The following is a 114,205-nucleotide window of genomic DNA, read 5'->3' on the forward strand; positions in this document are numbered from 1 at the left end:
ATGGTCGACGCGATGGGGCTGTTGTTCGTCGTCGGCATTGGAATGGCCATGTACCGCCGCTACTGGGTCCGAAACGAACGACTCTGGGGCCGCCACACCTCGAGCGAGGACGATATCTTCATCTGGACGCTGTTTGGCCTCGGCGTCGGCGGATTTCTCCTCCAAGGACTGCGGATCTACGCGACGGGCATGCCAGAACACGAAGTCGTCAGTTTCGTCGGCTACGGCCTCGGCTTGCTCTTTGGTGCCATCGGCCTCCCGCTCGCAGGTGAACCGGGCGTCAGCACCGCCTCGGGGCTGGTCACCGCCGAGAACCTCCACTGGCTGTCGTGGTGGTCACACTCGCTGCTTGCCTTTTTCTTTATCGCCTGGATTCCCTACGCCAAACCGTTCCACATGCTCTCGTCGTTCGCGAACGTCGTCACGCGCGACGAGAAGGCCGGCAAACGGCTGCCGAACGTCCCTGCCGATCTGGATGCGACCAACGCCGACTCCATCGACGATTTCACCTGGAAGGAACTGCTCGACCAGGACGCCTGTACCAAATGCGGGCGCTGTTCGTCGGTCTGTCCTGCCAAAGCGTCCGACCGCCCGCTCGACCCGCGTGACGTGATCCTCGACCTGAAAAAATATCGTGAATCGCTCGAGGCCGGCGGCGAGGAGCAGCCGATCATCGCGGATGGCGGCACCTCCGTGATCGATTCCGAGACGATGGAATCTTGCATGGCCTGTATGGCCTGTATGGACGCCTGCCCGGTCGAAATTGAGCACCTCCAGTCCTTTACGCGGCTCAATCGTCAGCTAACTGATCAGGGCGACGTCTCCCCGAGCATGCAGGATGTCTTCCAGAACGTGATGCAAAACGGCAACACGTTCGGCGACTCGCCGCGCAATCGGGCCGACTGGGCAGACGACCTCGAGTTCGACCTCACTGACGCTCGCGAGCAAGAAGTCGAGTACCTCTGGTACGTCGGCGACTATCCGAGCTACGACGAGCGAAACAAGCGAGTCGCCCGCTCGCTGGCGGCAATCTTGCAGGAAGCCGACGTGAGCTTCGGCATCCTCTTCGAGGACGAGAAGACTGACGGGAACGACATCCGACGGGTCGGCGAGGAACTGCTGTACGTCGAACTTGCCGGCCACCACGTCGAAACCTGGGAGGACTGCGACTTCGAGAAAATCGTCTGTACGGACCCCCACTCCTACAATACATTTAAAAACGAATATCCTGAGGTCAACTTCGACGAGCACGCCGACGACGAACTGATGCCCTTCGACTACGACGAGCAGTGGAACGCAAACGGCGAGGTCGACGTCCTCCACTGGACGCAGGCCGTCGAAGAACTCGTCACCGACGGCGCACTCGAGTTGACCGGCACCGAACTCGAGTACACCGTTACCTACCACGATCCGTGCCATCTGGGCCGGTACAACGACGAGTACGACGCCCCGCGCGAACTCATCGAAGCGACCGGCTGTGACCTCCAGGAGATGCCACGCAACCGCGCCGATTCGTTCTGCTGTGGTGGCGGCGGTGGCGGCCTCTGGATGGACTTCGAGGAAGAGCCAAAGCCGAGCGAGGAACGCCTTCGCGAAGCCCTCGAGGACACCGCGGCCGGCTCCGCAGTCGAAAAGTTCGTCGTCGCCTGCCCGATGTGCATGACGATGTACGAAGACGGCCGCAAAACCGGCGACTTCGAAGACGAGATCGAAATCGTCGATATCGCAGAGCTGATCGTCGAAGCGATTGGACAGGAGGAGACGGCGGGTCTCGAGGTCACAGCGGACTGATGCGGCTGCCGTAACTGGTTCCTGAAGCGACCGCAGGATACCGACGCGATATCTGGCTTGAATTAGTCGCGAAACGAGTCGATCACGTCGCGTTTTTCCACGTTCAGCACGATCTGCTCAAGGAGTTCCTGTTGGGTCACCGTTTGTCCCGTCTCGAGACGGATCTCCGCCTGCAGTTCTTCGAGTTGGGATTTCGTCGTATCCGTGACGGTGACCGACGCATTCATAGTTGGTGTAATGTTTCCGACCCAGAAAATAATTCTGTTGCCATGCTGCTCTCCGTCCACTATCCAAACACAATTTGGTTGATGAGCGAGTCAAACGACCGTTTGAGTTCCCGGACAGGCTTTTACCCTCGAGTGAGAGGCAACTGACATGGACCGACTCGCCGGCCGCCTCGTGAAGCGCCTTCGCGACGGCGACCCCGACGAACCGGCCGTCGTCGGCCTCGAGGGCGAGGACGCAGACCAGCTCTTCGACGCGCTCGGCTCGGAGACCTCACGAGCTGTCCTGCAAGCCTGCTACGAGGAAGGCCGGACGCGCTCGGAGTTGGCCGATCACCTCGAGACGAGCATTCAGAACGTCGGCTACCACGTCGACAAACTCGAGTCAGCGGGCTTGCTCGAGGCGGTCGAGACGCGCTACGGCGAGAACGGACGTGAGGTGACGGTGTACGAGCCGTCGAAACGCGCGGTCGTCGTGGCGGCGGGCGAACCCGGACTCGTCGAACGACTCGCTGACACCCTCGAGCGCCTGTTCGCGCCGGTGGTGATCGTGGGTCTGCTGTCGATGGTCGTCGGCGTGCTCGCACGCGGGCCCGCGCCGGTTGGCATGCTCGGCAGTGACGATGCTGGGACCGCGGCGACGACAACGACGACCACGACCGTCTCGCCCGCACTCGCAGTCGCCTCTGTGACATTTTTCCTCGGGCTGGTCGCCGTCCTCGCAGTGGATCGACTGGGCGTCCTCGAGCGTTCTCGCGAACGCGATAATCGGCGGCGCGGACCTGCGCGTGTGCTCTGTGGCGCTCGACACCGATTGACGCGACTGGGTGTCGCCTCGAGTCTCGGACTCGCGTTCGGGACGTTTCTCGCCCTCGATCTCGTCGCCGCCGGAACTGGACAGTATCTCGCGATGGCGGGCTGGCTGGCGGTTCAGTTGGCGATTCCAGCCGGAATTCTCGGCGCTGTCGTGGTTGCGTACGCGAACGACGGGCTCCTCGTCAGTTGGGCGGCCGCGAGCGCACCTATCGCGGGTATCGGCGGGTACGTGCTCGCTGGCTTGTTCGCTCACGGTGGCTTCGATCCTGTCGTGGTCGCCGTCGGCCTCGCTCTCATTACAGCCGTCGGCACCTCGCTCGGATCGATTGCGTATCTGCTCGGGCGCGCTGGCGCTGCGTGGCGCGGGAGAGGGCCGCCCATCTCGAGGCGGGTGACTCTCCTCGTCCTATCTCACCCGCTCGCGATGGTGCTGGTACTCGCCGGCTGGGTCCGATTTGGTGTCTACGTATGACTGGAACGGATACCACCGATGACGAGTCGAGCGACTGGGCTCGAGTGCGTCCGACCCGACTCGAAGCCGTCGCGCTCGCAGTCGGCGTCGGGCATCTGCTGGCTCTCGTCGGCGTGACCGCCGTTCTCGAGGCCGAGCCGTTCGGTCCGACGCCGAGTGAACTCTTTGCCGCTGACCCGTTCGGGATACTCCTGTTCGTCGTGTCCGTGTCTGGCATGATCCTCCTCGGGGCGATTCCGGCCGTCCTCGCCTTGCGATGGCGACTTGCGACTCCGCTTGCGTTCGTCGCCGTCGCATTCGGCTGGGCCACCTATCAGACGTGGCTCCGCTCACTCGAGACGACGACCACTGCTGCTGACATCTCGCTGACGCACCTCTCGCTCTACGCCGTGTGGTCGCCACTCCTGCTGGCGATAGCCGTCCTCTGTGGCGGCCTCGAGTACGCCGTTCGCAGACGGGTGAACTGAAAACGGAGTCGCGATTACTCTTCGATCTCGATGGCCGGCCGGCCCGGCGCAGCGTTCTTCAGGACGCTGTCGTCGACCTCCTCGGCCGTGACGACTGCTACGTCCGCCTCGAACTCGCGCTCGAGCAACCAGGCAGCGGCCTCGAGAGCATCGTACTCCTCAGCAGGACCGAGCGTCACCTCGAGGGCTTCGCGTTCGGCCTGCAGGTCCTGGCCGTAGTCCGCAGCGGCGTCGCCTTGCTCGCGGATGTGGCTCTCCTGCATGAGTTCGCCGATCAGGTTCGGCGCGTCGCTCTCGATGGCGATCTCGAGGGCGTCGTACTTCCAGTCGGGGGCGATGACGACCTCGATGGTCTGTGGGTCGTCGATACCCGCAACGTCGATGATGTCGCGAACGTCTTCGCGCGTGTTCGTCACGAGTCGGCGGCGCTTCTGGACGTAGTCGCGGTCGACGGTGGCGGTTGGCCACGGAGCGTCGACGACGAACTCGTCGTGGCCGAGCGTCTCGTACAACTCTTCGGCGAGATGCGGTGCGACGGGTGCGAGCAGGCGGACGACCGCGGAGAGGCCGCGCTCGTAGGTTTCGGCGTGTGGCTCGGTGTAGTCGGCGTACTGGCGCAGCGTCCGCGTCAGATCCTGGGTCTCGCGCAGCGCCCGGTTGAACGTGAGGTCGTCGTACTCCGCGCTCGCGAGGGCGACTGTCGCGTCGATTTCCGCGTCGACGTAGCTCGCGACGGCGTCGTCCTCGCCCGTTGGCGACTCGTCGACGTACGTCTCGACCATCTCCTTGAGTCGGCCCAGGAAAGCGTTCGTCGAGCGGACACCCTCCTCGCTCCAGTCGAAATCGCGTTCGGGCTGGGCGGCCTGCATCATGAATAGCCGGGCGGTGTCCGCGCCGTACTCCTCGACGATCCGCTGGGGCGAGACCGTGTTCCCGACGGATTTGGACATCTTCTCGCCCTCGAGTTGGACCATCCCCTGTGCGAGCAGGTTCGTGAAGGGTTCGCGGTGCTCGAGACCCTCGTGGTCCGCGAGGACTTTGGTGAAGAATCGCGAGTACAGCAGGTGCATCACGGCGTGTTCGATGCCGCCGACGTACTGGTCGACCGGCATCCAGTCGTTCGCGCGCTCGCGGTCGAACGGCGCATCCTCGAGGTCTGGCGAGACGTACCGCAGGAAGTACCACGAGGAGTCGACGAAGGTGTCCATCGTGTCCGTCTCGCGGGTTGCCTCGCCGCCACAGGCGGGACAGGTCGTCTGCTTCCACTCCTCGGCCGCGTCGAGCGGGTTGCCGGTGGTGTTGATGAACTCCGGCAGTTCGACGGGGAGGTCCTCTTCGGGGACCATCACGGCACCGCAGTCGTCGTGACAGTGGACGACCGGAATCGGCGTTCCCCAGTAGCGCTGGCGGGAAATCCCCCAGTCGCGCAGTTGATACTGGGTGGCTTCCTCGGCGCTGTCGATGTCTTCGGTCAGGCGCTCGCGGGCCGCGGCGCTCGCTGTGCCATCGTACTCGCCCGAATTCACGAGCACGCCGTCGTCGGTGAACGCCGCCTCGCTGACGTCCGGACTCTCGGGCTCTTCGCCCTCAGCGGGTTCGGGGGCGACGACTGGGACGATTGCTTCACCCATTTTTTCGGCGAAGGCGTGGTCGCGCTCGTCGTGGCCTGGAACGGCCATCAGTGCGCCGGTACCCACGTCCGAGAGGACGAAGTCCGCGACGTAGACCGGAATCTCCTCGCCCGTCGCGGGGTTGGTCGCGGTCAGGTCGGTCGCGACGCCGTTCGGTTCGTCGCCCTCCGGATCGGCCTCGTGCTCGATGAAGTGGCGAACGTCCTCGTCGTCCTCGGCGACCTGCTCGCTGATCGGGTGATCCGGTGCGAGCGCAAAGAAGGTCGCGCCGTGGATCGTATCGAGGCGCGTCGTAAACGCCGTCACGTCGCCGTGGCCCGAAATATCGAAGTCGACTTCTGCGCCGTACTGGCGGCCGATCCAGTTGCGCTGCATCTGCCGGACCGAGTTCGGCCACCCCTCCAGGTCGTCGATATCCTCGAGCAGTTCGTCTGCGTACTCGGTGATTTTGAGGAACCACTGCTCGAGTTCGCGTGTTTCGACGGGGGTATCACAGCGCCAGCAGAGTTCGTCGTCGCCTTCGACCTGCTCGTCAGCGAGGACGGTTTCGCACTCGGGACACCAGTTGACCTCGGCGTCGCGGCGTTCGACGAGGTCTTCCTCGTGGAATCGGGTAAAGAGCCACTGGTTCCACTGGTAGTACTCCGGGTTGCAGGTCGCGAGTTCGCGGTCCCAGTCGTAGCCAAAGCCCATCGCGCTCATCTGGTCGCGCATCGTGTCGATACAGTCGACCGTCCAGTCGCGCGGGTTGGTATCGCGCTCTTTGGCTGCGTTTTCGGCGGGGAGGCCAAAGGCGTCCCAGCCCATCGGGTGGAGGACCTCGTCGCCGCTCATCCGCCGGTAGCGAGCGTAGGCGTCCGTAATCGTATAGTTCCGGACGTGGCCCATGTGGAGTTTGCCCGACGGATAGGGGTACATTCCCAGGACGTACGTCGGGTTCTCGACGTCGTCGGACGTTCGATACACGTCTGCGTCGTCCCACGCCGCTTGCCAGCGCCGCTCGACTGCCGCGTGGTCGTATCCCGCGTCGCTCATTTGCTTATATACGAGTGGGCGCGTCGTCTCCCTATACCTTTCCATCCGCTGGCATCCGTTCGCACGGAGTCAGTCGGGTTCGTGACGCCTCGAGAAATTCGTCGTCCGCTTGATTTGCTGACTCGAAAATCGGGGCTTCACTATTCGATATCGATCTCTTTGGACTCGTCGCCGCCGACGACCTTCGGCAGTCGCACCGTCAGGACGCCGTTCTCGTAGCCCGCAGAAATTTCGTCCTCCTCGACTGGCTCGGGCAGGCGAATGCGCCGATTTGCCGTCTTTCGACTCCGCTCACGACGGATGTAGTCGCCGTCAGTGAACTCGAGTTCGTCCTCGCGGCTGGCCTCGAGACGCAGCGTGCCCTCCGAGAGCGTCAGTTCGATATCGTCGGTCTCGTAGCCGGGAAGATCGGCAGTAACGACGAACTCGTCTGCGGTGTCTGCGACGTCGACCGGTACGGAGCCGGGCACCTGCAGGCCGCCGCTTGTGACGCCGTCTTCGACCTGTCGGCTGACGCGGTCGAGCATCTCTTCGATTTCGTTGAACGGGTTTCCTCGCATAGCTATTGCTACGGGACGAAGCGAGATAAATTCTGCCCGTGCCTCGAGGACAGAACATCACTCGAGGCGGCCGTCCTCATCATTGTTGGAGTCGCTCGTCGAGGCCGGTCGAGAAGATCAGTATCAGGACTGTGCCCACTCGAGGGCCGTCTCGAGGTCGGTAAAGCTCTCGACGTCGGCGTCGTCACCCTCAATCGTCGATTTTACTGCCAGTGCCGTGATTCCCGGTGCGACGAAGCCGGCCTTTTCGACGCCCGCGTAGGCGATGTTAGCGGACCACGCTTCGCGCATGAACTCCTGGGTCTCTTTGGGCAGTTGCGTCGTCTCACCGAAGACAGCAAGCGTCGCGTCGATATCGGCTCGTTTCCCGCGTTCGCGGTAGTGATCGCTTGCCGCCTCGAGATCACCATCGGCGAATCCCTGCCAGCCAGTCATATCCCAGATGCCGACGCGGCCGCGTTTTTCGAAGTCCCACTCGTACTCTGCCGGGTCTGCAAATGTGTTCGATTGCATACCTACTGCTACCGGCCATCTACTTATAAAAAGTCTTGCTAACAGTGTTGTGACGGGCGCTAATACGGGTTTTCGAGGGGGTGATCTCGGTACAGCAACCCGTCTTACTCGACCACGTGTTCCGTGTCGTACGATCCCAGCCGGCGCACCCAGCCATTTTCGGCGAGCGCTTCGATCTCCTCGAGAGCGTCCTGTGTCCGACTCTCGTACAGGCCGGCCTCGATATCGATGTGGAAGACGTAATCGCCCAATCGCTGGCCGCTCGGGCGCGACTCGACGCGGGCCATGTTGATATCGCGCTCGGCGAAGGGCTCGAGCATCTCGAGCAAGAGTCCTGGATAGTCCACATCAGGGTAGACGACCAGCGAGGTCTTGCCGCCGCCGCTCGAGCGCTCGTCGGCGGGCGCAATCGCGAAGAAGCGTGTCGCGTTCGAGTCCTGATCCTGAATGTCCTCCGCGAGCACCTCGAGATTCGTCCCGTTCTCCGCGTTCGCCGGATGACCGATTCCCGCCACCGACGAGTCCTCGCGGGCGAACTCGACGCCCTGGGCCGTGCTCGCGACGGCCTCGAGCGTCGCGTCGGGGAACTCCCGCTCGAGGTAGGACCGGCACTGCGCGAGCGCCTGGGAGTGACTGGCGATTGTGTCGAAGCCCTCGCCCTGAGCCAGCAAGGCGTGACGAATCGGCGTGACGATTTCGCGGACGACCGCGACGTCGTACTCCGCGAGTGCGTCCAGACTCTCGGTGACGCTGCCCTCGATGCTGTTCTCGATTGGGATGACGCCGCGGTCGTACTCGCCGGCGGCGACGGCGTCGACGATTGCGGTGACCGACTGGCGGAAGTCGATTTCGCCGTCGTCGGCGACGGCCGTCGTCGCGCGGTGTGAATAGGTCCCTTCGGGTCCGAGCGTAACTGCAGTCATTGCCACTCACTTCTCGTGACAGGATCAAAAGACCGTCGGGACAGTCGACGAGATCGTGGGGCTGGTGCCCGCCTCGAGTCACTGCGATGGACGGACCGATCAGCGAGTGTTGATTGCCCCCGTATCGCTCTGTTGTACCGACCGACCCGAATTACCATTAACCACTGAAAATGGCAGATATGGCCCGTCTCAGCCTGCCACAAGCTATATGAAATTACTGGAGGATTGTCTCTATACTACGACCGTCTCACAGGTGGATATCAGTGGAAGTCGATAGCCGTCACGCGTTTCACGTCTGTTATGCTGGTGCAGGAGGCTCCGTGAGCGATGTGATTGCCGACGTCCTCGAGCCGCCGTACCGAGTCACCGTTCTCGAATCGGACGCGCTCACGAGCGAGCAGTCGATTCACACGACACTCGCTGACGTCGACTGTCTGGTGCTTTCTGATGCGGGCCTCGCAACTCACTCGAGTTGGGCACAGGTCCTCGAGCAGATTCGAACAGCCTATCCTGAGCTTCCACTCATCGCGAGTATCTCGTCGATTGACGGCGAGCAGTGTCGGTCACTGTTTCGTGCCGGCGTCGCTGATGTCGTGTCTCGACGGGAAAATGAGCGCCCCAGCGCCCTCGCAGCACGGCTTCGCGAGCGAGTTGACGATATCTACGGAGCCTCAATCGACGATGTTGGCCGGACGGTCCTCGAGATCGCTCGCTCGCTGATGGGTGCCGCGCCGGACGAGATCGGCATCGAAATCGAGTGGGGGCTCGGCACGGTCGGCAGCCGTCTCAACGCCGACCGCTGTCTCGTCTTTACGTACGACGAGACCGAGGACTCTCTCGAGTTGACACACAGTTGGTACGCCAACGCGGTACCCACGTCGAGTCTCCATGCGCCCTCCGCACCGGAGCGCACGAACGCCGCACTCGCAGCGCTCACTCGCTCTGAACTCGAGTCACAGGTGGGTTCGGGTGCGCTTGACGACTCACAGCCCGTTTTTGACGCGGCGTACGAACGCCGGTCCGAACTGGCATCCGAAGGCAACGGTGGTTCTCGTTCCGCCAGCGTTTCTGATACCGATGCCGGTGCTGGTGCTGGTGGCGATTCCGCAGACGCGAACCCACAATCGCGGGAAACGAGCGAATCCAGCGCACGGACAGAGCCGGACAGTCCGCTCTCGACGGCGGCGTTTCCCGGCTTCGAGGACTCTATCCTCGAGTTTGATGTCCACGCAATTCCGTTCGAGGCCGCCGACGGGCCGGATATCGACGTTCCCGAGGGGTTCATCGGCGATCTCGAACCCGACGAACATGACGACGCTGCGACACACCCGTTCCTCAAACGCCGCGGTCTCGAGGCGCTGCTTGCGGTGCCCATCGTCATCGAGTGGGAACTTCGCGGCGTCCTCGTCGTCGGACACGATCACTATCGACGCTGGCCCGACCATCTGCGTCGCCAGCTCCGAACGCTCGGCGAACTCATCGGCTACACGCTCGAGCGCAAGCGGCGTCGCCGCGAACTTGTTCAAAAGAACCACCGTCTCGAGCGGTTCACGTCCGTCGTTAGTCACGACTTGCGAAATCCACTGAACGTCGCCGCGGGCTCTGCGCAACTCCTGCAAGCGACAGGAAATCCGGACGCCATTGAGAACATCATCTACGCCACGGACCGGATGGAGTCGATGATCAGCGATCTACTAGTGCTCGCCCGCGAGGGAGCTGAACTCGGCGCAGTTTCTGAGGTCTCGCTCGAGGACGTCGTATTTGACGCCTGGAACGCCGTCGATACGAGCGATGCAACCCTCGAGATAGTCGATGACCTCCCGACGGTTTCGGCGGACGCCGGTCGATTCCGTCAGGCACTCGAGAATCTCATCCGAAACGCCATCGAACACGGCTCGAACTCGAGCGTGACGGTGTTCGTCGAGGCGACCGCCGACGGCTTCGCACTCGAGGACGATGGTGCGGGGATCCCGCCGACGCAGCGCGACCGCGTTTTCGAAGAGGGTGTTTCGGGATCGAACGGTACTGGACTCGGACTTTCAATTGTCGAAACCGTCGTCTCAGCTCACGGCTGGGAGATTGCGGTGGCTGAGCCGACGCGAGGCGGCGCACGGTTCGAAGTCACGACGGAGCCATCGGTCGAATCCGGATTGCCGACGGAGTCGAGTCTACACACCGAATACGGCCAGTAAGGACCCTCGCTGTTCTACGTGACCACTATCGTCACTAGAGACGATCATACTTGACAGTCCGGGATCGCTATCGCTGTTTACGCAGAATACGTGTCGCGTCGCGCCTCGAGTGCTCCGAAATACGTGCCGTCGTCGTCACTCCTCGAGGTGATCGATACCCTGTTTCGAGACGTTTGCCTCCGTAATCTCGCCCGGCATCCAGTCTGGCTTGTCGTCGGGTGCCGTCTGCTCCCACGCCCAGCCTTCGTAGATGTGGACCTTGTCCGTGCCTTTCTCACGGAGTTGCAGTTCGACGCGCTCTGCGTCGTCCTCGCTCGAGCCGGGCTCGAGACGTCGGGCTGCTTTCAGTGCCGCCTGTCGAGGGGTGTTCCCCGAAAAGACACTTGTTTCCTCCCCGCTCGATTCCCGCAATGCAAAGTTGCGCTTACCGTCTTCACGTACCATATATTTCGCCTCCGTGTCAAACCAGCACACGGCCCGACATAAAGATATCCCCGCAAATCGACCGACTGCGACGGTATCTTTAAGTAATTCCCCTACGCACCATTTCCGCACTACCTGCAATTTGTGACTCCAGTCTCGAGCGGAGTGTCTCTTGACTCGTCGTGTACACCGGTTATCTGATGTGCCGTCGAAAACACTTAAGTATATCCTACGGTGAAGTTCGGCATAGAATCCCGCGATGGTACGGAAAAAGAAGCTGAGTCCAAGCGGTGCGAAAGACGATGACGGTAACTATCACAACGTCCACCTCAACCTCCACGAGGATGAACTCGCAGTCGCGGGCATGGATATCGGCGATGAGGTCTTCGTCCGGGTCCGAGACGGCAAAATCATTATCCAAAAAGCCGACGAGGATGACGTAGAACACGAATTCTAACGAACTTTTGCGCTGCGTTCGTTTCGCGCCGATGGCAGCGTAGCTGCCACACGGCGCGCCGTCACTCGGCAAAACTTCGATGAAAAGCACTCCTCCTTCTGTTCCGTGACGCTTTGCGTCACTCCACATCAGTCGTCGGCCCGCTCACTCCCTTCGGTCGCTCGCGGTACTACTGCAGCGCCGCGAGATCAAACTCGAAGCCGGCAACGGGGACCTCGAGGTCGTGCTCGACGAGCACCTTCGGATGGACCTCGCCGATAACACCGACTTCCTCGCCGTCGATGACGACGCTCGCCGTTCGACCCGAAATGAAGGTAGGGTGTTCGGCTGGCGGCGTCTCGAGGTCGACATCGAACTTCCGACAGAGCGCCTGTAGGCGCGCTTTGGCATCCTCGTAGCCGGCGTCGTGGCTCGCAAGAGCAGCACCGACCCGGCGGCGTTCCGTAACGCCGGTGTTCTGGCTCTCGTCGACCTCGGCGGTGAAGCCAATCTCGGCTAAGTCCTGCGGGTATGCGCGGTGCGTATTTCGCTCTAAGACCATGAGCAGCGACGGCGTGACCCACGTCCGCAGCATCGTGAAGTCCTCGCTGTAGGGACCTTTGATCGTCGCTGGCTTGCCCGCGCCGTAGACATCGGCGTCAGGATCGAGGTCGACGCGCTCGTAGTTCTCCTCTTCGCTGATCATGTGGAAGTTCAGCAGGTCCTCGAAGCCGAGGCCGACGAGTTGCTCGCGCACGGATCGCTCGAGTCGGGAGCGCTCGTGGCGGCCACCGACGGTTCCCACGTCGGGATAGCGCGGCTCGAGTTCGTTGAAGCCGTAGGCGCGCCCGAGGTCGTCGATGACGTCCAGTGGGTGGAGGACGTCGACGCGGTACGGTGGGATGGTGACGTCGTAGACGAGGGTATCTGTTGGCTCGGCGACGTCTTCCTGGGTCTCGCTCGAACCGTCCGAGACGTCCCGTTCCTCGAGTCCATCTCGATCCGCGAGCGGTGTGATGGTGCTCTCGTTTTCGTCGGTCTCTCCGTCCGTGTGTTTCGTGGCGTCAAGTCCCGACCGCTCGGCCAGATCGATCACGTCCTCGGGATCGAGGTCGATGCCGAGAATGGTCTCGATTCGACTGTGGGCGACCGTCTTCGTCTTCGTGGAGAGATCCGGTCGAACGAGTTCGTGATCTGGGTAGTTGACCGTGACCTCCTCGATGGTCGCGCCGCGTGCCGCAAGCGCGTAGCAGACGATGTTCAGCATCTTATCAATCGTCCACTGGTCCGTGCCCGTCATCTCAACGAACAGGTCTCTCGAGTCGGTCGTCACCTCCGTGCGCTGTCCGTTGATCACTGGCGGGAACGAGAACAGGCCGAGATCGTCGTAGATCGCCGGGTAGCGCTCGTACTCGCTGACGAGGTCGGCGTAGGTTTCGCCCGTCGGATGCTCCTCGAGGACGTCGGCAGGCGTCATCTCCGCGTTCGAATCGAGCGGGACGAACGTGTCGCCGTCGGGTTCGACGCCGACGTAGTCGATGGTGGGGTTGCCCTCGGTTGGAGCCGTGCCTTTTACCATCGTCAGGTCGTGAATCCCAATCGCGCCCTTCGCGCGCTTGCGGCCCATCGTCGCGTGCAGTTTCTCCTGTAACTGGATGAGCGAGTCAAGGCTGTCTTCGTCGAGATTCACGTCGCGGATGATCGCGCCGGTGACGTACGGTCGTTCCTCGGGGACGGAGTCGTCGACCTCGATGGTCCACTCGGCCGAGTTCGTCGAGGGAACGTGGACGCCTCGAGAGTCGCCGTACTGGTAGCCAAGCGAGCGGGCGACGCCCTCGACGGAGAGTCGGTCGAGGCGATCCGGCGCGAACTCGAGTTCGAACGCGCCGTCTTCGGTTCGGCCCTCGAACTCGAGGCCGAGGCCGAACAGGTCCTCCTTGAGTTGCTCGTCGTCCGTGTCGTCGCGGCCGGTCAAGTTTCGCAGTTCGTCAGGGTCGATATCGACAGTGGGCATCAGTAGGTCACCTCCGTGTTGCGCAGCAGGTCCAGATCACACAGCGTGCCGTGGATATCGCGAATGTCCTCGAAGCCGTACATCAGCATGAGCAGGCGCTCGAGTGCGAGTCCCCAGGCCATCACGTCACACTCCACGCCGAGGGGCTCGAGCATCTCCTCGCGGAAGATGCCGGAGTTGCCGATTTCGACGAGCTCCCCAGTAGTGGGATGGGTGCCGAACAGCTCGAACGAGGGCTCGGTGTAGGGGTTGTAGTGCGGTTTGAACTGGATGTCCGTGATGCCGAACTGGGCGTAGAACTCCTCGAAGGTGCCCATCAGATCGCGCACGGAGAGGTCTTCGGCCATCACCCAGCCCTCAATCTGGAAGAATTCCAACAGATGGGTCGGATCGAGCGTATCGTTCCGGTACACCTTCTCGACGCTGAAGAACCGTGCTGGCGGTTCGATCTCCCCGATCTCGGTGCCGGACAGGTAGCGCGTCGACAGCGAGGTCGTGTGTCCCCGCAACGCGAGCGCGCGGGCGAAGTCCTCGTCCCACGGCGAGTGATAGCCCTCGCCGTCCGGACCAACACCTTGGCGGTGTGCCTGCTCGACATCCGAGACGAGACCTTCGGGGAGGTCGTCGATGTGCGTCGGCTCCTCGAGTGCGAACCGATCCCAGTGCGTCCGTGCTGGGTGGTCCTGGGGCATGAACAGGCAGTCGTTGATCCAGAAGTCCGCGTCGACGTGCGGGCCTTCCATCTCCTGAAAGCCCATCCCGACGAGGACGTCTTTGACGCGCTCTGCGGTCTGGCGCAGGATGTGGACGTTGCCGCCCTCAACGCGCTCGGCGTCGGCTTCGACGTTGTACTCGGCGAACTCGACGTCCGCCCAGTCGCCGCTGGTCAGGAGTTCGGGCGTGACCTGACCCACCGTCTCGGCGGTCTCGAGGCCGGCCATCAACTCCGTCACGGCGAGTTCGGTCAGCGTTACCTCGCGGACCGTCGTCTCCGAAATTTCGACGAGGCCTCGGCGCTCGAGTTGCTCGAGCGTCCCCTCGTCGATCTCGACGCTATCGACGGGCGTCTCGTCCGCCCCCTCGAGGGCGGCGAGCGCGTTGGCCTCCGCATCGGCTGCGGGGTCGGCGTCGGCATCCGCCGTGATCTCGCCGCTGTCGATCACGCCGTAGCCCTTGCGCGCGTAGTTCGAGAGCGCGATGTCGACGCCCGGTCCCTCGAGTCCCGACTGGCCGATCACCCGGCCCATCTGGGCTGGATCGTCGTCCGCGCCAGCCTCGAGGGCGGCCTCGTAGAGGGTAACTTCGGGCAACTGGCTGTCGGCGTACTCGGCACCTTCGTCGGTGAGCGCGAGCGTTTCGTCGACCCGTTCGGCGACGGCGACCAGCCCCTCGTCCTCGAGTTCGAAGACGGCACCGGTGACGGTTTCCGGCGGGAGCTCAGTCGCCGCGGCGAGGGCGTCGACGGACTGTGCGTCGTCCGCGTTTGCGGCCTCTAAGACCGCGACCTGTGATTCTGGAAGTTGCATTCGCTTGGTTGAATGGCTGCGTGCGTGTCAGTTAGCGGTTCCGACTCGCAACGGAGGGCAGCGATGAGAGCCACCGACCGCGCTCGAGTGGACGGTTTCGCCGCGTCGTCCCGGTGTGGGAGCCGGACGCGGGTTCACCGTCTCGAGTGGGTTAGCCGAAGAAAAAGCCGAACCCCGTTCGCGTCCGCTGTGGCTGGCTGGCGACGCCTCCGGCGTGGGATTCGGGTGCCATACACAGTCGATGTGAGCACACGAGCAAAAGCCTTGCGAGGTAGTGGCAGCCAACGCTCGTTGGCAAAGAACTAACCGCTTCCCTGCGCCACTCGAGGCCATGAGCTACGATGTTGCGTTCATCGGCACCGGCGACGCGGCCGATCTGACCGATCCGAGCCCCGACGGCTTCGCGATGAACTACTACCACGCGGAGGCCTACGAGGTCCTCGAGAACTGCACGCTCGTCGCCTGTGCAGACGTAGACACCGACCGCGCGGCCGCCTTCGCAGACGAGTTCGATATCGACGCCGCCCAGACGTACGCGGACTACGAGGCGATGCTCGCCAAGGCCGAGCCAGATATTGTCTCGATTTCCGTCTGGCCGGATATCCACGCCGAGGTGGTCATCGATTGCGCCCGCACCGACAGCGTCGCGGCGATCCACTGCGAGAAGCCGATGGATCTCACCTGGGGCGGCTCCGAGCGAATGGCTCGAGTCTGCGACCAGCGCGGCGTCCAACTCACGTTCAACCACATGCGCCGGTTCAAGCCGACGTGGGTCGAGGCTCGCGAACTCATCGACTCCGGCGAAATCGGCGACCTCGAGCGCGTCGAACTCGCGCTCGGAAACATTTACGACGGCGGCACGCACGGGATCGACTTCGCGACCGGCGTGGTCGGCGACCGCCCGGCGGAGTGGGTGCTCGGCCAGATCGACTACCGCGAGGAGAACCGCTGGTTCGGCGCGCACAACGAGAATCAGGCGTTCGCGCAGTGGGAGTACGACAACGGCGTCTACGGCGTCGTCACCACCGGGAAAGGGAGTTCGCTTGTGCCCGCAAAGATGCGCTTTACTGGCACCGAGGGGGTCCTCGACGTGAATCCAGACGACGAAGACGCGGACAACGTCGTCCGCTGGCGCGGCCATGGTGAGGCTGACTGGAACCGGCGCACGCTCGAGGAGGGTGCCTGGACGGACCCAATCAACGACGCCATCGCACACGTCGTCGAGTGTCTCGAGACCGGCACGGAACCGGAACTCAGCGCACGACGGGGGCTCAACACGACCGAGATAATCTTCGGCATCTGGGAGTCCGCTCGTAGACGCGGTCGTGTAGACTTTCCACTCGAGATCGACGACAATCCGCTCCACGAGATGGTCGAGTCGGGCGCGCTCGAGCCCGAATCCACGGACGACTAATCGAACCCCGTTCGTACGGCTATCCGTTCGAAACGCGCGTCGTCTCGAGCGTTCCCGAATCGACCCAGACGAATCCTGATTGCTCGGCGGCGGCTTTCGCCTCGCGGAGCGCGCCGGGATCGAACGGGTCCTCGTATCGGAGGCGCGTCTCCTCGGGTTCCATTGCAGGAAGTTCGGGTAGGAAGTCCTCGTCCTCGAGCAGCCCGCGGACGGAGACCCTGCCGCCTGCGCCGAGTGCGACCCCGAGCGCTCGGTAGCGGTCGGTGTCGCTCTCCCACTCGACGTCGCTGCCGAAGGAGTCGTTCGAGACGCGGGCCGTAGTCGACGATCCCGACAGGGAGCCGAAGCCGTCGTTGTCGTCGGGCTCGGTGGGTGGTTCTGCACTCGAGTCGTTACTTCGGGACTCGCTTGTGGCCTGTGCTCCGTACTCGTCGGCGTCGGTCCCTGCGCCAGTCTCGCCGCCTTCGTCGCTGACCCGCGAGACCGTTGGTGAGCCACAGAGTTCGAACCCGCCCCGCTCCGCAGTGGGCGCTGTCGTGTCGGGCGTCGCAGCCGTCGAATCACGCTGTTCGGCACTCGAGTCAGTATCGCTCGAGACGTCGTCTGCCGACCCACCGTGTTCGGCCTCCTCGATGAGCGAGTCGACGGCGGTCGCGTCCGTCGCATCCAAGTCCGATTCGGTCGGCGCGGTCGCCTGCGGGGTGCTGGTCGACTCGCGCTCGTGCGCCCACGCCGGCCACGGCCCGTCCTCGCCGAAGCTAATCACGCCACCCTCGTCGGGAACGTACGCCTCGAGGCCGTCCGCCGGAAGCAGCGGTCGTTCGACGGCCGTAATCCGTGGCCCGTACTGATCACAGAGGCGCTCGTCGTCGCGCTCATCAACTAGTGCGGCCTGCCAGCGGTCGACGCCCGCAGAAAGCAGAACGAACCGGGCGTAGGTGCCCGACAACAGCGCCTCGTTGATCGCACGCAGGACGGCGGGCAGGTTGTCGCTCCCGAGTGGCGTCGTGGGATACTCGAGTTCCGTCTCGCGTTCGCGCCCGCGGTGATCTGTCGTCCGGAGCGTCCATCGCTGCGTCCCAGACCGACCCCAGCGTTCGCACTCGAGCGTCCAGTCAATGGCGTCGAAAACGGCCGTGAGTTCCGCCTCGAGTTCGCCCTCGGTGTAGCGTGCGGGACAACTGACGCCGCGGTCGCTCTGGGCGATGGTCCGCCGGAGGACAGTCGTTCGGTCGCGCCCGTCGGCGAGTCGGTCGGCCAGCGCGGCCTCGAGGCTGTCGTCGCTGCCAGATGCGCGTCGGTGGCCGCGTGTGATATCCGCAGCGGTGACGCCGAACGCGCCGAGGACGTCGGCACAGACCAGCAGTTCATCCGCGTCGCGGGGAGGGCGAGACATCCGTGCCCAGCCATTTCACGAACGGCCCTATATATTTTCGTCAGACGTTGCGCGTTCGAATAATTTGATTCGACTACATCTCTGGGAGCACTGGCTGTGCTATTCGGTTTTCATACCGCGTTCACTGGCTTCGATCCACTCGTCACGGTCTTCTGCTCCGTACAGATCGTTGAAAAGTTGTATCGCTCTGTGAGCGTAAGTCTTGTACGCGCGTCGACGCTGTTCTACGTCGTCGGTCACGTCTTGTCGCTATCGTCGGCGCGGTGACTCGAGTTCGATATCCGTTTCCTCGAGTAACTCTTCGACCTCGTCGCGTTTTTCCTGGTGCTCGGCAAGGAACTCGCGCATGAGTTCGGCGGCCTGTTCCTTGCAGCCGCCACAGAGGCGTTCGCCGCCGACGCACTCGTCGTAGACCTCCTTGGCGAACTCGTCGTCGTCGCCGGACAGCAGGTAGGCGTAGAGTTCGTAGACGGGGCACTCGTCGGCTTTGCCGCCCTTCTCGCGCTGCTCTTCGGCGGTTTCACGCCCGCCGGTGGTCGCGGATTTGACCTTATTGTACCCTTCCTCGGGGTCGTCGAGCAGCGAGATATGGCTGGCCGGCACCGAGGAGGACATCTTCCCGCCGGTGAGGCCGGTCATGAAGCGGTGGTAGATCGACGATGGGGGCTGGAACCCGTAGCCGCCGTTGTCGACTTCGATCTCGCGGGCCAACTCTTCGGCTTCGGCGCGGTCGATCTCGAAGGCGTCGATGTGGTTCTCGTAGACGCGTTTCTCGCCGTCGATGGCGTCGATTAGCGCATCGAAGGCGTCCTCGGTCGCCCGCCGGTCGAAGAATCGCGTGCGCGGTCGAACTGGTTCCATACCCGCTTCCTCGAGTTTCGTCAGGACCGAACTCAGCGTGTCGGCGTCGGTCTCGAGGTCGGCAAGCGGCGTCTCGGCGAGCGCGTCGGCGACGTGGGTACACCGCAACGTGTCGTCGTCGAACTCGGCCGGCTCGAGTTCTTCGTAGAACGCCGCCACGAGGGCGCGCTCTTCGTCCTCGAGTTCGAAACTGGCGTACGCTTCGCTGACCTTGAAGAATCGCATTCGTTCCGCGAGGTCGCGTGCGAGTCGAACGTGTGGGTCCTGATCTGGGCCGACGGGGATGACGGTGGGTTTTGGCTCCTCGAGTTGCGGGTAGAGGATGTCGGCCATCTGGGTGACGACCGACTGCATGTGCGAGACGTCGGTCTCGCCGTCGAAGCCGTAGATGGCCTGAAACTCCGAGAAGTTGGCCTCAGCGCCGAGTTCGAAGGCGAGATCCTGCAGTTCGCGGTTTTCGGACTGGCGGTAGAGTTCGCCCTCCTCGGGGTCGAAGCCGAGCGCGAGCAACGAGAGGAGATAGTCGCGGGCGTGCTCGTCGATTTCCTCCCAGGACATGCCACGGGCCGAGTTGGCCTCGAGGTCGGCGATCAGGCCGTAGGCGTCTGCGCCCTGCTGTTGGTGCCAGATAATCTCGTCGAAGACGAGTTTGTGGCCGATGTGGGGGTCACCGGTGGGCATGAAGCCCGAGAGCACGGCGGCTGGCTCGTCGTTTTGCAGCGCCTCAGCGACCGGCCGATAGTCGCGATGGCCGAAGATGACGCCCCGGCGCATCAAGTAGTGGGGGTTGGGCACTTCCTCGAGCACCTCGTCGAACTCCTCGATGCCGAACTCCTCGAACAGTTTGCGGTAGTCGGAGACGGACGAGGATCCCCAGGGATCCAGTGCAACATCGTCGGCTCCAGCGGCTCCTCCATCGGGTACTGGGGTCCCTGTCTCGTTCGCGGTGGGCTCCTCGCGTGAATCGTCTCCGGTCATTAGTTTCGTGTTGTGCGTCGGGTTCGCAAAAGCCTTCGCTTCTCGAGTCTCCGTGCCGTCCCGCCCTTCGCAAGCGCCGGTGCCAGTATCTTCATGTGACGGCGCGAACAACACCGACCGATGGCAGATGACGGCGCCTCCGTCGGTACGGCGAGCGACACCTGTAACGAAGTGCTCTCGCGCATCAGCGACGCGGTAATCACGGACCGAACGTTCTTAGAGCACGTCCTGACCGCCAGTCTGGCTCGTGGACACATCCTGCTCGAGGACGTTCCCGGGACGGGGAAGACGCTCACGGCAGTGACTGTCGCACAGGCACTCGGCCTCGAATTTTCCCGGATTCAGTTCACCCCGGATCTGCTGCCGAACGATATCACGGGCTCGCACATCTTCAACGAACAGAGCGGCGAGTTCGAGTTCACGCCGGGGCCGGTCTTCGCGAACGTCGTGCTGGCCGACGAGATCAATCGTGCGCCGCCGAAAACGCAGGCCGCCCTGCTCGAGGCGATGGACGAGGGGCAGGTAACCGTCGACGGGGAAACCCGTGACCTGCCGGACCCGTTCCTGGTAATCGCGACGCAGAACCCGGTCGAACAGGAGGGGACGTTCGAACTGCCCGAAGCCCAGCGCGACCGCTTCATCATGAAGACCTCGATTGGGTATCCCGGTCGCGAGGGCGAACTCGAGTTGCTCGAGCGCCGTAGTCAGCGCGATACCAAGATGCCGACAGTCGACTCCGTCGTCGACACAGCGGGTGTCCGAGACTTACAGGCCGTTCCCGAACGCGTCTCGATGGCACCCGAAATCCGCGAGTATCTGGTCGATCTCGCCCGCGAAACCCGTGCTGACAGGCGTGTCGATATCGGCATCTCTCCGCGCGGGATTCAACGGTACTACGAGGCCGCTCGAGCGAGAGCTACCCTCGAGGGCAGAGAGTATGTCGCGCCGGACGACGTCAAGCGAATCGCCGAGCCGGTGATGCAACACCGACTCGTGTTGACGACGGATGCCCGGATTGAGGGTGTCGACGGCGTGAGCGTCGTTCGCGACGTGTTGAACCGAGTTGAGGTGCCGGCGGTCGATCCCTGAGCGGTCGGCTACGATTCTCTGTGTCGCACCCGCTATTCTCGCTAATTTTGCTGCTCTCGGCGCTCTCGAGCGGTCGTTCCGTCATTGTTTGGTCCTGACGAGCCAGCGTTCAGCGAGTCCGACGGCGGCGTTTTGTACTCGCTTCCGGCCCAGCGTTTGAGCAGGACAAACGAGAGGACTAACGCGATTATCAGGCTCGTAGCGACCGTTATGCCGGTGCTGACGGCCACGCCCTCGAGGACTCGCGGAAGCGCGGCGACGAGGGCAACAGCGACGAGGCCGACGAGGACGGAGCCCGTCGTATGCGCCAGTGCTGGCCGCCGGACGGACGTCTCACGGCCGAGTTCTTCGGTGACCGAGACGCCGTAGACGGCTCCATCCCAGGTGACGAGTGCGCAGGCAACGACGCCGCTGACGACGAGTACGCTCGCGCCGTCAACGCCTGCGATGATCGCGCCGAAGACGAGTGCGCCAGCACCCAGTGAGCCGGGTGCGCCCCGATCTGGAAGCGGGCCAATCGAGCCGAGCAGCCAGATGCCGACCAACACCGCGGTGATCGTCCCGATCAGCGAGAGCATCGCAATCGCGAGCAGTGCAATCCCGTTCGGCGGCTCGAGCACGTCCGTCAACTCCGCTATCGGTATCAGTTCACCGAATCCGGGAAGTGCGAGCGTCCCACCCTCGGCTGTTGCCTCCTCGAGTGCAGGCTGAATCCAGCGCTCGAAGGCGGCCGGATAGCCGACAACGAGGAGCACGCTGACGAGTGCGCCGCCCGAAAAGACGGGTGCCCAGGCCACGAACGGGTGATATCGCAGTCGGTACAGTCCCGGCAGCCAGGCGAGTGCGAGCAGTGCGAGCAGCGTCGCGATGGCTGCGAGAATGCCGACGCGAACCCCAGTCATCATCGTTACCGGCAACAGCCACGTCTCGAGCGTGCTGGCAACGACTGGCGGCAGTTCGCCGGTGCGGCTGAGTGCGGCTGTCGCAGCCAGTCCGAAACTTGTCGGAATCAGTAAGAGGCCGCCCAGCCCGGCCAACTTCGCGGTTCGGTTGATGCTGTGTCGTGTCTGCTCGCGGTTCTCTCGAGTGACCAGTTCTGCAATCGGGAGTCGCGGCAGCACGAACGCACTCACCCAGAGCACCGCCACGGCAAGGGCGACGAAACTCACGAGTGCCGGCACCGTCCCGTCGGGCGAGAGAATCGGATCGGTGATCGATGCGCCGCCAGTCGGGCCATCGGTTGCAGCACCGAGGGCGTCGTCGACTCGAGAGCGAACGGCTTCGAGATACGCGATGGCAACGACGCTCAGCGGAAGCGCGGTCAGGATGGTCACCGGAAACGCAGAGCGGACGGCTCCGCTGCCGACCGCGCCCGTCACGGTTGCCGTCGCGCCGAAGGTGGCCAGTGACATGGCGACGATGAGCCCGACTCGAGCGAGGAGACCGTCCGTGAGTGGCCCGCTCGTCGCCGCGAGCGCCAGTGCACCAGTCAGTGCGAGTGCGGTGATCACAGCGAGGATGCTTCCGAGTCCTCGGCCGCCCGGCGTCCCGCGTTTCGTCGCTGTGACGGTCGCCGTCAGCAGCCCACCGGTGACGACGGCGAGGAGTCCGGCCACGGGGTCGCCGCCGACTGCGAGCAGTGCGATTCCAGCGAGGGTCGCAAGAATCGTTGTCACTGCGGTTACCGGGGCGCTTACGGTTTCTGGCTCCGGTGCTTGCTGTGAGTCGCCGCTCGGGCCGCCCGCCGAGTCGTGTGTGCGTGCCATCAGTGGATCACCTCGCCGAAGCCGCGCCCGAGTGCCGTGACCAGCGGCGTTTCGGGGTCCCAGTCTGCGACCGGCACGTCGAGTCGTCGAAGTCGCTCGAGGCGGGCCTCCCGTGTTACGGCCGCTACTCGCGCGCCGACGGTGTCCGCGCCGGTGACGTCCGGTGAGACGACCGACATGCGGTAACCACGCCGGCGCAGGGCCGCCCCATACTCGATGATCTCATCGTCGACGGCGGGCGTACAGAGAACGAGTTGGCACCCAGTCGGGAGTAAGGCATCGAGGTGGTCGACGTCAGTCGGTGACGCCGTGTGGGTGGGTGCGGTTCTGCCAGCCCCGGCCGCCCCGCCACGGCCATCGGTCTGGAGCGGCGCGTGGTCGTTGCTCGTGGCTGTCGACTGCCCGTGATCGCTGTCTTCGCCGTGGTTTTGCTGGCGCTGCTCCTGTTGCTCGAGGTGCGGCGAGGGGTCGCTCCCCAAAAGCGTCGTGCCGCTGGCGCGGGCGGCGATAGCGTCACAGACGCGGGCGATCCGACCGCCGACGTCGGCACCGGTGCCGGGTTCGACGTACGCCGGCGGGCCGGTGTAGACGCCGGGTGTTCGGCCGCGAATTCCGAGGCCGACGAGACCGACGTTGTGGCCGCCATCGGACAGCGTGGTGCTTGTGACGATAGCGGCGTAGGCGGCGAGTGTCAACCCGTCTGGTCGGCCAGCCGCCGGAGCCAGTCCCGCTTCGGGCCGGCCATCGACGACGATGACGACGTTCGTCGACTCCTGTTCGCGATACTGGACCGTACCGAGTTCGCCGGTCCGGGCGTAGCGACGCCAGTTGATCCGACTTAGCGGATCACCCTGCTGGTACTCCCGCGTCGAATGGAACTCGTAGCCGGGGCCGCCGCTGTCGCTTGCGACTGAGCCAGCGAACGGTATCGTCTCGCGGTGCACCGGCAGCCCATCGAGGGGCACGCGGCACTCGAGTTCGTCATCTCCCGTGGCCGACACCTCGTCGGTCGAAACAGCCGTCGCGCTCAGACTCCGCAGTCGAACCCACGGAGCGCCAAAAACGTACGTCCCGCGACGGGGCTGCAGCGTGTACTCGAGGGTGGTCTCCTCGCCGGCACGGAGCGTCATCGCGGCCGTCGAATCGCCGTCGATGACCTCGAGCGTGTCGGGGACGGCGTCGGCTACCCTGACATCGGGCAGCGTCCGCTCGGCGTCGTTTCGAACGGTGAGCGTCACCTCGATGCGCTCGCCCGGAAGCGGCGTTTTCGGCGTCCATTCGCGCTCGAGCGAGACTGCAGCCTCGGGGGATGGAACGGAGGAGAGGGCTGCGTAGCCGAGATACGTGAGCGGCACGATTGCGGCGAGCAACAGTGGCGCTGAACCCGCGAAAATCCCGGCGGTCAGCAGGGAAACAGCGGCGACGACGCCGGAGTGCCATCGCGACACTCTGACGTGACCGTTACGCATTGTTGTCCTCCGTCGATTCGCGCGGTTCATCCTGCTGGTCGCGTCCGCCGTCTCTGGCCGCCGACTCCACACCAGTCGCCTTCCGTTCGAACGCCCCATCCGTCGCGTGCTGCTCGAGTGCCGAAAGCGTCCGCTCGAGGCGCTTCTCGAACGTGCGGCCGGGGAACAACCACATGCGAAGTCGCTGCCCGAGCGAGAGGGTTCCAGCGCTCGTATCGCCGAGGAAGACGGCTGCGATCTGGTCGTCAGTCCACGCGCCCGTCTGAATCCGCTCTTCGACGGCGTCGCTCGAGCGCCCGCTTGCGTGTTCGACAGCCCGCAGCGACTCGCGCACGTCGTCGGTGACGGCATCGCGTTCCATGGTCGCCCGCTGGCCGCGCTCGAGTGCGTCGATTGTTCGCTCGACGCGTTCGGTCGCGCCTGCGCCGACGACCATCGGCTCGCTCTGCTCGGTCGGCGACCCCGTTATCGCCGCTGCCATCTCGAGTGATTCGTTCGTCTGTGGGCCAGCATCTCGGACGTCACTCGCACCCGAGAAGTACGACCGCCAGAGTGCGAACAGCCCGACGACGGCGGCGATGGCGATGAGTGCATGGTCCGGGTCGACGGCGGTTTCGACGCTGACGACGGCCTCGAGCACAGCGGGCGGGAGCACGGCAGGCCTGATCGCCAGCACGCTCCCGAAGCCGAGTGCAACGAGTGTGAGGACGACGAGGACTCCATCAAGTATCGAACGGCGTGTCATGGCTGGCCTCCGTCGCTTTCGGGACTGTCGTTGGTCTCATCGTCGCTGTCAGTGTCCGTCTCTCCGTTCGCCTCATCCTCGTTGTCGCCCGCAACGACGCGAACCGCCGAGCGAACCCGCTCGAGTCGTGATTCCGAGGGCGGCGTGTCACCGTACTCGGCATCTCGGAACGTCTCGACGACGGTCCGAACCGGTGTCTCGGGAAAGCCCCGGTCGACTGCGTGACGGCCGATCTCGCCGGGCGTCTGCGTCCGCAGCCGTGGTGGTCGAACCAGACGGACGAACTCCTGCCAGAGCGTCCGCAGCGTCCGTACGTCCTCGCTTTGTTCGGCGCTCACAGCACTCGGCGCAGCGTGTGTCTTGCTCGCGTTCGAGGCGACCGCCTCGACGCGCTGTTTCGACGAGCGAAGGAGCGACCGAAGCGCACCGACCAGCAGCCGATACAGCCGAACGGGGTGAATCGCCGCGAGCGCAGCCAGCCCCTGCGTCGCGAGTGCTCTCGGCAACGACGCGAGCCAGCGCGCCGCTCGAGCCAGCAACGCGCCGAGCCACTGACCGAACGCCTCGAGGTGCTGTGCCAGTCTGACGACGGCATCGATGATCCAGCGGCCGATTGACTGGAGTATCGCACCCGCGCGTCGGACGAGTGATGCGACCATCGCCGGCAGTGAACGCACGCTCGAGGCGCTCACGCCGAATCGACGACTGAGGAGCCACCACCCGGCGAGGACGACAGCGAGTACACCGAATGAAACAATCGCAGCATTTCGGTAGAGACCGTCGACGACTATCTCCGTCGTCGTTCCCGCCCCCGTCGCGCTGAGCGTCGCCTCGCTTGCGACAGGCAGTTGGACGGCTGTGGCTCCGTCAGCGCCTGTTGTCCCCACCATCTCGCCGTTGACTGCCACCGTCGCGTTTTCGACCGGTTCACCGCCGTGCTCGAGCGTCGCCTCGACCGTCCGACCGGGAAGTGGAATAATCTCTGTGACCTCGAGTGTGGGGTCTCTGAGTTCGAGTGTCCGTTCGGCACGGATCTCGCCGCGTTCGACGGCGATGGTCGTGTTTCCAGTCGACTCTGGCAGCGTGACCTGTGCCGTCCCGTTGGCGTCTGTCGTCCCGGCTTCGCCACCATCGACGAGCACCGTCCCGTCCGGAATCGGGTACTCGTTGACTGCGGCGGTGACGACGACGTCGCCGCCGGGAACTGCCGGCCGGTCGACCGCGAGGGTCGTATTCGTCTCCATCTCGATGACCGTCCGCGTCCCGTTTTCGGGCTGGTCTTGGCGAGTCGGGGCGAACTGACGTGTCGACCCGACCGACGGACTGACGCCGCCTCGAGCGAGCGACTCACGAACGTCCTGGCTCTGATCACCGCTCGAGGTTGGCGTATCGACCTCGAGCGTCTGTGTGAAGGGGACCTCGCCGGTGACTGTGCCGGTGCTGTCGGTCGTGCCGATTGGCTCGCCGTTGAACGTGACCGTCTCACCCACGACTGGCTCGCCATCGTCTGTAACGGTGACATCGACGGCTGTGCCGGGCGACGGTGGCGTATCGAACGCGTAGTCGTAGCTGCGTATTGTGGCATCCTCCCCAGGCCCGTCATCATCGGTGCTCGTCTCGTCTGTGTCGGGTACTGCGTCGTCATCGTCTGGTCCAGCGTCGTCACTGTCGATGGTGTCGTCGACCTCTTCTTCCTCTCCTGGCGCTCCGTCGTCGTACTCAGACTCACCTGACGGGTCGTCACTCTCGTCAGCAACTGGCTCGTCCCCACTCTCGCTCGAGTCGCCATCCTCAGTTTCGTCTGGCCCATCGACCGCATCTGACCCTTCCGTCTCGTCTGTCCCATCGAACGCATCCGACTCGCTGCCACCACCGTCTGCCGGGTCGCCATTCAGATCGTTTTCTGTTGGCAACTCTCCGTCATCACCGTTTCTCTCGTCGGTATCGTCTGGCATGTCGTCGAACGGGTCGTCACCCTCGGTGTCGCTCTCTTCCGCGGCATCGGGCGGCAACTCCCCGTCTTCCGCTGGCTCATCCCAGTCACCATCATCCGGGATGCCATCTTCGCCTGGCACCCCATCGCTGGTATCGCCCTCGAGTGGGTCCTCTACGTCGCCGGGTTCACCATTTTCTCCATCTATATCCGCTGTCTCGTCCGGTCGCTCCCCGTCACCATCCCAGCTATCGCCTCCATCGCCGTCTCCGAATTCGCCGTCCATCTCGCCCTGTTCGCCTGCTTGTTCGTCGGGGAGACCGTCCTCATCTGCACTCCCGGCTGCGTCGTCCGCGTCTGCGTCGGCTGTCTCTGAATCTTCGTCATCTGTCTCTCCCTCCTCGTCATCTTCATCCCCACGCTCGAGTGTGTCTCCAGACCCGCTCTCTGAGCGCTGTTCTCCTGATTCAGAGAATAACTCGGGGAGCATCGATGGGCCATCCCCCTCGCGGTCCTCGCCAGCCCCGCTCAGTCCGAGACTCCCGCCGCCCATCGCAGGAATCGCGACTGCGGCGAGCGCGAGGATTGCAATCGCTACGAGAACGAGACCGAACTGTGCCCAATCCGGGCCGTTCGTCGGTGCGGTCGCCACTGTGTCGTCATCAGTCCCCATCGATCCAGATCCCATCCGAAACGCTGTCTTGTGTCTCCTAGCTGACCCACCCAAATAAAAATATGCACATGTGACATATCGCCGGCCAAAACGGGTTTATTGCTGTGCGAATCCACCTGACGTGAGGCCGACTATGACTCCGTTGATCGAGGTGTCACGTTCCGTTCCTCGAGACGCTTGCGAAGATCTCCACCGGCGAAGGCGACGAGCGCGAAGACGCTGTCACCAGCTGGCCGTGGGGCATCGCCACCCAGAATTTCGTCGGACTCAGTCGCCGACTCGACGGTCCGTCGGCCGTCAGTGATCGCCTGCCGGTTGAGCCACGCCGGCGGCCCGCCGACGATCACCAGCGCCCGCTCGGCATCAGCCGGCTCGCACTCGAGGGTGTGCTTTCCGTATAGTGCCTTCTGAATCACCGTCTCGACGGCGCTGTAGGCCGCTGCGGTCTCGACGGTCGTCTCCTCAGCGAATAGTTGCGGGCCGAGTTCGGGGCCAATACCGAGCCCCAGAATCGACCCTTCCCCAGCAGCATCGACCTGCTGTGTCCCATAGCCGAGTGAGACAATCGAACTTCTCGATCCCAGAATCCGTGCGATGTCGTTCGCGTCGATAACCGTCTCCGCGTCCGGCGTCGTACGCGTCTGCTGTGTCCTCGCGTCACCCGTATCGCCCGTCGCAGCGAAGAACTCGCCGACACGGGTTGCGAACACCTCGTTGAGCCGCGTTCGGCCATCGGCCAGTGACTCGCCTGTTTTCAGCCACGCCTCGTTATCGAAACAGATGATCGCATCCGCAAGTCCCTCGAGTCCCTCGAGCGTCTGTAGCGCGTTTTCGTCGGCCAGCGGACGACTTTCTGCGAGTATGAGTGCCTCGTCTCCCGCGTCTGAATCGCCCGTCCCAGCGTCCTCGTCGCCCTGTTCGCTCTCTGTCGAAGCCGTTGACTCATTGCCCGCGGTCGACTCTTCGACGACATCCTCAACGACGAGCGAGTCGTCTCCCTCCTCGAGTTCGCTGGCTGCCGGCAGCGTCGCGAGGACGTACACCGGCTTGTCGTACAGGCGCTTGAGACTCGAGACGAGTGCGGGTGCTGTGCCGCCGCCGGTGGCCCCACCAAGGCCGATGGCGACTACAAAGGCGTCTGCGAGTGACGGATTCCCGGTGTCGAGTTGGCGTTCCAGTTCGTCGACGTGTTCGGTACCAACCTCGAGTCCGCGCTGGAGGTTACCGTTGAGTCCGTGGTCGACGCCGTCACCGTAGCGATAGCGGTTCTCCTCGGGAATCGTCGCTGGCAGTGTCGCCAGCGTGTTGGAATCGGTATCGAACGCGAACGTATCGAGGACGAACGACTGCACCATGTCCGTCTCCCACGCACGAATCGCCGCGGCGAGCCGACACCCCCCGCCGCCGACGCCGATCACCTCGAGTTGCATGGCTGATCCGTTCGGACGGACGGGATTTTATGGTTCCGTTCGCATCGGCGGCTGATCGATGCCTCGGTACAGAACCGTCTCAGGGCGTTAGTCGCTCGATTGACCACCACTTGATCTCCGCTGTACTCTCGGCGTCCGCCACCAGCGCAAACACCATCGTCTTGCGAACGCCGTGTGCCAGGCGTACGTCGAGTGCCAGATCCCGCGGCTCGAAGACGTAGTCAGCGGGATGGACCCGAACCAGCAGTTCGGAGTGGCTTAGTTCCTCAACCGAGTCGACGTTCGCGTAGGTCCGAAAGTCAGCACCGAACTTGTAGCCCGTCTTCGGGACGATATCCTCCTCGCGCAAGTGCGTATAGACGGCTAACCGGCGGTCGAAGCGTTCGCCTTCGACTGCCCGGCCGCGCGCTCGAACCGTCTCCGGATCGAGATCGAGCGCCCCACGTTCGGTGAGATACGCCGCCTCGAGCAACGAACACTGGAGCGTCGGCTGGTCGTACTCGCGCCCCTCGAGTGGCTGGCCGTAAAACGTCCGCTCGTAGAGCGACAGCGGCGGGTCCCAGACGACGACCCGATCAGTCAGCAGGTCGGCCTCGGCCCTGTCGGGCAGCGAGACGTCCGGATTCGATGACCCCGTTGGTTCGTTCCGGTTGACGTCAAAGTACGTAATCTCACTTTCCTCGTCGACAACTGCGAGGACGCCGTCCTCGAGTGCAGCGGCCGGGACGTCGGTTCGTTCACTGATTACTCGCAGCGGGTACTCGATTTTGCCGTCGCTAGGGCCGTTGCCCCGTGGGAACACTGCAAAGTCGACGGTGCCCTCGGGTGGGTTCTCGATCCACGGTTCGGCTGCTGGAGAGAGATAAAAGCCCCGTGAGCGCAGATCCGCATAGACCAGAAATCGGACGCCAAAGGCCTCGCCCGGTTCACGCGCGACGAACGACTGAAAATCCAGTCGCTCGCCATCGTCCGTGGTGACCGCCGCGAGGTCGCCCCGATAGAGTAGATGCGCGGCCTCAACGGGAGCCAGTTCGATCTCGTTCCCCTCGAGCGGGTAGCCATAGCCCCGCGAGTCGTGATAGCGCTGGCGCGCATCGCCCCCTACGTGGACGACGCCCGCGTCCTCGTCGAATCGCCCCTCGAGTGACATACCAGTGGGTTGGCCAGCGGGCATTAAGTGGCTGTGGATCACGCCTGACTTGCTGTTGTGTGCCACGGGCGAGCGGGCTGGCAGTGGGCGTAATCTGGACCGTCTCAAGGGAGTATCGTAGGAGTTCATAGTTTCCCGACGAAGAACCGAGAAACGTCGCTACAGACCACACTTCGAACCCTCCGGTTGGCTACATAATCCCTATCAGTCGTCGCTTGCGACCTCGCCCGCCTCGAGTCGCTCCGTCTGTTGCTGCGTACAGGTGGCATCGAGACAGCGATTGCCGCTTCGGGTGTCGAACGTGGGCAGGCCACAGGCGCACTCGCCGTCGATAACGCCAGCAGGCATCGCAAAGCCAGTGTCACACGCTGGATAGTGCTCGCAGCCGGCGATGAGGCCGCCCCGGCGAAGGATGCGGAGGTCGCCGTCGCAGTCGGTTTCGGGACAGTCCCACTCGCGGTCGAACGCCTCTTTCACGGCGGCGTCGAGCGACTCGCAGTCGCGGTCGAGACAGACGTTAAAGGCGAGCCCACGTTCGACGCGCATTCGTGGGAGGCCACACTCGCAGTGGCTCTGATCGGTCTGAATCGTCGCATCCGCCGGGACGCCGTAGCGGGTGCCACAGTCGACACAATGGACGCCCTTCGAGCGTACGAGCGCGCCATCACAGTCCGGACAGGTGCCGACGAGTGGGCCGGCAGCCGAGACCGGATAGTGGGCGAACCCGTCCTGATCGTGGGCGGCAATTCGCAGCGTCTGGGTGTCCTTTTTCGCTACGAGCGTAAAGCCGTCCGAGCGCTCGCTCGAGACGCTGTCGGCCCTCGTTAGCCACGCAACGGGCTGGTAGCCGTCGCGGTCATGGACGAGCACGGTGTTGTCGGGTTTGACGACCGTCGTCATGCGGCCGCGGTACTCCTCGCGTTCGGTGCCCTCGGTAATGACGGTACAGTCGCCCGCGAGCACGCGAATCGCATCGTCGATCATGCCACCGTTGGCCGCGGTTTCATATTTAAATTCGCGGATAATTTTGTGGTCACGACGCAGTAGTCTTATCAGGATTCCCTCGGTGCCCGTGAGTATGACCGATTTTGCTACGTCTCCGGACCATTCTGTGGAGGCCACCGAGTCCGACATCGACTCGCCCGAGCAGGCACTCGAACGCCTCGAGACCGATCTCGAGACGCTGGAAGCGACGCTCGCTGGGGCCGACCTCTCCCCGGCACAGCGCCGACAACTGTTTGAATCGCTTGTCGGGCAGGTACAGGACGTCCTCGCGGAGACGAACGGCGGCCACTTGGAAATCAACACGCACTCAGGCGGCCAGATCACGCCACTCGAACCGGATTCGGCGGCTATCACACTCGAGGATATCACCCATGCGCTTTCGAATTTGAGCCGGTTTACCGGACAGGGAACGGGATTTTACAGCGTTGCACGCCATGCAATTCACGTCAGCCGCGAAGTCGAGGCTCGTGGCGGCTCGCTCGAGGCTCAGCGCTGGGGGCTGTTACACGACGCCAGCGAGGCGTACTTTGCCGACGTTCCCGCGCCGGTCAAACAGAGCCTCCCTGGCTATACACACGCAGAAAAACGGTTTCAGGACGCTGTTATCGACGCCTTCGACCTCGCACTCAAGGATGATGACAGTGACCTGGTCAACACCATCGATTCGGCGGTCGGTCGATTCGAACTTGCCATGCACTTTGGTGACGAACAGTTCGACCGCCCGACGCTTGCAGTCGAACCAAGCGACCTCGAGCTATCCGAGGTGAAACCAGCGTTTCTGTCTCGCGCGCAGACGCTTGGGATTTGCAGTGCCTCCGATACTTCGTGCTGAGGTCCGGTCCAATCGGCTTTTCAATGCGTAGCGTATAGACGGTGGTATGAACGACATTCCGGACCGCGTCCCGACACCCTGTCCGTCGTGCTCGCCGGACCTCGAGACGGTCCACGAGGTGCTTACCGCGAGCGAGGGTGGCGGCACGGTCACCGTCCGCTGCAGTGAGTGCGCTCACGTCCACAAGGTACAGCCAGAACAAGAACGCGAAGTCACACTCGACGTCGTCGTCTCTCAGGATGGCGAATCGTTCACCGCGAACGTCACCGCCCCCGAAGATGAGTCGATTGAAGTCGGCGACGAGTTCATCCTCGAGACGGATGAAGTGCTCTCGACGGTGCGTGTCACCAGCGTCGAACTCGATGGACAGCGCCGACGGGAGGAAGCGCCGGCAGACGAAATCGAGACCGTCTGGAGCCGCGAGGTCGACAACGTCGCAGTCAACGTCACGATCCACCCACAGGATGGCTCTCGAGACGATAGCCGCGGGATCACGGTTCACGTCCCCGGCGACTACGAGTTCGAAGTCGGCACAATCGAGGAGTTCGGCGAGGACGAGTTCAAAATCGACGCGTACGTCGTCCGCGACGACGCCTCGGGCTACCACCGCGACCGCTACGAGGAGGGTGGCGATACCGTCCTCGCGAAAGACGCAAAACGCGTCTACGCCTACGACGAGCAGACCAGCGCCTGGTCGGCCTGGTAGGATCGTTCGAACTCGCCTCGAGTGATTTTCCGGCAACTGTTCGCCTCGAGCACGCAGTTGCGCCCCACACGTTCTTTGCCGCCCCATGCTAAGTTATACCATGTTTGACCGGTTCACCTCGAGTGACGACAGTGCCGAGGGTGACATCGAGGCTGCCCGCGAACGGCTGGGTCGACAACTCTCGAATCGCATCGACGACGAGCGCGTTCTCGAGGCCCTGACGGCGGTTCCACGCCACGAGTTCGTCCCGCCGAATCGCCGTCGTGACGCGTATGCGGATCGCCCGCTTCCGATTGGCGACGGGCAGACGATCAGTGCGCCGCACATGGTCGCGATCATGGCCGACACACTGGCGCTCGAGTCCGGCGAGGACGTGCTCGAGATCGGGACCGGCTGTGGCTATCACGCGGCGGTCACTGCCGAACTCGTCGGTCCGGAGCACGTCTATAGTGTCGAGTATAGCGACGAGTTAGCTGAGCAGGCGCGCGAGCGACTCACCAAACTAGGTTACGGCGAGATCTCTGTTCGGGTCGGCGACGGCCATAACGGCTGGCCCGAGCATGCACCCTACGACGCCGCATATTTCACCTGCGCGACGGACTCAATTCCAGATTCCGTCCTCGAGCAGGTTCGTCCGGGCGGGCGCGTTCTCGCACCCGTTGGCTCGAGTCGACAGACGCTCGTCGAAATTGACAAACGCGCGGATGGCACGCTCGAGCGACACGACCACGGCGATGTTCGATTCGTCCAGATTCGGGGCTAACGCATCCGCGCTCGGTCGATCACCGCTCATATCAGACTGGTAGCAAGCGCGTCATTGATTAGTACCGACCGGCTACTCCGCTCATGGACCCCGCGGTACTTCGGGAGGACATGGTCGACGGCCTCGAGGCCGCTCCCAAGGAGATTCTCGAGGATGACGCTGTCGGCGTCGCGATGCGAGATGTCCCCCGCCACGAGTTCGTCGACGAAGAACGGGCGGCCTACGAGGACCGAGAATACGAGGCACACGGGACCCGCATCCTCGCGCCAAGCACCGTTGCCCGACTCCTGCAGGCGTGCTCGCTTGAGGAGGACCAATCCGTCCTGATCGTCGGCGTTGGCGTCGGCTACACAGCGGCAGTGACCGCCGAACTCGTCGGCGAGACGAACGTCCACGCAGTCGACATCGCACGCCCGCTCGTTATCGCCGCCCGAACTAATCTCGAGGCGGCCGGCTACGATGGCGTCCTCGTCGATTGTCGCGACGGTGCCGATGGCCTCCCCGAATACGCGCCGTTCGACCGCATTGTGCTCGAGGCTGCTGCCGTCGACCCGCCGCGAGCACTCCTCGAGCAACTCGCACCCGACGGACGACTGGTCTACCCGCGTGGCTCACAGACACAGCGACTCGAGGTCGTCACTGCGAGTGGTGATCGCGAGCGTGACCATGACCGCCACGGCGTCGTTGCGTTCGATCCATTACTCGTCGAGGGTGAACAGGTCGGTGCCGTCGAACGGAATCGAATGGCACGCGAGGATCGTGAACACGCCCGCCAGCGCGCCGAATCTCGCCGCGGCTGGGAGCAGGAGTGGATCGAGTGGGACGACGCGGTCGACTCGCCCTCGAGATTCTGATTCTACCGTTCCAATTCGGCAGTCACAACAGCGCCGTCGCTCACAACTAGTAGGTCTCGGAAAGTGGGGGTGGGGGATTGGGGGTGGCGATAGCCTATCGCAAATCGCCATCTGTTCGTATGCAGCGTGGGGGGTTAAATATAATTTCTAATTGTTTAGTGGCCTCTCAATATCGACTCTAGTTAATTAGAGTCACCCTCGAACGCCAGGTCGACGAGTTTTCGCTCCGCCGCACGGAGATGGTAGTGATACGTCGGCGCAGAGACCGACAGCGTCGCAGCCAGGTCCTCACCGGTCCCCTCTCGCGGCCACTCGAAGAACCCGCCGTAGTGGGCCGCCTGCAACGCCTCGTACTGTTTGTCCGTCAGTCGCTCCTCGAGATAGGTATCGAGTTGCCGAGCCGACCGCGTCGTCCGCTCTCGGCGGGCCTCGAGTTCCGTATCGGGATACGCTGCAGTGATCGCATCGATCAGCGACCGCGCTTCGACTTGCTGTGGAACCTCGAGAATCAGCGTCGAAACACCGTTTTCGGCGCGTGCCGTTCGAAGCCGCACGTCGTAGCTTCGCAGCACTTCCAGAAACGGCGTGACGCTGACCGTCACCTCGAACAGCGTCTCATCCTCGCCTTCGGATACCGTCGAAATCGTCTCGACCGTTGCCTTCTCTGCGGCCAGTTCGAGCAAATCCGTGTCCGCTGCCGTACTAAGAAAGATGACGATCTCGTCACCCCGGTCGATTGCCCCCTCGAGAACCAGTGGCTCATCAATCGCACTCGAGAGTCGATTGAGCAGGAGTCGCTCGTCCCCGCACCTAAGTTCGAGCTCGAGGCGGCTGTCAGTAAGCATCGCTCGCGTCCGCTCGACTGACCGGATGGCGTAGCCGATTGTCTCGCCGAGTTCGCCGAGGACGTCGCGTTCGCTCTCACTGAGCGCGTTTGCACCGCTCATATAGACGAGCAAAGCACCGTGTCTACGCTCGTCGTCGACCAGCGGGACCGCAAGCACCGTCTGAAAGCCGTAGGTCAGTGCCTCCTTTCGACGGCGCTCCCAGCCCGTGGTCTCAAGAACATTTTGGACCTCCTGCAGTTCGCCGGTCTTGATCACGGTTTCGACGAGATCGGTTTCGGGTGCGCAGGGCCCGTCTTCTCGGACCTGATCGATGTACGCGGCATCGATTCCAGCCCACTCTGCCGGCTCGGGTGGCGTCTCGTCGGTCGTTGCGATCCAGGCGAATCGATAGCGATCCGTCTCCGCGAGTCGGTTACAGACGATTGAAACGATCTCTTCGCGGGTCGTCGCCTGTGCCGTCCCGTGGTTGATCTCGCGAACGATCTCGTTGATGTGATTGAGTCGGGTGAGTTCCTCGTTTTTCCGTGTGAGCGTGCGGTCGTGTTCTCGAAGGAGTTGCTCGCGCTCTGCCCGATCCAGTGCCGCTTCGGTATTGGCCGCCAGAATCTGAATTGGCTCAGTCGTTGTCTCATCGAATCCACCGACTGCATCCGTCCCTGCGACCAACACGCCGTGGATCCCAAGTGGCACGATCAGTTCGTTCTGACAGAGTGGCTCCGTGCCAGCTGGCGCTGATTCCGGCCCCGGCATGCTCTCGCTTCCGCCGTCGCCGTTCGCATCGGTTCTCCCCTCAGAGTTGCCAGCCGAGAGACCCTCGTAATAGGTGCTCTCTCCTTCCGAAAAAACGTCCCAGACGATGCCCGAACCGCGGTGAAAGCTCGTCTCCGGATCGACGACTGTTTGTGGGTCGGTCCGGGAGGCCACATGCTCGAGTGCGCCCTCAGTTGGCTCGAATGCGTAGGCTGCGGCGACGGGAACGTCGAAAATCTCGCCGGCTGTCTCGACTGCCAGGCGATAGATGTCGGCTTTGTTCTCCGTTCGCATTAGATCCCGCGTCGTCTCGTGAAGCGTCGCGAGCGTCCGTTCGTAGCGTCGCTCGCTCTCCCGTAACTCTGTCTCGGTTCGGTACTGCACCACTGCGTTCATGATCTGATTCGCCAGCAGCGTGTACTGTTCGTCACCAGTCCCCTTCTGGAGGTACTGCGTCACGCCAGCCGCAATCGCCTCACTTGCGACCTCCTCGGAACCGCGCCCGGTAAAGAGAATAAAGGGGAGATTCGGATCATCCTCGCGAATCTGCTCTAACAACTCGAGACCGCTTAACTGTGGCATCTCGTAGTCACTGACGATGCAGTCGATGTCGTGGCTGTCGAACGCCTCGAGCGCCTCGTCGGTGCTCGTCGCTGATTTCGCGGTGATCGCGTCTTCCTCGTGCTCGAGCATTTGTCCGGCGATATCTGCAAATCCCGGTTCGTTGTCAACGACGAGGACGGTCATCGAGTTCGTCATACCAGTCACAGTCGGTCGCGTCTGTTGTTCGACCAATGACGCGACCGCTACGTAAGTCGTTCCATCTGCTGACTTCCCAACTGCTGTCCTCGCGTGCGTGCCGAAATGCACAGTGACGTTCCACAGTTGCCGTCGCACCGTCGTAACCGCATCCGGTGGTCCGTCTTCTCGTTGCTGTCGCTCTCGAGTGACGCCGCCTCACTCACGAATAACACACGCTCCGCGATGCTCGTTGATGTTGTTCGCGAAAGAAGACGCCCGAGGCGGGATTTGAACCGAAGCCAGACGTGCTCGCTCACTGCGTTCGCTGTGCGCGACTGGCAGGATTCATATCCCTGTTGCGGGTCTCTCGATTCAGTCCTCGCTCGTCGCTACGCTCCTCGCTCGAGAGTTGAAATCGAGAGAACGCCCGGAGCGGGATTTGAACCCGCGTCACAACCGTGACAGGGTTGTATGATGGGCCACTACACCATCCGGGCTTACAACCAATCCTTTCCCGGTGAGTACCTTAAGGGTTCTGTTTCAGATCGCCGGACGAGAGTTGAATTGTCAACTTACTCTCTCGTTACGCGTCCCGGCTGTCAAACAGATCGGTGTCAACACTGTCGCGACTACGATATGTGTACGGCCGCACCGAAAAATCGTGACAGCAATCCGTCTCAGTCGTCGTCGGCGACAATCGTCACGTCGTCGGATCGATTGCCTCCCACGTCCGCGTTCGCATCCGCATCCGTTTCGAAACGGCCAGTCAGAGACTGCAGTTCCGTTGCACGATCCGAGAGCGACGCCGCATTGGTGGCAATTTCGGTCACCGCACTCGTCTGTTCCTCCGCCGCTGCCGAGACGTTCTGTGCCCCGTCGGCTGTCTCTTTGCCAACGCTCGAGATTTCGTCGACCATCGTCGAGACCTCCTGTGCCGACGCCGCCTGATCGTCGGTCGCCTCGTCAATCGACTGGACGCCGGCGTTTGCGTCCTCGACACTCTCGACAATCGAGTCAAGCGTCGTGAGCGTTCTGTCAATCGTCTCTCGGCCGTCCTCAATTTCCGTCTCCATCTCGCTCATGTCTGCGGCGACAGATTCCGTCGACGCTTCGACCGTTTGAACGAGGGATTCGACCTCGTCAGTCGCGTCAGCAGTTTCCTCTGCGAGTGACTTGACCTCGCTTGCGACGACGGCGAACCCATCACCAGCCTCGCCGGCCGTCGCCGCCTCGATGGAGGCGTTCAGAGCCAGCATATTGGTTTCCTCGGCGATTCGATCAATCAACTCGACGATTTCACCGATTCGCTCGACCTCTTCTTGCAGCGAGTCCATCTCCGCAGCCGTATCCACGGCCTTCGACTCGATTTGGTCCATCCGCTCGACGGCGTCGTTCGCCGCGACTGCACCCTCCTGGCCCAGTTCAGCCGCGTGGCCGGACTGCTCTGCGACCGTCTCCGAGGATGACGCGACCTCTTCTATCGTCGCCGAGAGGTCACTCATCGCTGCGGCTGCCGTATCGAGTTTCTCGCTCTGGGTCTCCGCACCCGCCGAAATCTCCTCGATACTCTCAGCGACCTCCCCGCTCGAGGCTTCGATCTCCGCCGTCGAGGCAGTTACGTCCTCACTCCGCTCGTCGACCTGTTCGGCGACGTCCTGAATCTGGACGACCATCCCTTCAATGTCAGCCAGCATTTCGTTTAGCGCTTCGCCGATTTCGGTCATGGCCTGACTCTCGCTGTCCGTCTCGAGCCGCCGGGTCAGATCGCCGTCGGCAGCGGCCTCAATCGATTCACGGTACTCCTCGGCTTTCGCCTCTAAGTGTCGGCTGAGTGCCTCCGCGTCGGCCTTGGCTTGCTCGGCGTCTGCCTCTGCCGTCTCGGCCTCGGATTTGGCCTGTTCGGCCTGCTCTTTGGCGTCCTCCGCCTCCTGCGCTCGCTGTTCGACTTCCGAGAGTTGACCTTTGAGCGTATCGCGAATCCGGGCAAACAACGTCGAGAGATCACCGAATTCATCGGTTCTGGACTGGTTGATCTCTACCTCGAGATTTCCGTCCTCGATCTCCTCGGCGTACCCGGTCATCGTCTCGAGCGAGTTGTTAACGTCTCGAGAGATGACGCCGCCAACGACGACGAAGCCGAGAATGGCGATCCCGATTAACACGCCGATTGTCTGTGTTACCTCATCGACTGTCCCGAAGACGGTACTCTCGGGTGCGGCGACAGTCACCGCCCACGGTTTCTCCTCGAGGGGAACCGTCGCGACGACGACGTCGTTGTCCTCGAGCGCCTCGAGGTCACTCGTCACGTGATCGAGTCGTGACTCCGTCACGCTCGACTGGAGGTGTGGCAGTTCCTCGAGCAGGACGAACTCCTCGAGAATCATGTCTGGGTCCTCGGCGAGGGTTACCTGTCCGCTTTCCGTTGATATCACCTGCATTGTGCTCCCGTTCATCGGTGCCGTAAGGAGTTCGCTCTGTTCGGAGAGGTCGACCTCGATAACAATCGCATGGCTTGTGTGGCGACTAACTGGACTGGCGAATCCAATCTGCTGGCCGTCGTCAGTCTCGTACGGCTCGAACGAGCGGACGTCGTTCGGGTGTGCGAATGAATCGTAGTCGACCGCCCACGGTCGGTCAGATTCGTCAACCGTCTCACCCTCTCGTTCGTGGTCTGAACTGACCTCGATGGTTTCGTTGTCCATGTCGAAGTAGTGGATCGTCTGTACGTCCTCAGGAAGGATCCGAACGTTCGACTGGAGATCCACCCGGACTGCTCTGGTATCTCTGTCCGACAGGAGCGGATCATCAGAGATTCGCTGGGCGTGCTCACCACGGTCGCGCACGAAGTCGTCGATTGCCTGTGCCTCCCGGTCGGCGGCGTTGATCATCGTCTCTTCGGCGTCGTCCTCGACGCTCGCTTCCGCCTGTGCGAACGCGACGTAGCCCGCCCCAAGCAGCGTTGCAGTGACAATGAGAATCGCGACTCCAATCTTGAGGAAATACCGACTCCGGACCCTATCGTATACTCGACGATGGAACGAATCGCCGTCCCCATCGTCTTCTGCAGTCTCCATATACTCACATGTCAGAATCAATGGTTAAGCTTAGTGGCCCAAATCATGTGACACAGTCGCTCTATCATGATATATTGGGTTGATTATCTTGGTGATGATATTGAATCCCACACGTCATTACGTGTCAAGCTGGCTGTCTCGTGACCCGACGACAACCGATCAAACACACTCGAAAGATTTCATCGTGTCGTGCTTGTTCGCGGCGAGACAGCGCTCGAGGCAGAAGGTAATGCCAGCAGAAAGCGCCTGAGGCAGAATGTAACCACGATTACAGCAAGACTGCTCCCTGATTTAGATCTCTCTTTCCATCTTTTCCGTTCACGAAGTACGAGCACACGCTCCGCGGTGCTCGTCGATGTTGTTCGCTGAAGAAGACGCCCGGAGCGGGATGTGAACAACCTGAACTCGCTCACGTTGCTCGCTCGTTCCGTCGTTCAAATCCCTCGTCAGCGTTTTTCAAAATTCGAGGATGGTCGCAACACTGCAAGCTGGTTGCTCAGGAATTGAATTTCGAGAGAACGCCCGGAGCGGGATTTGAACCGAAGCCAGACGTGCTCGCTCACTGCGTTCGCTGTGCGCGACTGGCAGGGTTCAAATCCCTCTTTTCGTCTTTTTCGCTCACGAAGTACGAGCACACGCTCCGCGGTGCTCGTCAGAGTTGTTCGCGAAAGAAGACGCCCGGAGCGGGATTTGAACCCGCGTCACAACCGTGACAGGGTTGTATGATGGGCCACTACACCATCCGGGCTTACAACCAATCCTTTCCCGGTGACAGTATTAAGGCTTTCCAATCAACCGCCGTGTGGTACGGCGAATCGAGCCATGAATGCGAGTGAATCAGTCCCGAACTCGAGCGAGATCTCTCAGGACTGTTCTTGAATCAACTTGTCACACATTAGCACGACTCTGGGGCACAGTCGACCAGAAATAGTTACGGCGCTGATCTTATCACACAACTGTCGAGTTCGAAGTTGTGCGATAGTCGCCTCGAGAAGTGCGCCGACCGGGAATTGAACCCGGGCTAGAGCCTTGGGAAGGCTCTGTCCTACCACTGGACCACCGGCGCGCACTCACTGTGATCGTTCGCGCCACGATTCGCAGTTCCAGCGGAACTGCTCACCACCGGCGCGCATTTCGTCGTAGTCGATGTTGACACTTGAACGTAGCGCTCGAGTCGCTCATCAAAAGTTCGCACTCGTCCAGTTTTTCGCCTCGAGGGGAGTTTATTAGGCGCTGCTGTCCGTAGGAGTGGCATATGCTCGACCTTCGGTTTTCGGACGCAGAATTGGACCAGCGACGCGATCACATTCTGGCCTTTATTCAGGACCGCGTGGATGCGGCGGGTGCTGACGGTGCTGTCCTTGGCCTGTCTGGGGGAATCGACAGTACGCTCACCGCGTTTCTCGCTGTTGAGGCACTCGGCGCGGAACACGTCCACGGACTCGTCTTGCCGGCGACAGTCAGTAGCGAGGGCAATATGAGCGACGCCGAACGGGTTGCCCAGGACCTCGAGATTAGCTACGACGTCATCGAGATCGAACCGCTCGTCGACTCGTTGCTCGAGGTCTATCCCGGGGCTGAAGGCGACCGCGAAGCAGTTGGAAATGCGCGTGCGCGCGTCCGTGGTGTGATGAATTATCTGGTGGCGAACCACGAGAACCGACTCGTCCTCGGGACGGGCAACCGTAGCGAGGCCGCTGTTGGCTACTTCACCAAGTACGGCGACGGGGCGGTGGACTGTCACCCAATCGGGACCCTCTACAAGGGACAGGTTCGCCAACTCGCACGCCACGTCGGCGTTCCCGAGGAACTGGCCGCCAAGACAGCGACCGCAGAGCTGTGGGCCGACCAGACCGACGAGGACGAACTGGGACTCAGCTACGAGGTGCTTGATTCGATCCTTGCGACGCATATCGACGGGCCACTCTCTGTCGGCGCGACCTGCCGCCTGCTCGAGGTGGATGTTGAGACCGTCGAGCGAGTTCGGACACTGTACGAGCAAAGCGAGCACAAGCGACACGTCCCGCCAGCGCCGGACCCACTCGAGTAACGAACAGTTCAGTGGCGACGTGTGTCACGACAGTTGGTATCGGCCTGGAGCGGCGTTTCCAAAGGTCTTTGCCTCCTCCGTCGTAACCCTCAGCCAATGGAACCGGCCGACAACTGTCGGCGCGCCGCCTCCGAAGCCGTTGCGGACGTCGAACCACCGCAGTTGCACGACCTCGTCGAAACCATTCTCGAGGAGGCCTCGATGGTCCCCGGTGTCCTTACCGTCACGAGTGCGATGCTCGCCACCACAGGGGCGGCGGACGAACCGAGCGAACACGCCGTGATCAGCCAGTGGGCGTCTGCTGTCGCCGCTGGCGATGGGGAACACGCCGAGGGAGACACCAGCAGTGAGTCTGTCCTGAACGCCACCGCCGATGAGGCCGTCTATACTATCGATGGCATTACCGAGGGACTCCTCACCCGTGCGGCAGGCGTCCAACTCATCTATGAAGGGCTTCGCCTGACGCGAACGCTAGCACACACCGAGCCATGGCTCGAGGCCGCCTCTGCCGGTGAAACGCCTGCGCCAACCGGCGCTGGCACGGCAGCGACACCTGTTGCACCCCAGTCCGATACCGACGGCGACCTCGAGATTCTCGCGGCTGACATCCTTGTTGCTCGCGGGTTCTACTTGCTTGCACGAACCGACGCTGCTGAGACTGCCGTCGAGACGGTCCAGTCGTTCGGCCGCGATCAGACACACCGACAGGACCAAACGTCAGACAGCGATGCACACGCAAGTGACACGGCTCTCTCCAACATCAATGCAAACCTCGAGCGCGATATTCTCGCGCTGGCGGTCGAAACGGGTGCTGTCGCGGTCGATGAGTCGCCTGCGGACCGGCTGACGACAGCCGCAACCGGCCTCGTTGGGACAACCGGAGCGTCGTTCCCGCCGGCCGCTCACTGGCTTGGCGATCTCGAGGCGACATTCGGCGAGACCACTGAGGCCTTCGAATTTGATCACGACGACGGCTCGCTCGAGGATCAGTCAACTGATCCAGCGACGTCTGCAACGGATCCATGATGGCTGTGGCGTTGACTCTCAGCTAGCGGTGTCATCGATACCCACGCCCGATAGCGAATCGAAACCCATAAAGACGACTCCGATCAACAGTAAATTGCGTGCCTGGGTAGCTTAGCGGTAAAGCGCGTCCTTGGTAAGGACGAGAGCCCGGGTTCAAATCCCGGCCTAGGCTTTTTGCGAGAACTCTTCTCGAGGAGCGTTGCGTCTTCGAACGGCGACTACTAGTACGACTCACGACAAAGACAGTCCGTGCTCGTCGTGATCTGTGGTCCGCCGGGTGCTGGCAAGACGACTATTACGAGTGCCCTCCGTCGTCACCTCGAGCGTCGCAACGTCAGTGTCCAAACACTGCATTCGGATTCGTTCTCGAGTCGGACGTACGAACAGTTGTCCGACGGGGTACGGGAGACGCCAGCGAGCGCGATTACGCTCGTCGATGGCACGTTCTATCGCCAGTGCTGGCAGGCTCAGTTTCGGGCGTTCGAGCCCGTTCGATTCGTGTACGTGACGGCGCCCTCGAGACGTGTCTCGAGCGGAACCGAACGCGTGCGGAGTCCATCGACGAGCAGGGAGTCCACGTCGTGTACCGAGAGTTTTCGACGCCGGATGCCGACGTGCGGATCAATACTGACGAGCAGTCAGTTTCGGATGCAGTCGAGCAACTCGTGGCCGCACTCGAGGAGTGGGGGTGGCTCGAGTGCGACGGCGAGTGGTCGCCGAGTTCTGAAACAAGCGTATAGACGGGTTCTTAGCGCTACTTTCTGACGCCGGGGATTGTGAGTTCGTCCGGTCGCTCGTCAGGGACGAGTTCATCGGGGAGGATGTCCCAGTCGAGTTCGTCGGTGCCGGGTTCAGCGTTGGTTTCGAAGCCAGCTTCATCAGCCGGCGTACGCTCGCGGGCGTCCGCTGGCGGGCCGCCGTGTGCGTAGACGCCGTCGGGGTGGTCGACCGTCCAGACGTGCATCATGCAGGGGGTCCGACACGGAATCTCGAGGTCGCCATCGGAAAAGTCCTGTTCGTAGGCCTGGCGGTAATACCACCAGGCGAAGCGGCCGGGGAGGCCGGCGTGGTAGTGCCAGGGTGAACAGCGGTCTTCGTGGCCGATGGGGCCATGGTCGTGATTGTGCTCGTCCTCATGGTCGGGGCCGTTGTAGTCGTGATCGTTGTGGCCGTTGCCGTGACCATGGCCACCGTTACCGCCGGAATCGCTGTCGCCGTCGTCGTGGCCGTACTCGTAGTCGTGATCCTCGTTTTCTGCGCGTCGTTCATTTCGCTCGTCCCAGACAGCCTCGTCGTTGTCGTACACTGCGGGTGGGTCGACTGGCTCGCCGTTGCGCGTCGCGATGAACATGACGCCGATGGATCGCCAGGAGGTGTTATCAACGAGAACGGATTCCGGGCGCTCGGGGTCGAGCACGGTGTCGTCGCCGATGTATTCCGGGTTGAGCCAGTGAGACCAGCCGTCTTCGTCGGCGACGTCGAGCGTATCGAAGTAGGGCTTGAAGCCGGCGTCGATCAACGCGCCGACGTCGTCGTAGCGCTCCGTGAGTGTCTCGCGGACGGCAGCTTGTAGCTCCTGTGTTACCGGGTGATCGTCGTCGCAGCCGACGGTACTGGCTCCGGCACAGTAGCCCATACTCGGCCGTAACGTGGCGTCGGGACAGCGCTCGAACGCGGCTGCACCCGCTCGAGTCGACGCATCACTGGCGGCCGCGGTCTGTCCCGTTCCGACCGCAGAAACGGCGAGCGCCCCGCCCGATGCTCTCAGCAGTGTTCGTCGAGAGACGCGTCCCACATCCATCTCATCAGTCATGGCAGAGAGTCGCACATCCTCGACCGATGTAAACCATGTTGGCGCTCGAGGCGACTGTGTCTATCGATGACTGAACGCGGACGACAGGACTACTCGAGGCGTGCGCCGGTGCCCGCCCGCTCGAGGCCGGCGAGGTCGATTCGGCCGTCTGGCATGGGGACGCCCGCGTAGGGGTCCTCGGCGAGCAACAGCGGGCCGTCGAGGTCGGCGTAGTCGAGCAGCGGTGCGAGGTGACAGGCAGCGGCAATCGAGGCGTGGGATTCGGTCATACAGCCACACATCACCTCGAGGCCGTGTGCGCGGGCGGTGTGGATCATCCGCATCGCTTCGCGGAGGCTGCCGCATTTCATCAGTTTCAGGTTCACGATGTCACACCGGTCTGCAACCTGTGGAACGTCGGCGAGTGTGAGACAGGACTCGTCGGCGGCAACTGGGAGCGCGGCACGCTCGTAGACGAACTGCAATCCGTCCGGATTTGCTGCGGGAACCGGCTGTTCGATGAACTCGAGGTCGAACGCGGCGAGGCGCTCGATCCGCGTAACAGCCTCGCGGGGCGTCCAGGCTTCGTTCGCATCGGCATAGAGGCGAACATCGGGTGCAACGTCTCGGATCGCCTCGATGATCTCGATGTCGCGGTCGGTGCCGAGTTTAATCTTCAGCGTCCCGTGGCCGCGCTCGAGTGCGTCGGCGGTTTTCTCGCGCATCGTCTCGAGGTCGTCGAGACCGATGGTGTAGGACGTCTCGACCGTGTTCGTCGGGTCGAGCCCCCAGTAGCGATACAGTGGAACCTCGAGGCGCTTTGCGACGAGGTCGTGTAACGCAATACTGACGGCCACGCGGGCGGCGGGGTTTCGGTGCACCGTCTCGCGCATGCGGCGCTCGATGCGCTCGAGGTGGTGTGGATCGCCCACGTCTTCGACGACTGCCAGCAGGTCGGGCAGGACTGCCTCGACCGTCGCCGCCGTCTCGCCGTAGTGTGACGACGGTGTCGCAGCGCCGATCCCGACGTGGCCCTCGTCGTCTTCGATGTGGACCGTCACGGCGTCCGTCTCGGTCTGGGTTCCGCGGGCGATGCCGAAGGCGTACTCGAGTGCGAGCGTTCGTCGCTCGAAATCGGTAGATGCGATCATCGGTCAGTCCTCGAGCAGTGCCTCCAATACGGTGTCCGTCTCGAAGCGGATCACATCTGTTGCGGGGACGCCGAGTTCGTCGGCGTAGGTCTCGACGGCTTCCGCAGCGGCAGCCTCGTCGTCGCTGTCTAATCCGGATGTATTGAGCGCGCCGGCGACGATGTCAGCGTCGCTGACGGGGCCGGCCAGTCCCTCGTAGAGGTCGACGTAGGTCGAGAGCGAGGGCAGTTCGAACGACTCGTAGCCGTGGATGGCCTCCTGGCCGGCGTTGTGGCACAACACCAGTTTGTCGGCCATCGACCCGTGGAGAATGCCACACGTGACGGCGGAGTAGGCGGGATGGACGATGCTTCCCTGGCCCTCGACGAAGAGATAGTCGTGCTCGTCGCCGATCTCCATGATCATCTCCTCGACCGCACCGGCGGCGAAGTCGGCAACGACGCGGTCGATTGGATTCCCCCAGCCCTCGATCATGATGCCCGTCTGGCCGGTCGGGATCACGGCGGCGTCGTAGCCGGCCTCGCGGGCGTCGCGAGCGAGTTCCATCGTCGTCGTCATCTTCCCGACCGAGCAGTCCGTCCCGACGGTGAGGATGATTTCGGCGTCGACATCGCCGGCGACACCGTCTGCGACGCCGAGGTCGTCACTGGGCTTGCGAACATCCCGTAGCTCACAGTCGTTCGCCGCGGCGAGGCGGGCGAACTCCTCGTCGTCGCTGAGAAAGTAGTGCAGTCCAGATACCACGTCACAGCCGTCCTCGAGGGCGGTGCGAACGTCGCCTCGCCACGTCTCGTCGAACTCGCCGCCGATGGGCGAGATGCCGATCAACAGCGCATCGACGTCGTCGCTCTCGAGATCGTCCATGCCGGCGACGATGGGTGCGTCCTGCACGTCCGGAACAAATTCGGAAACCCGTGCGCCGGCGTTGTCGCGGTCGAGAACGGCAACGATGTCGTCGGTGCCGTAGCGAAGCACGCCAAGTGCCGTCTTCGCTCGCTCGGGAAACTTCTCGTGGGCGAGAATCGCAATCTGCATACCTGTGATATCGGCGACGAGCCACTTAAATGAGGTCGCTGGGACCGCTGTGGGTTGTCTACTGACCTATAGGACGTGTAACTCCGTGGTCCAGAACGAGTGGACGGCGTCCTCGAGTGCCGGTTTCGGGTCGCCGGTCGCGTCGACGGCGGCAGTCGCTGCGGGCTCGAGGTCGATTTCGTCGGCGAGCGTGTCGACGACGCCGCGCTGACCGACGAGAAAGAGGCGCTCAATGCCGGAGTTCTCGTCATCGCCACCGCCAGCACCAGCTCCGTTCGCCACGGTGCTCGTTTGGCGTCCACCTCCATCGGCCTGCTCGAGTCGGCTACCGATGTGTTTCGCGAGCGCCTCGTCACAGCGATCCAGATGGGTGTCGATCTGCTCGTTGCGAATTCGTTCGAAGCGGGCCTGCGAGAAGCCGCCTTTCGAGTGGCTCCCCTTGACGTCGCTCTCGAAGCCGTGGTACTCGAGGCGCTCGTTGCCGTGGTAGATGCCGAGCGCGAACAGGTCGGTTCGGACCAGCGCAATCGCGTAGCGCCCGGTCGGCAGGAACCACTCGCGCTCGAGTCTGAATCGGTCGTGCCAGCCCGAGTCGTGCGCCGACGGCAGGACGGGCGGCTCGAGTGCGACCGAAACGAGGCCGGCATCGTCGAGACAGCAGACACACGGGGACGCATCCTCGAGCAGTGCGGTCCGCTCACTGAGGACATCCTCCACTCCGAGGTCCTCGAGTGTCTCGCGGTCGTCGTCTCCACCCAAAATGGCCGTCAGCGCCCCCTCGGAGTCGGTTCGAACCGATTGCAGTCGCTCGAGAACGGTCTCGAGGCGGCCGCCGCGCAGTTGTTCGCGGCGACGAACCTCGATGCCGGCATCGTCGGATTCGACGCGTTCGAGTTCGCCCTCGAGTTGGGCGATTCGGTCCTCGAGCCGATTGACCTCCGCTTCGGCCTCTTGGCGGGCTGTCACCGCATCGGATCGACGATCCGCCTCAGCCTCGTAGCGACGCTCCATGTGCTCGAGTTCGTCCTCGAGATCGGCGATGCGGTCTTTGAGTTCGGCGCGTCCCAGCACCTCGTCGAGGTCGAACATTCGGGCGAAAACGCGCTGCGTGGCTACTTCTAAGTTCGGGCTTCTCGCAGCGATGGTCCCGCGATATGGGTCGCCCGGCGTTCAGTGTCCGGACCCGGAATAGTCCTCGACCGTCTGCTCGGGGTCCTGTGGCAGTCCACCAGCGTACGCGAGTAACTGTTGTGCGTGCTCACGCCGGGCCAGAAACACCTCTCGAAGCGATGGTGGGTTCCGCAGGTCAGTGCCCTCGAGCAGTGATTCCGGCAGTGCAAGCGTGTTCGCAGGCACACCCTCGTTGCCATGGACGGGGAAGTGCTTGGACTCGAGTTTCATCACGAGCGGCGACTCGAGTGACTCGATCCCCTCACCGGTTGCATACACCTGCTCATTGAGTCGCTCGTGCTGGTCGCGGTGCATCAGTGCCCGATCTTGGTCGGTTGGCGTCACGTAGAGACGGCCGAGATAGTAGCTTCGCGAGAAGAGTTCGAACATGGTAACAATACCCATGGGGTAGGAGAAGTTAACTGTTTTCGGATAGGTTTAAATCGTCGCGCTATCACGGTGTTTTCTTCCTGTCTCGCTTCTGAGATGGTGACCGGTTCTCCCCTAGTACCGTTCACTGTCGTTTCCGCGGACATTTGTCTATTTTTGGCCCGTGATTGGTACGATCTGCCACATTGTGTCCCCACTGGGTTGCACTGTGGATCTCGATTGGGACTCGAGGGAGACACTGTGCCGACCAGCCATCGACCGATTCGTACTGTCTCACTATCGCGGGACCGTGACTGTCAATCGTCGCTATACGTTCTATCGCGTGCTCTCTTCGCTCGTTAAACGCTAAGAAGTCCTCTCGAGGCTTGAAACCGGACCGTGAACGGTGCGAACGAATCTTCGACTTTTTAACGGGTCCGTCACTACTTGCACTCGATGACCGCCTCTCGGGTTCGCACCCGTCTTCGAATTTGCTGGCTTCTTGCCGTTGTCGTCGTCGCGGTGCTCGGGCTCACGGTCGCGCCGGTCGCGAGCGCGTTCGTGGCGTCCGGATCGGATACCGTTCCGACACTCGCCGACGAGCAGGCAACAGCGGCATCGGAGACCAGTGCTAACGAGTCGGGACCCAACGCGAGCGTGACGTCGTTCATGCAGTCGACCGCTGCAGACGCTGAGCATACAGTCGATTCGGAGCTGTTCGATGCCAAGTACGAGACGGCAGACGACGAACAGCGAACAGCGCTGCTGAGCGACCGCGTCGATACTCTCGAGCAGCGCGCTGACCGACTCGAGGACGAGCGTGCCGAGCTTCGAGACGAGGCAGAATCGGCGGATGCACCTGGCCTGTACCAGGCCCGCATGACGAAACTGACGGTCGAAATTTCGGGTCTCGAGCGAGAGATCGAAAAGACGACACAGCGTGCGAGTGCGGCCGGTGTCGAGGATGAGCGCCTCGAGTCGCTCAAATCGGATGTGGGCGCGCTCGCGGACGAGGACGTGACCCAAACATCACAGGGGATCGCTGGCTTCGACCGCCACCCTGGCCAGGGACAGGGACCACCGACTGATCGGGGACCGAACGCTGCGGACGGATCACCGCCGGGACAGGCTGGAAATAGCAACAGTACGCCGCCGGGACAGGCGGGTGGAAATGAGACGCCCCCGGGCCAGTCTGGTGACGCTCCAGGACAGGGATCGTCCGGGAACGCACCTGCCGGTACCACACCGGGTGCGTCAAACGGCAACGCGGATTCGCCCGGACAGGGTTCCGAGAACGGCCCCACCGGTGCGGGTAACGGTAACGGAACCGGTGGTGGTCCAGCGTCTGATTCTGCTTCCGGGCCCGAAACGTCTGACTCGCAGTCGAACCACACCGACCGTTCCTCGAGCGGCCAGGAGCAAGAACGAGGCCACGGACAGGGTCAAGAGCAGCGTCAGGAACGGGGCCCCGGACAGGACCAGACCCAGGGTCAAGACTCGAACTCGACTGCCGACCAGGACGAGAAAGCGCCGTCTTCCGGAACTGACGACGCGACTGAATCTGAGGACCGCGCTGAGTCCGACGACGCGGACGACCAAGGTTCTGATACCGACTCGAGTTCACCGGCATCCGGAGTCGACAACTCGAGCGCGGCAAGTTCGAATTCGACCGGCATAGACGACTCCAGCGGAAACGGGTCAGCAAACAACGACGCTCTGCAGTCTGATTCGCCCGGTCCGCCGGCTCACGCTGGTCCCTAATCGTCTCGCTTGCGGTCGATTCGGCAACAAGCGTTTTCTGGCGCGAGCAGACACCCTTTTCAGCGACGACCCCATACCCTCGGTCGATGGACTCCGCCGCGTTGCTGGATTTGTTGGGAAACGAAAATCGAAGACGCATCCTTCGGTTACTCGCCCGCAAACCCTGTTACGTCACGGAAATCTCGGACTACCTCGGTGTGAGTCCCAAAGCAGTCATCGAACACCTTCGAAAACTCGAGGAAGCGGGCTTAATCGAAAGCCGCGTCGATGACCAGCGCCGGAAGTACTTTCATATCGCCCGGAACGTCCGCCTCGAGGTGAACGTCTCGCCGTATGGCTTTGCGAGCAAGAGCGCCTATCCGGCCAGTAACAGTTTCGACATCACGTCCTGTCGGCACCTCTCGCTTGATATTTCTTGGGACGAAGCCGACGAACTTGATGACCTCCTGCGAGCACTCGAGGATCTGGAGCGACTCGAGAACGAACTCTCACTCGCCCAGCGGTGGGTCCAGGGTAGACTCTGTGACGTGCTCGATGACATTTCGGAGACGGTCGGTACCAATCCCGAGAGCCGAATTTATGCCGACCTGTTGGCCTGTATTCGCACAGAGCCGCGTGCCGTCGGCGAACTCAGTCGAGAAATCGATGCCCCGCGTGAGGTCGTCGCAGAACTGCTCGAGGTGATGGCTGATGAGGGAGTCGTCCAGCGGACCGAACGCGGCTGGGAACTGACGGCGACGGTCTGATTTTGTTATTCGATATCGCGGGCCAACCCATCGCGCAGGTCACGTCCGAAGTAGTAGCCGAGGACGCTCGAGACCAGTCCAATCGCTGCGCCAATGAAGAAGACAGTTGTTCCCGACCCCGTCATGACGAACATCGCGTAGTCGCTGAATGCACCGAGGACACCGACCAGCAGTCCCGCTGACGTCATCTCGAGATAGCGCCGTTTCGAGGTCACGAGTCCGACGAGGAAGGCAACGGCGAACATCCCGAGTAGTTGGCCGATGGTGCTCAGAAGTGGGACCGCGCCGCCGGCGAACATCCCGACGCCGAGTACGAGGGCAGCGGCGAGAAACGCCTTCGGCGAGAAGTACTCGCTGGGAGAGACCGATCTCGAGCGGCCGGATCCAAGGCCAAATCCGAGACTGGGAAGTCGTGAACGAAGCCCGCCACCCGACTCGCTCGGGTCACTGGCTGTGTCGGCATCCGGAGTAGCCGGCTCCGAATCACCCAGCCACGACTCAGCGTCGATATCGGACGCTGACTCAGCGCTCGGCTCCGTCCCTGCCTCCGCGTCGGCTGGTGGCGACTCTGTCCCGGTTCCAGACTCCTCGAGCAGTTGCTCCGTCTCCTCGAGTAAGTCGTCGGTCGAACGGGCGTCCCGGGATTCGGTCACCTCGTCGGCGCGGTCGCTCATGTCTCAACGCAGGGTGGCCGGGACCATGGACCTTTCCCTGTTAGTTCGCTATCACGTTTCGGGCCGCTCGTGGCGGAGACTCACAGCACCAGTCCGGCGAATTTGGGGCCGTGACAATGCTTTATGACCGACGGGCTGGTAGGGCCGGGAGTGAACGTCGAACTGGTCGCCTTCGGCGCGCTCGCACTCGCCGGAGCGATTGTACTGCTCTCGGCCGCACGTCACCTCTACCCGAAACTGGGGATTGCCGAGGAGGCCCTCGAGACGGCCGAACTGTTGACGGCACTGATCATCGCCGTTCTCGTTCTGACCGGCACCGGACTCATTCTCGTCGGCTTCGCTGGCTGATCGACGTCGCCGAAAGCGTGCCTTCAAGTCTGCCCGCGCGCAACACTGGCGCATGAATCCAGGCGATCACGTTCGCGTCGACCGCGCGGATCGCACGTACGAAGGCGTCTTGCTCCCCTCGAGCACCGACGACCACCTCGTCGTCAAACTCGAGGGCGGATACAACGTTGGCATCGACCGCGCCGACGCAGCCGTCGAAGTCCTCGAGTCAGACGTTTACGAAATCGATGGCGCGGACTCGGTAGGCGAGGATGGCAAAGCCTCCGAGATCGAGTTCGACGACGACCTGCCGACGATTTCGCTTATTTCGACCGGCGGCACCATCGCCTCGACGGTCGACTACCGCACGGGCGCGGTGACAGCACAGTTCGACGCCGAAGACGTGCTTCGAGCCGTTCCCGACCTGGCGGGTCGCGCGAACTACCGCGGGCGCGTCGTCGCGAACATCCTTTCCGAAAACATGGAGCCGCCGCTCTGGCAGGACCTCGCACAGGCCGTCCACGAGGAGATCGACAATGGCGCTGACGGCGTCGTCGTCATGCACGGCACCGACACGATGCAGTACTCCGCCGCGGCGCTTTCGTTCATGCTCGAGACACCGGTTCCAATCGTCTTTACGGGCTCCCAGCGCTCGGCCGACCGGCCGTCCTCGGACAACGTGATGAACGCCGTCTCGGCCGTCGAGGCCGCACAGAGCGACTGCGCCGAGGTGCTCGTCTGCATGCACGGCTCCGAAAGCGACGACAGCTGTGCGCTCCACCGGGGCACCCGCGTCCGCAAGAACCACACGTCACGGCGCGACGCGTTCGAAACCGTCGGCGCGGAGCCGCTCGGAACGGTGGACTACGACTCCGAAACCGTCGAGTTTCGTCGCGACTACCACGAACGCGGCGAGACGGACCTCGCACTCGAGGACACCCTCGAGAGCGACGTGGAACTGCTCAAGTTCACGCCCGGCATGGACCCCGCCTTCCTCGACGTCGTCGAGGGCAGCGAGGGCCTGATCATCGAGGGCACCGGGCTCGGCCACGTCCACACCGACCTCATCCCGCGCATCGAGGAGCTGATCGAGAACGGTACGACCACTGTCATGACGAGTCAATGTCTCTCCGGCCGGGTCTGTGACCGGGTCTACGACACGGGTCGGGACCTGCTCGAGGCGGGCGTTCTCGAGGCCGGTGACACCCTTCCCGGAACTGCGAAAGTCAAACTCATGTGGGCGCTCGCAAACAGCGAACACGTCGAGGAAGCCATGGGAACCTCGCTGGCGGGCGAACTGCAGGAACGGTCCGTCCCCTGGGAATAGGCTTCAGTGCCATCGCGCCGACGTTGTGTACCGACTGTTGAGTACGTTCGACACACCTGACAACCGAGATCTGGTTCACTCCACTCGATCCATATGCATATCCGCAGAGCGACACCCGACGACTACGACGCCGTCTGCGAACTGACGAGCGACATCTGGACGGACCGCGGCGGTGACTACCTCCCCGACATCTACCACGACTGGCTCGAGGACGAACCCGGACAGGGCAAGAAAACCTTCCTCGCGGAAATCGACGGCGACCTCGCGGGAATCGTCCAGGCCATCATGCTCTCGCCCGACGAAGCTTGGTTCCAGAGCCTGCGCGTCTCGTCGGACTACCGCCGACAGGGTGTCAGCCAGCGCCTTAACGAGGAACTGTTCGCGTGGGCGCGCGAACAGGGCGCGACGGTCGGGCGCGCGATGATCTTCTCGTGGAACACGGCCTCCTTTGCCGCCTCGCGCTCGAGTGGCTTCGACCCGCTCACGGAGTTTCGATTCGCCCACGTCGAGCCCGACGCCGACGCCGCGGTGCCGGACTCGCGGTCGATCAGCTACGACCCCGCAGCCGCGTGGCGCTACTGGACCCACAGCGACGTCCGTACGGAACTCGCGGGGCTGGCGCTCGACTCTGACGAATCCTGGGCGCTCTCCGAACTCACGCAGGCCGATCTCGAGCGGTTCGCCAACGAGACAACTGTCTTCGCGGTCGAAGGCGACGACGGGCTTGCAGGAATGAGCTATCGCGTCCGGACGTTCGACCGCGAGGACGACGACGGCGACCGCGTCCGCTGGGCCGAGTACGGCGTCGGTGCCTGGGACGATGTTGACTCCGCTCGCGCCCTGTTTGGGGCGATTGCCCGCGATGCTGCTGCGCTCGAGGCGGATCGAACGCGCGTACTACTCCCCGAGACGGCACGGTACGTCACTGACTCGGCTTATGCGGGTGGGCGAGTCGCTGACGAGCCGGATTTCGTGCTCGGGGTCGATCTGACGAACCGCTAATCAGCGCCGTTCAACCGAACCGCCACTAACCGGCGGAAACAGCGCGAGTTCGTCTCCGTCCTCGAGTTCCGTCTCGAGGCCGTCTTCTTCGACCAGTACGTTCGTTCCGTTTCGCAAGACGTTGATCTGGGTTCGCAGCTCTTCGCCGTCTTCCTCGAGGACACGCTCTGCGAGTGCCGGGCGATCCGCGAGCAGTTCCTCGAGGGCGTCGCCGACGGTGTCGCCGGCGCTGGCGTCGACGCGAACGTGTTTCTCGCCGGCGCGTTCGGCGAGATCGGCGAACAGTTTCCACTCGGTAGGCATAGGTGGCGGTATCGGTGCCGAGGGCAAGTAGCTACCGTTTGCCACGTCTGGCGTGCGAACCAGGATGACGCCGCCGAAGTCGGAGGCGTTTAATCCGTCGACGGCTGCAAGGGGAGTATGGTCGGCGAGGCAATCTTCGAGCGGTTGCCAGACAACTGGAAGCGACTGGTGACCGTCCGCGTCGCGATTGCGCTCGCGTTGCTCGTTGCGCTGTTGTCGGTCGTCACGGGCGTCCTCAACATCAGCCAAGAGGCTGCCGATTTCGGGCCACTCGCTGGTTCCGTTCCCGACTCCGTTCAGCAGGCGGTCGGCTTTACGGGCGCGCTGACCGGCTTTCTGATGGTCGCCAGCGCACTCGCCTTGCGCCGCGGGCTGCGGGCCGGCTGGTGGGCAACGCTGATCCTGTTGCCGGTGACGGCGATCCAGGGACTCCTCCAACTCAACCGGTACTCGCTCCCGCTGATCGCACTCTCGCTGCTCTCGATTCCGTTCTTGCTGTTCACCCGCAACCGATTCGATCAGGAACTCTCACTGTCGACGACCCAACTCGCGGCCGGCGGCGCGCTCGTCGGCGTCCAGGCCTACGGCACCTTCGGCGCGTACGCCTTGCGCGAAGATTTTGACGGCATCGAGAACGTGCTCGACGCCTTTTACTTTACGTTGATCACCTCGAGTACGGTGGGCTACGGCGATATCGGCCCGACGAGTCCAGAGGCAATCTTGTTCACGATGTCCGTCGTGGTCCTCGGCGTGGCGAGTTTCGGTATCGCCATCGGGGCGCTCGTCGGCCCCGCGATTCAGGCACGCATTACGAAGACACTCGGAAAAATGACCGATTCAGAACTCGAACTCCTCGACAATCACGTCATGGTCCTCGGCTACGGGGACCTGACCGAACCGATAGTCACCGAACTCCACACCGCGGATACCCAGTTCGTCGTTGTCACGGACGACGATTCGGCGGCGGACGAACTGTCGGATCGTGATATCCGTGTTCTCACCGCTGATCCGAGCAACGAAGCGCCCCTCAAGCGCGCGAAAATCGAGAACGCGCGGGCCGTCCTCGTCGCCACGGACAACGACGCCGAAGACGCCCTCGCCGTCTTGACCGCCCGGCAACTCCGGCCGGATATCCGCATCGTCACCGCCGCAACTGACCGCCAGAACACGCGCAAACTCGAGCGCGCAGGCGCTGACGACGTCATCAGTCTCGCGGAACTGGGCGGGCACCTGCTCGTGCGCTCTGCGCTCGGGTCGGACGAGTCGCCCGTGGTGTCACAGTTACTCGGCGAAGATGAGTGACTACTCCGGTGCGCCCTCGAGAATCGCGACTCCGCTTGAGGCCCCAATTCGTTCGGCTCCGGCCTCGAGCATGGCGAGTGCGTCGTCGTAGCTGCCAATCCCGCCGCTTGCTTTGACTGGTAGATACTCGCTCATCAGTTCGACGTCCGCGAGCGTTGCGCCCCCATCCGCAAAGCCGGTCGAGGTTTTCACCATCGCCGCGTCAGCGTCGACAGCGGCCTCGCAGGCGCGGTGTTTCTCTTCGTCGGTGAGGAGTGCGGTCTCGATGATGACTTTCACGGGAATCGGGACCGCAGCGACGAGTTCGGCGAGTTCGGCCTGGACGGCGTCGTCGTCGCCGGCTTGCAGTCGCCCGACGTTGATGACCACGTCGAGTTCGTCCGCGCCGGCTTTCCACGCGAGGACGCCCTCACGGCGTTTCACGTCGTGATCGTTCTGTCCGTGCGGGAAGCCGATTACGGTCGCGAGGGTCACGTCGGGAGTGTATTCAGTTGCCTCCTCGAGTGCGTACGGTGGAATACAGGCGTTCATCCCGTACTCGTCGGCGGCCTCGAGAACTGTCCGGATGTCTTCGGGTGTCGTTTCCGGCCCGAGCACGGTGTGGTCGATCAGCGGCGCGAGGTCGGTGCGATCCATACCGGACGGACTCGGTGAACGGGCAAAAACCCGCCCGGTTCTCAACGGGGTCACCACTCGAGGGCGAGATCCACTCTGGCAGCCCAGGGTTGGCGTTCGACAGCCTGCGTTGTGCATCAGTAATCGGAAAGTGTTAGTCAGTGGTCCCAACCAGTAGGAACATGGTAGTTCCAGAGGGGTTCGTGCTTCCGCCATGGTATCTCCTCGTTCCGCTGCTCGTTGTACTCGGGGGGGTACTCGCGCTGCTGTGGACACTTGAGCCGCCGGTGACCGACCGGACGGTAATCGCGTTCGCGCCATGGATGATGTTTGGGTCGACGTTACACGTCTTGCACCGTCTCGAGGCCTATCCGGATAGTATCGAGGTGTTGTTCGCCTCGCCGAGTGTGTACTTGCTCACGGCGACTGTCGCCGGGCTGGTCTGGATCGTCGGGATCTTTCTCTACGCCGGCGGGTTGCAATCGTCGATTGAACGTGTCGTTGGAATCGTTGGTACCGGCTTCTTCGCTGTGTTCGCGATGATTGCGGTGGTAGACGGTTGGGAGGCAGGCACGTTCGAGCCGTTCTTCCCAGTCATCTCCGTCGTCATCGCTGGTATCGTCACCGCGTTGGCGTGGCTCGCACTTGGCCTGTGGTTTACTGACGTGGCCGCGACAACGAGTCTGACTGGCGTGCTCGTCGTCTTCGGCCACGCCTTAGACGGCGTTTCGACAGCAATCGGGTTCGATCTGCTTGGTGCACACGAAGAAGTTCCCGTCTCGCGGCTGATTCTCGAGGCGGGCGAAGCGTTGCCGACAGCGGAGTACATCGGCGGCGGCTGGCTGTTCGTGCTGGTCAAAGTCGCTCTCGCGGTGGTCATCCTTGGCCTGTTCAAGGAGTACGTCGAGGAGGCACCGCGACAGGCTCGGACCATCCTCGCGCTCATCGCAGCGGTCGGATTAGGGCCGGGCGTCCACAACGTCTTGCTGTTCATGGTTGGCTAAACTTTTTGTGCCAGCCCACGATCATTCGCTGAATGGGTACGGTGCTTACAGCCGGTCACGTCAACTGGGACGTGACACTTCATGTCGACAGATTCCCCGAAGCAGACGGTGAGGCAGCGATATACGAGCAGCATCGCTCGGGGGGCGGCAGCGCAGCCAACGTCGCGGCCGCACTCGCCGGCCTCGAGGTCGACGTTGGCCTGATCGGGAGCGTCGGCGACGACGAAAACGGCCTGCTCGCTCGGCGCGATCTCGAGGCGGCAGGCGTCTCACTCGAGGGGCTGCGGGTGGTTGACGGCGCGAATACGGCGGTGAAATACCTACTCGTCGACGACGACGGTGAGGTCGCTGTCCTCGGAAACGACGGGGTCAACGAGTCCGTGGGTCCGGACGAGATCGACGAGCGCCGAGTCCGCGACGCGGATCACGTTCATCTGACGAGTCAGCGCCCGGACACTGCGGCGGCGATTGCAACGATGGCGAGCGACGGCGGCGCAACCGTCAGTTTCGACCCCGGCCGCCGGATCGGTGACCGAGACTACAGCGAGGCGCTATCTGTTGCTGACATTGTCTTCGCGAACGACCGCGAGCGCGCAGCCTTGCTCGAGGACGAGTACGCTGGCTCGGCGTTCGATGATCGGATCGTCGTCATCAAACACGGCGCGGACGGTGCTGCCGTGCATACGCCGACCGAGACGTACACGCACGCGGGCTTCGATATTGAGGCCGTCGACACGGTCGGCTCGGGCGATGCGTTCGCCGCCGGGTTCATCGCTCGACTTGTTGATGGTGCCGATTTCGAGGCTGCCCTCGAGTATGCAAACGCTTGCGGGGCGTTGACGGCGAGCGAGCAGGGAGCACGAACGGCACCCGACGCCCAGACAGTTGCGCGATTCCTCGGGTTACGCTCGAATTCGTAAGCGACGTGTGGACTCGAGTCGCGATGGCTCCCTCTCGAGTTCGTTCGCGAGTGACGAGCGCCGATACGTTGGGTTCGTTCTCACCGGGTGGTGTCTGACGGTACTTATATGGGCGACGCCGTTGGTCACTCAGATAGACAGTCACGGAGACGTGACGGTGAGTGAGATATGACGGAACGAAAGATCTGCGAACCCTACGGTAGCCAGCACGGTCGAACGACGACGTACGACCGGCCAGCGGGGGAGTCGCCAAGTATCGCTGTCGCGACGGCGTTGGCACGATACAATGACGAGGACGTCACTGCTGCGAGCACACAATTGTACGATTACGTCGATCCGGAAGCCCTCGATGCGCTGTTCGAACCGACCCGGTCTGGTGTTGATCGCGCCGTTCACGTTGTCGAATTCGATGTCGACGGCGCGACGGTTTCGGTTACTCCGGACCACGTCGAAATAACGTCACAGTAACGTCGACATCCCGCCTGCAAGTGGGGTATCGCAATCACAACGGGGTGGTCCGACACCGGTTCACCCTGTTTCAGTCGGACTGCTGTTTGTGTCCCGCCTCAGTCGGCAGACGTCTCGAGTACGGCAGTGCTGACTGAGAGGCGACCATCAAGTCTCGAATCCTTTTTCTCGTCACCAGCGGAACGCGCAGGTATGGGAACGCAACCACACCTGCTCGTCGAGGAGGGAGACCTGACCGATATCGCGCTCATTCCGGGAGATCCCGGCCGTGTCGACCGCATCGCACAGCACTGTGACGAGAGCGAAACTATCGCCGAGAACCGCGAGTACAAGGTCGTCAACGCCACCTACGAGGGTCGCGAGCTGACGATCTGTTCGACCGGCATCGGCTGTCCATCCGCAGCGATTGCCCTCGAGGAACTGGCAAACGTCGGCGTCGAGACGTTCATCCGCGTTGGGACGACCGGCGCGCTCCAGTCCGATATCGAAATCGGCGACATGGTCGTCGCAACCGGCGCGGCGAAAAACGAGGGCACCTCGAAGCGCTACGAGGACGTCGAGTATCCCGCCGTTCCGGATTATCACGTTCTCTCGGAACTGGTCGACGCTGCGGAAGCCAACGACGAAGATGTCCAGATCGGTCCCATCGCGTCCGACGATGCCTACTACGCGGAAACCGACGAGTACGTCGCTGACTGGGAAGCCGCCGGCATGCTCGCCGTCGAGATGGAAGCCGCTGCGGTCTTTACGCTCGCACGACGCAAGGGACTGCGCGCCGGCGCGATCTGTACCGTCGACGGCAATCTCGTCGAAGGGACGCAGAAAGGTACCGACACCGAAGACGACGAACTGCCCGAAAAAGCAAAGAACAACGTCGGCCGCGCAATCGACATCGCACTCGAGGCGACGACGGAGCTATAGTAGCCACTGTAAGTCAATGCACACCTGATCGCACGACAGCTGTGCGATCAGTGTGTAACTAGTTGCAGTTGTTACTATATAATCCGCTCTCTCGGTGCGTTACGGGCGCACTGACCAGGGATCGAAGACGACCGAGTACACCACGACGCCGAGGAAGATGGTGACGTAGTAGGCGGTGATCGACAATTCGGCGAGTCGAAAGACGACCGTCACTGTGGTGATCCAGACGACGATTGCCATGATATCGACAAGCAGCCGGATACCGATCTCTCTGAGCCGCTCGCGGGAGAATAGAGCGGAGTCCGTGGCCATACGCGAGGGTCAACGCTCCGTGTTGTAAAGGTGTGTGTCGGCGTTGTCGCGGTCTGGCAGACCTGCTGGCCACCAGCTCATTTCAGAAGTGAAGTCCATACTCCTCGAGTAAGTGGTGGGCCGCAGTTCCCCAGGTAAAGTCCGAACTGGGCCACCAGGTTCGGGCGTTGTTGATGCCGCCGACAAGGATGGAGTCGTCCGGGTTTTCGGGATCGGGATGGAAGTTTACGGAGCCGCTGTCTCCGTCGGTCAGGGCGTCTTCGTCGCCCCAGATGAGTTGGCCAGGTTTACAGACCGCGCCGGAGTAACACGTCATCGCGTTGACGCCCTTGATTTCGCCGCTCGTTCGGTCCGAAATCGCCCCCAGTTTCTCGAGGGTGCCGTCACGGGCCATGAGATCTGCCAGACCGAGGCGGGTATACTGGCCGGTCACCTGTGATGGCTCTGCGCGTTCGATTTCGGAGACTGGCTGGTAACCGTCGACAGGTTCGACCCGGACAATGTCTGCGAGCGGATAGCCCTGAGCCACCTGGCCGATCTGGTATTCGGTATCGTTGTGAGTGAGAAACAGTGGCTCCGAGCGGTGTTCGTCCTCCAGCGTCCCTTCCTCGTCGTACACGTGATTCGACGTTGCGAAGTATCGCTCGCCCGTCTCGGCGTCGAACATCGCCGGCGTCAGTGTCCCTGATCCGGAATCAGTATCACAGCGGACCCCACCGGGAATGTGTTCGGGATCGTGCTCGGCAAGTTGATACGCCGACTCGTACTCGCCGTCGCTCTGTGGCTGCGGCGGAATCTCCTCGAGCACCGTGATATCGAACGGAAACTCGACAATACTCTCGAGTGTTGACTGGACGGTTTCGTCGGTCGTCTGGACTGAGACCGACGCCTGCGGGCTATCGTAGCTCCCGGGAACGACGAACGACGAGACCAGCGGCTCGAGGCCAGTTTCCTGGATGGCCGCCTGTGCGTCGAACGCCAGTCTAAGACTCTCGTGCCAGGCGACCGGCACATCTTTGGTTCGCTCCTCGAGGGTGTCCGCGTCCGGGTCGGGGCGGGCCAGCGCGTACGTGATCGACCCGAGGTCAGCATTGGTGGCGTAGTTCGCTGCGCCGAGTCCCCAGACGAACCCTGCGGCGATGCCAGTATTGACGCCGGTTCGGAGTACTGTTCGGCGACTCACTCGAGACCGAAGTCCTGACTCCTCGGCTGTGTCAGCCGTCCGATTGTCGTTCGACACGTCGGTATGTGGTAGGGCATACGCGGTTAAATGCGTTCGAGTTGCGTATCCGTGCCCGAGAACTTCGCGCCAATTGTCGTGCGTTATTGTGGGCTATTCGGTTCGCCCCGAAGTTCCGTTGCAACCGTGCCAGCACAGTCTGTCAGTGTCTCTGTCGTCGCGGAGGCGTCCTGCAGCGTGCCGTTGATCGCCTGAAATCGCCCTTCCATCGAGTCGACATCGGTGTTGGTCGCTTCACCCTCGGTGCTTTCAGCCGACACTCCACACGTCGGACACTCGTCCGTCGTGGTTTCTTCCGTCGACTCGAGACAGCCGGGACAGCGGCCGATTGCCGATGGAACGCCCTCGCAGTGGCTGACGATCTGTCGGAGTTCGTCCTGCAGTTTTCGGGCGGCTTCGACGAGTTCGGCAAGTGGTTCGCCAACGCCGGGCTCGAGTGCGGTCTCGTCGACAGCGGCCAGCCGCTCGAGTCTCGAGGGGACGGAGTCGATTGCGAGCAGGACCTCGCGTCGTGCCTGGCGATACTCCGATTCGGCGTCAGTCTGACTCTCATCGTCGTCGCCAGCAGTCTCGAGGGTCGCGGGAAGCGAGGTCGCGATGGATGCGAACGAAGCGACCGCCGAGACGGTCACACCCTGTCGCTGGGTCAGTTCGCGTGCAAGTGTAAAGAGCGTCTCATCGTCGGGTCGCTCACCGCTCGTGGCTGGCCCACCCTGTAACGAGGTGAAACACGGCTCACAGACGGTGACGAGAGAACTCCCGTGAACGTCACCCTCGAGCGAAATGTCACCAACGGGGTAGCATCGGAGGTCGGCTGTCGCCGCGTCGTCGTCACTGGTACTGTCGGTCGCCCCACACCGGCGACACGTGTGGTCGTCTCGGTCGAACACGGCACGTCTGTCACCGTGCCAGTCGCGGGAAGTCACGGGCGAGCGAAGACAGCGCGACGACAAAAACGCACCGGCTGTCGGCGACGACTGCTGGACTGGTGCCTGTCCGTCACGGCCGCAGCGTGTCCGCTTCCCCGTCGATATCGACGGCTTCCGTCCGCTCTGGCGTCCCGTACTCGAGTGTCGGACTCGAGCCGGCTGGAATCCCATTGTACTCCTCGAGAAAAGAAACAATGCCGTCGGGACCGCCGAAATCGCCCTGGTATCGCCGGAATAGCCGTGGAATGGTGACCGTGTCCGTGTCGGGGTCGTACTCGGTGTTCTCTTCGACGTACCACTCGACGGCGATGTCGAGTTCTTCGTCGACGTCGGCTGGCGAATAGACGGCAATCGGGGGGCAGTTTTCGGCCCCCTGGCTCAACGCAAAGTGAATCCGCGGGTCACACTCGGGTAGGCGAAACTGCCGTTCGAACGACGATGGGAACAGCCGTGGGACATAGCCCAGTCCCCACGGGTGTTTCGACCGCCGGAGAAGGCCGTGTTCGATATCGTTGAGGCTCAGCCACCGGCCTGCAATTGGCACGCGATCACGGGTTCGGAACTTCCAGCGCTCGAGTCGGCTGCCACCGGGCGACTCCGACTCGGACTCGAGGCGCAACTGGACGGAGGCGTTGTAGCAGTTGAGCCAGAACGCGAGTTTCGCCTCGCGGCTGGACAGTGCACGGGCTACCTGTGCGCGCTCGAGGGTGGCGAGTCGGTCACACAGCTCGCCGGGAGTGCCGCCTGCCGTCGTCACCACATAGAGGAGATCGGCCGACAGCGAGACGGGATCGAGCTGAGTCGACATTCGTGTGCCGGTTTGTCAACCACTCCCTTGAAGCCGTGTGGCGGATCGAAGCGACTGTCGCGTCATGGAACATGTCTGGGTCGGTTTTATCGGTTACACCGTTGATAGCTATCCTGTGAATCGATCCAGGGGCTATCTGCTCGTGCTCATCGCGCTCTTTGCGTACTTCTCGTGGCAACTGGTCACGCCCTTCTTCCAGTACGTCCTTGCAGCGGTGTTGCTCGCGTTCGTCCTCACGCCGCTCCAGCGCCGTCTCGAGGCGTACATCTCGCCGACACTGGCGGCGTTTTCCCTGCTCATACTGGCGCTGCTTGGCTTTATTATCCCGTTCGTCATCGTCGCCGCTGTCATCGCCGACGACGCCGCAGCGATGCTCGAGTCGGCCGATCCTGAGGATCTCGAGGTCGCTGCCATCGAAGACTGGATCGCAGACGAGACCGGCTTCGATGTTGACATCGTCGGCTCACTCGTCGACTCCGCCGAGCAGATCGGCTCGGTCCTCCTCGAGCAGACGACGGCGTGGTTCAGCGTCTTCACGCACGCGTTGCTCGGCCTCGGACTGGCGCTCTTTTTGCTCTACTACCTGCTCAAAGACGGCGACGTGCTCCTCGAGTGGCTTCACGAGCGGACGCCCCTGCCCGATGACGTGCAGGACGACCTCTACAGTGAACTCAACGACGTGATGTGGGCCGTCCTGGCGGGTCACGTTATGATCGCAGTCGTCCAGGGGCTGATCGCCGGACTCGGCCTGTTTGCGACGGGGATTCCGAACGCCACCTTCTGGACGTTCGTGATGATCATCCTCGCGTTGATCCCGCTGATCGGCGCGTTCTTGGTCTGGGGGCCGGCCGTCGCCTACCTGTTCGTCAGCGGCGAGCCGATCCTGGCGATTGCCCTGCTGGTCTACAGCGCCGTCGTCGTCGGGGTCTCCGACGACTATCTCCGCCCCATCGTCGTCGACCGCTACGCCGAACTCAGTCCGGGCATCATCATCCTCGGCGTCCTCGGCGGTATCTACGCCTTCGGCGTCATGGGCCTGTTCTTCGGCCCCGTCTTACTCGGCGCACTGGTCACGACGCTCGAGGTGTACGACGAACACTACGAGCGACTCGGCACCCATGACGAAAATGTCGAACAGAGTTGATCGATTCGGCGGGATGCTCGCTCAGTGACGGTCCATGTGTGGAACAGATATACAGTTCTCGTAACATATACTAGTAGTAATGAATCGGCGGAAAATACTTGCAGGCATTGGAAGCGGCGTTGCTGTCTCTCTGTGTGGGTGCCTCAACCGCGGTACATCTTCGACGCGTGAGCAAGCGGTTGAGCCGAAGGAGTATCCGGAAATTCCCGATCCGCTCTCGAGCGAGACTGTCGTCGACTTCGCGAGCGACTATATGGAAGTCGAACTCCACAATTCGCGACTCACTGACGAGACAACAAGTCTGGGCCTTGGCTGTACCTCGTATCTGCATCGAGACACTGACGAGGGATTCTACGTTCTCGCAAACTGTGAAGGATCACAGACGTATGATCACGACGGAGACGAATCGAGTAGCCAGCTAGCGTTTTTCTCCTCTCCGATATTTATCACGGCCCAAACTGTTGTCACCGTCGACCGTGATCGCTCAGCAGTCGGCCGCGACCCGAGCGATCCTGCTGCCACAGCGCACGAATTCCAACTCGTGAATTTCGATGAGACTGCTCACGAGGTGGCCGTCGAAATCTCGAGGCGTGAAGAACCTGCTCCAGAAGCGGTATACAGTGAGACACAGTCGGTCGATGCGGAAACCGCACTCACTGCAGAATACGATATCGACGACCCAGGTGTGTACGAGTATACGATCACACTCGAGGACGGAACCGACACAACTGACGAGTGGGAGTATGCTCCCGGCGATCAACCGGTTGCAATCAGTATGTACGTCTCGCCAGAACGGACACTCGAGGTCGCAGCGATTTCTGAGTCACTGTTTTGAGACGCACAGTCGTCTCGAGTACTGAGGTGTCCTCTCACTCACACTCTCACTTCATTCTGAGACGTAGCAGTGCAGCAGTTCACATGGAACAAAAGCCTTCACGTTGGATTGACTACACGTACTATGAACCGTCGGACCGTCTTCACTACCGGAGGTGTGGGTACTGTTCTTGGAATTATCGGCTGTCTCGACGACGGAGACAGCGAGAACTCCACTACGAGTACGGACAACTGGACTCCTACCCTGACCGTTCCAGAAGTAACACTCGAGCAGGGCGGCGACACGACGGTAACGCTCGAGGCAACCGATGTCGCGGGGGTCCACGTCTCTGCAGTTCCGCACACGACGGCGATCACGGTTGCCTACGACTCGAGCGACGCGTCGCCGTCGCCCGACCGAATCGTGGATACGCTGCCGCTGCACTTGTATTGGGATTCGCGCGAGGACGTTGTCGTTGACGTACACATCGATGCCTCCGAGGATGTCGATCCTGGCGAGTACCAGTTCGCTGTCACCGTGTTCGATCAGGACGGCGAGAATCGCGAGGACAGCACAGAAGAGTCGCGGATTACGATTGTCGAATAATCTGAGTCCACTTCGAAGAGGATCGTTCCCATGAAGTCGTCTGCGCCGCAGTTCTTAATAAAGTAATTATACAACAATTATTAACAGCAAGTCTACTTATAAAAATTTATGTGAAATGAAGGGAGTTTCTATTTGTTATGAATGATGGAAGAACATTCCTAGCATCTAAATTATGAGCGAGACAGATTCACCTTATAAGACGGACCTTCGTGCGATTCGATCCGCCATTATCGCCTTGACACTTGCAGTTCTAGCAACCGCACTTATTCTTGACGGTGATGCGTTTGGTTTAGCACTGTTTGCGGTAAGTCTACTTGTGTGCCTTCATGCCTTTATAACTCCAATTATCAGTGGATAGTCTGTTTCACGCGTTCGAAGCGTACGACATCTCCACCGATGATGACACGACGGTCGCGGTAAGTCATTTCCGGTGCAGCAATCCGTATCAGTCGTCCGCTGGCACCGGCTCCTCGTCTGTCAGCAGCGGCGTGCCGTCGGCTTTCGGCCCTAACTGCGGCCCAAAGGGCGGGTCGTCGGGGTCGATGACGCGGCGTTTCTCGTAATCGGTCGAGCGTTCGACCGGAACCCGACCAATCGAGGTAATCATCTCGACGTAGTCCGCAAAGGAGCGAAACTCGCCGTAGCCCCCGCCCGCACGTTTGGTAATCTCCTCGGAGAGAATCGTCCCCATGAAGTCGTCTGCGCCGCAGTTTAACATCTTCAGGCCCTGCTCGTCGCCGTACTTGACCCACGAGGACTGGATGTGGTCGATATTGTCGAGGAAGAGCCTCGAGACGGCGATCAAGAGTTCGTCCTCGTCGGTGCTTGCGCCGCCCGAGACCACGTCGTGTTCGTACAGCGGCGTGTTCTGGTGGACGAACGACAGGGGAACGAACTCCGTAATTGCGCCGTCGACGCGCTCTTGCAGGTCGCGCACGCGTTTCAGGTGCATGGCACGGTGGGCCTCGTTGTCGACGTGGCCGTACATGATCGTCGCCGTCAGTCCAAGGCCGACGTTCGCGGCGGCTTCCATCGCCTCGAGCCAGTCGTCGGTACCGATCTTGCCGGGACAGATCACGTCCCGGACCTCGTCGACGAGGATTTCGGCGGCGGTGCCGGGAACCGTATCGAGTCCGGCCTCCTTCAGCCGTCCGTAGACGTCCTCGTAGGACCAGTCCGTGCCGCGTTTGGCGTGGTAGCCTTCCTCGGGCGTCATCGAGTGGACGTGGACGCCGTCGACGCTCATCGCCGCCATCTGCTCGACGTAGGTCCCGGGACTCGTCTCGTAGACCTCCGCCGGTTTGTAGTTCACCGCCTTCGGGTCGGGGTGTGCCTCGAGAATCTCTCGATGTTCCTCGTCCAGCGCGAACGCGGGGTGTAGTCCGGAGACCGAGCAGACCTCGTAAATCCCTCGCTCGGCCGCGTCGGCGACGATTTCTTGGGATTCAGCGGGCGTTTTGGTGAACCCGGCAGTCTCGACTGCGGCGTCTTCCTCGAACGTGTGTGCGGAGTCCTTGAAATTACAGAACAGACAGCCCACGTTACACGCGGTCGTCACGTTGTTGTTCAGATTCGCGGTGAAGGTGACCTCCTCGCCAACCTCCTCGGCGCGCCGGCGGTCTGCTGCCTCGAGCACCTGCTCTTTGCGCTGGCGGTCAATCCCATCGACATCGAGTCCGGTCGTCAGCAGGGCAATCGCGTCTGCAACGGTCAGGCGCTCGCCGTCTCGTGCCTTCTCGAGTGCGTTTTCGAACGATTGGTCGCTCTCGCTGTCGGGTGTGTACTCGAACGTGAGGTCGGCCTCGGTCACCGGTCGCTCCATCGAGGTAACGATGCGGACACAGTGAGAAAAGGGTGCTGATCGCAGCAGCGTAGGTCTTGTACCGATGACGCGACGGCGTGGCTGGTCCGGTCGCCGCCTCAGTCGTCGCCGCTCCCGTCGCCTTTCAGGACGAGGTCTGCGTCGTCGGGATCGGCCTCGTCGGTCGTGTCACCGTCGTACTCGAGGGTCCGGCCGTCACTCGAGTCGTCGACTGTGCCTGATTGGTCTCCATCGTCGGCTGCACTGCCTTCGCTGACCGCAAAGGCCTCGAGCGAGGTGCTTAACTCCTCGGCCATCTCGGTCAGGGAGTTGGCACCGGCAGCGACATCGGAGACGGTTGCAGCCTGTTCTTCGGCGGCTGCGGCGACGGTTTCGGTTTCGCTTTTTGTTTCCTCGCTGATCTCGGTGGCTTCGTCGACCATCGTCACCACGCGCTCGCTGGCGCGGGCTTGCTCGCCCGTTGCGTCGTTGATCGACTGCACGCCGGCGTTTGCCTCCTCGACCTGTTCGGTAATCGCGTCGATTGCTTCGATGCCGTCGTCGACCACGTCAGCGCCTTCGTCGACCTGCTCGCGCATGCGCTCGATTTCGTCGACGGTTTCGTCGACGGCAGCCTCGACGTTGCTGATCAACGCGTCGACCTCCTGTGTCGCGTCGCCGGTTTCCTCAGCGAGCGATTTGACCTCGCTTGCGACGACTGCGAAGCCATCGCCTTCCTCACCGGCGCTTGCGGCCTCGATGGAGGCATTGAGCGCGAGCAGGTTCGTCTGATCGGCAATGTCGTCGATCAGATCGACAATTTCGCGAATGTCGCCCATCTCGCTGTCTAACTGTTCGACCTGCGTCGTAATCGCTTCCGCTCGGTCCTCAAGGTGATCCATCTCGGCGCGAATCTCGCCGGTCGCCTCGCCTGCCTGCTCGGCGCGGTCGGCGGCGGTATCGGAGACGTTCGCCACGTCGTCGGCGGTCGAGGCAATTTCTTCGACAGTTGCGGAGAGATCGTTCATCTCGCCGTAGACGTTCTGGAAGCGGTCGCTCTGTTCTGCGGTTGCCGTTGCAATCTCCTCTGCAGAGCGACTCACGTCGTTACTCGCCGTTTCGATCTCTGCGACCTGGCCCGTGACCTGACCGCTGATCTGATCGACATCGTCCGCGAGTTCCTGAATGTCGACAATCGTGCGTTCGAGATCCTCGAGCATGCCGTTGAAGGCCGTTGCGATCTCCGCGAGGGCCTCGTTGTCGACGTCGTCGTCGAGTCGCTGCGTGAAGTCGCCGTCTGCGGCCTCGCCCATGACCTCGGCGAACTCGGCAGCGGTCGTCTCGAGGCGTTCGGCGAGTGCTTCGGCCTCTTCGCGGGCTGCTGCGGCCTCGTCTTTCGAGGCCTCGGCTTCGGCTTTCGAGGCTTCGATATCCTGGATGTAGCTCTCGAGGTCGGCTTGCATCCGCTGGAGCGAGCCGCCGAGTTGACCTGGGACATCCTCCTTGAGGGCACTGTCGTCGAACTCTTGGCGGGCGATTGCGTCCGCCTGATTGGCCGCGGTCTCGAGGTACGTCTGAATCGAGGCGAATGACCCTCGGACTTGCCCAACCTCGTCGATCCGCCCGTCATCGATAATTTCGATATCGGTTTCGCCGTTCGACAGTCGTTCTGCATCGTCTGCGACGCTGTCGAGGGCGTGTGCGGTCGAGCGGCCAATCGTTGCCCCGATGATGAGGAATCCAAGTAGCGCGATGGCGATGACGGCCCCAAGCGACTCGATGACGTCATCGAGGAGTGCGTACGTATTCGACTGTGGCGCGTGGGTGACAAGCGCCCAGTCGGTGTTTGGAATCTGTGCGGAGGCAACGACCTCGTCGGTGTCATCGAGGTCCATTGCCGCCGAGCCATCGAGTCCACCCTCGAGGACGGCCTCGCTCTCGGCGTGTTCGTACGTTGAGAGAATGTGTTCGCGGTCATCGGCGAACATCATCTCGTTGCTGCCACCGTCGACGACGGTCGTCTGACTGTCGTCGATGTGGTTTCTGAAGTAGTTGGACCGATCTTCGATTGAGTTGATGATCATGACGGCGTGGTCCGTGTCATCAACTGGACTGAACAGTGCAATCGAGTGTTCGCCTTCGTACTCGAACGTGTCGGAGTAGGTCGAATCAACCTGGGAAATGTAGATGTCGTCGTACTCGAACTCCGAAACGGAGTATTCGTCACTTATCACGTGTAGATTGAGATCGTAGTCCGTGACATCCTGATCGACCATGTCACTGTCTGTACTGACGGCAATCGTGTCGTCCTCGAGATCGACGTAGTGTATCGCCTGGACAGTACTGTCCATTGTATGGTATCTGTTATTCAGGCCTGTCCTGATCTCGTGATCTGTGCCATCAGTGTAGGGCACATCAGCATCAGCAGCGAGCATTTCAACGTCCTGCTGTTGCATATACATCCAATCGCCAATCTCTTGGGCTTCGATCTCGGCCGTCAACTCCATCTCGTTCTGGGCATTATCCGAGATCTGATTCGAGATATCAATGTAGGAAACGCCCGCCACAGCGAGTGTTGCAACCAACACCAGTGCGATGACGAGGGCGAACTTCGCCACGTAACTTCGTCGAATTCGATCCGGTACCACAACACCCCACACCCCCGCCGTTGAGTCTGTGACTCGAGCGCGAGTCGTCGAGGCGGCCTCCGAAACCCGACGACTGTATTCGGTGACTTTCTCTGGCATGAGCGCACTGAGGCGCTCCCTGGCAGAATCCGGTATAAGCCGGTCTCTCAGCGACATTTTCGTAAACGTTCGTCCATTACATAAAAGCAGTTGTGGCCATCTTGGAGGCCCCATTTTGCGAGGTGCTGTCCGCTCATCGGTGTCTGTCCGGCCTCGAGTTGTCTCCCACGGGACGAGCCAATACTGAAACCTTCTTGAGTCATCACCACGCGAATTCGAGTATGTACGATGGCGACCGCAGCGCTGTGGGGTGGCGAGCGTGACCAGCGTCAAGGAATTCCGAATCGAACGCGAGGCAACAACCGACAGCCTCGGCGCGGGCTCGTTCGTCTTTACGGACGACTACTCCGTCTTCGACTGGGGGAAAATGCCCGATCAGATCCCCGACAAAGGGGCCAGCCTCTGTACCATGGGGGCGTTCAACTTCGAACTGCTCGAGGCCGAAGGCGTGCCAACGCACTATCGCGGCGTCGTCGACCACAACGGCGACTCCGACTCGGTCGTCTCGCTCGAGGAGGCCTCGAGTCCACCCTGGGAGATGGCCATCGAACTGACACAGGTTCCTGACCTCCCCAACGAGGGCCGAGACTACGATTACGACCACTATCACGAGGCTGCCGGTGAGAACTACCTCATTCCCCTCGAGATCGTGTTCCGAAATCGCGTCCCCATCGGCTCGAGTCTGCGTAGCCGAACCGAACCCGCCGAACACGGCCTCGAGTACGATTCCTGGCCCGATGAGGCAGTCGACCTCGCAGAGCCAATCGTCGAGTTCTCGACGAAGTACGAGGAAGGCGACCGGTATCTCGAGCGCGCGGAGGCGGATCGGATCGCCGGCGTGGCAGATATCGACGCACTCGCAGACCTCGCCCGTGAGGTCAATCGGATTCTCACTGAGCAGGCCGAATCGGCCGGACTCGACCACCAGGACGGCAAAATCGAGTGTCTGTACTACCAGGGCGAGATCCGCGTCGCAGACGTCGTCGGGACGTTCGACGAAAACCGCTTTAGCTACGAGGGCAGCCAACTCTCGAAAGAAGTGCTGCGCCAGTATCACAAGCGAACCCAGCCCGAGTGGGTCCAGGCCGTCGAAGCCGCCAAAGCCGAGGCAAAACAGGACAACGTCGCCGACTGGAAATCCCTCTGTACGGTCGACCCTGAACCGCTCTCAGACGACGTTCTCGAGACGGCTCGCGATCTGTACTGTGCAGGGACCAACGCCTACACCGGCCACGACCTCTTCGAGGCCCCGCCGCTCTCGAGTGCGATTGGTGCAGTACAGCGGCTGTAGGCTGATATCGGCGAGACAAGCGCCAATCGTGTCGTCTGTCTGTTTGCGTTTAATATGCCCTGTGCTATCTATACACAGTACGAATCGACACAGTAACGCTCATATCGCGCGCGTTATCAACGTTAATTGAGCGTCAATGACCGCCGTTATCGCTAGTGTCCTCGGGCTAAGTATCGTCGCGGTAAGTCTCATCACGACTGTTACCGTCGTTGCGAGCGCCGCTGTCGCAGCCATCGTGCTCGCGATGGTCGGCCTGACAGTCCTCTCAGAACTCTCGTCGAACACGATCAGTGCGACCACGTCTGCAACGCCGGCGTCCGAACCAGACGCTGAACCGAGCGACGACTGAACTCGCTGTCCGTCGCGTCGTCCGTTTTTGCGTCTGTGTGACTTTCATCTCTTTGAGCTACCCACGGCTAAAGCCGTAGGTTTTCTCCTACATTTCCTACAATCCGTGGTCTCTCCCGACGAGATCACTGCGTGGCAACTCACTGAAAATGTGTGTCTCGAGACACAGCCTGAGCGACCGACTAGGACGAACGTATCGGTCGCCGTCGTCGCCTTATCGCCACTCCTCGAGTGACGCGGCTGCTGGCTCGGCTACCGAGACCCAGGCGTCGTCGCGGGCGATATCGGCGATGACGAGTCGTGGCCGTCCATCGGCCTCGTCGACTGCAGCAACCACCTCGTGGCTCTCTGTCGACGGTTCCCCGACTGACTCTGTCTCGGGCGTCATGTTTGGATATGTGACGTCGCCGACTATGAATGTTCTGGAATCGGCGTAAACAGTTGGTAATCGTGACGCGACCTGGCCAAAAATATTGAACAAGTCGGACTATAATGGTCTTTTTGGTAGACGGCTGGGAACTGATTTCGCGCTCGAGTCACTGTTCTCCATATTATTCTCCGTACGGGTACTCAAAATTAATACTGATAGTGACTCGGTGTCTCGCCGTTTCGTGGTTCTTATTCGTCAGTAACTGCGTTTCCGATGCCGTCAACCGGCCGGTCCGGGGTGACGTCGTCGATCTCGGCTGGGAGGCCGAGCTGGTACTGTTCGCCGTTCTCTCGGACCGAGGTTCGCCCGCGGTGGACCGAGACGTCGCCGTTGAGGTGGAGTTGAACGGCCTCGAGCAGTGCGTCGGCCTCGAGTGGCTGGCCTCGAGTTTTCATCTCGCCGAGGTCAGCGTCGTCGGGGACGTCGAACGCGCGCTGGGTGATGATCGGTCCCTGATCAAGGTCGGTCGTGACGTAGTGGGCGGTAACGCCAGCGACGCGAACGCCTTCCTCGATTGCCTGTCGGTAGGCCTCCGCGCCGGGGAACGATGGCAACAGCGACGGGTGGACGTTGATAATCCGGTCTTCGTAGCGGAAGACGACGTTTGGGCTGAGAATCCGCATGTACCGTGCGAGCACGATCAGGTCGGCGTTGTACTCTGCGAGCACCTCGAGGAGTTCGTCTTCGTTTTGCTGGCCGCTTTCGGTGCCGATATCGTGAAACGGCACGTCGTAGTGGTCCGCAAGCGGCTCGAGGTCGTCGTGGTTGCCGATGACGACGCTGATGTCTGCGCCGAGGTCGTCGTTGGCCCAGGCCTCGAACAGCGCCTCGAGGCAGTGGCTCTCTTTGGTGACGAGGACGGCGATCTGTTGGTTCTCGCGGTCGGCGGGGAAGCGGACCTGCACGTCGAGTCCGAGGTCGTCGCCGAGTTCGTGGAGGTCTTCCCGGAGTTTCTCCTCCGTCGTGACCATCTCCGAGGTATCAACAGCGAGATACATCCGGAAGACACCATCTCGAACCGCCTGATCGAGGTCTTCGATGTTGATCCCGCGCTCGAACAGGAGACTTGTCACGTTTGCAATCAGTCCGGTGTCGTCCTCTCCGATCACCGTGATTTCGGTTACATCAGTCGTCATCGAGACCACCTCCGCTCGAGCGTCCGTCGGTTCATCACATGGTTCTCAGTCCGTGTGCGGCTAAAAGTCCTGCTTTCCGTCTCCGTTCTGGAAATGCCACCGCACCACCATCACTTACCAAAAGTTGCTAACAAACACGTCAGAGTTATTAATTTGTGGGGCCAAGCGGTGTCCATGACACGTTCGTTCGATCACGAGGTGGCGGTCGTCGGTGCCGGACCTGCCGGAATCGGGACCGCCGTCGCCCTCGAGCGACTGGACCTCGAGTACACCGTTCTCGAGCGCGACTGTATCGGCGCGTCGTTTCGCCAGTGGCCCGCGGAGATGCGCTTGCTAACGCCGTCGTTTCCCGCCAACGCGTTCGGAACGCGGGATCTGAACGCCATTACGCCCGATACGTCCCCAGCACTTGCACTCGACTGCGAGCATCCGACCGGCAACCAGTACGCGGACTATCTCGAGGCTGTCGCGGAGTTTCATGACCTCCCAGTCGAGACTGGCGTCGACGTGGCTGGCGTTGATCCCATTCGCGACGACTTGAGCGATGGCTCCGACGAAACCGCGGGCTTCACGCTCGAGACGAGCGATGACTCAATCACGACGCGCTTTGTGGTCTGGGCTGCAGGCGAGTATCAGTATCCGACGACCGGCCCAATCGCGGGTGCGGAACACGGCGTTCACGTCGCCGGTGTCGACTCCTGGGACGCATACGCGAGGACACACGAAATTGCGTCCGAAACGGATGTCACACCTGAGTCCACTTCCGAATCCGCGGAAACCACGACGGCTGCCGACGCTGCGCCCCAACCCGCAGCCGACGGCGCAGGGACCGCGATGACACCACACAGCGACGATGTCGTCATTATCGGTGGCGCAGAAAGCGGTGTCGACGCCGCACTTGCACTGGCTGATGCTGGCTGTTCAGTGACCGTCCTCGACGACGACGGCACCTGGCAGTTCCGCAGTCCGGACCCAAGTGAGGTGCTCTCACCGCGGACGAACCAGCGTCTCGAGGCGGCACTCGCCGACGAACAGCCGATTGGACTCGTCGCGGGCGTACGCGCAGACCGTATCGAGCAAACGGCCGACGAGGACCCGACAGCCGACGACGACCATCTTGAGTACGCCGTCGTCACGACCGATGGGGACCGCTTCTACTCGCAGGTACCGCCCGTGCTGGCGACTGGGTTCGACGGCAGTTTGACGCTCGTCGAGGACCTGTTCGTACTCGAGGACGGCGTCGCCGACCTCACCGAGCGCGACGAGTCGACGACGACACCTGGCCTGTTCCTCGTCGGGCCGCAGGTCGCGCACAACGGCCAGAAATTCTGCTTTATTTATAAGTATCGCCAGCGCTTCGCTGTCGTCGCCGACACGCTCGGCGAGCGACTCGGCGTCGACACTGACTCGCTCGAGGAGTACCGCGAGACGAATATGTTTCTCGAGGACCTCGAGTGCTGTGAGCCAGAGTACTGCGACTGTTAAAAATGCGCGACCCGACGTGTGGTCAGTGACTCTCGTGGATGTGGCTCCGCAGCGAATCGGTGTCGTCGAATCCTTCGTCGCAGACGGCACAGGTGTTGTGATGCAACGCGACGTGTTGGGTGACACCGGCGGCTGATTGGAAGTTCTCGTCGCACGTTGAGCAGTTGTATCCCATACAGCGTGGAGTACATTTCCTACCCACAAAAATCGTGCTAGGAAAACACACTCGCACGCACCGAATCAATAACAACTCACCGACGATCAGTCACATCTGTCGGCTGCTCTATCGCCGCCAGATGCGTGTCACTGCCGTCGATTACTCACGCCAATTCGTCCGCGCGGCGTCGTAACGACGGCTCGACCGTCGTATCCTCGGCGAGTTCCTCGAGTTCATCGCTCGCGTTGCAGTCTCCGAGGCCGGCGAGGGCGCGTCGCCGGAACTCGCCGCTGAGACCGCCCATCTGGACGAGGATGGCGAGGTTGGTTCGCTCGCGCTGGTCGATCATGCGGTTGATTGCATCGCGTCGGTGCCGGGCGGGAACGCCCGATTTCACGACCGTTTGGAAATGTGTAGACATTGGTGTGAATGAGTTCTGGAATCTGGTTGTCGGTTGGCTATCTGGCGTCTTCCCGCGAGACGAACCCATCGCCCCAGGCTTTGATCCAGCGGTCGCGCGCCGCGTCGGCGGTGACCGCCGAATAGATCGTACAGGAGTCGGGGCGGTGGTCGTGACACTCGAGGTAGGCCTGATAGCACGGCGAGATATCCGCAGTTGGGGGCTCGCCGTCGCTCGCGGCTGGACTCGATTTGCTGTCGCGGTCGGTGTCTGTGTCGTGTTCAGTCACGGCGTGGCTCAGTCGGCGATGCCGATTTCGTGTTGCTCGTCGTGGTCGTGGCCTTCGTCTGCAGCAGGCTCGTCGGCCGCGTCTGCGTCCTCCGCTTCTTCCGGCGCTTCGGGTGGCTCGAACGACGGGAATCGATCCTCGTAGGTCGACCAATCCTCCTCGAGTTCGTCGTCTCTGAGCAGACACTCCTCGAGGTCGCCACGCAGCGCCTCGTGATCCATGTCGGTGCCGATCAGCACGAGACGAATGCCGCGGTCGCCCCAGCGGTCGTGCCAGCCGGCTTCGAGGTCGGGATTCTCGGCGAGGTGTTCTTCGCGTTCCTCGGCCGGCAGCGAGTCGACCCATTGGCCGGCGGGGGCGACTCGAACGGATTGGCCGGCGACGTTGACGGTAATCGCTTCGTCCATACGCCTCACGTGTCGCTTCTCGCTCGCGGTTCCACCACTCGCATCGGGATCCTCGCCTTGCTCGGATCCGGTCGCTCCCGTTCGCGGTTCCGAGGACTCACGTTGTTCGTCCTCGTAGCTCGCGATCCAGAAATGCCCCTTCGCGCGGACGACGTTGCTCGGGAACTCATCGAGCAGGTCCGCGAGACGCTCGGGGTGGAACGGCCGCCGGGCCTCGAAGACGAACGAGGTAACGCCGTGTTCTTCCTCGGCGGATTCGTGTGGCTCCTGGAGTTCTTTGATCCAGCCCGCCGAATGGCTGGCTTCCTCGAAGTCGAACCGGTCGGTTTCGATGACCGTGTCGGGGTCGATTCGGCCGTGTTCGGTGCGGATAATCTCCGCGCGCGGCTGGAGCACCTCGAGCGTGGATTCGATCTCCGCGAGCGTCGCTTCGTCCACGAGGTCGCATTTGTTCAACAGCAACACGTCGCAGAACTCGACCTGTTCGACGAGCAGATTCCCGAGGTGTTTCTCGGTGCCGTCGTCGTCGAGAATCTCGTCGGACTCCATCGCCGCGTCGAACTGGTGGGCGTCGACGACGGTGACGGTCGTATCGAGGTGACAGCCCGACAGCGGTTCGATGCCGGTCTCCTCGTAGAACTCGGTCGGGTCGAGGTCGGCCTGGTCGAAGCCGAGCGTCAGCGTCTGGGCGACCGGCAGCGGTTCGGCGACGCCGGTCGATTCGACGACGAGGGCGTCGAACTCCCGGTCGGCGGCGGTGAGTTCGCCGATGGCGTCGAGCAGGTCGCCCCGGAGCTCACAGCAGATACAGCCGTTCGAGAGTTCGATCAGTTCCTCGTCCTCGTCGGCGATATCCGAGGATTCGGCGACCCGGTCCGCGTCGACGTTGACCTCGCCCATGTCGTTGACGAGCACGGCGAGGTCCCGGTCGCTCTCCTGGAGGAGGTGGTTCAGAACGGTCGTTTTGCCGGCTCCGAGCGTTCCGGACAGTACCGTGACTGGAAGCGAGTCGTCGCTCATCGATTAACAACACAACCGCTTCACTAATAGAAGTTATTATTCTAAACGAAGATATTATTAACTACCCACTCGAGGTGTCGAACACATGATCCAGAGCCAGACTGGCATCGTCGCAGCCATTATTAACGGTCCCAGCGCCACTCGAGGACGATTACACGATGGAGGGGATGAATGACCGACGGCGACTCCTCCCGCGTCGTCCTCATTGGCAAGGAAAGCGTCGGCAAGTCGGCGCTCGCGGCCGGTCTCACCGGAACGTCGCCGACCGACGAAAACGTCGGCGGTTCGACCGTCTCGAGTGAGGTCTACCGAGACGACGACCTCGAGGTAGTCGATACGCCGGGTATCACGCTCGAGGCCGATACCGAAACGACCCGGAAGGCAATGGGTGCGCTTGAGGAGTCCGATTCCGTCGTGGTGGTCGTGCCGGCGACGGATCTCGATCAGGATCTCGCCGACCTGTTACCGCTGGTCGGCGGGAAGACCGGCGCAGTGGTCGTCACCTACTGGGACAAGGTCGGCACGGACGTCGACTCACGGGGAGCAATCAGCGACCTCGAGTCCGAACTTGGCGTTCCGGTGGTCCCAGTCGATGCGCGGAATCTGGCTCCTGTCGCGGCCGATGGCGGTCGCGTGGCAGGCGAACTTGACGCGCCCGCAGACGCGCGAGCGGTTCGACAGGCACTCCAGCATAGCGGCGCGTTACCGAGTGGCGTTACGACACAGGTTGGCTGGGAGATCGAACCACCCGAAACGATCCTCGAGCGCCCTGTTCTTGGCCCGATTGTGAGTGCGCTCGTTCTGCTTGCGCCCGCGGCGGTCGCCGTCTGGTTTGCAAACACCATTGCGGGCGAACTTGACCCGCTTGTTGGCGCGACCCTCGAGCCCGCAGTCGCCTGGAGCACGACGCTGCCGGGACCGCTCGCAGCCGTCCTCGGCGGGGACTACGGCCTGCTCGCGATGGGGCCGTTCCTGTTCGTTTGGGCGCTCCCGACGATGGTGATCTTCGCGCTGTTCATGGGCGCGTACAAGGCGAGTGGGCTGGTCACGCGCGTGACGACCGCGCTCCATCCCGTGATGCGCCGGGTTGGCCTGACGGGGCGCGATCTCGTGCGCGTCGTGATGGGCTTTGGCTGTAACGTCCCTGCCGTGACGAGCACCCGCAGTTGCTCGGACTGTACCCGCTGTACAACCATCTCGGCCATCTCGTTCGGCTCGGCCTGCTCCTATCAGTTCCCCGCGACGCTTGCGGTCTTCGCCGCCGTCGGCATGCCGTGGCTCGTCGGCCCCTACCTCGCGATTCTCGTCGCGACGACGCTCATCTACGTGCGCCTGATCGCCCCGCCCACAGCGCGCACGACGACGCTCGCCGTCGACCGACGTACGTTTCTCGAGCGCCCGCGCCTGCGAGCGATCTGGCGCGAAGCGCGCACGTCACTCACGAGTTTCGTCAGAACCGCTTTGCCCGTCTTCGCGCTCATCTGCGTCGTCGCTGCGCTGCTCGAGTACGTGGGCGCGCTCACCAGACTCGGGGGCGTTCTCGAGCCAGCAATGAGTGTCGTTGCGCTCCCGGCTGACGCTGCGTTGCCACTCGTACTCGCGTCGGTCCGGAAGGACGGGATCGCTCTTTTTACCGCGGACTCGTCGGGCGTCGCCGCACTGTCGCCACTCGAGGTACTCGTCGCGGTCTACCTCGCGGGCGTGCTCTTGCCCTGTCTCGTCACGGCGATTACGGTCGCTCGAGAAGTGTCGGTCCGGTTCGTCGCCACGATGCTGGCTCGACAGGCCGCCGCGGCGGTTGGTTTTGCCCTGGTGATCGCCTGGGGTGGCCGCCTGCTGTTCTGAGGACTTTCAACCGGTTGAGCGCTCGAATTCGTGGTCGTGCTCGTCGCCTGATCGCTGTCGGTTCGGTTGGGCCGACTCGCTTTCGCCTGCGAGATAGCGCTCGACATCGTCAACTGTCTCCGTCTCGAGCAGGACCTCGAGTCGGCGTTCGAACTCCGAATCGGACAGGTCGCCGTCGGCGTAGCGGGTTCGCAGGCGCTCGAGGGCGTCCTGTGGGTCCTCCTCGACGGTGTCGTTGGTCGCCGATTCGTCTGCCGGTTGTTGTATCGCGGCGATCATCTCCCTGAAAATCTCCCCACCGAAGACGAACGCGAAGATGGCGACGATTATCGCGACGCCGGTGTCGATAGCCGCGAGCGCGACGAATGCAAGCAGCATACCGACGATAACGATGGCCATCGGCATCGACAGTCCGGCGTTGGCCCAGTCACTTCCCATATGTCGTGTTCGTGAACGAACACAAAAAGACCTGTCATCCACGCATCGAATCTCGAGTCGAGCACGATATGTGAACCAGTCAATTCCGGCTAGTCTGTATTATTAAGAAGAAAGGTTAAAATAATAATTCGGTGTAACAGGATTCCATGCGTGAGTGCGTGATCATCGGCGGCGGCATCCACGGTACCTATCTGGTCCAGCGACTGCTCGAGGAGACGGCACTCGAGCGGTCAGACGTTCTCATTGTCGATCCAAACGACCAGTTACTCGCGTCGTTTCGACGGAAGGCGCGGGCCTGCGAGATGGACGCGCTGCGGTCGACGTTCGTCCATCATATCGGCACCGAACCGTTCGGACTCGAGGATTTCGCCGAGGCGCGCGGGCGCGAAGACGAACTGCTCTCGCGACCGAAATACCCACGTCGGCCGTCACTGTCGCTGTTTCTGGACTACGCCGAGTACGTCCTCGAGCGCACCGACCTGTCCTCGCTCCATCGGCAAGCCACCGTCACGTCGATTCGGCGCTGCGAGCGCCGCGGGAGCGCCTCGGAGCGCCCGCTCATCCTCGAGACCGACACAGGCGAGGAAGTCAAAACTCGAACGTGCGTGCTGGCGATGGGCCACGGCGGGCGCTATTGCAGCCCCGACTGGGCAGACGGCATTGGGGAAATCGAACACATTTGGGACGAATCGTTCGATCCCGCGACGCAGTCCGGCGAGTCCATCGTCGTCGGCGGCGGGATCACCGCAGCGCAGGTCGCACTCTGTCTCGCTGACCGCGCGGCGGACGGCGCAGGCGAGGCTGCGTCTGGGGTCACCTTGCTCTCGAGACACGACCTCGAGACGGCAGCCATCGAGGCCGACCCGCGCTGGATCAACTGGAATCACATCGAGCGCCATCTGCACCGACACCCGCCTGGTTCGCAGGCCCGCGCCGATGTCATCCGCGAGGCGCGCAACGACGCGACGATTCCGCCGACGCTGTTCGAGCGCCTCGAGTCCGCCGCAGAGACTGAGACACTGTCGATCCGTCACGGAGACGTTCGCAGTGCCCGCCGAGTCGACGGTCGTGTTCGCCTCGTACTCGAGAACGGCGGCTGTTGTAGCGCCGAGCAGGTCGTTCTCGCCACGGGCTTCGCTCCGATTTTTGACCATCCATTCGTCGAGCAGGTCGCCGACGAACTCGACCTCAAGCGCGGCTATTGCGGCATGCCGGTGCTGTCCGACGAGACGCTTGCCTGGCACCGCAAGGATGACACGGCGAGTCGCCTCTTCGTCTCCGGCGCACTGGCGGCTGGGGCCGTCGGCCCGCTCGCGGGCAACATCGCGGGTGCACGTCGTGCGGCCGACCGCCTGAGCGCGGGGGTCGAGGCCGTTGTCGACCCGCATCGGATCGCCGCCTGAGTCGAGACCCGCATCGTTTTATTTCTCCCGTCGATATTGTGGCGTATGAGCACAATCGGACCCGAGCGACTCGAGGATCGACTCTCGAGTGCGGAGTCGCCGTACGTCATCGATATTCGCCCGCGTGAAGCGTATCAGCGCGACCATATCGAGGGCAGTCACAACGTGCCCGTCTACGACGATCTTCGCGGCGGTGATGAGGCGGCGTTCCGAGAGGCGCTTTCGGACGTGCCAGCCGAGAGGACGGTCGTCACGGTCTGTAAAGCAGGAATCGTCGCTCGAACGGCAACGACCATTCTCGAGGACGAGGGCTACGACGCGGTCACGTTAGCCGGCGGCCAGCGCCGCTGGAACGGCTACCAGAACGGCTCGCTCGGCTATCGCCTGCGGTCGGCGCTCGGCGGGTTGCTCCCCTGAGTACACGGTTGTTTCCGACGCAGGTATCCACGAACGTGTAACACCGAGCAAAGGCGAAAGCGTTTTTGAGCATGGTTACGGGATATCAGATAATGACCGCCTACACCGCGACGGTGACGGTTCGACTCAAACACGGCGTACTCGACCCCGAGGCCGAGACGACGAAACAGGCACTCGAGCGCCTCGGCTTCGACCTCGAGGGGCTTCGCTCGGCTGATCGCTTCGAGGTCGACCTCGAGGCTGAGTCGGTCGACGCCGCCCGCGAGCGTGCTGACGAGATGGCCGAACGACTGCTGGCGAATCCGACCATCCACGACTACGATGTGGAGGTCGACGAACGGTAGATGACCGTTGCAATAATCAGGTTCGGCGGCTCGAACTGCGACCGCGACGCCGAGCGCGCACTCGCACACCTCGAGATCGACGCCGAAATCGTCTGGCACGAGGACGGCCTGCCTGAAGACACAACGGGAATCATGCTGCCCGGTGGCTTCTCTTACGGCGATTATCTCCGCGCGGGTGCGATGGCCGCGCGCTCGCCGATCATGGCCGAGGTTCGCGAGGCAGCCGCCGACGGCGTGCCTGTTCTCGGCGTCTGCAACGGCGCACAGATCGGTTGCGAGTCCGGGCTCACCGAGGGTGCGTTTACGACGAACGAAAGCGCGCGTTTCCAGTGCGAACACGTCTACCTACGCGTCGAGCGCGCGGATACACCTTGGACCGCTGCCTATGAGGAAGGCGAGGTCATCGAAATCCCGATTGCCCATGGAGAAGGGCGCTACGAGATCCGTGATGAGCGACTCACAGAACTCGAGGACGAGAATCGAATTCTGTTTCGCTACTGCGACGAAACCGGCGAGACTGGACCCGAGGTCAACCCCAACGGCTCGAAACACAACGTTGCGGGCGTTCTCGGCGACCATGAAGGCGTTGCCGTGTTGATGCCCCATCCCGAGCGCGCGACGGTTCCTGATGTCGGGCCGACGGCAGGACAGGGCGTCCTCCGCGGGTTCGAACGCGCTGTGGAACTTGAGTAACCCGTCATCTCCAGTCGCCCGTCGCTGCCACACCAGATCGCGCGGACCGGCCGGTACACTTATTCCAATTCTCAAGTGACCAGTAGTAACAACGCTGTCGCCAGCAGTCGGGTGTCTCTCCTGGCCGGCTGTTGGCTTCCAGCCCTAGTGAGTGCCTTGAAGTCATGAACTGCGTCGTCTACGCTGATTGTTCCCCGTCGGACGACCTTGTCGCGGCGTTCGGAGACGCAGGCTTTGAGCCGATTACAGCCGAGACGATTGCGGAATGTCGCTCGATAGTCGAGCGCGAGCCAACTCGGATCGCCTGTCTCGTGAGTGCTCACTCACTCGGCGATGGGACCTGCCTCGAGTTGTGTCGACAGTTTGCGTCCGAACCGGTGCCGGTCGTCGTCTGTCCGGCCGACGGAAGCGAGACACTCGCTGGCGAGGTCCTCGCGGCTGGGGGCGATGGCTACGTGCCTCGAGCGAGCGCGCCCGAGACGCTCCTCGAGCGTGTTCGAACCCTCGCTGCGACACAGCAATCTGCCCTCTTTCGCTCGCTCGATGATGAGCAGTATATCGGTGACTTGGAGACAGAGGGCCGCACCACGTCTGGGGCCGCTAACTCGTCCTCGTCTCCGCTGTCATCTCTCCCGTCTACTGTGGAATCTCACTCGACGATGTCTCCGTCCGCATCGCCCGGACCCGGACTCGAGTCGGGTGCAACCGACGACGCTGTGGCTCCGTCATCGGCGACGCTCGAGAACCTGCTGTCCGAGGCGGACCCGAACGGTTCGCTCGAGGAGTTGCTGGAGTATACGGACGCTGATGTGTCGCTCGCGCTCACACAGGAGCATGCGACGGATCGCGAGCGCGCCGGCACAATCGTCGAGGTTGTGGGCGAAAGCGTCTATTCACTGGACAGTGCAGGACGATTCGTCACGGTCAACGAGACGCTGGCCGAGGTGAGCGGCTACGACCGGGCGGAACTGATCGGGAACCATATCTCGATGATCCTCTCTGCAGAGAGCATCGAGCGGCGACAAAAGCGTCTTCGTGCACTGTCGTCGGCAGGTGGACAACCGGATGACGCGGTCGCGACCTACGAAGTAACACTCGAGACGCAGGCCGGCCGACAGATCCCGTGTGAGATCAACGCGACGCTGTTTGATGCGGCTGAGTCCGAGGATAGCAGTGGTGGTGGGACTGTCGGCATTATCCGCGATATCAGTGATCGCAAGCGGATGAAACGCGAACTGCACGCACACGAGGCGAAAATCGCGAGTTTACACGACGTGGCCTCGAAACTCGATGACTGCGAGACGCGCGAGGAGATTTATGAGGTTACTGTGACTGCTGCAGAGGAGGTGTTACAGTTCGACGTCTGTGTCGTCGATATGGTCGAGGGGTCGCTGCTGGTCAAAAAGGCAGTTTCCACTGGTCTCGACGTGGAGGTCGAACAGACGATGTCGGTCGAGGAGGGTATCGCCGGGAAAACCTATCGAACGGGTCGAACACACCGAGTCGACGATATTACGACGAACCCGACTGCGAAGACCGAAAGCGACGAGTTTCGTTCCGTGCTTAGCATTCCAATCGGCGATCACGGCGTCTTTCAGGCCGTTTCCTCCGACTTTGCTGCGTTCGACCATGACGACCAAGAACTCGCGGAACTGTTGCTTTCACACGTTTCTGATGCCCTCGAGCGGTTCGATTTCGAGGCCGAAATCCGTGCGGAGCGGGACCGGTTCGCTGCGCTGTTTGAGAACGTCCCGGACGCGGCAGTCAGTACGCGCCAGCGCAGTGCAGATGCGCCGCCGATCATCGAAGCCGTCAATCCTGCCTTCGAGCAAATCTTCGGCTACGACGAGTCCGAGTTGCTCGGCGAACCGCTCGATCAGTTCATCGTCCCACCCGACCGAAACGCCGAGGCGCTGTCGATCAACCACCGCAGTGGCCAGGGATCCGTCGTCGAAACTGAGGTGAAACGACGGACGACGGACGGTATTCGCGACTTTATGATTCGCGTCGTCCCCATCGAAAGTGACGACGAGGTCGAGCGATCCGTTGGTCTCTATACTGATATTACCGACCGCAAACGAAGACGCAAACGCCTCGAGATTCTCAATCGTGTCCTGCGTCACGACCTTCGAAACGGGATGAACATCATCAATGGCTGTGCGGAGGTCGTCGCTGACAAGGAAACCGGCGAGACGGAAGACTACGCCACGATCATCCAGGAGCGGGCGAACGAACTCATCGGACTCGCCGAGAAAACCCGCGCTGTCGAACGCACGCTCGAGCAAGATGGCTCGATGACGACCGTTGTCGACGCGGTCGACATCACCGAGCAGGCACTCGAACGATTCGAACACGAGACTGATTTCGCTGGTGACAGGCCGTACAACCTCTCGGTTTCGCTTCCTGAGCAACAGTTCGTCCGTGCGAGTCACTATCTCGAGACGGCACTCATACAGGTTCTCGAGAACGCCCTCGAGCACAACGATTCGTCGCCGCCAGTGATCGGCGTTCGACTGTCCGAGGGTGACACTGACGACGATCTGGTAACGCTCTCGATCAGCGATAACGGGCCAGGGATCCCGACTGAAGAGCGAGAGCTGTTACAGGACGAACGTGAGATTACGCAGTTGCGCCATGCCAGCGGCCTCGGGCTGTGGCTGGTCAACTGGGTCGTCGCTCAATCCGGCGGCCGACTCACGTTTGCTGCAAACGAACCATACGGGACGACCGTCGAACTACAACTGCCTCGAGCCGAGACGGAGACGATTCAGTACGTCGCTGATGAGGATGACAAGTAACTGTCGCCTGACTCGCCTGTTTAAATGACCGCTGGTAAGACCCACCAGCCATAGCGACCTCGAGTTGGCTGGAAACGGCCGGAAACCATACTACCGGGTACCCGTGATTTGAACTCGAGATCACACTCGGTCTCGAGGATGGCACGTGTCCGAATCAGATCCGAACTCAGAGCGAGCGCCGATTCCAGTCGGGATTGCCGAGTACGCTGTCTCGACGGATGAGCGGCCGCTGCGGACTAGCGGCGTTGGCTCCTGTGGCGTTGTTGCAGTCTACGACGAGGCGGCTGGCGTGAGCGGACTCTTGCACTTCATGTTGCCTTCTGCACAGGGGGCCGGCGAGAGCCGTCCAGCCGCGAAGTTCGCGGATACAGGGATTCCGAAACTGCTCTCGGCTGTTGAGGCCCACGGCGGCCAGCCCACTCGAGCGTGGGCGAAACTTTCGGGGGGTGCAACGATGGTCCCCTTCGAGAGCCTCGAGGAGTCGGTCGGTGAGCAAAACGTGGCAGCGGCGCGGGCGATGCTTGCGGCCGAGAACATCAGGATTCGGGGAACGGATGTGGGCGGGGAACGGGGGCGGCAGGTGACGTTCATGCCCCGGACGGGCGAGTTGGTGGTGACGACGGCGGATGGCGAGACGCGTCGCTGGTAGTCGAACAGTTGCGGTGTGAGAACTGAAAGCGTCGTGATTACCGCGTCAGCGGCTGGTTGAAGCCACGTTCGCGTTCCATGACGACTTCCCAGGTCCGCTCGCACTCACAGGAGACTTGCTCGAAGACGGATGGGTCCTGTCGCAGGCCGAAATCCTTGATCGCTTTCTGGACGAGGTCATCACACTCCTGGCAGTTATGCGGCCCGCGGTCGGAGCCGTGTCCAACGGGGTCGGAGACGACGATGGCGTCGATATCGGCGGTTTCCTCGAGCACGTGGGCGACCGACCAGAGCCACGGCGGTCGGTAGCCGTCGTTGAAGTAGAGTTCGTCGACCATCGTGTAGCGCTGGACGTTACACGGGTTCATCGAGACGGTGTGACAGCCAGACACGTCGGCACAGCGCTCGATGGAGGAGATCATGTCGTCGACGGCTTCTGACTCCGTGAGGAACGGCGGCTTCATCAGCAGGTAGGCCTTGATTCCCGCGTCGGCCTCGCTGCCGGCGTCATCGTCCGCGACGGCGGCCTCGGCACAGGCGTCTTCGAAGTCAGCGAAGTCGAAGTACTTGTTCACGCAGTCGTGTCGCACGCGGTCAGTGGCCGTCTCGAGGCCGATTGCGATGTCCGTGTCGATGCCGTACTGGGTGAAGTCACCGATTTTCTCGCGGTCGACGAAATCAGGCAGGGACTCGAGGACGATGCGCTCTCGGTCGGCAAAGGTTTCGGCGATGGCGCGTCGGCTCTTGGCGTCGACTTCGCGCTCGTCGAGGAAGGAGCCAGAAGTATAGATCTTGATGAGTTCGGCGGGTTCATCGGCGTTTTCGGCTTCGTGCTCGAGGCAGACGTCGATCTGGTTCATGAGCGCCTCGTGGGAGACGCTGCCGCCGTCGACGCTTTCGGCGACGTAGCCACACATCGTACAGCCACCGGCGCGGGCCCAGCGACAGCCGCCGGTGTTGAGAATAATCGTCAGGCTGGTCTTGACGCCACCGGGCGTGTTGTCCTCGTCGAGCCAGACGCGCGTCGGTTCGTGGGGGTCGTAGCTGGCCTCTTTGCGCGAGCGAATCTCGCGCATCACTTGATTGTGGGCGTCCATGCCCTTGCCCTGCTCGTAGACGTCGGGCGTGGGTTTACTCATTAGCAGGGAAAAGCGGGCCAGCACCTAAAGCGCCTTCGTTGCCGCCCATCGCGACAGTCGTCACTCACCCCAGTCGGATCTCTTTTGTCTCGATTGCGTCACAGGTCGGACAAACGAATTGGTAGCGCACGCGCCTGCCGGATGTGGTCACGCGCCAGCCGGCGTCAGCAGGCTGTGAGCCACACTGGCGACACTGGGGCTCCGATTCGTCGAATTTCGTCCTGAGTCGCTCGAACGGTGATCGATGCACACTCATACTGTCCACTACTACGTGCATGTCATTAACACTCATGGTTTTCATTCGAAATCCGACTGGTCGCTCGACCACCTGCGTTCTTGAGGGCGCCCCACGTAGATGGCGACATGACAAACGCCGATGCCGCGGGTGACGCGGCCCAACCCTCGCCCGCGACAGCCACACTCGAACGGATCGTCGATCCCGTCATTACCGTCGCGGATGGGACCGTCACCTACGCGAACGATGCAGCTCGCGAGGCATTCGACCTCGAGGATGGAGAGGACGCGTTGGGAGACGTTCTCGAGGAGTCACACCACCTCATGGCGGAAATCGACGAGACGACGGTCGGGACGTCCCGTCAGGTTGCACTGGATGGTACACAGTACGACGGGCGGATTCACCGTGCAGAAAGCGGGGCAACGGTCATCTTCGAGTCTCGAGCCACGACCGCTCCCGTTGACGACACAGCGAGTGGCACAAGCGACAGTCAGCATGTCAAACTTACACGGGACCGGGCCGTCAAAGAACGCGCACTCGAGGAAGCGCCGGTCGGGATCTCGATTTCGGATCCGGCCCGCGAGGACAACCCGCTGGTGTACATCAACGATGCCTATCAGGAGATCACTGGCTACAGCTATGACGATGTCGTGGGTCGAAACTGTCGGCTCTTACAGGGCGAGGACTCTGATCCCGACGCCATCGCCGAGATGGCTGCTGCTATCGACGAAGACCGGCCCGTCACGGTCGAACTCAAAAACTACCGCAAAGACGGCAGCGAGTTCTGGAACGAGGTTACAATCGCGCCGGTCCGCAACGAATCCGGATCAGTCACCCACTACGTCGGCTTCCAGAACGATATCACTGCACGCAAGGAAGCCGAACTCGCCCTCGAGCGCCGCACCGCCGAACTCGAGTACCTCCTCGAGCGAGTTGAGGGGCTGATTCAAGATGTGACGACAGCCGTCGCGGGTGCCGCAGATCGGTCGACGCTCGAGCGCGAGGTCTGTGATCGGATCGCAGCGGAGGCGGCCTACGATGACGTCTGGATCGGCGAGCGCAATCCGGCAACGGGAACGATTGACGTCCGAGCGGGAGCCGGCGAAACGCCAGACTCGATCTCTACCGACACAGCACATCCTGCAGCCGAGGCGCTTTCAACCGGCGACATCGCCCGCGGAACGCTCGCGGACGACGCCGGGTCGGCCGACGACGCAACAACGACCGAAGCGACACACGCCGCGTATCCACTCACGTACAACGAAATTGAGTACGGCGTCCTCTCCGTGCGCACCGTCGCTGGGCAGGATATCGGCGACCGAGAGGCGGTGATCTTCTCGGCGCTTGCCCGCGCGATTGCGAGCGGTATCAACGCCCGCGAGACCAGTCGCGTCCTCACGACTGACGCCGTCGTCGCCGTCGACCTCGAGTTGACGGACCCCGCGGTCGCGCCCGTTGGACTCGCTGGGGAGGCCGACTGCCGACTCGAGTACCGCCGATCAGCCCACCATCCAGGGGCGGAGACGACTGACAGCGACGAGACAACCGCGACGTTGTTCACTGCAACAGGAGCGACTGCGGAGACGATAACCGACGCAGCGGACTCGCTCGCCGATATCAACTGTCGCGTCGTGGTCAAGCACGACGACGACGCTGAGTGTCTGATCGAACTATCCGGAGGGACTGACATCGTCTCCTGGCTCTCCGAGCGCGGCGTCCGCGTGACGGCAATCGACTGCGAGGACGGCCGTGGGACGCTCTCACTCGAGATTCCACGGTCGGCAAACGTCCGCTCGATTATCGAGGCACTCGAGGAGCGCCACCCTGGGACTGACGTGCGCTCGTTCCAGCAACGCGACCGCACCGGCGAGACGCGCCAGGAATTCGTCGCCCGACTCGAGGATAATCTGACTGACCGCCAGTTGACTGTCTTGCAGCGGGCCTATCTCGGCGGCTACTTCGACTGGCCTCGGCCCGTCACAGGCGAAGACCTCGCACAGTCGATGAATGTCTCGCGGCCGACATTTCACGAACATCTGCGGACGGCGGAGGCGAAACTGTGCCGTGCATTTTTTGACGGGGAGTAGCGGGTCCGCCTCTGAGACGTGTGGCACTTGCAGGCCGTATGTGCCAGCTACCGGGTTGTAGCCTCCAGTTAGCGACTCGAGCGTCACCAGCGTTTAATACGGAGTTTGTGGTAGCGACTGGTCATGCTCGAGTTTGTAACTCCGTTACAAGTCGGCGGTGGCGGCTTCCTGTACTGGGCAGTCGTATTCTTCGTGCTCGCGATTATCGCAGCGGCCGTCGGGGCACGCGGCGTCGCCGGCGTTACGATGGAGATTGCCCGTATCTTCGTGTTGATCTTCATCATCCTCGCGATTGTGGCATTACTCCTCTAATGTCTCACAACTCGAGTAGCAACACGGCCTCGAGAGTGAGCATCATTCGATCACGTACTCGAGTCGACCATAGCGCGCTGCTGACTCGAGAATCGGTTCTCATTGCCGATTGTTAACTATAGTTGGTTACTGATGGTCGGGAACAGCTAACACGCTGGCGACCGAATACAATGGGGAGGGGTTACTATGACTGCACTCGGCGGTTTCCAAGACAACGTTGCCCGCATCGACCTTTCGGATGGGTCTGTCGCGTACGAGTCGATTGACGACGAGGACGCAAAGAAGTATATCGGTGCGCGCGGCCTCGGTGTAAAGTACGTCTTTGAGCAGGGGCCGGACGTCGACCCGCTCGGTCCCGACAACCTGCTTGCGTTCATGAACGGGCCGCTCTCGGGCACGCAAGTGCCGATGAGCGGCCGGATTGCGGTCTGTACGAAGTCGCCGCTGACGGGCACCGTCACCGACAGCCACCACGGCGGCTGGTCGGGCGCACGCCTGAAGTGGGCCGGTTTCGACGGCCTGCTATTCGAGGGCCAGGCCGACGAGCCGGTGTATGCCGTCGTCGAAGACGGCGAAGTCGACCTCCGGGACGCCTCCGAACTCTGGGGAAGCGGTGTCCATGAAACCCGCAAGGCACTCGAGGAAGAACTCGAGGGCTCGTATGGGAAGAATATGAGTTTCATGGGGATCGGTCCCGGCGGCGAGAACGAGGTGAAATACGCTTGTATCATCAACGAGGATGACCGAGCCTCCGGGCGCGGCGGCACGGGCTGTGTGATGGGGTCGAAGAACCTCAAGGCAATCGTCGTCAAGTCAGGCACGAAGATGCCCCAGCCGGCGGACAAAGAGACGTTCATGGAGGGCCACCAGCAGGCGATGCAGGCCATTCAGGAGTCGGAGGTCACCGCGCCCAACGAGGGCGGGCTCTCGATGTACGGGACGAACGTCCTGATGAACATCGGCGAGGAGATGGACGGCCTGCCGACGAAAAACGGCCAGTACACCTCGACCGAGGCGATGCGCGACGCAGAGGGCGCGGATATCGACGCTGAACGCGTCTCCGGCGAGAACGTCCGCGAGAACATCCTCGTCGACGAACCGACGTGTCACTCCTGTCCGGTCGCCTGCAAGAAGGAAGTCGAGGTGCAAGCGATGCACAAAGGCGAGGAGATGAACGTCCGCACGGAGTCCTACGAGTACGAATCCGCCTACGCGCTCGGCCCGAACTCCGGCCACACCGACCGCGATGCCGTCGCGCTCATGATCGACCGCTGTAACGACATGGGCGTCGACACCATCGAAACGGGCAACATGATGGCGATGGCCATGGAGATGACCGAGGAGGGCAAACTCGAGGGTGTCGGCGAGATGGACTGGGGCGACTACGAGACAATGATCGACATGATCGAACAGATCGCCCACCGCGAGAACGATCTCGCGGACCTGCTGGCTGAAGGCCCGCGTCGCGTCTCCGAGGCGAAAGACGCCCACGAGAACTCGCTGGCTGTCAAAGGCCAGACCATCGCGGCCTACGACCCACGCTGTATGAAGGGCATGGGGATTGGCTACGCGACCTCGAACCGCGGGGCTTGCCACCTGCGCGGGTACACGCCCGCCGCCGAAATTCTTGGCATTCCGGAAAAGGTCGATCCCTACGAGTGGGAGGGCAAAGGCGAACTCACCGCGGAGTTCCAGAACCTCCACGCCATCAGCGACTCCTTCGACATCTGCAAGTTCAACGCCTTCGCGGAAGGCATCGAGGAGTATGTCCTCCAGTACAACGGCATGACCGGCCTCGACGTGACCGAAGACGAACTGATGGCAGCCGGCGAGCGCGTCTACAACTTAGAGCGCTACTACAACAACCTCAACGGGTTCGACGGCGCTGATGACTCGCTGCCAGCACGCTTCCTCAAGGACGGTATCCGGGGGCAGGGCGCAAGCGAAGGCGAGTACTGCGAACTCGAGGAGATGAAAGACGAATACTACGACTACCGCGGCTGGGTCGACGGTGTCGTGCCGGACGAAAAGTTAGACGAACTCGAGATCGAGATTGGACCGGGAACGGGCGTCTCCGCCGGTGACTCGGCGGCGCCGGCTGACGACTGATTGCGGTGTCGTTGCCGGCTTCCCGCTGTTGAACGAGTCGGTGTTTTTATCGGTTGTCTGTCTGTTATTTGACGCGTGCCACGTCAATCGCGAAGTCTTCAGGTTCGGATGATGCTGTCGCTCGCCCTTCTGGTAACGGTCACCCGAGGCGTTGGCTGCGCTCGAGCGTGACCAGCACGAGCCTCGTCAGGAGGGGGTACTCGAGGCCTGATTTCTGACTCGAGTTTGAATCACTGAAAGACCACCGGACGGTTCGACTGTCCGAACGAACCAACGGACATATAGCTGAACCGAACAGTGTTCCAGTATCCATGATGGCGACGACGCACGCGTTTGTGGGCCTCTCGCTCGCGGTCGGCGTCGCCCTCGTTGCGCCCGAATTCGCCGCCGTCGTCGCGATTGCAGGCCTTCTCGGCGGACTTTTTCCCGACTTTGACCTCCCTGCAGGGCACCGACGAACGCTGCATTTTCCGGTCTACTACTGGGTGCTCGCGATTCCAGCGACGGCTGTTGCGCTTGTCGCTCCGACCCAGTGGAGCCTCGCCTTCGCAGTGTTCGTGCTCGCCGCTGCGCTTCACTCCGTGACGGACGCGGTTGGTGGTGGCCTCGAGACGCGCCCGTGGGAGGGGACCACCGATAGGGCGGTCTATAGCCACTTCCACGGCCGGTGGATCGCGCCGCGCCAGTGGGTCGGCTACGACGGCTCGCCGGGCGATCTGGCGCTTGCGGCCCTGCTTGCGCTCCCCGCGTTGTTCGTCTTCGATGGCGTTGTCCAGTCTATTATCGTCGCGATGCTCGTCATTTCGATTGCCTACACCACCTTGCGGAAGGCACTCGTCGACGCCGGCGGACGACTACTAAAACGCGCACCGCCGGCGCTCGTCGCGACAGTGCCGGAGTGGGTCCGCTCCGATGACAGTGACAACGTACCCAGGACCGAGCGCTCGCGGAGAGACTGACTGCGAGGCAATGAGATTGGCATTCCTTCTGACTCGCGATAAAAATGAGACACCCAGTAACTCGAGGTGTCCGCTACGACACGTCCGCCCGTTCGGACGGTCGGGATGGCTCGGTCTCGAGCGTGGCGTTGCTCAGTCGTCGGCGACGGCGTGACCGGTGGTCGTGGCGCTACTGGCTGTCTCTGTCTCTGGCTGGGTCAGTTCGATTTCGACGCCGTTGCCGTCGCTGAGAGAGACAACGACGTCATCGAAACAGCGAACGTACTCGGTTGCGTGCTTCCCGGAGGTGTTGATCCGGACCTGTTCGTCGACGAGACCGGCTTCGGTCAGGGTCTCGACTTTCCGATAGGCCGTCGACATCGGGATTTCACACTGCTCTGAGAGCTCTGTCGCGGTCAGTGCAGCGTCGCTCGTCGCCTCGAGTATCGTTCGGCAGGCGTCGTCCTCGAGCGCTGCGAGGACACGGTCTGGGTCTGCGGGGTCGTCGTCAGTGAGCCATCCTGCCTTGGGTGAGTTCGTAGCGGACATTGTACTTCGTAGTAGTGACCGGTCCACCTCGTAGTGAGTCCCACTAAATACAGGGGTCTTTATATGGGGTTACGTATTCTCGGCTCGAGAGCGTGTGGAGACACCGAACGAGACACAGGCTTTAGGATGCCTCGAGTTTCAGTTATAGCTGATGCCGTCGGGGATACGTGCCGAAATTCGACTCGAGGATCCGCCCGATTGCGTAGTGACGCAGGCGGCTGCGACCACCAGCGGAACGGTCAACTCGGTGACGACCAGTACCAACCCGGACGCGCCGACGCGCGTGACCGAGGAGTTCATGCTCGAGGCCGAGGAGTATCCCGACGACGATGAGTTCGACGTGGGCGCTGATCTCTCGTCGGTGTTCGCCTACGGCTCGAGTTCGGTGTATCGGTTCGAACGCGACCTTGGCGCAGGCTGTCCCTGCGAGGTCATCGAGTCGTTCGACTGCCCGGTGACGGACGTCCGCACACGCGGCTCGTCGCTGTATCTCACTTTCCACGCGCCAGATATGCAGGGGCTACAGGCGATTATCGGCGAGTTACAGGATCAGTACGACTCACTTGATGTCCAACGCCTGTTGCAGTCACAGCAAGACCACGCCGAGCAGACCCTCGTCTTCGTCGACCGCTCGTCGTTGACCGACCGGCAGTTGGAAGTCCTCGAGACGGCCCACCGAATGGGGTATTTCGAGCATCCGAAACGGGCCAACGCGGGCGAGGTCGCTGAGGAACTCGGGATTACGAGTACGACGTTTACAGAACATCTCGCCGCTGCACAGACGAAACTATTGGATGCGATCCTCGACCACAAGCGATGATCATACTAGAACGCTTCGGGAACTACTGCCGAGCGGAAACGAACCCTAACCCTATATATAATGGACACACAGCTATGAACGTAGCCGATTCACATCGTATACAGTCTGAGCGTCGTCATGAGTAGATACGTATTTCACTGCCCCGAGTGCGGCCAAGAAATCGAGGTCAACGAGTCGATGCGTGAGGCCACCTTATCGCATGGCTGTCCAGTCTGTGGAGCCGACGTCACAGAAACGGCGTTCGCGACGGAACAACAGACGAACTAGTCGTCTCAGTCACCACTTCGGTCGATTTCTGTTCGCCGCCCGTTGAGTGTGTCCGGGACGAATCGATACAGTTCGATATCGAGATCCTTCTTGCCTTCTGCCCAGATTTCGAACAGCGGTCGCTTTGCATCACCGTACTGTGCGATCTGGTCCGGCGTCAGATCCGCGGGATTGATCTCCTCGAGTGTCCCAACCGCAATGACGCTGCGATAGGTTGCATCCGACTCGTCGTAGACGACCAGTCGCGCGTCAGGCGTCGAGTTGAGAAACTCGCGTTTTTCGCTGTCCGGTGTCGAGACCAGTCGCATGTAGATCTCTCGGTTCTCGTCGTCGTAGCCGTACGAAATCGGGATCGCATACGGATCGTCGGTACGCGCGAGCGACAGCACCCCCGTCTCGTGGCCGCCGAGGAAGGTGTCGATTTCCTCGTCGGTCATATCGGTCTCTGTATCGATGGCCATCGTCTCAGTATCCCTGCAAAGGAGAAACAGTCTCTTTATAGTTGCGACCCCGCCGTGACAGCAGTTTGTCCGCCATCGCTCTCGAGTCGAACGTCAATCACTAGCCACACCGATCAGAACCGGTTCGCGGATCTCGAGAGCAGTCTCGAATTCGTCTTCGCGGTCTGCTCGCCGCCCAGCGCGCAGCAGTTGCTCCTCGTGAGCGCGCCGAATCGCCGAGTGCTCGCGTCTCTCGAGGCCAAGCATCTCGCCGAGTTCGTCCCAGTGACCCCAGTCGACGAGAAATGCCTCGTAGCTGCCACTCTCGTCTATGTACACGCACTCAAACTCACGACGATAGCGCTCGCGGTCACGCTCGAGGGCGGCCTGCGTCCGAACGACCAGCGTTGACAGCCGCGCCGGTGTGACGCTCGTTTTTGCGGCCGCAAGCAGGAGAATCTGGCCGCTGATCGGTCCGTCCGTCATCAGCCACCTGCGCGCATTGCCTTCTGGGCGAAGTCCTCGACGAGCGACTCGAGCGTGTTTTCCTCGCCTTCGAAGACGACGGTTATCTCGGTCAGCGTTAGCGACGGACCGATACTGACCGTCTCGGACGAGAACGTGGCGGTCCAGTCCTCGCCCGCAACGGTTCGGTCGTCGACCTGCTCGCCGCCGAGATTCGTCAGGTACCGAATCACGAGCCGTTCGGAGATGCCGCGAAAGGACCGCTCGAGACGAGTCGTCATACGTCCCGTAGGATTGCTGTGTGTATATTCGTTCGGCACACTCTATTTTAGAGAACTGCCCGAAACGCCACGACGCCCACAACGCCCGCAATCAGCGCCAGCAGGATGTTTTCGGTGCGCCACATCACGAGCAGCACCAGTCCTGCAGCACCCCACTCGGCTGGCCCGCCGGCCGCGAGTTCTGGCCCGAGGACCGCGATCACGATTGCGCCGGGCAACACGGAGAGACCCGCCTCGAGGCGCTCGCTCAGGTCGACGCGGCGGACGAGCCAGATGCCGCCGACTTTCGTCAGGACGGTGACGGCGGCCATCGCGAGGATGACACCGACGATGAACGGGTCGAGCGAGAGCGCACTGGGGAGGTCAGGAGTCATAGCGGATCACCTCGACGGCGGCGGCGACGAGGCCACCGAGCAGGATGTACCAGCGCCCGGGGAGGTACTCGGCGGCGAGGACGGCCGTCCCGAGGGCGACGACCCACGGGACGAGCGAGGATTGGCCCTCCCAGAGTTCGGCGGCGAGCGCGACGAAGACGGCGGTGAGGATGAAATCGGCGCCGTACTGAGTGGGGTCGCCGACCACGCCACCCGCGAGCGCGCCGATGACCGTCGCGCCGACCCAGAAGACCCAGATGGCGATGCCGCTGCCGAGCAAGAACGCGCCGCGGCCGCTGCCGGACTTGAGATCGCGCATGGTCAGCGCCCAGTTCTCGTCAGCCATCATGTAGAGACTGCCGTAGATTTTCGCCGGCGAGAGGTGTCTGAACCACGGCTGGAGCGCTGCGCCCATCAGCGAGTACCGGAGGTTGATCGCGAACACGGTGGCGATGATCGCCCCCACCGGGAGCGGGTCCGCCCAGAGTTCAACGGCGACGATCTGGGCGGCACCGGCGAGTACGGTCGCGCTCATCAGTGCCGCTTCCGCGACGCTCAGCCCGGCCTGATCCGCGAGGACGCCGAAGGCGATGCCGTAGCCGCCGACGCCGAGTGCGACCGGGACACAGGTCAGAAAGCCAGTTCGGACGCCGTCCCAGGTGAACGTGACTGACTCCGCTGCTGGCTCGAGGTCGCCAGCTGTCTCGCTCCCGGTCGCCTCGGCCTCGAGCGGGCGCTGTTCGTCGCTCTCAGTGTCTGGCGATCCGGTTGCAGCGCTGCCGTCTGCGTCTCGATCTGATCCGGACGCGACGGGGCGCGTGTCTGCATCGGCATCCACACTCGTAGTGCGGTGTACCGGCGACTAAACGTTCTCGGGGGGACGCTAACACGTCTCGAGGTGGGGCTGAACCGTGTCTCGAGACTCACTCTCGCGCACTCGCTCCGCCTGCCACCGGCGGGAACACGGAGAGGACGTCGCCATCCTCGAGCGTCGTCTCGCTGTCGTCCATGTGGACCACGTCGCGGCCGTTTTTCAGGACGCTCAGGTGGTCTCTGATCGCGCCGTCAGCGAGCAGTTGGCCCTCGAGGCCGTCGTACTGGCTCTCGAGGTCGGCGAGTACGTCCCCGACGGTTGCGTCGTCGTCGAACGTGTGCGTTCGCTCTTTCTCGCCGACGGCGTCGCGAAAGGTGGCGAAAAAGCGTAGCTCGATGTCCATATCGGTGCGTCGTGAGCCACCAGTATAAACGTCGGTGTGGATGGGGAAACTCCGCGCTCGCCCGTCTTCCGGCGTGCGAGTGCTTGCAGTGACCGTATGGGCCTCGAGGACCCAGCGCAGGTATGTCCTCGAAACAGCATGAACGCAGCGTGACTCGCCGCCGTACGCTCGCACGTACCGGTGCAGCGATTTCTGCGGTGGCCCTGGCGGGCTGTGGCGGCCCCGGTGAGGAAGAACCCGACGCCGAAGAAGGAACTGGGAACGGACAGGAGATGGAGGATGACGATGACACTGACGACGAAACCGACGACGAAGACGAGTAGATAGCAGTCCACAGGACGGCCGCCAGCAGCGTCACTCTAACTTCTCGAGGCCGTCGACGAAATTCGCCTGCGGGCCGACCAGCGTGACGGGTTCGTCTGCAACCGTGACCGTCACGGTCGTCGGTGGCTCGAGGTGGCGGCGATCCCGGCCATCACTGATCGCGTAGGCCGTTTCCGCGTCGCTGACGGTGAGCGTAATTTCGGTGTCGGTGTCGACGACCAGCGGGCGCATGCCGTCGTCGGCCGCCATCTGCGTGAGGATCAGTGCGTCCGCGCCTGGGTGTACCAGCGGCCCGCCCTCGCTCAGGTTGTACGCCGTCGAGCCGGTCGGCGTCGCCACGAGCACGCCGTCGGCGTGCCCCGAGCCGTACTGCTGGCCGTTGACTGCAATCTCGAGTGTCGCCCCGCCGCCATGGCCGCGTCGCGGCCCGTGGACGACAACCTCGTTGAGCGCAGGCTCGAGCGTCCACTCCTCGTCGGCGCTTTGTGCCTGCAGCCGGTCGAGTTGTCGGCCCTCGAGCGAGCCAGTCGCCTCGAGGTGGTCGACGAGATCGATGACCTCCTCGCGGGCGTTTTCTGGTGCGACGGCGTTGAGAAAGCCAACTTCGCCGAGGTTGACGCCGAGAATCGGTGTGCCGCCGACTTCGCGAGCGACAAACAGGAGGGTGCCGTCGCCGCCAATACTGATGACGAGGTCGTAACCGCGCATCTCGGCGACGGGAACGCCCGCGCGCTCGATGGCCTCTGCGTGGCCGGTCGCCTCGTCGACGACGGCTGTGACACCCTCGTAGTCGCGCTCGAGGGTTTCGATGAGTGTTCGTGCAAGGTCGTGTGCACGGGTATTGTTCCGCTGGGCAACGATTCCGACGTCGACGTCCATCGTCGGCCGCTACCGGCCCCGTCATCAAAAAGGCACGCTTCGCATCCCGTCACGGCGGAACGAGTGTGGGGGCGATTCCGAACATCGGCACTATCATTAAGGCGGATGGGTTCGTTCGACACGAACAACAGTCCGCGACTCCCGTCGCAGTCTCTGGTATGGTCGTCTCTCTCGCTCTCGTGGGTGCTGGCCGCCGTCACCGCGAGCGTCTCGCTTATTCTCTGACCCATGGGGAGGTGCAGCCACGCACATGAGTGACGATTGGTTCGAACGCGCACTCGAGGATGAGGACGCCGATGAGAGTGGTGCGTCGGAGCCACGTGACGACAGTGAACACGGGGATGGCGCGGACTCGAGCGATGGTCCCGACGACGCCACGACTCGGAAGCCGACCGGGAACGCTGATGATCTCGATGCTGCATTCGACGCCAATCCGGATGCGGACGATTTCGATGCCGCATTTGACGCCGACCCCGACGCTGACGACCGCGAGGAGACAGCAGACACGACAGCCAGCGCCGAGTCGGATGATGATGCGGACTCGAGTGAGGGAGCCTTATTCGAGACGAGTTTCGGTGACGCGTTACAGAACGTCGACGTCCCAGGAATGGAGGGGAGCGGCGCGTCCGATGGAGCGCAGTCTGACAGCGAAGCCGATCCGTTCGCGGCTGAGTCAGTGGGTGTCGACGGGTCCGCCGGACCGGAGGGCTTCTCCGAAGTCGAGTACGGCCTCGAGAGTCCGGATCAGCCCGATTACGACGCCGATGTCGAGTCGGCGCTCTCACGAATCGACCTCGGAGTCGAGGGACTCGACCGGATGATTCAGGGTGGTGTCCCCGAGCGCTCGCTAATGGTGGCCATTGGCAGCGCCGGTACCGGGAAGACAACGTTCGGACTCCAATTTCTCAATCACGCTCTCGAGGACGGTGAGAGCGCGGTGTTCATCACGTTAGAGGAGAGTCGCCAGCGCCTCATCGATAGCGCGACCGAGAAGGGGTTTCCGTTCGACGAGTACGTCGCGGAAGACCGACTTGCCATCGTTGACCTCGATCCCGTCGAGATGACGAACAGTCTGGCCTCGATCCGCAACGAACTGCCGCGGCTGATCGAGAACTTTGGTGCCTCACGACTCGTTCTCGATTCCGTCTCGCTCCTCGAGATGATGTACGATGACCGCGCCAAGCGACGCAACGAGATTTATGACTTTACGGCGGCCCTCAAGGAGGCTGGCGTGACGACGCTGCTGACGAGTGAGGCAGCAGAGGACACGCCGTATGCCTCCCGTCACGGCATCGTCGAATACCTCACTGACGCCGTGTTCGTGATGCAGTACGTTCGGCCGGATGACTTTCGGGAGACTAGACTGGCAATCGAGATCCAGAAGATTCGGGATGCGAATCACTCTCGAGAGAAAAAGCCCTACGAACTCACGGACGACGGCATTTCGGTGTATCAACAGGCGAATCTGTTCTAGGGAGCTTTCCGTCTGAGCCAGTCGCACAGTCTCGAGTTCGAGCAGTAAGCCGCTGTTTCGCCCTGTTCGCGGTCCATACTTTTGCGGCCGGCCCCGTGTGTGCTGCGTATGGCAGAACGAACGACAAGTGACGAGACGATGTCACGGGCCGACCTCGCAGCGTATCTGCGACATCTGGCAACGGAGTTCGAGGACGAGACGGCAGCCGAGCAGCTCAACGTCGACGTCGGAAACAAGACCGTCTCCTTGCACCCGCCGGAGTCGGTCGATGTCTCGATTGACGTCGTCGAACGGTCGACGATGTTCCGTGGCAATCACGAGACGATTCAACTCGAGTTACACTGGAAACCGGAGTCGCCCGAGTGACCGCGGTTCGGTTCGGCGGTGTTCCCATCCGGAGAGAACGAGAACGAATCTATTTTCCCTCGAGCGAGCGAGGATTGACTCGATGTACGAGACGATCCTCTTTCCCACGGACGGGAGCGATCACGCGGCGACGGTGGCCGACCACGCAATCGATATCGCGACGACACGCGATGCAGCAGTCCACGTCATGTCGGTCGTCGACGACCGCGCGTTCCTCGTGCTCGATGATGAGCGCGTTGCCCAGGTTCGTGGCGATCTCGAGGAGAGTGCACAGGAAGCAACTGGCGATGCAGCACACCGAGCCCGTGAGCGAGGACTGTCGGTCGAGACGGCCGTCGATACTGGCCATCCGGCGGAGTGTATCGTCGAGTACGCCGACGCGAACGATATCGATCTGATCGTGATGGGAACGAGCGGCGACGACTACGAGAGCAACGTTGTGGGGAGTGTTTCCCAACGAGTTGTTCGCACTGCTCCTGTCCCCGTGTTGACGGTTGGGCCAGACGTCGACGCCTGATCGGTCGCTGCTGTGACTCGGGATTCGGGATTCAAGCAGATACTTTGATAGTGCGGTAGTTAGCAACACAGAGTCGATGCGTCGCTCGCTCGTCATTGCACTCGTCTTGCTCGCTGTCGCGTTTCTGTTCGTTGGTGGGCCATCGCTGTTGTTTTCGCCGTCTACCGACGACATTGCACCAGAAACCGACGCTGAAGCGACTCACCAGGAACCGGAACTCGTCGCCGTTGCGGATAGCGAGAGCCAGTTCTGGCCGTATCTCAACGCTCGAGAGGCCCACGAGAAGCGAAGCCCGCTCAACGTGATCGTCCGCGGCGACGCCGATGAGGTCGTCCAACTCCTCGCTGCGCACGGTGAGGGCGAGTGGGAGGAAGCCGACCACGATCACTTCGAGGCGACTGATCTCGTCGGCGTGACTGACAACGAGACTGCAGCCACACAGCACGACGAACATGGGGCCGACGACCACGAGAATACGACGGCCGATGCGCTGGCAGATGCCGTTCAACCGATCTCGCCGACCGATATTCCCTGGTCGAACGCCGACGGTGCGACGCGATACGCCTACGTCGATCCCGGCCCCGATGGAGACCGTTACTGGACGACCGAAACGATGCAACTCGAGGACGGCGAATACTACGGCTATCGCTACCACATCCGAGCCTACGAGAGTCCGAACCCGGACGATCAGTGGATCGTCATGCAGACACACTCGGAACATTTCGACTGGTTCACGCTGCGCCACCGTGTCGACGGCGTCGAGGAAGCCCAGACCCGCCTCGAGCGGGACCTGATGGCGATCCCAAGCGTCGATATGCAGGAGGATATTCAGCGGATTTACCTCGGCAACGAGGGGCCGTCGGATGCGAACGGCTGGGCGACGAAAGTCGAAGTCACCGCGATGGCGACGGTGCCGTTGGCGCTCGGATTGGCTGCTGGGCGGGTCAATAAGGGCACTCGCGAGCGAATCCTCGAGCGGGTCGACGACGCCGTCGGTGGTGCGATCACTGAGACGGATCGCGAGCGGATTCAGGCGGCATACGACCGCCTCGATGCGCGCCATCTCATTCTCGCGGGGACTATTATGAGCATCATTCTCGGCGTTCGAATCGGCGGGATCGCGGTAGATCGCACCGTCGATGGACTCTCGGTGCACATGATCGCCGCCATGTTCTATCCGTTCATCGCCGTCGGGATTCCAGTCGCGACGTACGTCATTGCAAGCGGCCTCGAGCGTCGACTCGACGCGGCGATGGCTGCATCGCTATCCCTTGCGGGCGCGATCTGGCTCGATTACGCACTGGTCGGTGTGGACGTGTTGCCAATCGATGTGATCGTCCAGCGAATGCTCGTCGTCATTGCGCTCGGGTTGATCGCCGCTGGCGCGACAGGGCGTGCGACACGCGAATCACGGTTCAACAGCCTCCTCCTCGTCGGTGTGGCGATGTGGCTGGTCGTACTCGTCGGGACGCTACTCGGATATCTCTAGATCGGCGTGTTTTGCGCTTTTCGCCCATTCCTATGTTATATAGTCACACGACCCACAAGGGATTTAACTGAGACTGGGCTACTCTCAGGTGTGATCGGCAACTCCGGTCAGGTTTGCCCGCGGCCGGATAGCGACGCTTCTCATTCAAGTTAGTAACCGTTAAATGCCTCCCGCCGCTACCTATCTGTAGTATCTCGAGACAGCCGCTTCTCTCCGAATAGCCCACACGCACACCACTCACCCAATACATGGTAGACGTAAGCCCACACGAACTCGTGCCGGAACACACTATCCTCGAGGAGGACACACTCGAGGAGGTACTTACCGAGTACGACATCGACCGTACAGACTTACCGAAAATTAAGCGCAATGACCCCGCGCTTCCCGACGATGCAGGGGTTGGAGATGTTATCAAAATCGTCCGAAATTCACGCACAACCGACCAGGCAGTTGTATATCGACTTGTGGTGGAATAAATGTCGGTAGAACTCAACCGAGACAAACGACGAGAAATTTCACGCGAGTACTTCTCACGAGAACGGCTTGCAGAACACCACTACCGCTCCTTTAACGCCTTCCTGAACCGGGGGATGCAACAGGTCGTCGACGAAAAGGAGACAATCGATACGGATATCGGCGACAAAGAAGGCGAGGAGCCAGTCCACGTCAAACTCGGCGACGTCCGCGTCGTCACACCTCGTGTTCGCGAAGCAGACGGCTCCGAGGAACTGCTGTACCCACAGGAGGCGCGCCTGCGAAACATCACGTATTCCGCGCCCGTCTTCATGGAAATGTCCATCGTCAAGGGCGAGGAAGGCGAGGAACGCGTCGTCGACTCCACCGAAACCAAAATCGGCCGCATGCCGATTATGGTCGGTTCCGATAAGTGTAACATCGCCGGCTTCTCCGATGAGGAACTGATCGAAATCGGTGAAGACCCTGCCGACCCCGGTGGCTACTTCATCGTCAACGGCTCCGAGCGCGTCCTGATGACCAGCGAGGACCTCGCACCGAACAAAATCCTCGCCGAGTACGACACCAAATACGGCGACGAGATTCAGGTCGCAAAGACCTTCTCCCAGCGCCGTGGCTACCGCGCACTCGTTCTCTGTGAACGAAACCGCGAGGGCCTGCTCGAGGTCTCGTTCCCATCCGTCTCGGGTTCGATCAACTTCGTCACGCTCGTGCGTGCACTCGGACTCGAGAGTGACGAGGAGATCGTCCACAAGGTCTCGAACGACCCTGAGGTCGTCAAGTACATGCTCGAGAATCTGGAGGAAGCCGACGTCCAGACCGAGGAAGAAGCAATCGAGACGCTCGGGAAACGCGTCGCCTCGGGCCAGGGCAAGAACTACCAGCTCAAACGCGCAAACTACGTCATCGACCGCTACCTCCTGCCGCATCTCCACGAGGAGGGCGTCGAGGAAGAAGACGTTCGGATCAACAAGGCCCACTACCTCTGTCGGATGGCCGAAGCCTGTTTCGAACTCGCGCTTGGCCGTCGTGATTCTGACGACAAGGACCACTACGCCAACAAGCGCCTCAAGGTCAGTGGCGACCTGATGAAAGACCTGTTCCGGACCGCACTCAACAAGCTCGCACGGGACGTGAAATACCAACTCGAGCGTGCGAACATGCGAAACCGAAATCTCTCGGTCTCGACCGTCGTTCGCTCTGACGTCCTGACCGAACGCCTCGAGCACCCGATTGCAACGGGGAACTGGGTCGGTGGCCGCTCCGGTGTGAGCCAACTGGTCGACCGGACGGACTTTATGGGGGTTCTGTCGCACCTGCGTCGTCTCCGCAGCCCGCTATCGCGCTCGCAGCCACACTTCGAGGCACGGGACCTGCACGCGACCCAGTGGGGTCGCATTTGTCCCTCCGAGACACCCGAGGGACCAAACTGTGGGCTGGTGAAGAACTTCGCCCAGGCGATGGAGCTTTCCCAGAACATCGAGGACGAGCAGGGACTCAAACGTGAACTCGCCTCGATGGGGGTCGAAGGCATTCCGGGTATCGACAGCATCGAACGATCCACGACAGCAGACGACTAACTCATGAGCAGCCAACAACGCGAAGCCAAAGTCTACGTGAACGGGTCGCTGGTGGGAACGCACCCCGATCCGCACGAGCTAGCCGAACAGATCCGTGAATCCCGACGTATCGGAGACGTCTCTGATATGGTCAACGTCTCCGTCCGCGACCGCACGCGAGAAGTCATCATCAACGCCGACGCCGGCCGCGCACGACGCCCACTGCTGGTCGTCGAAAACGGCGAGCCACGAATCACCGACGAGGAGATTCAGGCACTCAAAGACGGCGACCTCGAGTTCGAGGACTTAGTCGAGCACGGCTACATCGAGTTCATCGACGCCGAGGAAGAAGAGGACATCTACGTCGCCGTCGATGAGGACGACCTCAACGACGATCACACCCACCTCGAGATTGACCCGCAACTGATCTTCGGGATCGGTGCGGGGATGATTCCGTACCCAGAGCACAACGCCAGCCCGCGTATTACGATGGGTGCAGGGATGGTCAAGCAGTCGCTCGGGCTGCCGAGTGCGAACTACCGTATCCGGCCGGATACGCGCCAGCACTTGCTGCATTACCCGCAGCTGTCGATGGTCAAAACCCAGACGACCGAGCAGATCGGTTTCGACGACCGCCCGGCGGCACAGAACTTCGTCGTCGCCGTGATGAGCTACGAAGGGTTCAACATCGAGGACGCGCTGGTCATGAACAAAGCCAGCGTCGAGCGTGCACTCGCGCGCTCACACTTCTTCCGGACCTACGAGGGCGAGGAACGGCGCTACCCCGGTGGCCAGGAAGACCGCTTCGAGATCCCATCCCAGGACGTTCGTGGCGCTCGCGGCGAGGAAGCGTACAACCACCTCGACGAGGACGGCCTCGTCAACCCAGAGACGCGTGTTGACGAAAACTCCGTCCTGCTCGGCAAGACGAGTCCGCCACGATTCTTGGAGGAACCCGACGACATGGGTGGCCTCTCACCGCAGAAACGGCGCGAGACGTCAGTCACCATGCGCTCCGGCGAGAGCGGTGTCGTCGACACCGTCACGCTGATGGAAGGTGAGGACGGCTCGAAGCTCTCGAAGGTCTCCGTGCGTGACGAGCGAATCCCCGAACTCGGGGACAAGTTCGCATCCCGGCACGGCCAGAAGGGTGTCGTGGGCCACCTCGCGCCACAGGAGGACATGCCGTTCACTGAGGAGGGCGTCGTGCCTGACCTCGTGCTTAATCCACACGCCCTGCCATCCCGGATGACCGTCGGCCACATCCTCGAGATGATCGGCGGGAAACTCGGAGCGATGGAAGGCCGTCGTGTTGACGGGACGCCGTTCCTCGGCGAGGACGAAGATGAACTCCGCGACGGACTCGAGGATAACGGGTTCAACTCCGCGGGCAAGGAGACGATGTACTCCGGCGTAACTGGTGAGAAAATTGAGGCCGAGATTTTCGTCGGCATCATTTTCTACCAGAAACTCTACCACATGGTCTCGAACAAACTGCACGCCCGTTCGCGCGGGCCGGTGCAGGTGCTGACGCGCCAGCCAACTGAGGGTCGTGCCCGCGAGGGTGGACTCCGTATCGGTGAGATGGAACGGGACGTCTTCATTGGTCACGGCGCAGCGATGACCCTGAAAGAACGCCTGCTCGATGAATCCGACCGCGAGTATATCAATATTTGTGCACAGTGTGGGATGAGCGCGGTCGAGAACGTCGAACAACGCCGCGTCTACTGTCCGAACTGTGACGAGGAGACGGACATCCACGAAATCGAGATGAGCTACGCGTTCAAGCTCCTGTTAGACGAGATGAAGGCTCTGGGTATCGCGCCGCGACTGGAACTCGAAGACGCTGTCTAAACCACACATGCAAAACAGTACACCAAAAGAAATCGGATCAATCAACTTCGGGCTGATGGAGCCCGAAGAGTACCGGGAGATGAGCGCGACGAAGATCATCACCGCCGACACCTACGACGACGACGGCTTCCCCATCGACATGGGGCTGATGGATCCCCGCCTCGGCGTCATCGACCCCGGTCTCGAGTGTAAGACCTGTGGGAAACACTCCGGGTCGTGTAACGGTCACTTCGGCCACATCGAACTGGCTGCACCCGTTATTCACGTTGGCTTTACGAAGCTTATCCGCAGACTGCTTCGAGGGACCTGTCGGGAGTGTTCCCGACTTCTCCTGACGGAAGACGAGCGCGACGAGTTCCGCGACGACATTACGGAATCGCGCAAACTCGGTCGCGATCTGAACGACGTCACAAAATCGGCGATTCGGCAGGCCCGAAAGAAGGATCGCTGTCCGTTCTGTGGCGAGATTCAGTACGATATCGACCACGAGAAACCAACCACCTACTACGAGGTCCAGCAGGTGCTCACGAGCGAGTTCTCCCAGCGTATCGCCGGAGCGATGCAGGGCGACGAGGAGGAGGGCATCGAGCGGACTACGCCGGACGAACTCGCAGAAGACACCGAGATCGACCTTACTCGTGTCAACGAGATTCTCTCGGGGTCGTTCCGCCCGCGTGAAAATCAGCGCAAAGCCATCGAGAAGGCCCTCGATATCGACCTCACTGAGGAGGATACGAACAAACTGATGCCAAGCGACATCCGGGACTGGTTCGAAAATATCCCGGACGAAGATCTCGAGGTACTCGGCATCGATTCCGACCGCTCGAGGCCCGAGTGGATGATCCTCACTGTCCTGCCGGTGCCGCCGGTCACTGCGCGGCCGTCGATCACGCTCGATAACGGCCAGCGTTCCGAGGACGACCTCACGCACAAGCTGGTCGACATTATCCGTATCAACCAGCGGTTCATGGAGAACCGTGAGGCTGGTGCGCCACAGTTGATCATCGAGGACCTCTGGGAACTGCTGCAGTACCACGTCACCACCTTCATGGACAACGAGATTTCGGGCACGCCACCAGCGCGACACCGCTCTGGTCGCCCGCTCAAGACGCTCTCCCAGCGTCTCAAAGGGAAGGAAGGTCGCTTCCGTGGCTCGCTTTCGGGGAAGCGTGTCAACTTCTCCGCGCGTACCGTCATCTCGCCGGACCCGACACTCTCGCTGAACGAGGTCGGTGTGCCGGACCGCGTCGCAAAGGAGATGACCCAGACGATGAACGTCACCGAGCGCAATCTCGAGGATGCGCGGCGGTTCGTCTCGAACGGCCCAGAGGGCCATCCCGGTGCGAACTACGTTCGACGACCGGATGGTCGTCGTCTGAAGGTCACCGAGAAAAACTGCGAGGCGCTTGCAGAGAAAGTCAAGGCCGGTTGGGAAGTCAACCGCCATCTCATCGACGGCGACATCATCATCTTCAACCGCCAGCCGTCGCTGCACCGGATGTCGATCATGGCCCACGAGGTCGTGGTCATGCCGTACAAGACGTTCCGGCTGAACACCGTTGTCTGTCCGCCGTACAACGCTGACTTCGACGGTGACGAGATGAACATGCACGCCCTCCAGAACGAGGAGGCCCGTGCGGAAGCCCGCGTCCTCATGCGCGTCCAGGAGCAGATTCTCTCGCCACGCTTCGGTGAGAACATCATCGGCGCGATTCAGGACCACATCTCGGGGACCTACCTGCTGACTCACGACAACCCACGATTCAACGAAACGCAGGCACTCGACTTGCTTCGAGCGACCCGGATCGACGAACTGCCGGAACCAAGTGGAATCGACGACGAGGACGAACCGTTCTGGACCGGCCACGACGTCTTCTCCGAACTGCTGCCCGACGACCTCGACCTCGAGTTCACGGGCACCGTCGGCGACGATGTTGTCATCGAAGACGGCCAACTCCTCGAGGGCACCATCGCCGAGGACGAAGTCGGCGAATTCGGTGGCGAAATTGTCGATACGATCACGAAGGTCTACGGCAACACCCGCTCGCGCATCTTCATCAACGAGATTTCGACGCTTGCGATGCGTGCAATCATGCACTTCGGGTTCTCGATTGGAATCGACGACGAGACGATTCCCCCAGAGGCCCGCCAGCGCATCGACGAAACCATCGAAGACGCAAACGACCGCGTCGAAGAGCTGATCGAGGCCTACGAAGCAGGCGACCTCGAGTCCCTGCCAGGCCGAACCATCGACGAAACGCTCGAGATGAAGATCATGCAGACGCTCTCGCGTGCGCGTGACAACGCTGGTAACATCGCAGATGAAAACTTCACCGATGACAACCCGGCCGTCGTCATGGCCAGTTCAGGTGCACGTGGGTCGATGTTGAACCTGACCCAGATGGCCGGCTGTGTCGGCCAGCAGGCAGTTCGCGGTGAGCGAATTAATCGTGGCTACGAGAACCGGACGCTCAGCCACTATCAGGAGAACGACCTCTCGGCAGAGGCACACGGCTTCGTCGAGAACTCCTACACCTCCGGCCTGACCCCACGGGAGTTCTTCTTCCACGCGATGGGTGGCCGCGAGGGGCTTGTCGATACAGCAGTCCGTACCTCGAAGTCCGGGTACCTGCAGCGTCGGCTGATTAACGCGCTGTCGGAACTCGAGGCACAGTACGATGGAACGGTCCGAGACACCTCGGACACCATCGTTCAGTTCGAGTTCGGCGAGGACGGCACGTCGCCGGTCAAAGTGTCCTCAGGTGAGGAAAACACCATCGACGTCCCCAACATCGCAGATCGCGTCCTCGACGAGGAGTTCGACTCCGAGCGAGACCGCGAAGAGTTCCTCGGCCGGAAAGAACGGACGACAAACCTCTCCGAGCACGCGGATGATCGTCTGACCGTCGACAGCCCGGAGGTGACCTCCGATGACTAACGTCGAATACAACGTCACCGACGACATGATCGCCGTCGTCGAAGACACTGACCTCCCACGGCGACTCAAAGACAACGTCTACGAAGAACTCGAGGGCCGCGCCGACGCGACCGTCGAGGACGCAGACGACCTCGCAAAGGCCGTCGAACTTCGCTATCTCGATACGCGTGTCGATCCACTCGACCCCGTCGGTACCGTTTCGGCCCAGTCGATTGGTGAACCCGGAACGCAGCTGACGATGAACACGTTCCACTATGCGGGTGTCGCAGAGATCGACGTGACCCAGGGGCTTCCCCGGCTTATCGAGCTGGTCGACGCCCGAAAGACGCCCGACACGCCGATGATGACCGTCCATCTCGAGGACGAGTACGCCACGGAGCGAGAGATGGCCCACAAGGTCGTCTGGAACATCGAGGCAACGAAAATCCTCGCACTGGGTGACGTCTCGACGAACGTCGCCGACATGCGCGTCCAGATCTCGCTCAACCGCGACACACTCGAGGAGCGTATGATCACGCCCGAGGAAGTCGCAGAGATCATCGAGGACAACCTCTCGGTTAGTACGGTTCAGCAGGGTACCGAGATTCAGTTCGGTCCCGAGGAGCCGTCCTATCGCGACCTGCTCCAACTGGTCGAAGAACTGCGCGACATCACATTCAAGGGTATCGAGGAGGTTTCCCGCGTCGTTATCCGTCGCGAGGAAATGGACGAGGGACACGAGGAGTTCGTCCTCTACACTGAAGGGTCGGCCTTCGGCGATGTCCTCGAGATCGAGGGCGTCGACGCCTCCCGGACGACGTGTAACAACATCCACGAAATCCATCGTAACCTCGGTATCGAGGCTGCCCGTGAGGCCATCATCGAGGAGACCCACAACACGCTCGCCGAGCAGGGACTTGACGACGTCAACGTCCGACACCTGATGCTCGTCGCTGACATGATGACCAACCGCGGCGAGATCGAGTCGATTGGCCGCCATGGTATCTCCGGGTCGAAAGACTCCGTACTCGCTCGTGCTGCGTTCGAGGTGACAGTCAACCACCTGCTCAACGCCGCAATTCACGGCGAGATCGACACCCTGCAGGGCGTTACCGAGAACGTCATCGTTGGCAAGCCGATCAAACTCGGCACCGGCGACGTCGACCTGCGGATGGGCTCGACGACGCCCGGCGGCAGTCAGGCCGACTGATCGATGGGGGTTACCCTCGACGACGAGGCCCGACAGTATCTCGCTGCGTTCGAAGACGTGACGGGTGTGTCGGGTATCGACTGCATCGTCCAGTCCGCCACTGACGTCGACCTCGAGCCAGCCCACACCCAGGAGACAGCTGCTGGGGCTGCAACCGCTGGCGATCACACTGGCGCCGATGACGATGACGACCAACTAATCGTCGTCGTCTCGAGTGACGCAATGGGTGAAGCAATCGGTCCCGGCGGTCGAACGGTCAGGCGCTTCGAGGACGAACTCGGGATGTCGGTTCGGCTCGTTGCCGACGCAGACGACCCAGAGACGTTCGTCGCGAACACGCTCGCGCCCGCAGCGGTCTACAACGTCACGATCAGCGAAAACGACGATACCGTTGCCTACGTCGAAGTGGCAACCGAGGACCGTGGCGTCGCAATCGGGTCGAACGGACAGACAATCGAGGCCGCACGACGACTCGCGCAGCGCCATTTCGGCATCGACGACGTGCAGTTGGTCTAACTCGATTGCAATGCTGGCAGTTCCGCTCTCGACCGTCAGTCGCTTTGACGTTTATTTTAGCCAAGCAGTGATACCGCCAGACAAACGAGACTCGACGTTTTACCCTCTCTGTCGGTCGAAACGCTGTCCTGACTGGGATCCGGTCGTTTGCGACGAGGTGATGAGCATCGCGCTCGAGCGACGAAACGCCACGAGAATCCTTCGTTGACCCCCCTCGAGCGCTCTCGAGGCGTAACGCCGAATCGAAACGGGTCGCTTAAGTGCCTTCGACGGATAGCGACGCGCATGGCAAACGGCAAATACGCCGCGCGCAAGCTCAAGAAAGACCGCCAGGAGCAGCGGTGGTCCGACTCGGACTATGCGCGCCGTGCCCGTGGACTTCGCGAGAAGTCCGACCCACTCGAGGGAGCGCCCCAGGGTCGAGGTATCGTTCTCGAAAAGGTCGGCATCGAAGCAAAGCAGCCAAACTCGGCAATTCGAAAGTGTGTCCGAGTGCAGCTGATCAAAAACGGAAAGCAAGTCACCGCGTTCTGTCCCGGTGACGGTGCCATTTCGTTCATCGACGAGCACGACGAAGTTACCATCGCCGGTATCGGTGGGGCGAAGGGTCGTGCAATGGGTGACCTCTCCGGTGTCAACTACAAGGTTGACAAGGTCAACGGCGTCGCAATGAAAGAACTCGTTCGCGGAAACGCAGAGAAACCGGTGCGATAATCATGGCGGCAGAAGACCAACCAGACCCAGACGCCCCAGCCGGCGGCGCAGACGTGTCGGCACAGCTCTTTGGCGAGTGGGAACTCGGCGAACTCGAGTACGCCGACCCATCGACCGAGCGCTACATCACGGTGACGCCAGTCGCACATACCGCTGGTCGCCACGCCAGAAAGCAGTTCCAGAAGTCCCAGATCTCGATTGTCGAGCGCTTCATCAACCGTCTCATGCAGACGGAAGAGAACACGGGCAAGAAACAGCAGGCCCTCAGCGCTGTTCGTGACTCGTTCGAACTGATCCACGAGCGCACCGAGGAGAACCCAATTCAGGTTCTCGTCACCGCCGTCGAGAACTCGGCCCCACGAGAGGAGACCGTCCGCCTGAAATACGGTGGTATCTCGGTCCCGAAGGCCGTCGACGTCGCTCCACAGCGCCGTGTCGACCAGGCTCTGAAGTTCCTCGCAGACGGTGTCTACAACGACTCGTTCAAGACGCCAACGTCCGTCCCGGAGGCCATCGCCTCCCAGCTGATTGGCGCAGCGAACTACGACGTCCAGACGTACGCCGTCAGCCAGAAAGAAGAAAAAGAGCGCGTCGCGGCAGCCGCACGCTAACGCTCGAGTCGATTTTCTCTCGTTTCTTTCTTTTTCGCCCCGGTAGCGGTGGCTCTATCGCTCGGCTACACAATGACTTGTCCTGCTGTTCGCTACGCTGCAACCCGTTCGAGCGGCTGCTCTCGAATCTGTCTCGCGAGTTTCGACAGACAAATCGCACTACGGCGTCCATCTACCTACATTTAATACCCCGCGGTAACCGATACTAATAGAGACGTGGTGTTGGAATCGACACAGCGGATACTCGTTGTCCATCGCGAGCGGCCGCTCTCCGTCATCGACTCTGAGCGCCTCTCCGTTCCGATTGCTATCGATCAGGTGTCCTTCGATATCTCGATCCTCGAGCAACTCGAGAACTGCTATGACCTACTGGTCCTCGACTGGCACCTCGAGCAGCCGGACGCTCGCGGTGTCCTCGATGCCTTCCGCCAGACCGCGCCCGAGAGTTGGGTGCTCGCACTCGCCGCAGAAGTGCCCGACGATGATCCAGTTGACCGCGGCGTCGACGAAGTCCTCGTCGAACCAGTCGCTCCAACCGCCCTCGCTGGGACCCTCGAGCGCTTGCTTTTCCAGTGTGCCTACGAGCGAACGATGCACAACCTGTTCCGTCTCTCGACCGAACGCGCCGTCCTCGAGACCGAACTCGAGTCGGATGTGGCTGTCGGGGATCAGTATCAGTCCGTTGTACAGGAGCTACAGACCTGTCGTGAGCGTGCAGCGTCGATTCGTGCGGAACTGTCAGGAGACTCGTTCGACCAGACGCTTCGACAGCTGTTTAGTGAGTGATAAACGCAGTCGATAATCGATTCGTTCTTACAGGTGTACTGTGAGTCTCACTCGAGACTCGTTTTGCAGTAGCTACAGCGCTAGCTATTTTTCGTTATATATAATATTACCGCCAATATTTATGATATATTAAGATAGATTAATTTCTGATCGGCCACATTTTACAGTCGTACCATGCAAGACATGACAGAATACCTCGCGAAACACCCACGAATGATTGGCGTGCTGTTCACAATTATGATTTTGTTGTCACAATCAGGGACCGCAGCGGCGAGCGCTTCTGCCTATTACGGGCCGTGAATTACAGGATGTCCATTTCTATCGTATCACTCCAATATAGCTGATTTTCAAATAGAACTGGGAACCTGCCTATATCAAAAAACTCCCCTAGTTGTGATATATCGGTTGGGAACCAACCAGTCTGATCTGGAATAATGTAGTAATCTTCGATAGGGTCTATATCCGGAGTGAAGACTCCCCCATTTGATGATCTCACTTCGCCATATGCAATAATATTGGATTCATACCCATCTTCCCCCTGCCTGACTAAGCAAATATCTGGCATTGCCGTTTCTGATTGTGCGATTGTTGCCCTGCCATCGCCGACAATAAGATACTGTTGTCCGATAATATTCTCGATTCTTGCGACATCAAGTGCCGCGTATAGAGGAAATCCGCCATTTAGCAATTGGGCGATTACACTTCCCATCTTCACTGCACCACTATTGACAATATCTCCTAGTGTTACAATACCACCAATACTCCCCGCATCAATGAGATGGAGCCCTTGGTCGTGGGATTGACACGCATTCAGTAAAAACGCCTCTACCCCCACTGAGTCCATAGTTGACGCGTCAAATTTCCCATCTGAACACTGGAATCCTTCCCTATCGATGTGGCCAATATAGTGAAAAAAGTCGCTCTCGGTGGCGAGTGTGTTCTTGAGTTCGGCCGTTGTGAAATCGTAATGAATGGACACATTGAACGGCAGTCGGTTGTGTGTTCCGTAGAACCCATTTACCGACTCAAGTTCGTCCTGCATCTCTGCATCATTACAGACGACTTCTATTTCAATGGGGTCTGGTCGTGGCGTTCGACCAATTCGATTGTAGTATGCCGAAACTGGTGTCGTACTATTGATGTCTGTGCCGTGTATACTCTGCCAGACTTGCGTAATTGTTGTTTGTGGAGGGTGGTCGGCAGTATCTGAATCAGATATCGGTGTCTCTTGATTTCCACGGATTGGACTTGCACTCCGGACAAAATCAGCACGAGTAAATGAGTCAATTGCTTCAACTGTCTCTTTGGTTGGCTCTGGTGTCTCTGTCTTTTCATCAATACTAATTATCGCAAGTTCGTCCGCCAAAAATGGAAGGAAATCAATGGTTTCGGCCACTGCGTTGACCTGTGTCTCGAGTCTCCAATTAGGATAGTACTCGTCAATAGAGGCTGAATCAACCTCGAGATAGGCCTGAACCCGCTCATGGAGCGGACGGCTATACATCTCCTCGAGATCAAACTCGAGAAGTGGTTCAATTGCTTTTCGTCTGTACAACGGAAGTGGTGTTGGTCCTTCAGTTCGAACGACGCAATCGAGAACGAAGATATGTTTTAATACCCGTTTGACAGTGTTCTCGAATCCGTCCGGGCCACAGAGAGAGTACGTATACCCTGACTCAGTCATGATCTGTGGCTCGGAACCGGATCGAATGGTTGCACCCAGATAATATGAAAGTGGTGTGACGACGAATATGTCCTGTAATTTCGGAGGCACAACTATCTCGATACCTGTCTCTAATTCTGTAAGTGTATCTGGAATTTCAAGTTCGTCGCCGACCTCAAGCATCGGAGGATGGCCACGGAGCGTCG

108 protein-coding genes, 4 tRNA genes and 1 pseudogene (2 of these 113 only partly in view) are annotated in these 114,205 nt (G+C 61.7%); 59 read left to right on the plus strand and 54 right to left on the minus strand.

Annotation, left to right across the window (positions count from 1 at the left end; genetic code table 11):
• A protein-coding gene (locus B2G88_RS14770) for a (Fe-S)-binding protein (protein ID WP_087715189.1) crosses the window boundary here: on the plus strand, positions 1-1,791 show its 3' portion. The gene continues 396 nt to the left of window position 1, outside the view; 1,791 of the gene's 2,187 nt are visible here — the last part of the coding sequence; its start codon lies beyond the left edge, outside the window; the stop codon is at positions 1,789-1,791.
• Positions 1,792-1,853: 62 nt separating this feature from the next.
• Here the strand turns inward: B2G88_RS14770 and B2G88_RS19670 are convergent, their stop codons facing one another.
• Positions 1,854-2,018 (minus strand): hypothetical protein, encoded by a 165-nt coding sequence (locus tag B2G88_RS19670; RefSeq protein ID WP_176393238.1) that lies wholly within the window; start codon positions 2,016-2,018, stop codon positions 1,854-1,856.
• 148 nt (positions 2,019-2,166) lie between these two features.
• Here B2G88_RS19670 and B2G88_RS14775 point away from each other — a divergent pair, with 148 nt between their 5' ends.
• Positions 2,167-3,303 (plus strand): ArsR/SmtB family transcription factor, encoded by a 1,137-nt coding sequence (locus tag B2G88_RS14775; RefSeq protein ID WP_087715190.1) that lies wholly within the window; start codon positions 2,167-2,169, stop codon positions 3,301-3,303.
• Positions 3,300-3,770: a hypothetical protein gene (locus B2G88_RS14780; RefSeq protein WP_087715191.1), complete on the plus strand. Its 471-nt coding sequence runs from the start codon at positions 3,300-3,302 to the stop codon at positions 3,768-3,770. Before B2G88_RS14775 ends, B2G88_RS14780 begins: the two co-directional genes overlap by 4 nt.
• A 14-nt stretch (positions 3,771-3,784) precedes the next feature.
• Here the strand turns inward: B2G88_RS14780 and leuS are convergent, their stop codons facing one another.
• The 4 genes from leuS to pheA form a co-directional block, all read right to left on the minus strand.
• On the minus strand, positions 3,785-6,436 hold the full coding sequence (gene leuS / locus B2G88_RS14785) for a leucine--tRNA ligase (protein ID WP_087715192.1): 2,652 nt from the start codon (positions 6,434-6,436) through the stop codon (positions 3,785-3,787).
• 140 nt (positions 6,437-6,576) lie between these two features.
• Complete coding sequence (locus tag B2G88_RS14790) at positions 6,577-6,996, minus strand: Hsp20/alpha crystallin family protein (RefSeq protein ID WP_054862767.1); 420 nt, start codon at positions 6,994-6,996, stop codon at positions 6,577-6,579.
• 123 nt (positions 6,997-7,119) lie between these two features.
• The gene (locus B2G88_RS14795; protein WP_054862768.1) at positions 7,120-7,509 is read right to left on the minus strand and encodes a hypothetical protein; all 390 of its coding nucleotides are present in this window, start codon (positions 7,507-7,509) and stop codon (positions 7,120-7,122) included.
• A 104-nt stretch (positions 7,510-7,613) separates the two neighbouring features.
• Positions 7,614-8,432, minus strand: coding sequence for a prephenate dehydratase (gene pheA, locus B2G88_RS14800; protein WP_087715193.1), 819 nt, complete (start codon positions 8,430-8,432; stop codon positions 7,614-7,616).
• Positions 8,433-8,695: 263 nt separating this feature from the next.
• On the opposite strand from pheA, the gene B2G88_RS14805 reads away from it, so the two are divergent.
• Entirely contained in the window at positions 8,696-10,624 is a 1,929-nt protein-coding gene (locus tag B2G88_RS14805) for a sensor histidine kinase (RefSeq protein ID WP_245835408.1), read from the plus strand.
• A 135-nt stretch (positions 10,625-10,759) separates the two neighbouring features.
• Here the strand turns inward: B2G88_RS14805 and B2G88_RS14810 are convergent, their stop codons facing one another.
• Positions 10,760-11,068: a non-histone chromosomal MC1 family protein gene (locus B2G88_RS14810; protein WP_087715194.1), complete on the minus strand. Its 309-nt coding sequence runs from the start codon at positions 11,066-11,068 to the stop codon at positions 10,760-10,762.
• A gap of 238 nt (positions 11,069-11,306) precedes the next feature.
• Here B2G88_RS14810 and B2G88_RS14815 point away from each other — a divergent pair, with 238 nt between their 5' ends.
• Entirely contained in the window at positions 11,307-11,504 is a 198-nt protein-coding gene (locus tag B2G88_RS14815; RefSeq protein ID WP_008013187.1) for a hypothetical protein, read from the plus strand.
• 169 nt (positions 11,505-11,673) lie between these two features.
• Here B2G88_RS14815 and B2G88_RS14820 read toward each other — a convergent pair whose 3' ends face one another.
• Together B2G88_RS14820 and pheS are read right to left on the minus strand one after the other, a co-directional pair.
• On the minus strand, positions 11,674-13,497 hold the full coding sequence (locus B2G88_RS14820) for a phenylalanine--tRNA ligase beta subunit-related protein (RefSeq protein WP_087715195.1): 1,824 nt from the start codon (positions 13,495-13,497) through the stop codon (positions 11,674-11,676).
• Positions 13,497-15,023: a phenylalanine--tRNA ligase subunit alpha gene (pheS, locus tag B2G88_RS14825; RefSeq protein ID WP_087715196.1), complete on the minus strand. Its 1,527-nt coding sequence runs from the start codon at positions 15,021-15,023 to the stop codon at positions 13,497-13,499. The genes B2G88_RS14820 and pheS overlap by 1 nt, the downstream gene beginning before the upstream one ends.
• A 331-nt stretch (positions 15,024-15,354) precedes the next feature.
• On the opposite strand from pheS, the gene B2G88_RS14830 reads away from it, so the two are divergent.
• Complete coding sequence (locus B2G88_RS14830) at positions 15,355-16,437, plus strand: Gfo/Idh/MocA family protein (RefSeq protein WP_087715197.1); 1,083 nt, start codon at positions 15,355-15,357, stop codon at positions 16,435-16,437.
• Between the two features lie 19 nt (positions 16,438-16,456).
• Here the strand turns inward: B2G88_RS14830 and B2G88_RS14835 are convergent, their stop codons facing one another.
• Together B2G88_RS14835 and B2G88_RS14840 are read right to left on the minus strand one after the other, a co-directional pair.
• Positions 16,457-17,833 (minus strand): hypothetical protein, encoded by a 1,377-nt coding sequence (locus B2G88_RS14835; protein WP_087715198.1) that lies wholly within the window; start codon positions 17,831-17,833, stop codon positions 16,457-16,459.
• 249 nt (positions 17,834-18,082) lie between these two features.
• A complete protein-coding gene (locus B2G88_RS14840) occupies positions 18,083-19,672 on the minus strand; it encodes a tryptophan--tRNA ligase (protein WP_087715199.1) in 1,590 nt (529 codons plus the stop codon).
• Positions 19,673-19,792: 120 nt separating this feature from the next.
• Here B2G88_RS14840 and B2G88_RS14845 point away from each other — a divergent pair, with 120 nt between their 5' ends.
• Positions 19,793-20,761, plus strand: coding sequence for an AAA family ATPase (locus tag B2G88_RS14845; protein WP_087715200.1), 969 nt, complete (start codon positions 19,793-19,795; stop codon positions 20,759-20,761).
• A 41-nt stretch (positions 20,762-20,802) separates the two neighbouring features.
• On the opposite strand, the gene B2G88_RS14850 is transcribed toward B2G88_RS14845, so the two are convergent.
• From B2G88_RS14850 to B2G88_RS14880, 7 genes are all read right to left on the minus strand, one after another.
• A complete protein-coding gene (locus tag B2G88_RS14850; protein ID WP_176393258.1) occupies positions 20,803-22,527 on the minus strand; it encodes a DUF7519 family protein in 1,725 nt (574 codons plus the stop codon).
• On the minus strand, positions 22,527-23,996 hold the full coding sequence (locus B2G88_RS14855; protein WP_087715201.1) for a DUF58 domain-containing protein: 1,470 nt from the start codon (positions 23,994-23,996) through the stop codon (positions 22,527-22,529). Before B2G88_RS14855 ends, B2G88_RS14850 begins: the two co-directional genes overlap by 1 nt.
• Positions 23,989-24,741, minus strand: a complete 753-nt coding sequence (locus B2G88_RS14860; protein ID WP_176393259.1) for a DUF7269 family protein — start codon at positions 24,739-24,741, stop codon at positions 23,989-23,991. The genes B2G88_RS14855 and B2G88_RS14860 overlap by 8 nt, the downstream gene beginning before the upstream one ends.
• Positions 24,738-27,362 carry a DUF4129 domain-containing protein gene (locus tag B2G88_RS14865; protein WP_087715202.1) on the minus strand — a complete coding sequence of 875 codons (2,625 nt, stop codon included), beginning with the start codon at positions 27,360-27,362 and terminating at the stop codon, positions 24,738-24,740. The genes B2G88_RS14860 and B2G88_RS14865 overlap by 4 nt, the downstream gene beginning before the upstream one ends.
• 116 nt (positions 27,363-27,478) lie before the next feature.
• Positions 27,479-28,777, minus strand: a complete 1,299-nt coding sequence (locus tag B2G88_RS14870) for an FtsZ/tubulin family protein (protein ID WP_054863023.1) — start codon at positions 28,775-28,777, stop codon at positions 27,479-27,481.
• 79 nt (positions 28,778-28,856) lie between these two features.
• Positions 28,857-29,927: a tRNA-intron lyase gene (gene endA / locus B2G88_RS14875; RefSeq protein ID WP_087715203.1), complete on the minus strand. Its 1,071-nt coding sequence runs from the start codon at positions 29,925-29,927 to the stop codon at positions 28,857-28,859.
• A 204-nt stretch (positions 29,928-30,131) separates the two neighbouring features.
• On the minus strand, positions 30,132-30,911 hold the full coding sequence (locus B2G88_RS14880; protein WP_087715204.1) for an endonuclease NucS domain-containing protein: 780 nt from the start codon (positions 30,909-30,911) through the stop codon (positions 30,132-30,134).
• Between the two features lie 94 nt (positions 30,912-31,005).
• Between B2G88_RS14880 and B2G88_RS14885 the strand changes: the two genes are divergently transcribed.
• The 4 genes from B2G88_RS14885 (at position 31,006) to B2G88_RS14900 (ending at position 34,087) form a co-directional block, all read left to right on the plus strand.
• Positions 31,006-31,764 carry a hypothetical protein gene (locus tag B2G88_RS14885; RefSeq protein WP_140408881.1) on the plus strand — a complete coding sequence of 253 codons (759 nt, stop codon included), beginning with the start codon at positions 31,006-31,008 and terminating at the stop codon, positions 31,762-31,764.
• A 46-nt stretch (positions 31,765-31,810) separates the two neighbouring features.
• Complete coding sequence (locus tag B2G88_RS14890; RefSeq protein ID WP_054863021.1) at positions 31,811-32,470, plus strand: HVO_0476 family zinc finger protein; 660 nt, start codon at positions 31,811-31,813, stop codon at positions 32,468-32,470.
• 100 nt (positions 32,471-32,570) lie between these two features.
• Complete coding sequence (locus B2G88_RS14895; protein WP_054863020.1) at positions 32,571-33,233, plus strand: protein-L-isoaspartate(D-aspartate) O-methyltransferase; 663 nt, start codon at positions 32,571-32,573, stop codon at positions 33,231-33,233.
• Positions 33,234-33,316: 83 nt separating this feature from the next.
• Positions 33,317-34,087 carry a protein-L-isoaspartate O-methyltransferase family protein gene (locus B2G88_RS14900; RefSeq protein WP_054863019.1) on the plus strand — a complete coding sequence of 257 codons (771 nt, stop codon included), beginning with the start codon at positions 33,317-33,319 and terminating at the stop codon, positions 34,085-34,087.
• Positions 34,088-34,269: 182 nt separating this feature from the next.
• Here the strand turns inward: B2G88_RS14900 and B2G88_RS14905 are convergent, their stop codons facing one another.
• The 5 genes from B2G88_RS14905 to B2G88_RS14925 form a co-directional block, all read right to left on the minus strand.
• Complete coding sequence (locus tag B2G88_RS14905; RefSeq protein WP_087715205.1) at positions 34,270-36,444, minus strand: bacterio-opsin activator domain-containing protein; 2,175 nt, start codon at positions 36,442-36,444, stop codon at positions 34,270-34,272.
• 406 nt (positions 36,445-36,850) lie between these two features.
• Positions 36,851-36,923 (minus strand) — tRNA-Asp (locus tag B2G88_RS14910).
• A 180-nt stretch (positions 36,924-37,103) separates the two neighbouring features.
• Positions 37,104-39,500: a methyl-accepting chemotaxis protein gene (locus B2G88_RS14915; protein WP_087715206.1), complete on the minus strand. Its 2,397-nt coding sequence runs from the start codon at positions 39,498-39,500 to the stop codon at positions 37,104-37,106.
• A 675-nt stretch (positions 39,501-40,175) separates the two neighbouring features.
• Positions 40,176-40,248, minus strand: a tRNA-Asp gene (locus B2G88_RS14920).
• Between the two features lie 247 nt (positions 40,249-40,495).
• A tRNA-Gly gene (locus tag B2G88_RS14925) sits at positions 40,496-40,566 on the minus strand.
• 189 nt (positions 40,567-40,755) lie between these two features.
• On the opposite strand from B2G88_RS14925, the gene B2G88_RS14930 reads away from it, so the two are divergent.
• The 4 genes and pseudogenes from B2G88_RS14930 to B2G88_RS14945 all read left to right on the plus strand — a co-directional run bounded on the left by B2G88_RS14930 (position 40,756) and on the right by B2G88_RS14945 (position 43,316).
• The gene (locus B2G88_RS14930) at positions 40,756-41,550 is read left to right on the plus strand and encodes an NAD+ synthase (protein ID WP_054863017.1); all 795 of its coding nucleotides are present in this window, start codon (positions 40,756-40,758) and stop codon (positions 41,548-41,550) included.
• A gap of 96 nt (positions 41,551-41,646) precedes the next feature.
• The gene (locus B2G88_RS14935) at positions 41,647-42,576 is read left to right on the plus strand and encodes a DUF7114 family protein (RefSeq protein ID WP_087715207.1); all 930 of its coding nucleotides are present in this window, start codon (positions 41,647-41,649) and stop codon (positions 42,574-42,576) included.
• Positions 42,577-42,676: 100 nt separating this feature from the next.
• Positions 42,677-42,748: transfer RNA gene (locus B2G88_RS14940), tRNA-Thr, on the plus strand.
• A 77-nt stretch (positions 42,749-42,825) separates the two neighbouring features.
• Positions 42,826-43,316, plus strand: a pseudogene (locus tag B2G88_RS14945) (ATP-binding protein).
• Between the two features lie 14 nt (positions 43,317-43,330).
• Here B2G88_RS14945 and B2G88_RS14950 read toward each other — a convergent pair.
• The 5 genes from B2G88_RS14950 to B2G88_RS14970 form a co-directional block, all read right to left on the minus strand.
• Complete coding sequence (locus tag B2G88_RS14950; RefSeq protein WP_054863028.1) at positions 43,331-44,389, minus strand: hypothetical protein; 1,059 nt, start codon at positions 44,387-44,389, stop codon at positions 43,331-43,333.
• A gap of 89 nt (positions 44,390-44,478) precedes the next feature.
• Complete coding sequence (locus tag B2G88_RS14955; protein WP_087715208.1) at positions 44,479-45,519, minus strand: dipeptide epimerase; 1,041 nt, start codon at positions 45,517-45,519, stop codon at positions 44,479-44,481.
• Positions 45,520-45,522: 3 nt separating this feature from the next.
• Entirely contained in the window at positions 45,523-46,554 is a 1,032-nt protein-coding gene (locus tag B2G88_RS14960; RefSeq protein WP_054863013.1) for a DUF1611 domain-containing protein, read from the minus strand.
• Between the two features lie 66 nt (positions 46,555-46,620).
• Complete coding sequence (locus B2G88_RS14965) at positions 46,621-47,643, minus strand: Vms1/Ankzf1 family peptidyl-tRNA hydrolase (protein ID WP_054863012.1); 1,023 nt, start codon at positions 47,641-47,643, stop codon at positions 46,621-46,623.
• 81 nt (positions 47,644-47,724) lie between these two features.
• On the minus strand, positions 47,725-48,114 hold the full coding sequence (locus tag B2G88_RS14970; RefSeq protein ID WP_054863027.1) for a DUF5802 family protein: 390 nt from the start codon (positions 48,112-48,114) through the stop codon (positions 47,725-47,727).
• 435 nt (positions 48,115-48,549) lie between these two features.
• On the opposite strand from B2G88_RS14970, the gene B2G88_RS14975 reads away from it, so the two are divergent.
• Both B2G88_RS14975 and B2G88_RS14980 read left to right on the plus strand, forming a co-directional pair.
• On the plus strand, positions 48,550-49,854 hold the full coding sequence (locus B2G88_RS14975) for a hypothetical protein (RefSeq protein WP_087715209.1): 1,305 nt from the start codon (positions 48,550-48,552) through the stop codon (positions 49,852-49,854).
• Between the two features lie 86 nt (positions 49,855-49,940).
• Positions 49,941-50,600, plus strand: coding sequence for an ArsR/SmtB family transcription factor (locus tag B2G88_RS14980; protein WP_087715210.1), 660 nt, complete (start codon positions 49,941-49,943; stop codon positions 50,598-50,600).
• Positions 50,601-50,605: 5 nt separating this feature from the next.
• Here the strand turns inward: B2G88_RS14980 and B2G88_RS14985 are convergent, their stop codons facing one another.
• Positions 50,606-51,274, minus strand: coding sequence for a hypothetical protein (locus B2G88_RS14985; RefSeq protein WP_087715211.1), 669 nt, complete (start codon positions 51,272-51,274; stop codon positions 50,606-50,608).
• A gap of 150 nt (positions 51,275-51,424) precedes the next feature.
• Here B2G88_RS14985 and B2G88_RS14990 point away from each other — a divergent pair, with 150 nt between their 5' ends.
• The 3 genes from B2G88_RS14990 (at position 51,425) to B2G88_RS15000 (ending at position 53,930) form a co-directional block, all read left to right on the plus strand.
• On the plus strand, positions 51,425-51,622 hold the full coding sequence (locus tag B2G88_RS14990) for a hypothetical protein (protein WP_054863008.1): 198 nt from the start codon (positions 51,425-51,427) through the stop codon (positions 51,620-51,622).
• A 52-nt stretch (positions 51,623-51,674) separates the two neighbouring features.
• Positions 51,675-52,928, plus strand: a complete 1,254-nt coding sequence (gene gatD / locus B2G88_RS14995) for a Glu-tRNA(Gln) amidotransferase subunit GatD (RefSeq protein ID WP_087715213.1) — start codon at positions 51,675-51,677, stop codon at positions 52,926-52,928.
• 93 nt (positions 52,929-53,021) lie between these two features.
• Positions 53,022-53,930 (plus strand): GNAT family N-acetyltransferase, encoded by a 909-nt coding sequence (locus tag B2G88_RS15000; protein ID WP_087715214.1) that lies wholly within the window; start codon positions 53,022-53,024, stop codon positions 53,928-53,930.
• Here the strand turns inward: B2G88_RS15000 and B2G88_RS15005 are convergent, their stop codons facing one another.
• Complete coding sequence (locus B2G88_RS15005) at positions 53,931-54,233, minus strand: ubiquitin-like small modifier protein 1 (RefSeq protein WP_054863007.1); 303 nt, start codon at positions 54,231-54,233, stop codon at positions 53,931-53,933.
• A gap of 117 nt (positions 54,234-54,350) precedes the next feature.
• On the opposite strand from B2G88_RS15005, the gene B2G88_RS15010 reads away from it, so the two are divergent.
• Positions 54,351-55,535, plus strand: coding sequence for an NAD-binding protein (locus B2G88_RS15010; protein ID WP_087715215.1), 1,185 nt, complete (start codon positions 54,351-54,353; stop codon positions 55,533-55,535).
• Here B2G88_RS15010 and deoC read toward each other — a convergent pair whose 3' ends face one another.
• Complete coding sequence (gene deoC, locus B2G88_RS15015; RefSeq protein ID WP_054863006.1) at positions 55,536-56,171, minus strand: deoxyribose-phosphate aldolase; 636 nt, start codon at positions 56,169-56,171, stop codon at positions 55,536-55,538.
• Between the two features lie 161 nt (positions 56,172-56,332).
• Here deoC and B2G88_RS15020 point away from each other — a divergent pair, with 161 nt between their 5' ends.
• From B2G88_RS15020 to B2G88_RS15035, 4 genes are all read left to right on the plus strand, one after another.
• Positions 56,333-57,154, plus strand: a complete 822-nt coding sequence (locus tag B2G88_RS15020; protein WP_087715216.1) for a DUF63 family protein — start codon at positions 56,333-56,335, stop codon at positions 57,152-57,154.
• A 32-nt stretch (positions 57,155-57,186) separates the two neighbouring features.
• Positions 57,187-58,074, plus strand: coding sequence for a carbohydrate kinase family protein (locus tag B2G88_RS15025; protein ID WP_054863005.1), 888 nt, complete (start codon positions 57,187-57,189; stop codon positions 58,072-58,074).
• A 168-nt stretch (positions 58,075-58,242) separates the two neighbouring features.
• Positions 58,243-58,542, plus strand: a complete 300-nt coding sequence (locus B2G88_RS15030) for a HalOD1 output domain-containing protein (RefSeq protein WP_087715217.1) — start codon at positions 58,243-58,245, stop codon at positions 58,540-58,542.
• A 192-nt stretch (positions 58,543-58,734) separates the two neighbouring features.
• Positions 58,735-59,463 carry a nucleoside phosphorylase gene (locus B2G88_RS15035; protein WP_087715218.1) on the plus strand — a complete coding sequence of 243 codons (729 nt, stop codon included), beginning with the start codon at positions 58,735-58,737 and terminating at the stop codon, positions 59,461-59,463.
• A gap of 99 nt (positions 59,464-59,562) precedes the next feature.
• Here B2G88_RS15035 and B2G88_RS15040 read toward each other — a convergent pair whose 3' ends face one another.
• From B2G88_RS15040 to B2G88_RS15055, 4 genes are all read right to left on the minus strand, one after another.
• Positions 59,563-59,775 (minus strand): hypothetical protein, encoded by a 213-nt coding sequence (locus B2G88_RS15040; RefSeq protein WP_054863004.1) that lies wholly within the window; start codon positions 59,773-59,775, stop codon positions 59,563-59,565.
• Between the two features lie 82 nt (positions 59,776-59,857).
• Entirely contained in the window at positions 59,858-61,015 is a 1,158-nt protein-coding gene (locus B2G88_RS15045; protein ID WP_054863003.1) for a hypothetical protein, read from the minus strand.
• Between the two features lie 83 nt (positions 61,016-61,098).
• A complete protein-coding gene (locus tag B2G88_RS15050; RefSeq protein WP_054863002.1) occupies positions 61,099-61,941 on the minus strand; it encodes an HNH endonuclease in 843 nt (280 codons plus the stop codon).
• Positions 61,942-62,014: 73 nt separating this feature from the next.
• Positions 62,015-62,752 carry a DUF547 domain-containing protein gene (locus B2G88_RS15055; protein ID WP_087715219.1) on the minus strand — a complete coding sequence of 246 codons (738 nt, stop codon included), beginning with the start codon at positions 62,750-62,752 and terminating at the stop codon, positions 62,015-62,017.
• A gap of 115 nt (positions 62,753-62,867) precedes the next feature.
• On the opposite strand from B2G88_RS15055, the gene B2G88_RS15060 reads away from it, so the two are divergent.
• The 3 genes from B2G88_RS15060 (at position 62,868) to B2G88_RS15070 (ending at position 65,316) form a co-directional block, all read left to right on the plus strand.
• Positions 62,868-63,896, plus strand: coding sequence for an AI-2E family transporter (locus B2G88_RS15060; RefSeq protein ID WP_087715380.1), 1,029 nt, complete (start codon positions 62,868-62,870; stop codon positions 63,894-63,896).
• Between the two features lie 79 nt (positions 63,897-63,975).
• Positions 63,976-64,731, plus strand: coding sequence for a hypothetical protein (locus B2G88_RS15065; RefSeq protein WP_054863001.1), 756 nt, complete (start codon positions 63,976-63,978; stop codon positions 64,729-64,731).
• A 123-nt stretch (positions 64,732-64,854) separates the two neighbouring features.
• A complete protein-coding gene (locus B2G88_RS15070; protein WP_054863000.1) occupies positions 64,855-65,316 on the plus strand; it encodes a hypothetical protein in 462 nt (153 codons plus the stop codon).
• A gap of 445 nt (positions 65,317-65,761) precedes the next feature.
• Here the strand turns inward: B2G88_RS15070 and cofH are convergent, their stop codons facing one another.
• The gene (cofH, locus tag B2G88_RS15075; protein ID WP_054862999.1) at positions 65,762-67,138 is read right to left on the minus strand and encodes a 7,8-didemethyl-8-hydroxy-5-deazariboflavin synthase subunit CofH; all 1,377 of its coding nucleotides are present in this window, start codon (positions 67,136-67,138) and stop codon (positions 65,762-65,764) included.
• A 98-nt stretch (positions 67,139-67,236) separates the two neighbouring features.
• A complete protein-coding gene (locus tag B2G88_RS15080) occupies positions 67,237-69,735 on the minus strand; it encodes a methyl-accepting chemotaxis protein (protein ID WP_245835410.1) in 2,499 nt (832 codons plus the stop codon).
• Between the two features lie 388 nt (positions 69,736-70,123).
• On the opposite strand from B2G88_RS15080, the gene B2G88_RS15085 reads away from it, so the two are divergent.
• Both B2G88_RS15085 and B2G88_RS15090 read left to right on the plus strand, forming a co-directional pair.
• A complete protein-coding gene (locus B2G88_RS15085) occupies positions 70,124-71,155 on the plus strand; it encodes a phosphoribosylaminoimidazolesuccinocarboxamide synthase (protein WP_054863026.1) in 1,032 nt (343 codons plus the stop codon).
• Positions 71,156-71,291: 136 nt separating this feature from the next.
• A complete protein-coding gene (locus tag B2G88_RS15090; protein WP_054862998.1) occupies positions 71,292-71,504 on the plus strand; it encodes a hypothetical protein in 213 nt (70 codons plus the stop codon).
• Between the two features lie 213 nt (positions 71,505-71,717).
• Here B2G88_RS15090 and B2G88_RS19675 read toward each other — a convergent pair whose 3' ends face one another.
• Both B2G88_RS19675 and B2G88_RS15095 read right to left on the minus strand, forming a co-directional pair.
• Complete coding sequence (locus B2G88_RS19675) at positions 71,718-71,891, minus strand: DUF7556 family protein (protein ID WP_176393261.1); 174 nt, start codon at positions 71,889-71,891, stop codon at positions 71,718-71,720.
• 230 nt (positions 71,892-72,121) lie between these two features.
• Positions 72,122-73,069: a formyltetrahydrofolate deformylase gene (locus tag B2G88_RS15095; RefSeq protein WP_087715221.1), complete on the minus strand. Its 948-nt coding sequence runs from the start codon at positions 73,067-73,069 to the stop codon at positions 72,122-72,124.
• Positions 73,070-73,243: 174 nt separating this feature from the next.
• Here B2G88_RS15095 and B2G88_RS15100 point away from each other — a divergent pair, with 174 nt between their 5' ends.
• Entirely contained in the window at positions 73,244-74,554 is a 1,311-nt protein-coding gene (locus B2G88_RS15100; protein ID WP_087715222.1) for an NAD(P)/FAD-dependent oxidoreductase, read from the plus strand.
• 22 nt (positions 74,555-74,576) lie between these two features.
• Here B2G88_RS15100 and B2G88_RS19680 read toward each other — a convergent pair whose 3' ends face one another.
• From B2G88_RS19680 to B2G88_RS15115, 4 genes are all read right to left on the minus strand, one after another.
• Positions 74,577-74,729, minus strand: coding sequence for a C2H2-type zinc finger protein (locus B2G88_RS19680; RefSeq protein ID WP_176393262.1), 153 nt, complete (start codon positions 74,727-74,729; stop codon positions 74,577-74,579).
• 145 nt (positions 74,730-74,874) lie between these two features.
• On the minus strand, positions 74,875-75,132 hold the full coding sequence (locus B2G88_RS15105) for a hypothetical protein (RefSeq protein ID WP_054862997.1): 258 nt from the start codon (positions 75,130-75,132) through the stop codon (positions 74,875-74,877).
• A gap of 37 nt (positions 75,133-75,169) precedes the next feature.
• Positions 75,170-75,400: a DUF7511 domain-containing protein gene (locus B2G88_RS15110; RefSeq protein WP_087715223.1), complete on the minus strand. Its 231-nt coding sequence runs from the start codon at positions 75,398-75,400 to the stop codon at positions 75,170-75,172.
• Between the two features lie 8 nt (positions 75,401-75,408).
• Positions 75,409-76,827: a GTP-binding protein gene (locus B2G88_RS15115; RefSeq protein WP_087715224.1), complete on the minus strand. Its 1,419-nt coding sequence runs from the start codon at positions 76,825-76,827 to the stop codon at positions 75,409-75,411.
• Between the two features lie 171 nt (positions 76,828-76,998).
• On the opposite strand from B2G88_RS15115, the gene B2G88_RS15120 reads away from it, so the two are divergent.
• Positions 76,999-78,672 (plus strand): nucleoside recognition domain-containing protein, encoded by a 1,674-nt coding sequence (locus B2G88_RS15120; protein ID WP_087715225.1) that lies wholly within the window; start codon positions 76,999-77,001, stop codon positions 78,670-78,672.
• Positions 78,673-78,678: 6 nt separating this feature from the next.
• Here the strand turns inward: B2G88_RS15120 and B2G88_RS15125 are convergent, their stop codons facing one another.
• Entirely contained in the window at positions 78,679-79,110 is a 432-nt protein-coding gene (locus tag B2G88_RS15125; protein ID WP_054862996.1) for an SHOCT domain-containing protein, read from the minus strand.
• Positions 79,111-79,256: 146 nt separating this feature from the next.
• Here B2G88_RS15125 and B2G88_RS15130 point away from each other — a divergent pair, with 146 nt between their 5' ends.
• From B2G88_RS15130 to B2G88_RS15155, 6 genes are all read left to right on the plus strand, one after another.
• Positions 79,257-80,513, plus strand: a complete 1,257-nt coding sequence (locus B2G88_RS15130; RefSeq protein ID WP_087715226.1) for an FAD/NAD(P)-binding protein — start codon at positions 79,257-79,259, stop codon at positions 80,511-80,513.
• A 45-nt stretch (positions 80,514-80,558) separates the two neighbouring features.
• A complete protein-coding gene (locus tag B2G88_RS15135; RefSeq protein ID WP_087715227.1) occupies positions 80,559-80,930 on the plus strand; it encodes a rhodanese-like domain-containing protein in 372 nt (123 codons plus the stop codon).
• 92 nt (positions 80,931-81,022) lie between these two features.
• Positions 81,023-81,274: a phosphoribosylformylglycinamidine synthase subunit PurS gene (purS, locus tag B2G88_RS15140; RefSeq protein WP_054864105.1), complete on the plus strand. Its 252-nt coding sequence runs from the start codon at positions 81,023-81,025 to the stop codon at positions 81,272-81,274.
• The gene (gene purQ / locus B2G88_RS15145) at positions 81,275-81,967 is read left to right on the plus strand and encodes a phosphoribosylformylglycinamidine synthase I (protein ID WP_054864104.1); all 693 of its coding nucleotides are present in this window, start codon (positions 81,275-81,277) and stop codon (positions 81,965-81,967) included.
• A 164-nt stretch (positions 81,968-82,131) separates the two neighbouring features.
• Complete coding sequence (locus B2G88_RS15150) at positions 82,132-84,765, plus strand: PAS domain S-box protein (protein ID WP_087715228.1); 2,634 nt, start codon at positions 82,132-82,134, stop codon at positions 84,763-84,765.
• Between the two features lie 145 nt (positions 84,766-84,910).
• Complete coding sequence (locus tag B2G88_RS15155) at positions 84,911-85,414, plus strand: chemotaxis protein CheD (RefSeq protein ID WP_087715229.1); 504 nt, start codon at positions 84,911-84,913, stop codon at positions 85,412-85,414.
• A gap of 37 nt (positions 85,415-85,451) precedes the next feature.
• Here the strand turns inward: B2G88_RS15155 and B2G88_RS15160 are convergent, their stop codons facing one another.
• Both B2G88_RS15160 and B2G88_RS19970 read right to left on the minus strand, forming a co-directional pair.
• Positions 85,452-86,552 (minus strand): archaeosine biosynthesis radical SAM protein RaSEA, encoded by a 1,101-nt coding sequence (locus B2G88_RS15160; RefSeq protein ID WP_054864100.1) that lies wholly within the window; start codon positions 86,550-86,552, stop codon positions 85,452-85,454.
• A gap of 64 nt (positions 86,553-86,616) precedes the next feature.
• Entirely contained in the window at positions 86,617-86,808 is a 192-nt protein-coding gene (locus B2G88_RS19970; protein WP_054864106.1) for an HVO_0649 family zinc finger protein, read from the minus strand.
• Positions 86,809-86,915: 107 nt separating this feature from the next.
• On the opposite strand from B2G88_RS19970, the gene B2G88_RS15170 reads away from it, so the two are divergent.
• The 4 genes from B2G88_RS15170 to B2G88_RS15185 all read left to right on the plus strand — a co-directional run bounded on the left by B2G88_RS15170 (position 86,916) and on the right by B2G88_RS15185 (position 92,254).
• Complete coding sequence (locus B2G88_RS15170; RefSeq protein WP_087715230.1) at positions 86,916-88,874, plus strand: bacterio-opsin activator domain-containing protein; 1,959 nt, start codon at positions 86,916-86,918, stop codon at positions 88,872-88,874.
• Positions 88,875-88,997: 123 nt separating this feature from the next.
• Positions 88,998-89,186 (plus strand): DUF1328 family protein, encoded by a 189-nt coding sequence (locus B2G88_RS15175; RefSeq protein ID WP_054864099.1) that lies wholly within the window; start codon positions 88,998-89,000, stop codon positions 89,184-89,186.
• Positions 89,187-89,372: 186 nt separating this feature from the next.
• Complete coding sequence (locus tag B2G88_RS15180) at positions 89,373-91,295, plus strand: aldehyde ferredoxin oxidoreductase family protein (RefSeq protein WP_087715231.1); 1,923 nt, start codon at positions 89,373-89,375, stop codon at positions 91,293-91,295.
• Between the two features lie 311 nt (positions 91,296-91,606).
• Positions 91,607-92,254 (plus strand): hypothetical protein, encoded by a 648-nt coding sequence (locus tag B2G88_RS15185; protein WP_087715232.1) that lies wholly within the window; start codon positions 91,607-91,609, stop codon positions 92,252-92,254.
• A gap of 132 nt (positions 92,255-92,386) precedes the next feature.
• On the opposite strand, the gene B2G88_RS15190 is transcribed toward B2G88_RS15185, so the two are convergent.
• Positions 92,387-92,782, minus strand: coding sequence for a winged helix-turn-helix domain-containing protein (locus B2G88_RS15190; RefSeq protein WP_054864197.1), 396 nt, complete (start codon positions 92,780-92,782; stop codon positions 92,387-92,389).
• A gap of 151 nt (positions 92,783-92,933) precedes the next feature.
• Here B2G88_RS15190 and B2G88_RS15195 point away from each other — a divergent pair, with 151 nt between their 5' ends.
• Both B2G88_RS15195 and B2G88_RS15200 read left to right on the plus strand, forming a co-directional pair.
• Positions 92,934-93,602, plus strand: coding sequence for a helix-turn-helix domain-containing protein (locus B2G88_RS15195; RefSeq protein ID WP_087715233.1), 669 nt, complete (start codon positions 92,934-92,936; stop codon positions 93,600-93,602).
• 117 nt (positions 93,603-93,719) lie between these two features.
• Positions 93,720-93,869 carry a DUF7560 family zinc ribbon protein gene (locus tag B2G88_RS15200; RefSeq protein WP_054864199.1) on the plus strand — a complete coding sequence of 50 codons (150 nt, stop codon included), beginning with the start codon at positions 93,720-93,722 and terminating at the stop codon, positions 93,867-93,869.
• Positions 93,870-93,874: 5 nt separating this feature from the next.
• Here B2G88_RS15200 and B2G88_RS15205 read toward each other — a convergent pair whose 3' ends face one another.
• From B2G88_RS15205 to B2G88_RS15230, 6 genes are all read right to left on the minus strand, one after another.
• A complete protein-coding gene (locus B2G88_RS15205) occupies positions 93,875-94,330 on the minus strand; it encodes a pyridoxamine 5'-phosphate oxidase family protein (RefSeq protein ID WP_054864200.1) in 456 nt (151 codons plus the stop codon).
• Between the two features lie 93 nt (positions 94,331-94,423).
• Entirely contained in the window at positions 94,424-94,795 is a 372-nt protein-coding gene (locus B2G88_RS15210) for a hypothetical protein (RefSeq protein ID WP_054864201.1), read from the minus strand.
• The gene (locus B2G88_RS15215) at positions 94,795-95,055 is read right to left on the minus strand and encodes a hypothetical protein (RefSeq protein ID WP_087715234.1); all 261 of its coding nucleotides are present in this window, start codon (positions 95,053-95,055) and stop codon (positions 94,795-94,797) included. The genes B2G88_RS15210 and B2G88_RS15215 overlap by 1 nt, the downstream gene beginning before the upstream one ends.
• A 47-nt stretch (positions 95,056-95,102) precedes the next feature.
• Complete coding sequence (locus B2G88_RS15220) at positions 95,103-95,429, minus strand: AzlD family protein (RefSeq protein WP_087715235.1); 327 nt, start codon at positions 95,427-95,429, stop codon at positions 95,103-95,105.
• Complete coding sequence (locus B2G88_RS15225; RefSeq protein ID WP_087715236.1) at positions 95,419-96,267, minus strand: AzlC family ABC transporter permease; 849 nt, start codon at positions 96,265-96,267, stop codon at positions 95,419-95,421. Before B2G88_RS15225 ends, B2G88_RS15220 begins: the two co-directional genes overlap by 11 nt.
• A gap of 85 nt (positions 96,268-96,352) precedes the next feature.
• Entirely contained in the window at positions 96,353-96,646 is a 294-nt protein-coding gene (locus tag B2G88_RS15230) for a ubiquitin-like small modifier protein 1 (RefSeq protein WP_054863945.1), read from the minus strand.
• Positions 96,647-96,768: 122 nt separating this feature from the next.
• Here B2G88_RS15230 and B2G88_RS15235 point away from each other — a divergent pair, with 122 nt between their 5' ends.
• Positions 96,769-96,969, plus strand: coding sequence for a hypothetical protein (locus B2G88_RS15235; RefSeq protein ID WP_087715237.1), 201 nt, complete (start codon positions 96,769-96,771; stop codon positions 96,967-96,969).
• Between the two features lie 31 nt (positions 96,970-97,000).
• Here B2G88_RS15235 and B2G88_RS15240 read toward each other — a convergent pair whose 3' ends face one another.
• Positions 97,001-97,849, minus strand: a complete 849-nt coding sequence (locus tag B2G88_RS15240) for an NAD(+)/NADH kinase (RefSeq protein WP_054863935.1) — start codon at positions 97,847-97,849, stop codon at positions 97,001-97,003.
• Positions 97,850-98,099: 250 nt separating this feature from the next.
• Between B2G88_RS15240 and B2G88_RS15245 the strand changes: the two genes are divergently transcribed.
• The 14 genes from B2G88_RS15245 (at position 98,100) to B2G88_RS20250 (ending at position 112,636) form a co-directional block, all read left to right on the plus strand.
• Complete coding sequence (locus B2G88_RS15245; RefSeq protein WP_087715238.1) at positions 98,100-99,323, plus strand: KaiC domain-containing protein; 1,224 nt, start codon at positions 98,100-98,102, stop codon at positions 99,321-99,323.
• A 108-nt stretch (positions 99,324-99,431) separates the two neighbouring features.
• Positions 99,432-99,689 (plus strand): amphi-Trp domain-containing protein, encoded by a 258-nt coding sequence (locus tag B2G88_RS15250; protein ID WP_054863936.1) that lies wholly within the window; start codon positions 99,432-99,434, stop codon positions 99,687-99,689.
• A gap of 82 nt (positions 99,690-99,771) precedes the next feature.
• On the plus strand, positions 99,772-100,206 hold the full coding sequence (locus B2G88_RS15255) for a universal stress protein (RefSeq protein ID WP_087715239.1): 435 nt from the start codon (positions 99,772-99,774) through the stop codon (positions 100,204-100,206).
• Positions 100,207-100,282: 76 nt separating this feature from the next.
• Positions 100,283-101,695: a hypothetical protein gene (locus B2G88_RS15260; protein WP_087715240.1), complete on the plus strand. Its 1,413-nt coding sequence runs from the start codon at positions 100,283-100,285 to the stop codon at positions 101,693-101,695.
• 248 nt (positions 101,696-101,943) lie between these two features.
• Positions 101,944-102,171 (plus strand): DNA-directed RNA polymerase subunit H, encoded by a 228-nt coding sequence (locus tag B2G88_RS15265; RefSeq protein ID WP_054863937.1) that lies wholly within the window; start codon positions 101,944-101,946, stop codon positions 102,169-102,171.
• Entirely contained in the window at positions 102,172-103,749 is a 1,578-nt protein-coding gene (locus B2G88_RS15270) for a DNA-directed RNA polymerase subunit B'' (protein WP_054863938.1), read from the plus strand.
• A 3-nt stretch (positions 103,750-103,752) separates the two neighbouring features.
• Positions 103,753-105,582, plus strand: coding sequence for a DNA-directed RNA polymerase subunit B (gene rpoB, locus B2G88_RS15275; protein ID WP_087715241.1), 1,830 nt, complete (start codon positions 103,753-103,755; stop codon positions 105,580-105,582).
• 7 nt (positions 105,583-105,589) lie between these two features.
• On the plus strand, positions 105,590-108,520 hold the full coding sequence (locus tag B2G88_RS15280; RefSeq protein WP_087715242.1) for a DNA-directed RNA polymerase subunit A': 2,931 nt from the start codon (positions 105,590-105,592) through the stop codon (positions 108,518-108,520).
• Complete coding sequence (gene rpoA2 / locus B2G88_RS15285; RefSeq protein WP_054863940.1) at positions 108,513-109,709, plus strand: DNA-directed RNA polymerase subunit A''; 1,197 nt, start codon at positions 108,513-108,515, stop codon at positions 109,707-109,709. The genes B2G88_RS15280 and rpoA2 overlap by 8 nt, the downstream gene beginning before the upstream one ends.
• A 3-nt stretch (positions 109,710-109,712) precedes the next feature.
• Positions 109,713-110,225 carry a NusA-like transcription termination signal-binding factor gene (locus B2G88_RS15290; protein WP_054863941.1) on the plus strand — a complete coding sequence of 171 codons (513 nt, stop codon included), beginning with the start codon at positions 109,713-109,715 and terminating at the stop codon, positions 110,223-110,225.
• 285 nt (positions 110,226-110,510) lie between these two features.
• Entirely contained in the window at positions 110,511-110,939 is a 429-nt protein-coding gene (locus B2G88_RS15300; RefSeq protein ID WP_054863943.1) for a 30S ribosomal protein S12, read from the plus strand.
• A gap of 2 nt (positions 110,940-110,941) precedes the next feature.
• Positions 110,942-111,550 carry a 30S ribosomal protein S7 gene (locus tag B2G88_RS15305; RefSeq protein WP_087715243.1) on the plus strand — a complete coding sequence of 203 codons (609 nt, stop codon included), beginning with the start codon at positions 110,942-110,944 and terminating at the stop codon, positions 111,548-111,550.
• 216 nt (positions 111,551-111,766) lie between these two features.
• Positions 111,767-112,336 (plus strand): HalX domain-containing protein, encoded by a 570-nt coding sequence (locus B2G88_RS15310; protein WP_087715244.1) that lies wholly within the window; start codon positions 111,767-111,769, stop codon positions 112,334-112,336.
• A 183-nt stretch (positions 112,337-112,519) separates the two neighbouring features.
• On the plus strand, positions 112,520-112,636 hold the full coding sequence (locus B2G88_RS20250; RefSeq protein WP_449406696.1) for a DUF7503 family protein: 117 nt from the start codon (positions 112,520-112,522) through the stop codon (positions 112,634-112,636).
• Position 112,637: 1 nt separating this feature from the next.
• On the opposite strand, the gene B2G88_RS15315 is transcribed toward B2G88_RS20250, so the two are convergent.
• Positions 112,638-114,205: the 3' portion of a hypothetical protein gene (locus tag B2G88_RS15315; RefSeq protein WP_245835412.1), read on the minus strand. The gene runs 61 nt beyond the window's last position; only the last 1,568 of its 1,629 coding nucleotides appear in the window; its start codon lies beyond the right edge, outside the window; its stop codon occupies positions 112,638-112,640.

Origin of the sequence: Natronolimnobius baerhuensis (genome assembly GCF_002177135.1) — an archaeon.
In the GTDB taxonomy this organism is placed as follows: Archaea; Halobacteriota; Halobacteria; order Halobacteriales; family Natrialbaceae; genus Natronolimnobius; species Natronolimnobius baerhuensis.

Coding starts and splice junctions, on each gene's coding strand:
- B2G88_RS19670 (WP_176393238.1), bottom strand. CDS start 2,018: ATGAATGCGTCGGTCACCGTCACGGATACGACGAAATCCCAACTCGAA.
- B2G88_RS14775 (WP_087715190.1), top strand. CDS start 2,167: ATGGACCGACTCGCCGGCCGCCTCGTGAAGCGCCTTCGCGACGGCGAC.
- B2G88_RS14780 (WP_087715191.1), top strand. CDS start 3,300: ATGACTGGAACGGATACCACCGATGACGAGTCGAGCGACTGGGCTCGA.
- leuS (WP_087715192.1), bottom strand. CDS start 6,436: ATGAGCGACGCGGGATACGACCACGCGGCAGTCGAGCGGCGCTGGCAA.
- B2G88_RS14790 (WP_054862767.1), bottom strand. CDS start 6,996: ATGCGAGGAAACCCGTTCAACGAAATCGAAGAGATGCTCGACCGCGTC.
- B2G88_RS14795 (WP_054862768.1), bottom strand. CDS start 7,509: ATGCAATCGAACACATTTGCAGACCCGGCAGAGTACGAGTGGGACTTC.
- pheA (WP_087715193.1), bottom strand. CDS start 8,432: ATGACTGCAGTTACGCTCGGACCCGAAGGGACCTATTCACACCGCGCG.
- B2G88_RS14810 (WP_087715194.1), bottom strand. CDS start 11,068: ATGGTACGTGAAGACGGTAAGCGCAACTTTGCATTGCGGGAATCGAGC.
- B2G88_RS14815 (WP_008013187.1), top strand. CDS start 11,307: ATGGTACGGAAAAAGAAGCTGAGTCCAAGCGGTGCGAAAGACGATGAC.
- B2G88_RS14820 (WP_087715195.1), bottom strand. CDS start 13,497: ATGCCCACTGTCGATATCGACCCTGACGAACTGCGAAACTTGACCGGC.
- pheS (WP_087715196.1), bottom strand. CDS start 15,023: ATGCAACTTCCAGAATCACAGGTCGCGGTCTTAGAGGCCGCAAACGCG.
- B2G88_RS14830 (WP_087715197.1), top strand. CDS start 15,355: ATGAGCTACGATGTTGCGTTCATCGGCACCGGCGACGCGGCCGATCTG.
- B2G88_RS14835 (WP_087715198.1), bottom strand. CDS start 17,833: ATGTCTCGCCCTCCCCGCGACGCGGATGAACTGCTGGTCTGTGCCGAC.
- B2G88_RS14840 (WP_087715199.1), bottom strand. CDS start 19,672: ATGACCGGAGACGATTCACGCGAGGAGCCCACCGCGAACGAGACAGGG.
- B2G88_RS14845 (WP_087715200.1), top strand. CDS start 19,793: ATGGCAGATGACGGCGCCTCCGTCGGTACGGCGAGCGACACCTGTAAC.
- B2G88_RS14850 (WP_176393258.1), bottom strand. CDS start 22,527: ATGGCACGCACACACGACTCGGCGGGCGGCCCGAGCGGCGACTCACAG.
- B2G88_RS14855 (WP_087715201.1), bottom strand. CDS start 23,996: ATGCGTAACGGTCACGTCAGAGTGTCGCGATGGCACTCCGGCGTCGTC.
- B2G88_RS14860 (WP_176393259.1), bottom strand. CDS start 24,741: ATGACACGCCGTTCGATACTTGATGGAGTCCTCGTCGTCCTCACACTC.
- B2G88_RS14865 (WP_087715202.1), bottom strand. CDS start 27,362: ATGGGATCTGGATCGATGGGGACTGATGACGACACAGTGGCGACCGCA.
- B2G88_RS14870 (WP_054863023.1), bottom strand. CDS start 28,777: ATGCAACTCGAGGTGATCGGCGTCGGCGGCGGGGGGTGTCGGCTCGCC.
- endA (WP_087715203.1), bottom strand. CDS start 29,927: ATGTCACTCGAGGGGCGATTCGACGAGGACGCGGGCGTCGTCCACGTA.
- B2G88_RS14880 (WP_087715204.1), bottom strand. CDS start 30,911: ATGATCGACGATGCGATTCGCGTGCTCGCGGGCGACTGTACCGTCATT.
- B2G88_RS14885 (WP_140408881.1), top strand. CDS start 31,006: ATGACCGATTTTGCTACGTCTCCGGACCATTCTGTGGAGGCCACCGAG.
- B2G88_RS14890 (WP_054863021.1), top strand. CDS start 31,811: ATGAACGACATTCCGGACCGCGTCCCGACACCCTGTCCGTCGTGCTCG.
- B2G88_RS14895 (WP_054863020.1), top strand. CDS start 32,571: ATGTTTGACCGGTTCACCTCGAGTGACGACAGTGCCGAGGGTGACATC.
- B2G88_RS14900 (WP_054863019.1), top strand. CDS start 33,317: ATGGACCCCGCGGTACTTCGGGAGGACATGGTCGACGGCCTCGAGGCC.
- B2G88_RS14905 (WP_087715205.1), bottom strand. CDS start 36,444: ATGACGAACTCGATGACCGTCCTCGTCGTTGACAACGAACCGGGATTT.
- B2G88_RS14915 (WP_087715206.1), bottom strand. CDS start 39,500: ATGGAGACTGCAGAAGACGATGGGGACGGCGATTCGTTCCATCGTCGA.
- B2G88_RS14930 (WP_054863017.1), top strand. CDS start 40,756: ATGCTCGACCTTCGGTTTTCGGACGCAGAATTGGACCAGCGACGCGAT.
- B2G88_RS14935 (WP_087715207.1), top strand. CDS start 41,647: ATGGAACCGGCCGACAACTGTCGGCGCGCCGCCTCCGAAGCCGTTGCG.
- B2G88_RS14950 (WP_054863028.1), bottom strand. CDS start 44,389: ATGACTGATGAGATGGATGTGGGACGCGTCTCTCGACGAACACTGCTG.
- B2G88_RS14955 (WP_087715208.1), bottom strand. CDS start 45,519: ATGATCGCATCTACCGATTTCGAGCGACGAACGCTCGCACTCGAGTAC.
- B2G88_RS14960 (WP_054863013.1), bottom strand. CDS start 46,554: ATGCAGATTGCGATTCTCGCCCACGAGAAGTTTCCCGAGCGAGCGAAG.
- B2G88_RS14965 (WP_054863012.1), bottom strand. CDS start 47,643: ATGTTCGACCTCGACGAGGTGCTGGGACGCGCCGAACTCAAAGACCGC.
- B2G88_RS14970 (WP_054863027.1), bottom strand. CDS start 48,114: ATGTTCGAACTCTTCTCGCGAAGCTACTATCTCGGCCGTCTCTACGTG.
- B2G88_RS14975 (WP_087715209.1), top strand. CDS start 48,550: ATGACCGCCTCTCGGGTTCGCACCCGTCTTCGAATTTGCTGGCTTCTT.
- B2G88_RS14980 (WP_087715210.1), top strand. CDS start 49,941: ATGGACTCCGCCGCGTTGCTGGATTTGTTGGGAAACGAAAATCGAAGA.
- B2G88_RS14985 (WP_087715211.1), bottom strand. CDS start 51,274: ATGAGCGACCGCGCCGACGAGGTGACCGAATCCCGGGACGCCCGTTCG.
- gatD (WP_087715213.1), top strand. CDS start 51,675: ATGAATCCAGGCGATCACGTTCGCGTCGACCGCGCGGATCGCACGTAC.
- B2G88_RS15000 (WP_087715214.1), top strand. CDS start 53,022: ATGCATATCCGCAGAGCGACACCCGACGACTACGACGCCGTCTGCGAA.
- B2G88_RS15005 (WP_054863007.1), bottom strand. CDS start 54,233: ATGCCTACCGAGTGGAAACTGTTCGCCGATCTCGCCGAACGCGCCGGC.
- B2G88_RS15010 (WP_087715215.1), top strand. CDS start 54,351: ATGGTCGGCGAGGCAATCTTCGAGCGGTTGCCAGACAACTGGAAGCGA.
- deoC (WP_054863006.1), bottom strand. CDS start 56,171: ATGGATCGCACCGACCTCGCGCCGCTGATCGACCACACCGTGCTCGGG.
- B2G88_RS15020 (WP_087715216.1), top strand. CDS start 56,333: ATGGTAGTTCCAGAGGGGTTCGTGCTTCCGCCATGGTATCTCCTCGTT.
- B2G88_RS15025 (WP_054863005.1), top strand. CDS start 57,187: ATGGGTACGGTGCTTACAGCCGGTCACGTCAACTGGGACGTGACACTT.
- B2G88_RS15030 (WP_087715217.1), top strand. CDS start 58,243: ATGACGGAACGAAAGATCTGCGAACCCTACGGTAGCCAGCACGGTCGA.
- B2G88_RS15035 (WP_087715218.1), top strand. CDS start 58,735: ATGGGAACGCAACCACACCTGCTCGTCGAGGAGGGAGACCTGACCGAT.
- B2G88_RS15040 (WP_054863004.1), bottom strand. CDS start 59,775: ATGGCCACGGACTCCGCTCTATTCTCCCGCGAGCGGCTCAGAGAGATC.
- B2G88_RS15055 (WP_087715219.1), bottom strand. CDS start 62,752: ATGTCGACTCAGCTCGATCCCGTCTCGCTGTCGGCCGATCTCCTCTAT.
- B2G88_RS15065 (WP_054863001.1), top strand. CDS start 63,976: ATGAATCGGCGGAAAATACTTGCAGGCATTGGAAGCGGCGTTGCTGTC.
- B2G88_RS15070 (WP_054863000.1), top strand. CDS start 64,855: ATGAACCGTCGGACCGTCTTCACTACCGGAGGTGTGGGTACTGTTCTT.
- cofH (WP_054862999.1), bottom strand. CDS start 67,138: ATGGAGCGACCGGTGACCGAGGCCGACCTCACGTTCGAGTACACACCC.
- B2G88_RS15090 (WP_054862998.1), top strand. CDS start 71,292: ATGACCGCCGTTATCGCTAGTGTCCTCGGGCTAAGTATCGTCGCGGTA.
- B2G88_RS19675 (WP_176393261.1), bottom strand. CDS start 71,891: ATGACGCCCGAGACAGAGTCAGTCGGGGAACCGTCGACAGAGAGCCAC.
- B2G88_RS15095 (WP_087715221.1), bottom strand. CDS start 73,069: ATGACGACTGATGTAACCGAAATCACGGTGATCGGAGAGGACGACACC.
- B2G88_RS15100 (WP_087715222.1), top strand. CDS start 73,244: ATGACACGTTCGTTCGATCACGAGGTGGCGGTCGTCGGTGCCGGACCT.
- B2G88_RS19680 (WP_176393262.1), bottom strand. CDS start 74,729: ATGGGATACAACTGCTCAACGTGCGACGAGAACTTCCAATCAGCCGCC.
- B2G88_RS15105 (WP_054862997.1), bottom strand. CDS start 75,132: ATGTCTACACATTTCCAAACGGTCGTGAAATCGGGCGTTCCCGCCCGG.
- B2G88_RS15115 (WP_087715224.1), bottom strand. CDS start 76,827: ATGAGCGACGACTCGCTTCCAGTCACGGTACTGTCCGGAACGCTCGGA.
- B2G88_RS15120 (WP_087715225.1), top strand. CDS start 76,999: ATGACCGACGGCGACTCCTCCCGCGTCGTCCTCATTGGCAAGGAAAGC.
- B2G88_RS15125 (WP_054862996.1), bottom strand. CDS start 79,110: ATGGGAAGTGACTGGGCCAACGCCGGACTGTCGATGCCGATGGCCATC.
- B2G88_RS15130 (WP_087715226.1), top strand. CDS start 79,257: ATGCGTGAGTGCGTGATCATCGGCGGCGGCATCCACGGTACCTATCTG.
- B2G88_RS15135 (WP_087715227.1), top strand. CDS start 80,559: ATGAGCACAATCGGACCCGAGCGACTCGAGGATCGACTCTCGAGTGCG.
- purS (WP_054864105.1), top strand. CDS start 81,023: ATGACCGCCTACACCGCGACGGTGACGGTTCGACTCAAACACGGCGTA.
- purQ (WP_054864104.1), top strand. CDS start 81,275: ATGACCGTTGCAATAATCAGGTTCGGCGGCTCGAACTGCGACCGCGAC.
- B2G88_RS15150 (WP_087715228.1), top strand. CDS start 82,132: ATGAACTGCGTCGTCTACGCTGATTGTTCCCCGTCGGACGACCTTGTC.
- B2G88_RS15160 (WP_054864100.1), bottom strand. CDS start 86,552: ATGAGTAAACCCACGCCCGACGTCTACGAGCAGGGCAAGGGCATGGAC.
- B2G88_RS19970 (WP_054864106.1), bottom strand. CDS start 86,808: ATGAGTGTGCATCGATCACCGTTCGAGCGACTCAGGACGAAATTCGAC.
- B2G88_RS15170 (WP_087715230.1), top strand. CDS start 86,916: ATGACAAACGCCGATGCCGCGGGTGACGCGGCCCAACCCTCGCCCGCG.
- B2G88_RS15175 (WP_054864099.1), top strand. CDS start 88,998: ATGCTCGAGTTTGTAACTCCGTTACAAGTCGGCGGTGGCGGCTTCCTG.
- B2G88_RS15180 (WP_087715231.1), top strand. CDS start 89,373: ATGACTGCACTCGGCGGTTTCCAAGACAACGTTGCCCGCATCGACCTT.
- B2G88_RS15185 (WP_087715232.1), top strand. CDS start 91,607: ATGATGGCGACGACGCACGCGTTTGTGGGCCTCTCGCTCGCGGTCGGC.
- B2G88_RS15190 (WP_054864197.1), bottom strand. CDS start 92,782: ATGTCCGCTACGAACTCACCCAAGGCAGGATGGCTCACTGACGACGAC.
- B2G88_RS15195 (WP_087715233.1), top strand. CDS start 92,934: ATGCCGTCGGGGATACGTGCCGAAATTCGACTCGAGGATCCGCCCGAT.
- B2G88_RS15200 (WP_054864199.1), top strand. CDS start 93,720: ATGAGTAGATACGTATTTCACTGCCCCGAGTGCGGCCAAGAAATCGAG.
- B2G88_RS15205 (WP_054864200.1), bottom strand. CDS start 94,330: ATGGCCATCGATACAGAGACCGATATGACCGACGAGGAAATCGACACC.
- B2G88_RS15210 (WP_054864201.1), bottom strand. CDS start 94,795: ATGACGGACGGACCGATCAGCGGCCAGATTCTCCTGCTTGCGGCCGCA.
- B2G88_RS15215 (WP_087715234.1), bottom strand. CDS start 95,055: ATGACGACTCGTCTCGAGCGGTCCTTTCGCGGCATCTCCGAACGGCTC.
- B2G88_RS15220 (WP_087715235.1), bottom strand. CDS start 95,429: ATGACTCCTGACCTCCCCAGTGCGCTCTCGCTCGACCCGTTCATCGTC.
- B2G88_RS15230 (WP_054863945.1), bottom strand. CDS start 96,646: ATGGACATCGAGCTACGCTTTTTCGCCACCTTTCGCGACGCCGTCGGC.
- B2G88_RS15235 (WP_087715237.1), top strand. CDS start 96,769: ATGTCCTCGAAACAGCATGAACGCAGCGTGACTCGCCGCCGTACGCTC.
- B2G88_RS15240 (WP_054863935.1), bottom strand. CDS start 97,849: ATGGACGTCGACGTCGGAATCGTTGCCCAGCGGAACAATACCCGTGCA.
- B2G88_RS15245 (WP_087715238.1), top strand. CDS start 98,100: ATGAGTGACGATTGGTTCGAACGCGCACTCGAGGATGAGGACGCCGAT.
- B2G88_RS15250 (WP_054863936.1), top strand. CDS start 99,432: ATGGCAGAACGAACGACAAGTGACGAGACGATGTCACGGGCCGACCTC.
- B2G88_RS15255 (WP_087715239.1), top strand. CDS start 99,772: ATGTACGAGACGATCCTCTTTCCCACGGACGGGAGCGATCACGCGGCG.
- B2G88_RS15260 (WP_087715240.1), top strand. CDS start 100,283: ATGCGTCGCTCGCTCGTCATTGCACTCGTCTTGCTCGCTGTCGCGTTT.
- B2G88_RS15265 (WP_054863937.1), top strand. CDS start 101,944: ATGGTAGACGTAAGCCCACACGAACTCGTGCCGGAACACACTATCCTC.
- B2G88_RS15270 (WP_054863938.1), top strand. CDS start 102,172: ATGTCGGTAGAACTCAACCGAGACAAACGACGAGAAATTTCACGCGAG.
- rpoB (WP_087715241.1), top strand. CDS start 103,753: ATGAGCAGCCAACAACGCGAAGCCAAAGTCTACGTGAACGGGTCGCTG.
- B2G88_RS15280 (WP_087715242.1), top strand. CDS start 105,590: ATGCAAAACAGTACACCAAAAGAAATCGGATCAATCAACTTCGGGCTG.
- rpoA2 (WP_054863940.1), top strand. CDS start 108,513: ATGACTAACGTCGAATACAACGTCACCGACGACATGATCGCCGTCGTC.
- B2G88_RS15290 (WP_054863941.1), top strand. CDS start 109,713: ATGGGGGTTACCCTCGACGACGAGGCCCGACAGTATCTCGCTGCGTTC.
- B2G88_RS15300 (WP_054863943.1), top strand. CDS start 110,511: ATGGCAAACGGCAAATACGCCGCGCGCAAGCTCAAGAAAGACCGCCAG.
- B2G88_RS15305 (WP_087715243.1), top strand. CDS start 110,942: ATGGCGGCAGAAGACCAACCAGACCCAGACGCCCCAGCCGGCGGCGCA.
- B2G88_RS20250 (WP_449406696.1), top strand. CDS start 112,520: ATGACAGAATACCTCGCGAAACACCCACGAATGATTGGCGTGCTGTTC.